The 115,343-nt window shown below is 43.5% G+C and carries 84 protein-coding genes, 2 rRNA genes and 1 pseudogene (1 of these 87 running past the window's edge); 34 read left to right on the top strand and 53 right to left on the bottom strand.

Features of this window, described 5'->3' with window-relative positions; translation table 11 throughout:
- From BMW86_RS14200 to rfbD, 5 genes are all read left to right on the top strand, one after another.
- On the top strand, positions 1-432 hold the 3' portion of the coding sequence (locus BMW86_RS14200; RefSeq protein WP_089782402.1) for a UDP-glucose dehydrogenase family protein. It extends 879 nt beyond the left edge of the window; 432 of the gene's 1,311 nt are visible here — the last part of the coding sequence; the start codon falls outside the window, past its left edge; its stop codon occupies positions 430-432.
- 14 nt (positions 433-446) lie between these two features.
- On the top strand, positions 447-1,385 hold the full coding sequence (locus tag BMW86_RS14195; protein WP_089782401.1) for a UDP-glucuronic acid decarboxylase family protein: 939 nt from the start codon (positions 447-449) through the stop codon (positions 1,383-1,385).
- A gap of 84 nt (positions 1,386-1,469) precedes the next feature.
- The gene (rfbB, locus tag BMW86_RS14190) at positions 1,470-2,525 is read left to right on the top strand and encodes a dTDP-glucose 4,6-dehydratase (protein WP_089782400.1); all 1,056 of its coding nucleotides are present in this window, start codon (positions 1,470-1,472) and stop codon (positions 2,523-2,525) included.
- An 8-nt stretch (positions 2,526-2,533) separates the two neighbouring features.
- Positions 2,534-3,094, top strand: coding sequence for a dTDP-4-dehydrorhamnose 3,5-epimerase (gene rfbC, locus BMW86_RS14185; protein ID WP_089782399.1), 561 nt, complete (start codon positions 2,534-2,536; stop codon positions 3,092-3,094).
- 4 nt (positions 3,095-3,098) lie between these two features.
- A complete protein-coding gene (rfbD, locus tag BMW86_RS14180) occupies positions 3,099-3,962 on the top strand; it encodes a dTDP-4-dehydrorhamnose reductase (RefSeq protein ID WP_089782398.1) in 864 nt (287 codons plus the stop codon).
- Positions 3,963-3,987: 25 nt separating this feature from the next.
- Here the strand turns inward: rfbD and BMW86_RS14175 are convergent, their stop codons facing one another.
- On the bottom strand, positions 3,988-4,686 hold the full coding sequence (locus BMW86_RS14175) for a TapB family protein (RefSeq protein ID WP_089782397.1): 699 nt from the start codon (positions 4,684-4,686) through the stop codon (positions 3,988-3,990).
- Between the two features lie 102 nt (positions 4,687-4,788).
- On the opposite strand from BMW86_RS14175, the gene tyrS reads away from it, so the two are divergent.
- Entirely contained in the window at positions 4,789-6,072 is a 1,284-nt protein-coding gene (tyrS, locus tag BMW86_RS14170; RefSeq protein ID WP_089782396.1) for a tyrosine--tRNA ligase, read from the top strand.
- Positions 6,073-6,117: 45 nt separating this feature from the next.
- Here tyrS and BMW86_RS14165 read toward each other — a convergent pair whose 3' ends face one another.
- The 3 genes from BMW86_RS14165 to BMW86_RS14155 all read right to left on the bottom strand — a co-directional run bounded on the left by BMW86_RS14165 (position 6,118) and on the right by BMW86_RS14155 (position 10,972).
- The gene (locus BMW86_RS14165) at positions 6,118-6,621 is read right to left on the bottom strand and encodes a pyridoxamine 5'-phosphate oxidase family protein (protein ID WP_089782395.1); all 504 of its coding nucleotides are present in this window, start codon (positions 6,619-6,621) and stop codon (positions 6,118-6,120) included.
- A gap of 71 nt (positions 6,622-6,692) precedes the next feature.
- Positions 6,693-7,979, bottom strand: coding sequence for an amidohydrolase family protein (locus tag BMW86_RS14160; protein ID WP_089782394.1), 1,287 nt, complete (start codon positions 7,977-7,979; stop codon positions 6,693-6,695).
- Between the two features lie 11 nt (positions 7,980-7,990).
- Positions 7,991-10,972 (bottom strand): amidohydrolase family protein, encoded by a 2,982-nt coding sequence (locus BMW86_RS14155; protein ID WP_089782393.1) that lies wholly within the window; start codon positions 10,970-10,972, stop codon positions 7,991-7,993.
- Between the two features lie 152 nt (positions 10,973-11,124).
- Between BMW86_RS14155 and BMW86_RS14150 the strand changes: the two genes are divergently transcribed.
- From BMW86_RS14150 to BMW86_RS14130, 5 genes are all read left to right on the top strand, one after another.
- Complete coding sequence (locus BMW86_RS14150; RefSeq protein ID WP_089782392.1) at positions 11,125-11,547, top strand: hypothetical protein; 423 nt, start codon at positions 11,125-11,127, stop codon at positions 11,545-11,547.
- Between the two features lie 64 nt (positions 11,548-11,611).
- Positions 11,612-12,898, top strand: a complete 1,287-nt coding sequence (locus tag BMW86_RS14145; protein ID WP_089782391.1) for a glycerate kinase type-2 family protein — start codon at positions 11,612-11,614, stop codon at positions 12,896-12,898.
- A gap of 41 nt (positions 12,899-12,939) precedes the next feature.
- On the top strand, positions 12,940-14,121 hold the full coding sequence (gene uxuA, locus BMW86_RS14140) for a mannonate dehydratase (protein ID WP_218149145.1): 1,182 nt from the start codon (positions 12,940-12,942) through the stop codon (positions 14,119-14,121).
- A gap of 85 nt (positions 14,122-14,206) precedes the next feature.
- On the top strand, positions 14,207-14,683 hold the full coding sequence (locus BMW86_RS14135) for a MarR family winged helix-turn-helix transcriptional regulator (protein ID WP_089782390.1): 477 nt from the start codon (positions 14,207-14,209) through the stop codon (positions 14,681-14,683).
- Between the two features lie 102 nt (positions 14,684-14,785).
- Complete coding sequence (locus tag BMW86_RS14130; protein ID WP_089782389.1) at positions 14,786-15,763, top strand: tetratricopeptide repeat protein; 978 nt, start codon at positions 14,786-14,788, stop codon at positions 15,761-15,763.
- Here BMW86_RS14130 and BMW86_RS14125 read toward each other — a convergent pair whose 3' ends face one another.
- Entirely contained in the window at positions 15,764-16,000 is a 237-nt protein-coding gene (locus tag BMW86_RS14125; RefSeq protein ID WP_089782388.1) for a hypothetical protein, read from the bottom strand.
- A 211-nt stretch (positions 16,001-16,211) separates the two neighbouring features.
- On the opposite strand from BMW86_RS14125, the gene BMW86_RS14120 reads away from it, so the two are divergent.
- The 3 genes from BMW86_RS14120 to BMW86_RS14110 are packed head-to-tail and all read left to right on the top strand — an operon-like array spanning position 16,212 to position 18,056.
- Positions 16,212-17,075, top strand: a complete 864-nt coding sequence (locus BMW86_RS14120) for a helix-turn-helix domain-containing protein (protein ID WP_089782387.1) — start codon at positions 16,212-16,214, stop codon at positions 17,073-17,075.
- A gap of 52 nt (positions 17,076-17,127) precedes the next feature.
- Positions 17,128-17,403, top strand: a complete 276-nt coding sequence (locus BMW86_RS14115; RefSeq protein ID WP_089782386.1) for a hypothetical protein — start codon at positions 17,128-17,130, stop codon at positions 17,401-17,403.
- 8 nt (positions 17,404-17,411) lie between these two features.
- Positions 17,412-18,056 carry a siderophore-interacting protein gene (locus BMW86_RS14110; RefSeq protein ID WP_089782385.1) on the top strand — a complete coding sequence of 215 codons (645 nt, stop codon included), beginning with the start codon at positions 17,412-17,414 and terminating at the stop codon, positions 18,054-18,056.
- Between the two features lie 68 nt (positions 18,057-18,124).
- Here the strand turns inward: BMW86_RS14110 and BMW86_RS14105 are convergent, their stop codons facing one another.
- The 10 genes from BMW86_RS14105 to BMW86_RS14060 all read right to left on the bottom strand — a co-directional run bounded on the left by BMW86_RS14105 (position 18,125) and on the right by BMW86_RS14060 (position 32,521).
- Entirely contained in the window at positions 18,125-19,615 is a 1,491-nt protein-coding gene (locus tag BMW86_RS14105; protein WP_089782384.1) for a RagB/SusD family nutrient uptake outer membrane protein, read from the bottom strand.
- A 12-nt stretch (positions 19,616-19,627) separates the two neighbouring features.
- A complete protein-coding gene (locus tag BMW86_RS14100; RefSeq protein ID WP_089782383.1) occupies positions 19,628-22,702 on the bottom strand; it encodes a SusC/RagA family TonB-linked outer membrane protein in 3,075 nt (1,024 codons plus the stop codon).
- Positions 22,703-22,894: 192 nt separating this feature from the next.
- A complete protein-coding gene (locus BMW86_RS14095) occupies positions 22,895-23,488 on the bottom strand; it encodes a response regulator transcription factor (RefSeq protein WP_089782382.1) in 594 nt (197 codons plus the stop codon).
- 624 nt (positions 23,489-24,112) lie between these two features.
- Positions 24,113-24,412 (bottom strand): LytTR family transcriptional regulator DNA-binding domain-containing protein, encoded by a 300-nt coding sequence (locus BMW86_RS14090; RefSeq protein ID WP_089782381.1) that lies wholly within the window; start codon positions 24,410-24,412, stop codon positions 24,113-24,115.
- A gap of 387 nt (positions 24,413-24,799) precedes the next feature.
- Entirely contained in the window at positions 24,800-25,072 is a 273-nt protein-coding gene (locus BMW86_RS14085; RefSeq protein WP_089782380.1) for a hypothetical protein, read from the bottom strand.
- A 93-nt stretch (positions 25,073-25,165) separates the two neighbouring features.
- Entirely contained in the window at positions 25,166-25,489 is a 324-nt protein-coding gene (locus BMW86_RS14080) for a hypothetical protein (RefSeq protein WP_089782379.1), read from the bottom strand.
- A gap of 220 nt (positions 25,490-25,709) precedes the next feature.
- On the bottom strand, positions 25,710-26,420 hold the full coding sequence (locus BMW86_RS14075; RefSeq protein WP_089782378.1) for an AcvB/VirJ family lysyl-phosphatidylglycerol hydrolase: 711 nt from the start codon (positions 26,418-26,420) through the stop codon (positions 25,710-25,712).
- A gap of 4 nt (positions 26,421-26,424) precedes the next feature.
- On the bottom strand, positions 26,425-29,001 hold the full coding sequence (locus tag BMW86_RS14070) for a phosphatidylglycerol lysyltransferase domain-containing protein (RefSeq protein WP_255372919.1): 2,577 nt from the start codon (positions 28,999-29,001) through the stop codon (positions 26,425-26,427).
- A 108-nt stretch (positions 29,002-29,109) separates the two neighbouring features.
- Positions 29,110-29,547, bottom strand: coding sequence for a universal stress protein (locus BMW86_RS14065; RefSeq protein WP_177189266.1), 438 nt, complete (start codon positions 29,545-29,547; stop codon positions 29,110-29,112).
- Between the two features lie 382 nt (positions 29,548-29,929).
- Positions 29,930-32,521, bottom strand: a complete 2,592-nt coding sequence (locus tag BMW86_RS14060; RefSeq protein ID WP_089782375.1) for a family 20 glycosylhydrolase — start codon at positions 32,519-32,521, stop codon at positions 29,930-29,932.
- A gap of 196 nt (positions 32,522-32,717) precedes the next feature.
- On the opposite strand from BMW86_RS14060, the gene BMW86_RS14055 reads away from it, so the two are divergent.
- Positions 32,718-34,274 (top strand): FMN-binding glutamate synthase family protein, encoded by a 1,557-nt coding sequence (locus BMW86_RS14055; RefSeq protein ID WP_089782374.1) that lies wholly within the window; start codon positions 32,718-32,720, stop codon positions 34,272-34,274.
- Positions 34,275-34,453: 179 nt separating this feature from the next.
- Here BMW86_RS14055 and BMW86_RS14050 read toward each other — a convergent pair whose 3' ends face one another.
- From BMW86_RS14050 to BMW86_RS13985, 14 genes and pseudogenes are all read right to left on the bottom strand, one after another.
- Positions 34,454-35,902 (bottom strand): alpha-L-fucosidase, encoded by a 1,449-nt coding sequence (locus BMW86_RS14050; RefSeq protein ID WP_089782373.1) that lies wholly within the window; start codon positions 35,900-35,902, stop codon positions 34,454-34,456.
- A 382-nt stretch (positions 35,903-36,284) separates the two neighbouring features.
- Positions 36,285-37,010, bottom strand: coding sequence for a 6-phosphogluconolactonase (gene pgl, locus BMW86_RS14045; protein WP_089782372.1), 726 nt, complete (start codon positions 37,008-37,010; stop codon positions 36,285-36,287).
- Between the two features lie 6 nt (positions 37,011-37,016).
- Complete coding sequence (gene zwf, locus BMW86_RS14040; RefSeq protein ID WP_089782371.1) at positions 37,017-38,522, bottom strand: glucose-6-phosphate dehydrogenase; 1,506 nt, start codon at positions 38,520-38,522, stop codon at positions 37,017-37,019.
- A gap of 27 nt (positions 38,523-38,549) precedes the next feature.
- On the bottom strand, positions 38,550-39,962 hold the full coding sequence (gene gndA / locus BMW86_RS14035; protein ID WP_089782370.1) for an NADP-dependent phosphogluconate dehydrogenase: 1,413 nt from the start codon (positions 39,960-39,962) through the stop codon (positions 38,550-38,552).
- An 87-nt stretch (positions 39,963-40,049) separates the two neighbouring features.
- Positions 40,050-40,751 carry an urease accessory protein UreH domain-containing protein gene (locus BMW86_RS14030; RefSeq protein WP_089782369.1) on the bottom strand — a complete coding sequence of 234 codons (702 nt, stop codon included), beginning with the start codon at positions 40,749-40,751 and terminating at the stop codon, positions 40,050-40,052.
- A gap of 59 nt (positions 40,752-40,810) precedes the next feature.
- Complete coding sequence (locus BMW86_RS14025; protein WP_177189265.1) at positions 40,811-41,593, bottom strand: urease accessory protein UreD; 783 nt, start codon at positions 41,591-41,593, stop codon at positions 40,811-40,813.
- A 26-nt stretch (positions 41,594-41,619) separates the two neighbouring features.
- Entirely contained in the window at positions 41,620-42,258 is a 639-nt protein-coding gene (gene ureG, locus BMW86_RS14020; RefSeq protein WP_089782367.1) for an urease accessory protein UreG, read from the bottom strand.
- 2 nt (positions 42,259-42,260) lie between these two features.
- Positions 42,261-42,929 carry an urease accessory protein UreF gene (locus BMW86_RS14015; protein WP_089782366.1) on the bottom strand — a complete coding sequence of 223 codons (669 nt, stop codon included), beginning with the start codon at positions 42,927-42,929 and terminating at the stop codon, positions 42,261-42,263.
- 5 nt (positions 42,930-42,934) lie between these two features.
- Entirely contained in the window at positions 42,935-43,438 is a 504-nt protein-coding gene (gene ureE, locus BMW86_RS14010) for an urease accessory protein UreE (protein ID WP_089782365.1), read from the bottom strand.
- Positions 43,439-43,441: 3 nt separating this feature from the next.
- Complete coding sequence (gene ureC, locus BMW86_RS14005) at positions 43,442-45,178, bottom strand: urease subunit alpha (protein WP_089782364.1); 1,737 nt, start codon at positions 45,176-45,178, stop codon at positions 43,442-43,444.
- Positions 45,179-45,240: 62 nt separating this feature from the next.
- Positions 45,241-45,540 (bottom strand): annotated as a pseudogene (locus tag BMW86_RS14000) (urease subunit beta); the annotation flags it as partial.
- Positions 45,541-45,550: 10 nt separating this feature from the next.
- Positions 45,551-45,853: an urease subunit gamma gene (ureA, locus tag BMW86_RS13995; RefSeq protein ID WP_089782362.1), complete on the bottom strand. Its 303-nt coding sequence runs from the start codon at positions 45,851-45,853 to the stop codon at positions 45,551-45,553.
- Between the two features lie 146 nt (positions 45,854-45,999).
- Positions 46,000-48,579: a phosphoenolpyruvate carboxylase gene (locus BMW86_RS13990; RefSeq protein ID WP_089782361.1), complete on the bottom strand. Its 2,580-nt coding sequence runs from the start codon at positions 48,577-48,579 to the stop codon at positions 46,000-46,002.
- Between the two features lie 197 nt (positions 48,580-48,776).
- On the bottom strand, positions 48,777-49,628 hold the full coding sequence (locus BMW86_RS13985; RefSeq protein WP_089782360.1) for an energy transducer TonB: 852 nt from the start codon (positions 49,626-49,628) through the stop codon (positions 48,777-48,779).
- Positions 49,629-50,334: 706 nt separating this feature from the next.
- Between BMW86_RS13985 and BMW86_RS13980 the strand changes: the two genes are divergently transcribed.
- On the top strand, positions 50,335-52,386 hold the full coding sequence (locus tag BMW86_RS13980) for a TonB-dependent receptor (protein ID WP_089782359.1): 2,052 nt from the start codon (positions 50,335-50,337) through the stop codon (positions 52,384-52,386).
- Positions 52,387-52,442: 56 nt separating this feature from the next.
- Here the strand turns inward: BMW86_RS13980 and BMW86_RS13975 are convergent, their stop codons facing one another.
- From BMW86_RS13975 to BMW86_RS13960, 4 genes are all read right to left on the bottom strand, one after another.
- On the bottom strand, positions 52,443-53,510 hold the full coding sequence (locus BMW86_RS13975) for a UDP-glucose--hexose-1-phosphate uridylyltransferase (RefSeq protein WP_089782358.1): 1,068 nt from the start codon (positions 53,508-53,510) through the stop codon (positions 52,443-52,445).
- A 2-nt stretch (positions 53,511-53,512) separates the two neighbouring features.
- Positions 53,513-54,679 carry a galactokinase gene (gene galK, locus BMW86_RS13970; RefSeq protein WP_089782357.1) on the bottom strand — a complete coding sequence of 389 codons (1,167 nt, stop codon included), beginning with the start codon at positions 54,677-54,679 and terminating at the stop codon, positions 53,513-53,515.
- A gap of 21 nt (positions 54,680-54,700) precedes the next feature.
- Positions 54,701-55,747, bottom strand: coding sequence for a glycoside hydrolase 5 family protein (locus BMW86_RS13965; protein WP_089782356.1), 1,047 nt, complete (start codon positions 55,745-55,747; stop codon positions 54,701-54,703).
- 236 nt (positions 55,748-55,983) lie between these two features.
- On the bottom strand, positions 55,984-57,009 hold the full coding sequence (locus BMW86_RS13960; RefSeq protein ID WP_089782355.1) for a LacI family DNA-binding transcriptional regulator: 1,026 nt from the start codon (positions 57,007-57,009) through the stop codon (positions 55,984-55,986).
- 111 nt (positions 57,010-57,120) lie between these two features.
- On the opposite strand from BMW86_RS13960, the gene BMW86_RS13955 reads away from it, so the two are divergent.
- Together BMW86_RS13955 and BMW86_RS13950 are read left to right on the top strand one after the other, a co-directional pair.
- On the top strand, positions 57,121-58,245 hold the full coding sequence (locus BMW86_RS13955; RefSeq protein WP_177189264.1) for an acyltransferase family protein: 1,125 nt from the start codon (positions 57,121-57,123) through the stop codon (positions 58,243-58,245).
- 75 nt (positions 58,246-58,320) lie between these two features.
- Entirely contained in the window at positions 58,321-59,106 is a 786-nt protein-coding gene (locus BMW86_RS13950; RefSeq protein WP_089782353.1) for an SDR family oxidoreductase, read from the top strand.
- A gap of 171 nt (positions 59,107-59,277) precedes the next feature.
- Here BMW86_RS13950 and BMW86_RS13945 read toward each other — a convergent pair whose 3' ends face one another.
- From BMW86_RS13945 to BMW86_RS13925, 5 genes are all read right to left on the bottom strand, one after another.
- On the bottom strand, positions 59,278-60,711 hold the full coding sequence (locus tag BMW86_RS13945) for a SusD/RagB family nutrient-binding outer membrane lipoprotein (RefSeq protein ID WP_089782352.1): 1,434 nt from the start codon (positions 60,709-60,711) through the stop codon (positions 59,278-59,280).
- A 20-nt stretch (positions 60,712-60,731) separates the two neighbouring features.
- Positions 60,732-63,920 carry a SusC/RagA family TonB-linked outer membrane protein gene (locus tag BMW86_RS13940; RefSeq protein WP_089782351.1) on the bottom strand — a complete coding sequence of 1,063 codons (3,189 nt, stop codon included), beginning with the start codon at positions 63,918-63,920 and terminating at the stop codon, positions 60,732-60,734.
- A 303-nt stretch (positions 63,921-64,223) separates the two neighbouring features.
- On the bottom strand, positions 64,224-64,970 hold the full coding sequence (locus BMW86_RS13935) for a hypothetical protein (RefSeq protein WP_089782350.1): 747 nt from the start codon (positions 64,968-64,970) through the stop codon (positions 64,224-64,226).
- Between the two features lie 2 nt (positions 64,971-64,972).
- A complete protein-coding gene (locus BMW86_RS13930; RefSeq protein ID WP_089782349.1) occupies positions 64,973-65,782 on the bottom strand; it encodes an N-acetylmuramoyl-L-alanine amidase in 810 nt (269 codons plus the stop codon).
- 105 nt (positions 65,783-65,887) lie between these two features.
- Positions 65,888-68,176, bottom strand: coding sequence for a GH92 family glycosyl hydrolase (locus BMW86_RS13925; RefSeq protein WP_089782348.1), 2,289 nt, complete (start codon positions 68,174-68,176; stop codon positions 65,888-65,890).
- Positions 68,177-68,689: 513 nt separating this feature from the next.
- Between BMW86_RS13925 and BMW86_RS13920 the strand changes: the two genes are divergently transcribed.
- A complete protein-coding gene (locus BMW86_RS13920) occupies positions 68,690-70,252 on the top strand; it encodes a S41 family peptidase (protein ID WP_089782347.1) in 1,563 nt (520 codons plus the stop codon).
- A gap of 69 nt (positions 70,253-70,321) precedes the next feature.
- Here BMW86_RS13920 and BMW86_RS13915 read toward each other — a convergent pair whose 3' ends face one another.
- From BMW86_RS13915 to BMW86_RS13905, 3 genes are read right to left on the bottom strand one after another with little or no spacing between them, the layout of a single operon-like run.
- Entirely contained in the window at positions 70,322-71,218 is an 897-nt protein-coding gene (locus BMW86_RS13915) for an aldo/keto reductase (RefSeq protein ID WP_089782346.1), read from the bottom strand.
- Positions 71,219-71,235: 17 nt separating this feature from the next.
- Entirely contained in the window at positions 71,236-73,494 is a 2,259-nt protein-coding gene (locus tag BMW86_RS13910) for a DUF2357 domain-containing protein (RefSeq protein WP_089782345.1), read from the bottom strand.
- A gap of 1 nt (position 73,495) precedes the next feature.
- On the bottom strand, positions 73,496-75,217 hold the full coding sequence (locus BMW86_RS13905; RefSeq protein WP_089782344.1) for an McrB family protein: 1,722 nt from the start codon (positions 75,215-75,217) through the stop codon (positions 73,496-73,498).
- A 243-nt stretch (positions 75,218-75,460) separates the two neighbouring features.
- On the opposite strand from BMW86_RS13905, the gene BMW86_RS13900 reads away from it, so the two are divergent.
- The 12 genes from BMW86_RS13900 to BMW86_RS13845 all read left to right on the top strand — a co-directional run bounded on the left by BMW86_RS13900 (position 75,461) and on the right by BMW86_RS13845 (position 96,554).
- On the top strand, positions 75,461-76,117 hold the full coding sequence (locus BMW86_RS13900) for a GIY-YIG nuclease family protein (RefSeq protein ID WP_089782343.1): 657 nt from the start codon (positions 75,461-75,463) through the stop codon (positions 76,115-76,117).
- A gap of 119 nt (positions 76,118-76,236) precedes the next feature.
- Positions 76,237-76,971: a DUF6515 family protein gene (locus BMW86_RS13895; RefSeq protein ID WP_143056569.1), complete on the top strand. Its 735-nt coding sequence runs from the start codon at positions 76,237-76,239 to the stop codon at positions 76,969-76,971.
- 667 nt (positions 76,972-77,638) lie between these two features.
- Positions 77,639-84,559 (top strand): type I polyketide synthase, encoded by a 6,921-nt coding sequence (locus tag BMW86_RS13890; RefSeq protein ID WP_089783679.1) that lies wholly within the window; start codon positions 77,639-77,641, stop codon positions 84,557-84,559.
- A gap of 14 nt (positions 84,560-84,573) precedes the next feature.
- Positions 84,574-88,818, top strand: a complete 4,245-nt coding sequence (locus BMW86_RS13885; protein WP_089782341.1) for a type I polyketide synthase — start codon at positions 84,574-84,576, stop codon at positions 88,816-88,818.
- Positions 88,806-89,102, top strand: a complete 297-nt coding sequence (locus BMW86_RS13880; protein ID WP_089782340.1) for an acyl carrier protein — start codon at positions 88,806-88,808, stop codon at positions 89,100-89,102. Before BMW86_RS13885 ends, BMW86_RS13880 begins: the two co-directional genes overlap by 13 nt.
- Positions 89,093-89,908, top strand: a complete 816-nt coding sequence (locus BMW86_RS13875) for an alpha/beta fold hydrolase (protein ID WP_089782339.1) — start codon at positions 89,093-89,095, stop codon at positions 89,906-89,908. Before BMW86_RS13880 ends, BMW86_RS13875 begins: the two co-directional genes overlap by 10 nt.
- Entirely contained in the window at positions 89,887-91,110 is a 1,224-nt protein-coding gene (locus tag BMW86_RS33020) for a glycosyltransferase (protein WP_089782338.1), read from the top strand. The genes BMW86_RS13875 and BMW86_RS33020 overlap by 22 nt, the downstream gene beginning before the upstream one ends.
- A gap of 15 nt (positions 91,111-91,125) precedes the next feature.
- Entirely contained in the window at positions 91,126-92,331 is a 1,206-nt protein-coding gene (locus BMW86_RS33015; RefSeq protein ID WP_089782337.1) for a glycosyltransferase, read from the top strand.
- Positions 92,306-93,607 carry a condensation domain-containing protein gene (locus BMW86_RS13860; protein WP_089782336.1) on the top strand — a complete coding sequence of 434 codons (1,302 nt, stop codon included), beginning with the start codon at positions 92,306-92,308 and terminating at the stop codon, positions 93,605-93,607. The genes BMW86_RS33015 and BMW86_RS13860 overlap by 26 nt, the downstream gene beginning before the upstream one ends.
- A 10-nt stretch (positions 93,608-93,617) precedes the next feature.
- Complete coding sequence (locus BMW86_RS13855; RefSeq protein ID WP_089782335.1) at positions 93,618-94,892, top strand: condensation domain-containing protein; 1,275 nt, start codon at positions 93,618-93,620, stop codon at positions 94,890-94,892.
- Between the two features lie 10 nt (positions 94,893-94,902).
- Positions 94,903-95,394, top strand: a complete 492-nt coding sequence (locus BMW86_RS13850; RefSeq protein WP_089782334.1) for a hypothetical protein — start codon at positions 94,903-94,905, stop codon at positions 95,392-95,394.
- A gap of 56 nt (positions 95,395-95,450) precedes the next feature.
- Positions 95,451-96,554 carry an RAD23 family protein gene (locus tag BMW86_RS13845; RefSeq protein WP_089782333.1) on the top strand — a complete coding sequence of 368 codons (1,104 nt, stop codon included), beginning with the start codon at positions 95,451-95,453 and terminating at the stop codon, positions 96,552-96,554.
- A 52-nt stretch (positions 96,555-96,606) separates the two neighbouring features.
- Here BMW86_RS13845 and BMW86_RS13840 read toward each other — a convergent pair whose 3' ends face one another.
- From BMW86_RS13840 to BMW86_RS32815, 4 genes are all read right to left on the bottom strand, one after another.
- Positions 96,607-97,233 carry a response regulator gene (locus BMW86_RS13840; RefSeq protein ID WP_089782332.1) on the bottom strand — a complete coding sequence of 209 codons (627 nt, stop codon included), beginning with the start codon at positions 97,231-97,233 and terminating at the stop codon, positions 96,607-96,609.
- A gap of 90 nt (positions 97,234-97,323) precedes the next feature.
- Positions 97,324-98,547: a lanthionine synthetase C family protein gene (locus tag BMW86_RS13835; protein ID WP_089782331.1), complete on the bottom strand. Its 1,224-nt coding sequence runs from the start codon at positions 98,545-98,547 to the stop codon at positions 97,324-97,326.
- A gap of 7 nt (positions 98,548-98,554) precedes the next feature.
- Positions 98,555-98,722 (bottom strand): hypothetical protein, encoded by a 168-nt coding sequence (locus BMW86_RS32820; RefSeq protein WP_177189263.1) that lies wholly within the window; start codon positions 98,720-98,722, stop codon positions 98,555-98,557.
- A 20-nt stretch (positions 98,723-98,742) separates the two neighbouring features.
- The gene (locus tag BMW86_RS32815) at positions 98,743-98,889 is read right to left on the bottom strand and encodes a class I lanthipeptide (RefSeq protein ID WP_177189262.1); all 147 of its coding nucleotides are present in this window, start codon (positions 98,887-98,889) and stop codon (positions 98,743-98,745) included.
- Between the two features lie 247 nt (positions 98,890-99,136).
- Here BMW86_RS32815 and BMW86_RS13830 point away from each other — a divergent pair, with 247 nt between their 5' ends.
- Positions 99,137-102,184: a lantibiotic dehydratase gene (locus BMW86_RS13830; RefSeq protein ID WP_089782330.1), complete on the top strand. Its 3,048-nt coding sequence runs from the start codon at positions 99,137-99,139 to the stop codon at positions 102,182-102,184.
- On the opposite strand, the gene bla is transcribed toward BMW86_RS13830, so the two are convergent.
- From bla to BMW86_RS13800, 6 genes are all read right to left on the bottom strand, one after another.
- A complete protein-coding gene (gene bla / locus BMW86_RS13825; protein WP_089782329.1) occupies positions 102,144-103,034 on the bottom strand; it encodes a class A beta-lactamase, subclass A2 in 891 nt (296 codons plus the stop codon). The genes BMW86_RS13830 and bla overlap by 41 nt on opposite strands.
- A 69-nt stretch (positions 103,035-103,103) precedes the next feature.
- Positions 103,104-104,489 (bottom strand): tRNA uridine-5-carboxymethylaminomethyl(34) synthesis GTPase MnmE, encoded by a 1,386-nt coding sequence (gene mnmE / locus BMW86_RS13820; protein WP_089783678.1) that lies wholly within the window; start codon positions 104,487-104,489, stop codon positions 103,104-103,106.
- A 79-nt stretch (positions 104,490-104,568) separates the two neighbouring features.
- A complete protein-coding gene (locus BMW86_RS13815) occupies positions 104,569-105,405 on the bottom strand; it encodes an energy transducer TonB (protein ID WP_089782328.1) in 837 nt (278 codons plus the stop codon).
- Positions 105,406-105,446: 41 nt separating this feature from the next.
- Positions 105,447-106,040, bottom strand: a complete 594-nt coding sequence (locus BMW86_RS13810) for an ExbD/TolR family protein (RefSeq protein ID WP_089782327.1) — start codon at positions 106,038-106,040, stop codon at positions 105,447-105,449.
- 65 nt (positions 106,041-106,105) lie between these two features.
- The gene (locus tag BMW86_RS13805; RefSeq protein WP_089782326.1) at positions 106,106-106,753 is read right to left on the bottom strand and encodes an ExbD/TolR family protein; all 648 of its coding nucleotides are present in this window, start codon (positions 106,751-106,753) and stop codon (positions 106,106-106,108) included.
- 69 nt (positions 106,754-106,822) lie between these two features.
- The gene (locus BMW86_RS13800) at positions 106,823-107,683 is read right to left on the bottom strand and encodes a MotA/TolQ/ExbB proton channel family protein (protein ID WP_089782325.1); all 861 of its coding nucleotides are present in this window, start codon (positions 107,681-107,683) and stop codon (positions 106,823-106,825) included.
- A gap of 726 nt (positions 107,684-108,409) precedes the next feature.
- Between BMW86_RS13800 and BMW86_RS13795 the strand changes: the two genes are divergently transcribed.
- Both BMW86_RS13795 and BMW86_RS13790 read left to right on the top strand, forming a co-directional pair.
- Positions 108,410-110,974 carry a zinc-dependent metalloprotease gene (locus tag BMW86_RS13795; RefSeq protein ID WP_089782324.1) on the top strand — a complete coding sequence of 855 codons (2,565 nt, stop codon included), beginning with the start codon at positions 108,410-108,412 and terminating at the stop codon, positions 110,972-110,974.
- Positions 110,975-111,096: 122 nt separating this feature from the next.
- A complete protein-coding gene (locus BMW86_RS13790) occupies positions 111,097-112,125 on the top strand; it encodes a LacI family DNA-binding transcriptional regulator (protein ID WP_089782323.1) in 1,029 nt (342 codons plus the stop codon).
- Positions 112,126-112,185: 60 nt separating this feature from the next.
- Here BMW86_RS13790 and rrf read toward each other — a convergent pair.
- Positions 112,186-112,297, bottom strand: a 5S ribosomal RNA gene (gene rrf, locus BMW86_RS13785).
- Positions 112,298-112,452: 155 nt separating this feature from the next.
- Positions 112,453-115,333, bottom strand: a 23S ribosomal RNA gene (locus BMW86_RS13780).
- Positions 115,334-115,343: the final 10 nt, after the last annotated feature.

Below are 115,343 nucleotides of genomic sequence, written 5' to 3'. Positions count from 1 at the left end.
AAGCTGTTCCTTCTCCCTAAAATCAATTCCTGGTTTAAAAACAACCTCAAAGGCAAACACTTTGCGCTGTGGGGTTTAGCATTTAAACCTAATACTGACGATATCCGCGAAGCTCCGGCTTTGTATATGATCGATGCCCTGGTAGAAGCAGGTGCTACAGTAACTGTATTTGATCCTGAGGCAATGGCCAATGTGGAGAAACTGCTGGGGAATAAGGTAACTTACGCTCCTCATCAGTACGAATGCCTCAACAATGCAGATGCACTGATCATTGCTACAGAATGGAGTGTTTTCAGAACACCGGATTTCGACAAGATCAAAGCTACCCTGAAAAACAACCTGATCTTCGACGGCAGGAACCTGTTTGATGTGGCTCGTATGCAGGAATTAGGCTTCCATTACGAAAGCGTTGGCCGTTCGGCTACCATCTGATTAAAAACATTACCATGAAAAGAGTACTCATCGCCGGTGCTGCCGGTTTCCTCGGATCGCACCTGTGCGACCGCTTCATAAAAGAAGGTTATAGCGTTGTAGGTATGGATAATCTCCTTACCGGCAACCTTAAAAATATAGAACACCTGTTCCCTTTGCCTCAGTTCGAATACTATCATCATGATGTTAGCAAATTCGTACACGTTCCCGGCAAACTGGATTACATCCTGCATTTTGCATCTCCTGCCAGCCCGATCGACTACCTGAAAATGCCTATCCAGACATTAAAAGTAGGTTCCCTCGGTACACATAACCTGCTCGGTCTTGCAAAAGAAAAAGGCGCCCGCATCCTCGTTGCTTCTACTTCAGAAGTATATGGTGATCCTACTGTACACCCTCAGACAGAAGAATACTGGGGTAATGTAAATCCGATAGGCCCCCGTGGTGTATATGATGAAGCTAAACGCTTCATGGAATCCATCACCATGGCATATCATAACTTCCATGGCGTTGAAACCCGTATCATCAGGATCTTCAACACCTATGGCCCACGTATGCGCCTCAATGACGGTCGTGCCCTGCCTGCTTTCATGAGCCAGGCATTAACCGGCCAGGACCTCACCGTATTCGGCGATGGTTCACAGACCCGTTCTTTCTGTTACGTTTCTGATTTAGTGGATGGTATTTACCGTCTGTTACTGAGCGATTACCACTTACCGGTAAACATCGGTAATCCGGTAGAGATTTCCCTGCTTGAGTTCGCAGAAGAGATCATTAAACTGACCGGTAGTAAACAGAAAATCATCTTCCAGGCATTACCTAAAGATGATCCGAAACAACGTAAACCGGATATCACAAAAGCACAGGAATTACTGGGATGGTCACCGAAAATCGACAGAGCAGAAGGTCTGAAGATCACCTACGATTATTTTAAAGAAGCGTTAAATAAATAAAATTACGCGGTACGAATTATGAATGACGAATAAATCCTACTTATATTCGTTATTCATAATTCGTAACCAGTAATAAATCAGATTATGCATCATACCATATTGATTACCGGTGGTGCCGGGTTCATAGGATCACACGTAGTTAGGTTGTTTGTGAATACTTATCCGCACTATCAGATCATTAACCTGGATGCCCTTACTTATGCCGGCAACCTGGAAAACCTGGAAGACATTCAAGATAAACCGAATTATATCTTTGAAAAAGGAGACATCACTGATGAACCCTTTATCAACGAACTGTTTGAAAAGTATAAATTCGACGGTGTAATCCACCTCGCTGCAGAAAGCCATGTAGACCGCTCTATTATGGACCCGCTGGCATTCATCAAAACCAATGTAATGGGCACTGCTACCCTGCTGAACGCTGCCCGTAAATACTGGAAAGATGATATGGAAGGAAAACTTTTCTATCATGTTTCTACCGATGAGGTATATGGCAGCCTGGGTGAAGAAGGCTTCTTTACAGAAGAGACCAACTACGATCCACGCTCTCCGTATTCCGCCTCCAAAGCCAGCTCAGATCATTTTGTGATGGCCTACCATCATACCTATCATCTGCCGGCTATCATCTCTAACTGTTCAAATAACTACGGATCTCATCACTTCCCGGAGAAGCTGATCCCGCTGGCTATCCATAATATCAAAAACAGCAAACCCGTTCCGGTATACGGTAAAGGGGAAAATATCCGCGACTGGCTCTATGTGAATGACCATGCCCGCGCTATCGATACCATCTTCCACAAGGGACGTGTTGGTGAAACCTATAACATAGGCGGATTCAACGAATGGAAGAATATCGACCTCATTAACCTGCTCTGCATCATCATGGATAAGAAACTGGGACGCGCTCCCGGTACTTCTGCTCAACTGATCACTTTCGTAAAAGACCGTGCAGGACACGATCTCCGTTACGCTATCGATGCTACCAAACTGAATAAAGAACTTGGCTGGACCCCATCCCTTCAATTTGAAGAAGGACTGGAAAAAACAGTAGAATGGTACCTCAGCAACGAACAGTGGCTGGACCACGTTACCAGTGGTGCTTACCAGGAATATTACAGTGATCAGTATCAAAAAAGATAAATTAAAATATGCCATTTACCGAAACTGGAATTCCCGGCTTACTCGTGTATGAGCCTAAAGTGTTTAATGATAACCGGGGATATTTTTTTGAAAGCTACAGCGCACGCGCGTTTGAAGAATACGGTCTCAACTTACCCTTTGTACAGGATAACCAGGCCCGCTCTACCTTTGGCGTATTACGTGGTCTCCACTATCAGCTGGAACCATATGCACAAACCAAACTGATACGTGTACTCGAAGGCCGTATCATAGATGCAGTAGTAGATATCCGTAAAGGTTCTCCTACCTATGGCAAATCATTTGCCATAGAACTCTCTGCCGAAAACAAACTGCAACTGCTGGTACCTAAAGGCTTTGCACACGGTTACTCCGTAATAAGCCCTACCGCAGAAGTCATGTATAAATGCGATAACTTTTATCATAAAGCAAGCGAAGGTGGTATCATTTACAATGATCCTGCACTGAAAATCGACTGGGGCATTGACCTGGAAGAGGCATTGGTATCTGAAAAAGACCTGGTGTTACCTACGCTGGAAAACTGTACGCATAATTTCGTTTTCAATAAATAACTACATGAAGAACATCCTGATCACCGGCGCCAATGGCCAGCTGGGACAAGCAATAAAAAAGGTGGCAGCTGGTTTTCCGGCTTTCAACTTTGTATATACAGATTATACAGAGCTGGATATTACCGACACTGCAGCCATCGACACCATTTTTGCAGCACAGGAAATACACGGATGCATCAATTGCGCTGCATATACCGCTGTAGATAAAGCAGAAACTGATGAGGAACTGGCCTTCAAACTCAACTTTGAAGCTGCCCTGAACCTGGCAGATGCCTGCGCAAACTACAATGCACAGCTGATCCACATCTCTACGGACTATGTATTCGACGGTAAAAGCAACCGCCCTTATACAGAAGAAGATGAAGCCAATCCGGACAGCATCTATGGCAGTTCCAAACTGCGTGGAGAAGCTGCCGCTATCGGTAGCAACCCGGCTACTATCGTTATCCGTACATCCTGGTTGTACTCCGAATTCGGTATGAACTTCGTAAAGCGTATGCGCGAACTGATGCAGGAGAAAGAAACCCTGAACGTGGTATTTGACCAGGTAGGTACCCCTACTTATGCAGTTGATCTGGCTCAGGTAATATTAACCGTATTAAGCAAGGTATATGATGTTCCTGCCAGCTATGGCGGTGTATATCATTACAGCAACGAAGGCGTAATCAGCTGGTATGATTTTGCAGTAGCCATCAAGGAACTGACGAACGCTACCTGCACCGTGCTGCCGGTAACTTCCGATAAATATCCTACTGCTGCAAAAAGACCTGCATACAGTGTATTCAATAAACAAAAGATTAAAGACACATTCGAACTGCAAATTCCTTACTGGAGAAACAGTTTACAGGTGTGCCTGAAGAACTTATAAAAAAAAGAGGCAGTTGCCTCTTTTTTTATTTCTTTAATCCTGTGATCTTCATACTCCCCATCAACTGCCCATCTTTATAAGATTCCGTTTTCACTACACCAAAACCTGGCGCAAACCATTCCGCACCAATCAGATCAAAAGGCATACTCATTGCCATCATTTTCAGAGAAAGACTGATATTAAAAGTCACCTTGAAACAATCCCAGGAACCTGCCGCAGTAGTAATCTTCTCTTTGGCAATTACCTTACGGTCAGATACTTTATACTGAAGCGTTACATCCATCCCGTTAGTATTACTGTTCATTTCAAAAGCACCTTCCGGTAATGTTTGTCCTACTTTCATAGAGGATGGGTAAGTCAGGAAAGAACTGCCGGTACCCGTTTCCATTTTCATTGCCTGCAACTGTGGGATGTTAGGCATGTTCATTTGCATGTCTATCAGCAGGTTATCTCCATCACATTTCACTTTCCCCTTACCGGAAGACAGTTCCTTTCCCTTAGCATCTTTTACCGTAGTCGTAAAATCAGACACCAGGGCGGTACCTTCTTTATTAACAGACAGTACATTGTATAAATTTTTGGCAACAACTTCTCCCTTACTGTCATACACACTCATCTCCACTTCTGCATTATTCCGGAGATAATAATAGGTCTTACAGTCCTGTGCTAACAGGGAATTCACCGACGCCACTAAAACTGCAATAAAAACAAGTGATTTCTTCATACAAATGCGCTGATTATTTAATTGATGAATGTACGAAATTACTGATGATACCGTTTGTCAACGGTATATTTCTTAGGTTTGCAAAAATTATCCCAATTAATCATGAACCTGATAGAAGAATTACGCTGGAGAGGCATGGTACAGGATATAATGCCTGGCACAGAGGAACAGTTGCTGAAAGAAATGACCACAGCCTATGTGGGATTTGACCCTACAGCAGATTCCCTGCACGTAGGAAGCCTGGTACCTATCCTGTTGCTGGTACATCTGCAAAGAGCTGGTCATAAACCACTTGCACTGGTTGGTGGCGCTACCGGTATGGTAGGTGACCCTTCCTTTAAAGCTGCAGAGCGCAAAATGCTGGATCTCGATACATTGAAACATAACCAGGCCGGTATTAAAGCCCAACTGGAGAAATTCCTGGATTTTGACCCTGCCAAACCGAATGCGGCTGAGATGGTCAATAACTTTGACTGGTTCCAGAACATTAGTTTCCTCGACTTTATCCGTGATACAGGCAAGCACATCACTGTTAACTACATGATGGCCAAGGATTCAGTAAAGAGAAGGATTGAAGGGGATAGCGGTATGTCTTTCACCGAATTCACTTACCAGCTGATCCAGGGCTACGATTTCTTCCATTTATACACCCATAAGAACTGTAAACTGCAAATGGGCGGTTCTGACCAGTGGGGAAATATCGTAACCGGTACTGAACTGGTTCGTCGTAAGGCAGATGGAGAGGCTTTCGCCTTTACCTGCCCGCTGATGAAAAAGGCTGATGGTAGCAAATTCGGTAAATCTGAGAATGGTAACGTATGGCTGGATCCTAAATTAACTTCCCCTTACCAGTTTTACCAGTTCTGGCTGAATGCTACCGATGTGGACGCAGCCAACTATATCAAAATATTTACCCTGCTGGAACATGCTGAAATTGATGCCTTAATCGAAGCTCATCAACAGGCACCGGAACAAAGACAGTTACAGAAAAGACTGGCAAAAGAGCTCACTATCTTTATCCATAGTGAGAAAGATTATGAATTTGCATTGAAAGCATCTGAACTGCTTTTTCGTAATGACACCGCCGATGTCTTACAGACGTTGACCGAAGAGCAGTTAATGGATGTAATGGAAGGCGTTCCGCAGGTAGAAGTGTCATTGGCAGACCTTCAAGCTGGTAAAGATATAGTTACCTTCCTGGCAGAAACAGCTATTTTCCCCAGTAAAACAGAAGCCCGTAAAATGGTGCAGGGAGGAGGAGTTAGTATTAATAAGCTGAAAGTGGAAGGAATAGAAAAATCAATAGATACATCTTTACTCCTGAAAGGGAAATATATCCTTGTACAAAAAGGTAGAAGGAATTATTACCTGATCATCGCTAAATAACAATAAAAGAAGATCAATTGCTCTCTGCAATTGATCTTCTTTCTTTTAGTCTATATCCAACTCTCCGGATTCTCCCTCTTCGTATTTCTTACCTGTAACAATGGACGTTAGCATATTGAAAAAGACAACCATTTTGCTGGAAGAGTTGTCCCAATACCATGCTTGTTTTGTATCCACTTTTAAAAGGCACAAACGGGGATCATCAATCCCATCCGGGAACCACGCTTTTACAGCAGGTGTCCACAATTGTTTCATTTTTTCCTTGTCAATGATGATACTTCCGATACCGAATATATTCAGGTAAGTGTTATTACCCGGATTCGCATAGATTAAATTCAACTCATTATTCTCAGAGATCTGCATCACTTTCCCCGAAAACTCATTGGTAAAAAACCAGGCATTACCATCTTTATCCACATCTACAGTAGCCATAGGACGGGATATCACCTGCCCATGATCATCTATAGTAGTGAACATGCACACACTTACTTCATTTATTAATTCGGTTACTTTCTTTATCGCCTCTTCTCTTTTCATGGTTGATTGCATAACAATTTTGATTTATGTAAACCGGCCTATCCTGTTTACGGTCCCACTTAAATCAATAAAATTTCATGCCATTACTTCAGACCGTACTTATGTTTATAACGTTCGTACAACTGTTTATGTTTATTATCAAGGTTAACTTCTCTACCCTGAATGAAAGCCTGCGTGATAATACTGGACCTCATATCCATAATATCCCCTGTACTGACAGTAATATTGGCGTCCTTACCAGCTTCCAGCGAACCCGTCGTTTTATCTATACCCAGTATACGGGCTGAGTTCAACGTGATTGCACTTAAAGCCTCTTCCTTACTAAGTCCGTAAGTACTGGCTGTGCCTGCTTCGAACGGCAGATTCCGCTGTTGCCAGAATCCCTCATTACTCAGACAAAACAGGATCCCGGCCTTTTGCAGCTGTGCTGCGGTCTTATAAGGCTGGTCTACATCATCATCCTGCATCACCGGCAGACTATGCGCCTGCTTTAACACTACTGCAATATTGTTCTGCTTTAAAAGGTCTGTTATCATCCATGCATCGGCTCCACCGGCAATCACTACATCAAAGCCAAACTCTTTGGCAATATCTACCGCCACCAGCATTTCCTTTACAAGATCACAGTGGATGAACAGCTTTTCCTCACGGGTAAAGAGTTTATGTACCGCCTGAAATTTCAGGTTGATGACAGCATGTTTATCTTCCTGATTATAAGCCTGGGCTTCCCTGAAAAAAGTGCGCACCTGGTTCAGCTTATCCATAGATTCCTTAATCTTATCATCCGGAACACTACGACCAGGATTATTAGCAGGCTGTAACAGGCTGGGCATATAAAAATGAATAGCCCCATCTGTACGATAAGCCGCATCTTCCCAGTTCCATGCATCCAGCTGTACTACTGAAGATGATCCAGCTATAAGACCGCCTTCCGGTGTCACCTGTGCCAGCAGAACTCCATTGCTACGCAGGGTATTGATCACTTTGGAATCTGTATTATACGCTACCAGTGAACGTACAGAAGGATTGATCTCCCCTACTTCACTGTAATCGTTCGTGGAACGTACTGCCTCTATCTCTGTAAGACCCAGTGTAGTCAATGGTGCAATCAGCCCGGGATATACATGTTTACCCTGTAAGTCCAGCACTTTCGCATCTGCTGCCGGAGCTGGCAGATTACTTCCTACAGCCGTGATTTTACCATTTGAAAATACCAGCGACCCGTTCTCGATTACCTGCCCGTTGCCCACATGAATAGTAGCATGCTGCAGGTAAATAGTCTTTTCCTGTGCAGGCGCCGGGTATATTAATTCCTGCGCATTAGCCGCAAGACTTGCCAATAATATGATTGATATTGATACTAGCTTCATGATTGTTGTGTTTAGTTGCCATTGATCAGGCTCTTCTGATGTCCGGCCTGCAGATCTTCACAATGATAAATTTCTTCCTGGGTAGGAGCAGCTTTCTGTGTAGCGGTGCCCTTCTTTTTCTCTGCCAGCATTTTCTGCACCAACCTGTTACGTTCAGTACTGATACGCTGACGCAATTCCAGATCACGGTCCCTGTCAAAGTAAACGATACCATCTACCATCGTTTTCTCTGCTTTGGCATAAATACTCATCGGGTTATTGCTCCACAACACCAGGTCAGCATCCTTACCAACTTTGATACTACCGGTATGTTCTGCCACATGCAGCAGTTTAGCCGGATTCAATGTGACCATCTTCAAGGCATCTTCCTCAGCCATATCTCCGTACTTGATGCTCTTGGCTGCTTCCTGGTTCAGACGGCGGGCCATTTCAGCATCGTCGGAGTTAATAGCAACAGTGAGCCCTACACGCTGCATAATATTAGCGTTATAAGGAATCGCATCCTGTACTTCCATTTTGTACGCCCACCAGTCAGCAAAGGTAGAACCACCAGCGCCATGCGCTTTCATCTTATCAGCCACTTTATATCCTTCCAGTATATGCGTAAACGTGTTGATATGGAAATTGAAGCTATCAGCCACCTTCATCAGCATATTGATTTCACTCTGCACATAAGAATGGCAGGTAACGAATCTTTTACTGTGCAGGATCTCTACCAGTGCATCCAGCTCAAGGTCCTGACGTTTACCGGGGCCTTCTTTTTCATAATCACGGGCGCGGGTAAACGCATCTGTCAGTACCCCTTCTACTCCCATACGTGTTTGCGGGAAACGCACTTTCTGACGCTCTCCCCAGTTAGATTGCTTTACATTTTCGCCAAGCGCAAATTTGATAAAAGGATCTGTACCTGCGAACTTCAGTTCCTCTGCATCTGCACCCCAACGTAGCTTTATCAGCTGACTCTGTCCACCAATAGTATTTGCAGAACCATGCAGCAAATGAGAAGCAATAACCCCACCACTTAACTGACGGTAAATATTCACATCATCAGGATTCACCACATCTGCAATCCTCACTTCAGATGTAACAGATTGTGTGCCCTCATTCACTCCTCTGGAAATAGCAATATGAGAGTGTTCATCTATAATACCAGGTGTAAGGTGTTTACCGGTACCATCTATTACGCGGGCATTACCGGCTGCTAAACTCTTACCTATCTGTGCAATCTTACCGTTACGTACCAGTACATCTGTATTCTCCAGTTTCCCTTCACTTTCATTTGTCCATACAGTAGCATTCTTTATCAGTATATCCTGTTGCTGAGGTAAAGTCTCCCAGCCATATCCGTTGAAAGGATAATACAGTTTACCGATTGCCAGCTGACTGGCAGGTTTGGTACTATCCTTTTTAGTATAGGGAGCATTAAACACTGCACGCCATTTTATAAGAGCGCCACTGGTATCGATACCGGTACCGCTCCATTCCTTTGCTGCTGCAACACCGCTCAACCTTAACTGGGCCGCTCCTTTCTTCAGCGGGAATGCCAGCTTCACCAGTTCTCCGCTAAACGAAATACTACCGGTTACGGTGTCCTGTTGTATCAGGGACAAGGAAGACGCATTCTTTACCAGCAAAGTATAAGTAGTATTGGCAGGCAAAACGGTAAGGGTATAAGTCCCCCTGAAATCTTCATCTTTTATAGTATATCGTTGCCCCTGTATCCAGTTCTGGTACAGCACTGTATTCTCATTGAAAAGAGTCCCTGAAGTCACCAGAAAATTGGCAAGTTTACCTGGTTCCAGTGAACCCACCTGGTCATCTGCTTTTATCATACGGGCAGGCGCTAAAGTAACCGCATCCAATGCTTTCTGCTCACTAAGCCCATATTCAATAGCCTTGCGGATGGCAGCCAGGAACTGCTTTGCATCTTTTAATCCGGAAGCAGTTAAAGAAAAAGGAATATTCGCTTTTTCAAAAGCGGCTGGTTCTGATGGCGCCATTTCCCAGTGTTTCATATCACTGAGCGCTACAAAACGCGCATCATTAGGGTCTTCCACATCTATAGGAAGGGGAAAGTTAAGGGGGAGAATAAACGATGCTTTGGTAGCAGCCATTTCCGGCATACGCTGGTATTCATTACCTGCCGCCTTGATGATATATTGTACCCCGAACTCGTCGCCTATTTTATCAGCACGTAAAGCGTCCCATTTATCCTCTACGTCAAAAACCTGAGGAAGCGACTGGCTTTCATTCCATGCCTGCAAAGTGAGGTTTGTACCTTCTTTTGCAGGACGGGTCTTATACCACTGCGCATCCAGGTAAGTCTGACGCAGCAGCGCAATGCTACCCATCAATGAACCTGGATAATCCTGTGTAGAACTTCCTTTGTCGAAAGAATATTGAGCGCTGGCTTTTTCACGGATCATCGCTTTATTTTCATTCCCATCTGCCAGTGTTACCAGTACCCCTGTTCCGCGGGCAATACCATCCTGCTGATGAGAAAGAACAGTCCCAAACCCTGCTTCACGTAACGTTTTTGCAGTGCCTTCATCTGTATTGAAAACAGAAGCCGCATTCACCTCGCTTTTAATTGCCTGGTTCCAGCCATAAGCTCCTTTTGTTGCAGAAAGGAACTGCGGATCTCCACGCCTTCCGGTAGTAGCCTTTTTTACAGGTTGGGTGCCATAATCACTGTAAGGATCTACAAAAGAAGGATAGATGAATTTACCTCCGCAATCAATGACTACCGCATCTTTAGGAACGGGTCCTGTTCCCACACTCACAATTTTCCCATTACGGATCACCAGGGTAGCATTGTTTAAAGTAGTAGTGGCATTCTTTACAATGGTAGCCTTAATAAAAGCATAACAGCCTTCTCGCTTGTCAGCTATACCATTTACTGGAAAGGTTTCCTGGGCATGGGCAAAATTACCAGCCAGCAGTCCACCCAATAGCAGACAAAGCCGGGCAAGGGACATACGGGTTTTCTTCATTTGTTACTGTTTAAACGGTTAGATTTGGTTTGATGTGCTTACGAATGACGCTAAATTAATAAATGATTATACCCTCTTCTCATATTTTACAGGATTGGTATTAATATTGCAGTAATTACCTATATTTAACAAAGGAGAACAATCCATTTTTTATGAAAAAATATATGATCGCTGTGAGTAGCATGTTGTTATGCCTGCTGCTCGGTATCCAATCAAACAGTATAGCGCAGGCAAAGGATAGCACCCATAAAAAAGTGCATTTCACGGCCGAAGAACGTGCAGATAAAATGACGAATAAACTGGACCGGCGGTTAAACCTGACTAAAGATCAGGATAAGAAAATATCCGATATCAATACGGATATCACCCGCAGGATGGAAGCGATTAAAACCAATACCAGCCTGTCAAAGAAAGATAAAATGCAACAGGCAAAAGCATTGAATGAAGAACGCAGTCAACGCTTCAAACCTGTGCTTACGCCCGATCAGTATAAGAAATGGAACGACTGGGAAATGAAGAAGAAGGAAAAGATGGAGGCCAAACTGGACAAAAAACAACAGAAGCGCAACAGTTAAATGACCATACTAAATACACTCATAAAAAGGATGCCTCGCTGCATCCTTTTTTAATGTAAAAGATATGAGTAGAGAACATGCGATCTCTATATTCAGTCATGCAGTAGCAGCGGTACAACCGGTTATACTGATGAAGAAAAATGTACAGAGGAACGGGGATACAATAAAAATAGCTGATAGTATTTTCCGGCTACAGGAAAACAGGCCTGTATGGATCTTTGGCGCAGGTAAAGCGGCGGCGGCAATGGCCGCAGCGCTGGAAGAAATCCTCTCCGGCATTCCGTTAAAAGGATTAGTGATTACCAAATATCACCATGCACTTCCTCTTCAACATATAATATTGGCTGAAGCAGCCCATCCGGTGCCGGATGAAAATGGTGTACAGGCCACCAAACAAATGATTTCCCTGCTTAAACAAGTAAAGGAAAACGATCTCGTACTCTTTCTTTTATCCGGCGGGGCGTCTGCACTCCTGGCAGATTATCCGCAAGGGACCAGCCTTACACAGGTACAAACAGTATTTGAACTGTTACTGAAAAGTGGTGCGGATATCCATGAAATGAATGTAGTCCGCAAACATTTATCCGCAGTAAAAGGAGGACAGCTCACTGCCAATACAAATGCATTTTATAGCCTGATATTAAGTGATGTAGTAGGCGATGACCTGCATGTAATAGGCTCTGGCCCTACAGTTCCTGACCCTTCTACTTTTGCGGATGCATATGCCATCCTCGAAAAATATCATCTTACCACACAACTGCCTGATCCCGTTTTACAGCACCTGTTAAAAGGTGTTCAGGGCCATATCCCCGATACCCCTAAACACGGGAAAGCACATAACCTGCTGATAGGCAATAATAAAATAGCTTTGGATGCTGCCGCAGAACAAGCGGCTGCCTTAGGTTATGAAGTACATATACTCACTGCAACGGCTACAGGAGAAGCGGAATTACTGGCACAGCAACTCATACAAAAAGCTGCTGACTGGCCGGGGAAAAGGCCCGCCTGCCTGTTAGCCGGAGGAGAAAGCACCGTTACTGTTACCGGTAATGGCCTGGGAGGACGTAACCAGCAACTGGCACTGGCAGCATTAATTGCATTACAAAATGATCATCCGAATATTACTTTATTAAGTGCCGGAACAGATGGTACAGATGGCCCCACAGATGCTGCAGGCGCCATTGCCGATACGGCTGTAATAGCCGCTGCTGCTGAGAAAAACCTGGATGCAACAGCCTACCTCAAACAAAATGATGCCTGGCATTTTTTTGAGCAGACAGGCGGTTTATATAAAACAGGAGCCACACAAACAAATGTTATGGATATAATCGTAGTAATAATAAATTATTAATTATTGAGGGAAGTCCTATTTTTGGGGTTTCAAATCTGTATATGCGTATGCTAAAAATGGAACAGACATGGCGATGGTTCGGACCAAAAGATCCTGTAACACTGACCGATATTAAACAAGCCGGAGCTACCGGTATTGTAACAGCATTGCATCATATTCCGAACGGAGAGGTTTGGACAGTAGATGAAATCATGCTGCGGAAATCCGTGATAGAAGCTGCCGGACTTACATGGTCCGTAGTGGAAAGCGTGCCCGTACATGAAGATATTAAAACCCAGAGCGGCAACTTTAAAGAATACATCAGCAACTACCAGTTAAGCCTTCGCAACCTGGCAGAATGCGGTATCTATGTCGTTACCTATAACTTCATGCCGGTGCTGGACTGGACACGTACCGATCTTGCCTACACCGTTGCTGACGGATCAAAAGCTTTAAGGTTTGAGAAGGCGGCATTCATGGCCTTCGACCTTTTCATGCTGCAAAGACCCGGCGCTGAAAACGATTATAATCCTGCCGATATCTCTATGGCTAAGGAACATTTCGACAGCATGACCGAAGCCGAAAAGAACTTATTACAAAGAAATATAATCGCCGGATTACCCGGTTCTGAAGAAAGTTTCTCCCTACAGCAATTCCAGGAAGCACTCGATAAATACCAGGGCATTGATGCTACACAGCTCAAACTGCACCTCTTCTATTTCCTGCAACAGATTGCCCCAGTGGCAGAAGAAGCAGGGATCAAACTCGCTATCCATCCGGACGATCCCCCATTCCCTATATTAGGACTGCCACGCATCGTGAGTACCGAACAGGATGCAAGAGAACTGCTGGCAGCTGCTCCTTATGCGGCTAATGGCCTCTGCTTCTGTACAGGTTCCTATGGTGTTCGCCCGGATAATGATTTGCCAGGCATGGTGGAAAGATTAGGAGAACATATCCATTTCATTCACCTCCGCAGCACACAGCGTGATGCCCTGGGTAACTTCCACGAAGCAAACCACCTGGAAGGAGATGTAGATATGTATGCAGTGGTCAAAAACATCCTTGCCGTGATGCACAAACGAAACGTCTCAATCCCCATGCGTCCGGATCATGGTCACCAGATGCTGGACGACCTGCACAAAAAAACCAATCCCGGTTACAGCGCTATAGGCCGTTTACGTGGACTGGCAGAGCTCCGCGGACTGGAAACCGGTATTGCCCGTTCTGTGTTTAACAGGTGAAAGTCAACACCTGCGGCCGTGTATTGGCAGCACTATAAGGTTGGGATAAGGAACAAACTAATAAGCACCCCTAAAAGCGTATAATATGAACGGTTCACTTGATGAGCAACTCGAACAATACCTGGCGCAACGGCAACGTAGCCTTATCAGGTTGTTGGGGTTGCTGAAAAAGGATATGGACTTCAAAATCACGGAAAAGCTCCAGCAGAAAGGATATGATAACTTTAAGCTGGGCGACCTCGTGCTGATTGTTAACATTCAGCCAGAAGGTATCATCAATAATGAACTGGCAAAAAGGGCCCGGATTACCAAACAGGCCATGAGCAAAGTGGTAAAGAACCTTGAGGCGGGAGGCTATATCCTCACCCGTAAACATGAAAACGACAACCGCTCTGCTGTTATCTTCCTCACAGACAATGGAAAACGGCTCCTTATCTCTGCAGCCGAGAGCTTCCGCGAAATACAGGAAGAATACACAGATATCATCGGGCAGGAAGATGCTGACTCCCTGAAACTGATCCTCGGCAAGCTGGTATCTACCCTGCGACCAGAACATTTTTAATTTAATCTGCTCAATCCGGCATTCCGGCATAAGCATTGCTTTAACTATCTAACACCCCTGTGTTAAAATAATTATTAGTTTAAGTAGCAGACGATTCATATTATGGTTTCCAGCCGGATTATAAATAATGACGACGAATACATAGATGGCTTGCTAGACAGCTCCCCCGCTATTATTGATGCAATTTACAAGCGTTTTGCCCGTAAAGTGAAGCATATGGTAACAGGATGGGGCGGTAGTATAAGAGACGCCTCCGGCGTATTTGAAGGAGTACTGCTGTCGATCTACAACTACGGCCAGCACCATCAGCTTACCCTCACCGATCATTTCGAACCCTTTTTCCTCTACGCCTGTCAGCTGAAATGGAAACAGGAAATGATGGAGAAATCCCCCAACAAAGCACAATCTTTCCACCCGGTCCCCCCTGCTCCGGGATTGGATTCCAAACATATACAATACATACAGGAAGCATTGTCCGTAGAATCCAATAACATGGAGACAGACAATACCCGTAATGAGCTGGAAGAAATGATTGCCGACCAACGGGAAAAATGGTTCCACTCAAAAGAACATGCTGCCCATACAAAGGTGGGCCTCTATGTGGTGATCACCGCCATTATTTCGGCTGGACTGGCAGGCCTCTTATTCGTCAGCCCCTGGCATAAAGACGTATACAGGCAGTTCTCCGGAACGGAAATGGTACACCATCACCATATCGGCAACGAAACAGATACCTCCCTGCTATTGCATCAGGCAGCTTTTGCCTTTAACAAAGGACATTACAACAGAGCGGTAGAATTGTTGAATCAGGTGATCGTGAAAGACTCTACACAGCCTGCTACCCGTTACTACCGGGGAGTATCCCTGATAGACGAAGGCCAGCTGGAAGCAGCCCGTAAAGATCTGAACTTTGTTTACGGAGGATCATCCTCTTACAAATACGATGCAGCATTCTATATAGCACTAAGTTATCTCCGGGAAAGAGATAAACAGCAATGCCTGGAATGGCTGCTGAAAATACCGGTCAATGCACCGATATATTGGAAAGTAGCCAGGTTAAAGGAAGAGTTAGCCAGTTAATTAGTTCAGATGGATCATGTGCTTACTGAAATGGATAATATTCTCCACTTCTCCTTTAATAAGCTCATAAATCTGCACCTTGTCTTTCTTGATCATGATCAGCTGCTGAAGTACCAGGTAGTACGTTTCTCCGCCATGGCCGCTCATCTGGGCTTTTAAGATTTCCTTTTTTACATCTTCGAAACCAATCGCTCCCAGCTTTTGGTAAATAACATTTAATTCTTCAATCCATTTCATAGTTGGTAGTTTTCATAGGTATATAAAAATATTTATAATATTATTAATAAACAAGGGGTTGAGAATATTTTTTTGTTACGTCTGTGTTATTTTAACGCTTTATTTAGCGATTCCGACCCTACGTCTAATATAGTATTATCCTAATATATTAAAGTGTACATTATATTGCAGATCAATACAATTTCTGCCCTCTTTATTCGTCTACAGCTATATGGCTACTAAAAAACCATTCATTATTTCTTACGGGATGGAAGACATCTCCTCTTCCGGAGTTCCCTTTACCTTTATAGAGCAGATAGGGGCAGAAGATAATGAGATAGATGACCCCGGGATGACCCCACACCGCCACGGCTATTATGCCCTGGGGATCTGCACTACAGGTGAAACCTGTCATATGTTTGACTTCGAACGCGTCGTAATACAGGCCCAGGAAATGGTCCTGATCCTACCCGGACAAGTCCACCAGGCAATGCCCCATTACACCTCTACAGGCTGGCTCATCGCTTTTACAGCAGAATTCCTGGCAGGTCACCCTGTACATCTTCCTCTTGTCCCCCCGGATAAAGTAAAACTCTCCGATGCAGACTTTGCCGAAGTTAAAACCATTGCAGGCCTGATGAAAAAACAGGAAGCAGAACGCGGTCCTCACTTCGTTTCTATCTTGCAAAACTATCTGTCAGTACTCCTTACATTACTGCAACGCAATACCTGCGATCGGGCAGAGAAACCTGGTCCTGCATTACTATTCCGCTACCGCGAATTACTGGCCACCCATTTCCGGGAATGGACCAAACCAGCCCAATACGCAGCAGCGCTGCACATCTCTGCAGACCATCTGAATGAAGTCGTCAAACAACATACCGGACAAACAGCTTCCTCATTAATCACAGATCGCCGTGTCCTGGAAGCCAAACGCCTGCTCTTACATGCAAAAGAAAGTGTAAAGGAAATCGCCTGGCACCTCCAATTCAATGAAATATCCTATTTCAACAGGTTTTTCAAACAGCATACCGGGCATACTCCTGCAGCTTTCCGCGAAGCAGTACGGGAAAAGTATCTATCTATCCCGGAATAGTATAATTAGTCCAAAGTCCCCGGTAGTAGTTTTGCCTTTAAATAATACACACATGAAACCTCAGGACATCCTGCCAGATAATATCAACTCCGTAGAAATAAACGGACAGGTATTACGCAAAGGCTCCGTTGCTGCATTCATGGCTAACCTGTCTGTCATAGAACAGCCCGCAAATTATCCGGAATATGAAGCCGCAGTAAAAGACCTTATAGAACTAACACCCATACTGGAAACACTGGGCGTATTTAAACACTTCCGCCTACGCTCAGAAAAAGCCATTACACTCATCACAGATATTTATCCTCACCTCACAGGTAAGATCAACTAATAGTAGCTATGTCAACATTTAAAGAAAAAGCCACGGCATTCCTCATGTCGCGCATAGGTAAAACAGCTTATGTCATCAATACAACAGCCATTACAGACTCCTTATTGCAAATTACCCTGCACCTGCCAGAGGCTATCAACTGGCGCAGCTGCCAGCACCTTAAATGCGAAGTAGGCAAACAAGCCTACCGGGATTATACCATAGCCAGCTGGGATCAGGCTACACAAACAGCTGTGCTTTTGATCCATACCAGTCATGAAGGCACAGGCAGTAACTGGGCTAAACAACTGCAACCGGAACAGTCTTTCTTTTATGCAGGCCCCGGTGGCGGTTTCCATCAGCCTACCGCGGCAGATAACCTGGTGTGTATAGGAGATGCCAGCGCTATCGGGCATTTTGTATCGCTCTACAAATGCAGGCATCCCCAGCAACAGTTTCATGCGATGATCATAGATAAACATCTTCCTTCCACTATCCTGGACATGCCCATACATACCGGCACTTCAGAACAATTAACCAACTGGGTCCGGCATCTTCCCGTACAGGAAACCACATTTTACCTGGCCGGTAACATCCCTCTCCTTGTAAAAACAAGGAAAACAATAAAAGATCTGGGCGGGAAACAGATCAAATCCGCCGGATTTTGGGAATAATAATTCCAAAATCCGGAAGGATTATCTCAAATATGGACTATTAACTTTAACGCGCCCTGTATTTCAGGTTAATACCCGGTATTCTGTTTCAAACTCCCGCCACTTAAATCTATCTGCGTTTTAGGAATAGGAAACACTTTATTCTTATCTGCAAACGTCTTCCCATGCGCTGCAAATGCCGCCGCTGCAAGCCCCGGCTCTAACTCATTCTCCCTGATCAGATCAAAAAACCGGTCATGCTCCATCGCCAGCTCTACCCTTCTCTCATGCCATATCGCATGCCTGTCTACACTGCCAAGAGGCGCCAATCCTGCTCTTGGACGCAACGCATTAATATCATCCAGCGCTTCTCCGCTTTTAGAAAGTGCCAGCGCTGCCTCTGCATGAATTAAACGAATCTCTCCATAACGAAGCACACGCAGGTTCTTCGGCATACGGCTCCTGTCACCACAATAAGGTTCTTTGATCTGACTATGATAAGCCTTGTAGTTATAGTAGCTGTTCTGTACACTATCCTGACTGGGAATCCTGAACCCGTCCCATAAAAAAGTACCCGTAGCCGTGATAAAGATCACCGTAGCAGCCTCCCGTTTATCATTCGCCTCATATTCATCCAGCAAACTCTGGGAAGGCGCTCCAAACCCAAAGCCCAGGTCCGCCCAGCCATACTTACCACCGGCTCGTGGTCCCTGACACTCCGAATAACTGGCTATAGCGGCATTACAAGCCGAATTAACGCCTGTTTGTACCTCAAACACAGATTCTATCCCATCCGCCCCTGTAGTCCGCCATATGTCCTCATAATTGTCAAGAAGCCCATAAGTCCCTACCGACTGTTTAATAATCGAATCTGTTAAACTATATGCCCGTTGAAAATTCTGACGATACAACATCACCTTGGCCAGTAACCCTGCGGCAGCTCCTTTGGTCGCCCTGCCCACAGCAGTATTGGCACCACCCTTTATAGCCAGATTAGCCAGCGCAAATTCAAGATCTGAAATAATAAGCTGGTAAATAGTATCGGCGCCGGCCTTCGTCTGATACGTAGCGCTGTTAGCTTCTCCCGGGGTCAGCACCTTATCAATCTTAGGTACTCCACCAAAGAATCGTACCAGGTCAAAATAAAAGTAAGCACGTAAAAATCGCACTTCTCCCATCAGCTGATTCTTCAGCGTCTCATTTAAAGGACTACCGGCAACCGCATCCAATGCCTGATTAGCGCGGGAAATACCCAGATAAAAACCAGACCATACATCATTAAGATTACCTATCGTACCATCCATTGTAAGATTATCCAATGCACCATAGGTAGTCTTGCCATCATCCGCATTACTTCCTTTATCCGCATCATCAGAAGCAATGTTCGTCATACCCACATAAGAGAAGCCATGCATATTGCCTTCCCACATCGAATTGTAAACGCCTATCACCAGGTTCTGCGCAGTAGCAGGATCACCTGCCGCCGCTTCCTGATCAATCTGTCCCTGAGGCTTTACTTCCAGGTAGTTCTTACAGGAGAACATACCCAGGACCAGGCAAAGTATTATAGTCTTCTTCATGATTGTTCTTTTTTAAAATGAAACATTAACGCCCAATGCAAACGTGCGTGTAGTTGGATAAGCACTCAACTCAATACCAGCATCCAGGATACCGCTCTTGTTATTGGTGCTGTTGGCATCATCAATAGTACCTCCGGGTAACTCAGGACTAAATCCACTGAATTTCTTCAGTGTAAACAGGTTCTGAGAGGTAACATACACGCGGAAGTTGCTGATACCAATAGCTTTTAATGTTTTGGGAGATAAAGTATACCCCAGGGTAAGATTATTCAAACGCAGGTAGGTACCCGATTCAATAAAGTAAGTAGATGCAGGTGTACTGGAAGAAATGATCCGGGGATCTGTCGAAGATGGATTACTGGCAGTCCAGCGTTTACCCGCATAAGAAGCTTCTATGTTATCCGCATCATCAAAGCGATAAGCCTTCTTTCCATTATAGATTTTGTTCCCGGCATTCCCATAGAAACTGGCACCCAGATCAAACTCTTTGTAGTTAAGCCCAAAGTTAAATCCAAAGAAACATTTAGGCTGAAAAGAACCTGCATAAATTTTATCATTATCGTCAATACTACCGTCCCCGTTATGATCTTCATATTTCAAATCTCCCGGAGCGGCACCCGGTTGTATCACTTTACCATTCTTGTCTTTATAATTATCAATCTCTGCCTGATCTTTAAACACGCCAAGTGCTTTACGTACATAAAAAGTACCCACGGCATGACCGTTATCTGTACGCGTTACAAAACTCTGCTGACCTACATTTCCGCCCAGCAATGCCTGTCCCCCATTCAAACCGGTGAGTTCATTTGTATTAAAGGTGATATTACCGCCTATTGTATATCCAAAATCTTCACTGATCTTATCCTTCCAGTTCAGCGATATCTCATACCCTTCATTTTTAAAGGAAGCAGCATTGGTGATATAAGAGTTATCCTGGTCTCCCAGCAGGGCTGGTGTATTCACGATCACCAGTGCATCCTTTGTTTTCTTATTGTAATAATCTACCTCACCACTCAACCTGCTATTGAACATACTAAACTCAAAACCGATATCATACTGGGTAGTAGACTCCCATTTCAGATTAGGATCTTTAATATCCTTGATAGCACCACCTACCGTAATGGTATTGTCTAAGATATAAGGAAGATCTATGCTGGTAATAGCCCTGAATGCATTCGTAGGGATATTGTCATTCCCCAGTATACCCCAACTCCCCCTCAGTTTCAGGAAGTTGAACAGCTGCTGATCTTTCATAAATCCTTCGCTGGAAATAACCCATCCTGCTCCTACCGTTGGGAAATACCCCCATTTCTGCCTGAACTTGGAACTACCATCTGCACGGATAGAAGCACTTAACAGGTAACGACTATCATATCCATAAGTCACACGCCCTACAAACGACTGACGTGCATACTTATCACCGGTATTGCTGATGGTTGACTGCACATCCGGATTCCCAAGGTCCAGGTACCAGAGGTCCGGGCTTTCAGGTACATTAATACGAGTACCCTTCAGTGAAGTGGTATAAAACCCTTCCGTAACAGAACCCGCCAGTACCGTCAGACTATGTTTATTAAAGGTCTTGTCAAAGGTGACAGTATTGTCCCATACCCAACCCTGCGTACGGTATTCCTCACGCACCAGTCTACTGTTAGGGTTCTGCTGATTACCACCTGCTACCAGGAAAGTAACATCATCATTCAGGTATTTGTAACTATATACCCTGTCATTCCCATACTTAAGATCTGCATTAAATCCCGAGCGGAACTTCAGAAAAGATACCGGACTGTACTCCAGCGCTACATTTCCCTGTATACGGTTCTCCTGTCTGCCATCATAACGTTTGTTCAGCGCCAGTAAAGGATTCCCCACATTACCCCAGCCGGAAGTATTCCCAAAACGACCACCCTCTTCAGCTTTCACAATAGGAGCAGCCCTGTATAAATTACGGTAAGTATCACCCAGTTCAACATCACGGGTAGCAGCGCGGGAGAATGATAACTGTGAAATGAATTTCAGCTGATTCGTAATATTCACATCATTGTTCGCCCGGAATGTAAAACGTTTAAAATGATTGGTAGTGATGATCCCGTCTTCTGCTATATAGCCCCCGCTTAAATAATAAGTCCCTTTCTCAGATCCACCGGACACAGATATATTATGATTCATCTGGAAAGCATTGCGTAAGACAGCATCATACCAGTCAGTAGTACCATCGTATACATAAGGATTATTAACAGGATCTTTAGATGGAGAAACATCCGCCAGATAAGCAATATACTGACTACGATCTGCCATCTTCACCAGGTTGGATGCCTGACGGAAACCTGCATTGGCATCATACCGTACCTGCGGTTTTCCAGCCTTCCCTTTACGCGTAGTAATGATGATCACGCCATTGGCAGCACGTACCCCGTAAATAGCTGCAGAGGCATCTTTCAGTACATCCATCGTCAGGATGTCCGATGTGCTGATATTACGGATATCATCAGTCAGTACACCATCTACCACATACAGCGGGTTAGCACCTGCCAGTACCGATCCTGTACCACGTACCCTGATCTGGGGCTGAGAATTCGGTTGCCCGGAAGCAATTACCTGCACCCCCGCAATACGCCCCTGGGCAGCCTGCGTGGGTGTCTGTACAGGTTGTGCGGCGAGGTCTTCCCCTTTCACAGAGGAGATCGCTCCGGTAAGGTCCCTTTTTCGCTGGGTACCATATCCGATCACCACCACCTGTTCCAGCTGACTTTCCGAAGATGCTAATACAACATTGAGAGATGATTGTGCCCCCACCTTTATTTCCTGTGTTACATATCCCAGGTAAGAAAAGATCAGGGTATCTCTTCCTTCCGGTAAACTAAGGGAGAACTCCCCGGAAGGGCCGGTAGTAGTGCCACTACTGGTATTCTTTACACGGACGGTCACTCCGGGAATGGCTGCGCCATTTTTGTCCTTTACAATACCTTTAACCGGACCGGCCTGTTGAGTGTTGGGTGTAACCAGGGTTTGTGCTTTTACTGATACGGCTGCATAGAAGGCCAGTAACAGCAGAATGCTACATGCTTTTGTACAAACGACTTTCATAACGAATTGTTTTCTTCGAGTTATCAAATTCAATAGTGACTTAGGTAAGAATGCTACATGGAGGATAGAGGGAAATAAGACGAATGAACAAACAATCATAGGAAGCCATAGTTATGGCAGACAAATGGACTCGATTGCAAAGTACTCAGTTCTTTTTATATAACAATAAGGACATAAAAACTTATGCAGGAATCAGTTTCCTATCAATCGTTCCTGCATCGCTTTTACAATAGCGCCGGAGCGGGAGTTGACATCAAGTTTGCGGTAAATATTCATGATATGGGATCGTACAGTACCAACACTGATATGACAATGTTCTGCTATTTTCTTATAAGTATCTCCATCCACAAGACAATCCAGCACCTGCAATTCACGGGAAGATAATCCATAAGGGTCCGGCAGTCCGCTGCCTTTCCGGTTAAAGAACGTCAGTACTTTTTGTATCGCCAGCATATTGGATTGCAGGGTAGACTCATATACAGTAGTAATAAATTCTGTAATAGACGCTGGAGGAGAGGGATTAACTGGTGTAGTAGCAATCTGTTCTTTGGAGGTTTTATTTCCACTCAACGTGAATACAACCACGTTCACTTCAGGATAAGCTGTTTTAAAAATATTCGCGACTTCGGTCGGGGCAAGACCAGGGATATCAATATCCATAAATACGATGTTGCATATATCTTTTGCCAGCTGCTGTACCGATAGGGTATCGCCATGTCCCCCTTCTGCATCTACCTCATCATTTATGCCGGGCTGACCTGCGCTGTTACGCCGCACATTTTTCATATCGTTTTTTTTGGGTTTGTATATGTTTCAAAACCTTATTTCTGTATCCCCCAGTGACGGATTTTTGTATGGCGATAATCAATAAACTGGTCAGATTATAAGGTTTCCCATACAGAAACAAATTTGATACAAATACAAGCAGTAGTCAATCGGATAAGTATATGGTTTTTCAGTAAATACTAATAAACAATTTGTTGAATATTATAAATAACCAAAAAGGAAGAAAATAGTTACGATCAGAATCAGGTTGACACGGGTATAGTAAATAAGATAATTACAATACAATTTACGGGTTTATATTAAAATTTTAACAGACGAAATAGAAACAAACTGAAAGGAAAGAAAGATATATTACCAGGGGAGAGAAAATAACATTACTATTTAAAGAATAAGCATACTAAAAAAGAAGAGCCTTAACAATCGGTTAACCACGAAATCCAAACATTATCTCTAGTTTTGATATAATATTCAGCGATTATAGTTGAATAATAAAAGATTTTTTTCGTTGTAGTATCCTTTTCCAATAATTGTACTGCAACAGTTGTTAATGATTGTCATGTGAATAATAAGGCCCTTACTACCAAAAGTGGCAAGGGCCTTTAAGTTTATAATAATATTTTGTCATTAATGCGCTCCCTGTACTCTCGACCTGAGAGCAATCCTGATAGTTCCTACATACACATAATCCTCATTAATGTCCGTTACATACTTCAGGTTAATCATGTATTTATGACGTACCCGCAGGAAACTGTCTTCCGGCAGGTAAGACATAATCTTTTCCGAACCGTTGTCAGCCATTACACGTGAATCTTCCAGATGTAATACACAGGAATCTTCCATGATCTCAACAAACATTAATTCTTCCAGGGAAATTCTGGTTGACTGTCCTTCCCAGGACGTGTAGAATGAAGCTAAATTCTGCATACGTTTAAGTTTTTGAAATGGTCACCAGATTTGTTTAACAAGAAAAACAGCAGGTAACTGAATAGAAACCTGCGTATGAAGCTTATGAAATCTAAACCGTCTTATGAGAAAAAGTATCCTTGAAAATATCAGGTTTGCATTTTAATAATTAACAAAAAGGGGGGCCGCTTTGTTGTAAATAAAATTTATTTACAGGACGGCAAGATAAATAGCTTTATCTCTGCAGGCGTTAAGCAAGGGTTAATGCAATAGTTAATACGGCGTTAACTGCGGAGTATAACACTCCGCAGTCACGTTCCGCTAAGGCAGAGGGAATCCCCCTGCATATATGCATGCTGGCAGGTGGATAGATAATTTAAAAAATATGGGAGAACGGGTTATGGGTTATTATATGCTGATGGACAACATTAATATAATGACTACTAATGTCAGATTCTTTACGAAGCGGATATTAAAACCACCCTTCTCCGAATAATAATAACTTTCTTTATAACGGTCATAAGCTATAGGTGCTCCCAACTCTTTCATCATCTTCAGAAATTCAAATAGTGTTCTCTCGGAAATCCTTAACCTCTTTGCAAGGTGTGCCGGTTTTCCTGTGCCTTTGATCCTTATCAGGTAATCAATAGTCTGCAGTCTTTCAAAATAACGTTTAGGCATGCTGGCATACGGGGGTTTACAATGTACGAATGTGTTAAATAGTGAGTCAATTTTTCCTGATCTGTAATGGGCTAATTTCCTTCCTCTGGTTAATTACGTAAGTAGTGTTGTGTGCATAGTGTCTTTTTCATTATGGATCATAAATGCATTTTTCATAAACATATATTTTGAGGGTATTAGATTGAAGCAAAATCCGCCTGCAGGATAGCCAGTCTGCAAGCTAAAGAATTCTACTGCTACTTTGCAGCAGCCAAACTGTTTTTTAAGGCGCATGGTTTTAGATAAAATAGAAACTCCCCTGGTTGAAACCTGGGAAGTTTTCATCAAAAACCAACCATTAAAAGTCTTCTCCGCAAAGGCTTCTGAAAACAGATCACCCTTGCATGAATTTATCGTTTGTATAATTCTTTTATCCATTATAGCTGAATGTTTGTAATGTGCTGTCTTAATAAAAAAATCCTCTCCGATAGATATCGGTATAGGGTTCCGTACGACGTTGTAATGTTACATTACAGCGCGCAGAATTTGGTTAATAAATTGTTAACGGTAAAAAATATATCAGGAAATAATAGAATATACCCCCAGGCAGAACCGCCATGAGAGCCAATCAGAGCTAAAATGGAAATGTTAATGGACCTTACGGCTTCACTGCAGCATATAAATGTGTGAGAATCTGTTGTACTACTCCCTGCGCATCCTCATTATAGTGATGTCCGCCAGGTAAAACAATCTGATGATAATTACGGATAGTCAATGCCTTTATATCAAAATCTTTCTCATCCTGGCCAAATACCAGTAACAATGGCTTAGTGGTAATACTATTCATCTCACCCGTTACACTCATACTGCCAGGCGTAGATGTCTTACCCAGCATATCAGAAATATGTACCACCATATCTGTACTTGTAGAAGGAGACATAAATACCAGATGCTGTGTCTGAGATTGAAACGCCGCCGGTAAATGCTGATAAATAAAAGGCAGTACATCCGCCCCCATAGAATAACCTACCAGTATAAAAGCATGATTATTCCATTGGGAAGAATAATACTGCAACAAGGCCGTCACATCTGCTGCGGCCTGTTGCGGCGTCTTTTTATTCCAGAAATATTTAAGTGTATTTAATCCGATAACAGGATACCCCTTGCCTGCAAAAATGTTAACCATATCTACAGAGAATTTCTTCATTCCCCCATCTCCTGTAATGAAAAACACGATCGGACGTTCAGCCACCACCACTGAAGGCACTTTCACCGTTACCGGTAACCTGCTGATATCTGTCTGCGCATTCACTACTCCCATTCCCAATAACATGCAACCCATCAAGAGGGCGTATTTTCCTGTTGCCATTTTATTATGTTTTCATCACCTTACTAAGCGCTGCAGGCAACTGTATAAGGTCAAAGTCATGTTCGTATACGAGGTATTTATTTGCCCACTCGGTAGCATATTTCTCTTTAAATTCACGCAATCCATGATAATGACGGAAAGCCTTGATCTTCTCATAAGCAAACTTCACTACCTGCTCCGCCGTATTCTGAGGCTGCTCTATACCAGACATTGGTACCAGCCCTAAATTCAGGTATTGCAGGCCTTTCTCTTTTGCATCCTGTATCAATGCAATGATCAGCGCATCCATACACCCTCCCGGAGCATCCGTCCGTTTACGTATCAGGTCGTATGTACATTCACCAGGGGCATAATCCGGAATGATATTCAGGAAAGCGGCAATCTGCCCTTCCGCATTGGTCACTGTAATTACATCCTGTTCCAGAATTGCATCCACATCAAACAATCCCTGGGAGAAAGTCAGCTCCTTCACATCGTATTGTTCCAGCCATTCATCAGATACCTCTTTCAATTCCTGTACCAATTCTAACGACAACGGTGCACGGTTCATGGTAGTAATATATCCCTTGGCGGCAAGACTATTCAATCCGTTCCGCATAGACTTCTTATCCTTTCCACTGAGGGAGAAGGTTGTAACGTCCATAATCCCCTCCTGTCCTATCAGCAGTTTCTTTTTCCGCAGATGCTCAAAATAATACATACTTTGTTCATCTACACGATAAAAAGCAGGACGAAGCCCCATTTTGCGGCATTGAGCCTCAAATTCCTGCAAAAGGGGCAATTTGGCATCTTCTGCACAAACAGGTTCTTCCAGCACAATGGCAAAGCTGCTGGCTACCCTGTAAGCGATGAATCCCTGGTTATCCTCAGAGACGAACAACAACTTATCATCCGCTATCTTAAAATAATCCATCGCAGAATTTCCATACTGGCTCAGGTAAAATTGTGCTTTTTCAAGAGCAGCATTGGTTTGCTTGCCTACCGGCAGATATGGCCGGATGATAGTATAGAACAAAAACGCCCAGGCACCTACGCCCAGTACCCGGATCGCACTTAAAAATTCACGACCGAAACGTGTTACCGGATGCAACCCGTCATCTTCCAGTAACAGGAACCCATGAAAAGAGGCCCGCAGGGAACGAAGCAGTGTAAAGTCCATTCCAAAGTGCCGCACATTCAGGAAATAGAACCCTATCGTCCCGAATATCAACACCACCAGCAATGTAGCCACTGCCGTAACCACCCCTATATTCACCAGTTGCCGGTTACTCCTTACCCGGTACTGACGTGCTGTTATAATCAAAATAAGACTGGTCAGCAAGGCCAGCGTAGCTTCTTCATAGTCCAACGCCTTACTGATATGCCCGATGGCAGACAATACAGACACGGACAATGCCACTGTCCAGGCGCTGCGTAAGCCCCGGAACAGGAAAGTGGCCGTCACCAACAATACCAACCCCAGGAATACTACCAACAGGTTGGACGCGTGGATACTCTCCCCCGGAATATAAGCCCTGAGCATTTTAATACGGTTGGTCAGTGGTGGTGTTAATACAGAAAAGATATTGACCATGCCCAACAGAAAAATCAATACCGGTGGTAATAACCTCAACACCAGATGCCTGCCTTTTAAGATAAAAGCCAGTATACCACCCATCAGGGGTAACCAGAATTCAAACAGGCGGTAGAGCAGGGTGATTTCCAGCGCCTGCAGAGAAGTATATCCGTAATTAGTCAGTAAGTAAGCAAGAGACAATTCTATCGCGCCTAATCCACGGAGAAAAGGAGACACGATCAGGAAGATGGTGGCTACAATGTATCCCACACAGGCAGCTTCAAGCGAAGGCGTTGCCCCTGTGGCCAGCATACTGATATACAGATGCGCAATACCTACTATTTCAATACCGGCAGATGCCAGTACTGTTTTTGCAAAGGAAGGGCGATGCAGGTTGAATGCAAAGATCTCATCTACATGTATAATGGCCTTGGGAAAATATTTTTCAAGCAGGCGATAAGCAGATCCTTTCGTCTGGAAAGAACGTACAACCCATACTGTCAGCCCCAGTACCAGGCAGATACCTACCAGTCCGCCTACAGCATCCAGCATAGATTCATCATGCAGTATCGCAAATCCAACTACCGGTATCCCTACCAGGAATACGGAGAAGATCCCCGTAAATCCGTAAATACCGGATGCCTGGTGAATCTGTTGTTTGCTGATGTAACTGCGCTTAAGGCTCTGAGGTAAGTAGGCCAGGGAACTCACTCCTCCTGCGGGAAGAAAAATACTCAGCAGGTTTCTTTTCAGAAATAACTCAGTGCATCGCTCCACATCCAGTTTACTACCTACCGATTTAAAACTATAGGCATACATTAATGCCTGCAAAAGGATATATCCTCCGGTAAGTAATACACCGGTGATTACCCAAAAACGGTTAGCGCGTTCAATGGCTGGCATCAATGACATCAGCTCATGCCGTTGCTGCCGGAAAAAGTAAATGGCTAACAGTATGAACAGTACAGCCAGTAACTCTTTCCAATGCAGCTTACGCAACAATGGTCCTAATTTCAACTTATTCATCAAGGGCATTACAGGTCGATTTTGTCGTTAAGCGTTTCTCACACTTATACACAAATCTACAAGTAAGTTGTGGTGAAAAAGGGTGAGAACCTCTAGTTTAATTTAATTTTAATGCTTTGTTTGTTTATACGGCACTACCAGTACAGGTATTGTAGAATGACGGATCACAAATTCCGCAGTACTGCCAACCAGCAAATGGTCTAGCCCGGTACGTCCATGTGTTCCCAGTACAAGTGTATGTATTTCCTGTTCTGCTGCCTGTTCAAGGATATCCGCTTTCGGGTTTCCAATGATGGCACTAACGCTTACGGCTACATCAGAATAATTTGCTGCAAAAACATTCAGGCGCGTGGCGATGTCCTGTACCCTTCTTGTCCATTCATCGGAAGATTCACCGCCTTCTATAGACGGAATCAGTTCGGCCGCTTTATCCAGAATAGAAAGTAATACTACTGAGGATTTTGTACTCCTGGCCAGTTCCATACCGGCAGCGATAACGCTGGCGGAATAGCTGCTAAAATCTACAGCTATCATAATCTTTGACATATGCATCGTTTTTTAAGAGCAGAGATGTGTAGTAGGTTCAGGCGGGAATAGGCTCATGCCCATTTATTAAGCAAATTTACTATAAGTAAGTGTATTTATTGCATAAAATATTAAAAGACCCTGATAAACTATTAACGGCTGTAAAGTTTCTATTTATAGCTCCGTTAGGAGCGACATGTTTAGTGCAAAATCTGATCTAACAAACTTGGCTCCGTCAGGAGCCCCGTGTTTGTAGCAAACAACTTATCCAACAAAACACAGACTCCGTAGGAGTCCCCTAATTCGCGAATAATAGGGGACTCCTACGGAGTCAATTAAAGAGGATATCAATATTTGCTACAAACACGTCGCTCCTAACGGAGCTATGTTATAAAATCTCTTTTTATTGTAAAGCCCCGGCCTTCATATCAGCTGATTTATTCACTACAGAAGTTACTCTGCTGCTACGTCCTCTTGTATCAAACACTTTAAAAGTGATGATTCCTTTTTCTTTAACAGGACCTGTATACACCTTGCTTTTAACATCCGGTTCTTTCCCGTTGGTAGTATAACGGATCACCAGACCAGGTACTTGTAAATTAGCTACAACAGCACCATTTATAATCGCTGCACCCGCAGTAGGAATACGGTAATTATACCCTCCATTATAATGATCCAGTCTTACCATTTCACGTTTACCCAATACATTCGCAAATGCACCCCATGCTTTCTGATACATCTCTTCACTCTTTGCATTATCCTTTTCAGTAGCCCACGCAGGATTCTTAGCCCAGGCACGTTCAGCCAACGCCAGTAACTTAGGCAGCAGCATGTATTCCATTCTTCCGGAATTCTTCACGGTTTCACTCCACAACAACCCCTGTATCCCTATAATGTTATCCGCACCATAAGAAGTTAAACGGTCCTTCCCTACAAAAAGATCAGGTCTCAGCGGATTATCCAGTGCATCCACTTTAGAATTTTTATAATAATCTTCAGGAATCAGATAGAACGGTTTATCGATATCCACAAATCCACCCCAGTAAAAACCTGGTTCATCAAACACCTTCTGATAAGCCATATCAAAATACAGGTTGCTCACCCCAGAGAATACCACTTTATAATTAGCGTTCGCCAGTCTGTAAGCCAGATCTTCTGCACCACCACCCATTGTATTATTCCATACATCCAGCATAAAACCACCATTACTGAAATCAGGATTTGGAATATTATGCGGCTGACCATCCAGTATTGTTTTACGCATGCCCATCTCTTCCCAGCCATACAACTTCAATCCTCTTGCATTCAACAGGGAATACACCTTTCCATAATAGTAATACCACAGATCATTTGTATTCTTAATTCTGCTATCCTTCGCCATCAAGGTCTTCACCACCGGAGATTTCTCCCATACACCACCAGGCACTTCATCTCCTCCCATATGCACATATTCCAGAGGAGCACCGGCATCTTTATACATAGCCTGTACCTCTTCCACTACCTTATCCAGAAAACGGTACACAGCAGGCGAAGCAACGTTAATCACGTTATCATTCCAGTTCTGCACAGAATGATATTCTGATTTATCTTCCAGATCTCTTAACAGATATGTTTCTGCTTCTTCACGTTTCCCTTCCTTCATTAATCTTGCATAACGCGCGTCCATAGATTTGATAGCGGCACGAGCATGCCCCGGTGTTTCTATCTCAGGAATAACACGTATATGCCTTATAGTTGCATACTGTAATATCTCTATAAAATCTTTGCGGGAGTAAAAACCATTACCTGCACTATCCACTAAATCAGGTCCTGAACCATATGCAGGCTGCAATGCAGCTGTCTCATCTACCCCATGTGCGCGATGTCCGCCTACAGCTGTCAACTCAGGCAGGGAAGGAATTTCCAGCCTCCAGCCTTCATCATCCGTCAGGTGAAAATGCAGCACATTCAGTTTATACAATGACATCACTTCCAGTAATCGCAGTATATCGTTCTTACTATGAAAATTACGCGCTACATCCAGCATAAAAGCACGGTACCCATAACGCGGTCCGTCTTTCACACTCACAGCCGGAATAGTCACAGACTTCTGTACACCAGCCCAGGTAGCAGGCGGCATAACCATTTTCAGCGATTGTATACCATTAAAAATCCCTGCACCATCCGCAGCTTTAATAACAACACCAGCAGCAGTTACATCTAAACTATATGCCTCAGCAGCAAAACTACTATCACGCTGTAAGTCAATACCGGTACCACCCACGATGGCAGGTTTCTTACCCAGTATATTTCCCAGTTCTGATGACAGGTAAGCGGCTTCATTACTAAAAGCAGGAGCCGCATTAATATGTGTATTAATGTCCAGTATATAAGCACCGGTACCTGCTACTTCTTCCTGCGCAGTAGGAAATACCAACGGTAATTTAGAAGCGGCTATATCAGGAATATTCTTATTCTGTTTGTAGATATCAGCAGCCGTCAGCAAAGGGGATTTATCACCCGGAAAACGCAGATACTGTTTAGGCTGTGTAGAAGGAAGGATACTGTAATTTTTGAGCGGATATCCTTTGGCTGGATCATTATCCCATACAAGATACAAACCATCCGGAGCATCTGTAAAATTCACCGCCCAGGCATCTGCTACCAGCTCTATACGAAGAGAATCACCAGGTGCAATACCTTTACTGGCTGCAGTAGGTGTTAACTTATACAGATCACCGTTTATGTGTGATGCACTCACATTCCCGGCAGTAACACCAGGTGTAATAAACCGTACAAAGTTGAAATACAACTGCCAGCCCTGTGCGGGTAAAGCCGTCTTACCAGTATTTACAATCTTAAATACAGAGAGGAACTGATCTTTCCCCTTGTAGTGATTTTCAACTACTTCCCAGGATACCTTCAACCGGGAAGTTTCAAACGTGGCTTGTGCAAAGCCTGGTGCGACAATCACCACCAGCAGGCTGCATACGAGAGTTAAACGGCGAAAATTCATAAGTGAACTATATTAACTGCCGTAAGATAATGTTATACTGTTGCAAATCAAACAGCTATTGGGTAAGTTTTTCTTCCTTAAAAACTGGTACAGTGAGAATCAACAATGTGTTAAAAGAGAAGGAACTGATGTAACATAAAATGTTCACCTTTTGATTTTCCCTATCTTTATTTATTAAATAAAAGGGACTTAATATATGAAAGGATTTATTGCTTTCTCGCTTGGCAGTGTGGCAGTTATTGCGGCACTTGGTTATTTCTTCCCATGGACATGGTGGTTGTTGGCTCTCATAGTACCACTCATTATCATGGGATTAATAGACATTACACAGAAAAAACATGCTATTATGCGCAACTACCCTATCGTGGGCCGTTTGCGTTATTTCATGGAAGATATCCGTCCTAAAATTTACCAGTACTTCGTTGAAAGTGATATCGACGGCAGCCCTATAAACCGGGTAGACCGCTCCACCATTTACCAGCGGGCAAAAAGAGAACTCAATTCCCAGCCCTTTGGTACCCAGTTCAATGTATACGCAGAAGGATACGAATGGATGGCCCATTCCATACAACCCCGTTCATTCGATAAAATGAATAAAGATCCCCGGGTACTTTTCGGGGGAGATGAATGTACCCAACCCTACTCTGCCAGTATCCTCAACGTATCCGCTATGAGTTATGGCTCATTGAGTTCCAACGCAGTAGAAGCGCTGAACGGCGGGGCAAAGCTGGGTAACTTCGCTCATAATACAGGAGAAGGGGGGATCAGTGAACATCACCTGAACCAGGGTGGAGATATCATATGGCAGATAGGTACCGGTTACTTCGGCTGCCGTAACGACGAAGGCAACTTCGACGAAAAACTCTTCGCAGAGAAAAGTGCCATCCCCCAGATAAAAATGATCGAATTAAAGATCTCCCAGGGAGCTAAACCGGGTCATGGTGGTATTTTACCTGCTTCTAAGAATACACCCGAAATTGCGGCTATTAGGCACGTAAAACCCAATACTACAGTTGCTTCTCCTCCTTATCATACCGCTTTCAGCTCTCCCCGTGAAATGGTCACCTTCATCAGCCATATGCGGAAGTTAAGCGGCGGGAAGCCGGTAGGCTTCAAGTTATGTATAGGCCAGAAACAGGAGTTCCACGCCATCTGTAAAGCGATGCTGGAAACCGGCTGTTATCCGGACTTCATCACTGTTGATGGTGGAGAAGGCGGCACTGGCGCGGCACCTCCTGAATTCTCTAATTCCGTGGGTATGCCCCTCATGGATGCCCTGGCCTTTGTACATGATACCCTCAGAGGCTACAGCATCCGTACCAAAATAAAACTGATCGCATCCGGTAAAGTCCTTACCGGCTACCATATTCTAAGGGCCATGGCCTTAGGCGCAGATACCTGCAACAGTGCAAGAGCCATGATGATGGCCCTGGGTTGCATACAGGCTCTGGTATGTAATACCAACCGCTGCCCTACAGGCGTAGCTACCCAGGATAAATGGTTAATGGCCGGGCTGGTAGTAGAAGATAAAAAACACCGCGTGGCTAACTACCACCGCGATACCATAGAAAGCGCCATTGAATTAACAGCTGCTGCCGGACTGGGAGACCCTCACGAAATTACCAGGGGGCATATTTCCCGCAGGGTATTTATGAACCAGGTTCGCAGCTTCGAAGAAATATACCCCAACACACCTACCGGCTCCTTATTGAAAGGTGAAATCATAGAAATGGTAAGTAGCGACAAATGGTAATAAGAGGAATAAGATAGGAATAAAACAGGATCATCCTCCGTTTATCCTCCGTTAAAAGACGGAGGATAAACGGAGGATGATCCTGTTTTATTCCTGTTCTGAACCTATCTAAAGCATGGCTAATGTATCTCTCCTTCCTGTCTCCTCCCACTCTCCGCCCTATTAACCGCGCACTTTGCCTACTCTTTAATTTTCACAACAAACATATTTCCCGGAATATCCCCCGGCTTTAACCCGGCCAGATTTATCACCAAATCGTGTCCTTGTTGCTGATAACCAATGACTTTGTTACACCCCAGAATACTAACTACCGCTTTTTTAGCCGGTGTATAGTTCTTAATCCTCAGTTGCTGCTGAAAAGCTGTTGCGATACAATAAAGCACCCCCGGTTTCTGTGTAAAGAACATCTCAATATGTGCATAGTCCTTAGAAGGTAACACCATCTTAGAGATATTATAATCCGCCATAAAATTGGCTTCCTTTACTTCCGGACGTTTCCCTGCACTCCACTGACGTGTTTCCTTCCAGGGTTTTGTATCAAAAATAGCTTCTCCGTTAGTCTCCAGCCATGCCCCTATATCAATCAGCCGCTGTTGCATAATCACCGGAATCCGTCCATCTGAAGTGGGGCCGATATCCAGTAACAAATTACCTCCACGGGCCACTATATCCACCAGTAATAAAACCAGATCACTGCTCTTTTTGTAATCATTCACATTCTCCATACGGTTATATCCGTAAGAACTACCAATACCCTGGTTCTCTTCCCATACTACACCCGGTTGCATCCCACTCCCATATTCAGAAGTAAAGTAAGTCGCGCCGTTATTCTTCCCCCGTGTATCCTTACCCCAGCGATCATCTACTACCACTTCATCCTTTACAGGAGATTCATTATATAACCAGGACAGCAGCTCTGTACTATGCCAGGCAGTATCAGACAAGTCCCATTCCCCGTCAGAGAAAATCACAGAAGGCTTATAACGGGTTACCAGGTCTTTAAACTCAGGCGTCATCACTTCCTTAATATATTGCTGTTTATCTTTCTTCCATACCGGGTTAAACCATTCGTACAGGGAATAATAATATCCCATCTTTAAACCGGCCTTCCGCACTTCTGTCGTCAGATCCCCCAGTAAATCACGTTTAGGCGTACCACTCACTGCATTCCAGGGATGCCCCCAGGACTCATTCGCCTGTTTACTGTCCCATAGACAATACCCCTCATGATGTTTGGAAGTCAGTACAACATACTTAGCCCCGGAACGCTTAAACACATCCGCCCACTGGGCAGGATCAAATAACGAAGCCGTAAACTGCTGTTCAAATTTCTCATAAGGAAAATCCCTTCCATAGTTCTTATCATGAAAAGCAGTCACCTGCTGATGTGTGCCATCCGTAGCCCCATTCAACTGCCACCAGTACCATTCAGAATACCCTCCCGGACCTACCACTGCATAAGAAGGCACTGCATATACCCCCCAATGAATAAAGATCCCAAACTTGGATTCATTAAACCATGCCGGGATACCCCGCTTATTCAGCGAAGCCCAGTCAGCAGTATATTTCTGTGCAAAAAGGGGTGAAAAGCCCAATAACATGGCCATAAAAAGGAAGATCTTTTTCATACAGGAATTTAAGTTATCTAAAAATAAACCCCGAAGGGGCAACTTCCAAATACCATCTGTGCAGTGACCAATAGTATCTTGACAAGACATCACAAAAAAGAGTAGTGACTCAGTTTGATTACATAATCTTTGCGCCAGGTGTTGTTGATCAATAAATACACCTTATCTGACGTGAATATTAGGTGAAGTTAAATTGAAAAACAAATCCTGAACCCATATTCCTAAGCTAAATCAGAGAACTAAACAGTCAGATGCAGTGTATTTATGATCAACAACATCTGGCAATCTACTCTCTCATAATATGAGAACCGGGTCACTACCAAAAAGAAAAAGGGCGTATCAGATTACTGATACACCCTTTCTTTATATTTTTTGAATACTCCTACATTTCCAGTGCGCCGGCAGCAGCTTCATCCACAAACCAGTGAAGCTCTCCATCCTCTGGCCTTATCAGCTGGGAAGGGTACTTATCCGGATTAAAAGTGCCTTCAATAACACTCTTTAATGTGAGCGACTTACCTGTACCGGTAGCCATAAATATTACACATGCCGCATTATTCACTACAGGAGCAGTGAGTGTAATGCGATACATATCCTGCGCAGGCAGGAAGAATGCTTTCACCCAGGCATCCTGTTCGTGTACCACGGGCATACCGGGAAACAGAGACAGAGTATGACCATCATCACCCATGCCTAACAGCACAAGGTCAAAAGTGGTTTCGCCTTCTTTAAAATAAGTGTGCAGCATCTTTTCATATTCAGCAGCTGATTCTTCCGGAGGAATATCAGTACGCATTACATGAATGTTCTCTTCAGGTACGCCTACAATGTTCAGCAGGGTATCATACGCCATCTTCGCATTGTTACGCTCGTCTTCAAAAGGTACGGCCCTTTCATCTCCCCAGAAGAAATGGATTCTGTTCCAGGGTATCATGATCTTATAAGGCTCCTTTGCCAGCAGCGTATGCAATTGTTTTGGCGTATTCCCGCCGGAAAGCGCCAGTGTAAAGATGGGCTGGTCTTGTAATACTTCCTGGATATAATTACTGATCCAGGCGGCCAGGTTTTCGCTGAGTTCCTGTGTATTCTGAGCTATGTGTAATTCCATAAGTCTTTATTTCGGCAGATTTATCCAGCTGTGACCATCTCTTGCGATCATAGCATCGGCATCCTCAGGACCCCATGAATCCGGAGCATAGTTTGGAAAATCTACTGGTGTACGGTTCTCCCATGTTTCCAGTATCGGCATCACCACTTTCCAGGCAGCTTCTACCTGGTCTGCACGCATGAAAAGCGTAGCATCACCTTCCATTACATCCAGCAGCAATGTTTCATATGCCTCAGGAGCATGCTGATCACCAAACTGTTCGTCAAAGTTGAACACCATTTCCACAGGTTCCAGCATCATGCTCTGACCAGGACGTTTTGCCTGGAAACGCATACGGATATCCATTTCCGGCTGTATACTGATGGTAAGGCGGTTTGGACGCCAGGTTTCCGCAGACTCTGTAGGGAAAGCATTATGCGGGGCCGGACGGAACTGCAACGTAATGTTGGTAGCCTTCTGGTGCATGTGTTTACCTGTACGTACATAGATAGGAACACCCTGCCAGCGCCAGTTGTCTATATAGAACTTAACAGCAGCATAAGTATCAGTAGCAGATTCAGGAGCCACTCCCTTCTCTTCCCTGTAACCGGGTACTGCCTTTCCTTGTCTCCATCCTTTGGAATATTGTCCGCGTACTGCGTTCTCGTGTACTTTTTCTCTCGAAAAAGGACGGATCGCATTCAGTACGTCTACTTTCTTATTACGGATCTCATTCGCATCGAATGATACGGGAGCTTCCATCGCTACCATACAAAGGATCTGCAGGATATGGTTCTGCACCATATCTCTCAGGGCACCTGAGTTCTCATAATAACCACCACGGCCTTCCAGCCCAACGGTTTCAGAAGCAGTGATCTGTATGTGATCGATGAAGTTGCGGTTCCACACCGGTTCGAACATAGCATTTGCAAAACGCAGCGCGATAATGTTCTGTACAGTTTCCTTACCCAGGTAGTGATCTATACGGTAGATCTGTTCTTCTGAGAACATACGGCCCAGGAGGGTATTGAGGTCATGAGCGCTTTGCAGGTCATGGCCAAATGGTTTTTCTATTACGATGCGGGTGCTGGCTTTATCGCTGCACAGGTTCAGACTGCCCAGTTTTGTGGCTATGGCAGGAACCAGTTGTGGCGCTACTGCCAGATAAAAGATCACATTAGGATGGGTACCCCATTCTGCTTCTTTCGCTTTTACCAGGTCGGTAATAACACTGTAAGCAGCCTGGTCTTCCGCATCCATCTGCAGGTAAGTAACGTTCTTACTGAATTCATTCCAATGACCGTTCTCTTCTCCTTTACGACGGGAAAATTTAGTGATCCCATCTTTCAGATGCTCATGGTATGCATCAATTGTATAGGCACTACGACCTATACCAGCTATTTCAAATTTTTCCGGCATATAATCATCCAGGAAGAGATTATATAATGCCGGTGTGAGTTTCCTGTAATTCAGGTCGCCACTTCCACCAAAAATAAAAAGAACTGAAGCTGGCGGACGTTTGTGATTTGTCATGACTATCTTTTTAACATTATCCTATCCTTACTCACCCCATACAGTATGGAAGCTACCGGTAGCGTCTGTACGCTGGTAAGTATGTGCGCCAAAGTAATCACGTTGTGCCTGTACCAGGTTGGTAGGCATACGTTCTGTACGGTAAGCGTCGAAATACCCCAGGGCAGACATGATACCTGCGGCAGCAATACCACTTTGTGCAGCCTGCGCTACAACAGTACGGGTATTAGTGAGTGCATTCTCTATTAAATTTGCTACTTCTTTGTTTAATAAAATGTTTGGCAGATCAGGCGATGCTGAGTAAGCCTTCATGTATACTTCCAGCAGGGTAGAACGGATGATACATCCTCCTCTCCATACCTTCACTACTTCCGGTAACGGGATCTCCATTTTCAGCTCTTTGGAAGCCTGATGAAGCATCGCCAGTCCCTGTGCATAACTGATGATTACACCGAAGTACAAAGCATCATGGATCTGTTTGATCCAGGTCTCTGTATCTGTGTTAAAAGAAGCTACAGGTTTGTTGTAGATCTTAGCTGCTTCTACACGTTCTTCTTTATATGCAGAGATAGTACGCATAGCTACTGCTGTGTCAATCACAGGTATTGCTACCGGTAATTCCATCGCATCCTGGGAAGTCCATTTACCAGTACCTTTTGATCCTGCTTTGTCAGAGATCACGTCTACCAGTCGTGCAGATGTTTTATCGTCCTTCTGCAGGAAGATGTCCGCAGTAATCTCTACCAGGAAAGATTGCAGTGCCCCTTCGTTCCATGTTTTGAATACCTGGTGTAAGCGGTCATTGTCCAAACCGGCATGTTGCAGCAAGGCATATGCTTCGCTGATCAGCTGCATAATGGAATATTCAATACCGTTATGTACCATTTTAACATAGTGGCCTGCTCCTTCTGTTCCCAGGTAAGCAACACATGGCGTGTTGTTCACTTTGGCAGAAATAGCTTCCAGCATGGGTCTTACCTTCTCGTAAGCCTCTTTGTCTCCTCCCGGCATGATACTAGGACCCGTACGGGCGCCTTTTTCACCACCGGATACACCCATACCCATGAAGTGGATGCCCTTCTCGCGCAGGTATTTCACCCGGCGTACTGTATCTGTATAATGGGAATTACCTCCGTCTATCACTACATCACCTTTCTCCAGCAGCGGGATCAGGGATTCTATCACATCATCTACAGGCTGCCCCGCCGGTACCAGCATCATCAGCTTTCGCGGACTTTGCAGTAACTGGACCATCGTTGCAAGTTCCGCCACCCCTTTTACGGTAGTGCCCGGTGTAGCCGCCGATTCGAGGGCGCCGGTCTTGGTACTGTCTTTATCAAACCCAATAACGGAAAAACCATGGTCAGCCATGTTGAGCAATAGGTTACGTCCCATTACGCCCAGGCCAATCATGCCAAAATCGAATACGCTTTGTGCCATAAATTATCGTGTAAGTGCCTTAAGAATATGTAAAATTAGGGAAGGATGTTGAAAATGGGAAATACTACTTTAGACGTGACAGTTTCATTACCACTCCAAAAACACCATCCCTGCCCCGCAAATTAAGATGGTAAAGCCTCCCAGCGCATGAACATACTTTTCAAGTTTCCCCGTTTTTAGAAAAGAAAATCCATAATATCCCAATAATACCATCATAATCATGGTGAGGAGGGTAAAAAGAGTGAATATAACCACCAGCATAATCATGCCATAAACGGAATGTTGGGCCGCCGGATACGTCAGCAGGGGGATTAATGGCTCACAGGGGCCTAATCCGAATATAATCAGCATGATCCAGGGGGTTACCTTCCTTCTCTCCTGTGGATAAACAACCTCTCCATGTTTATGTTCATATACGTAAATGTTGCCATCGTCATATATATCAAAGTGTTTGTGGGCCTTATTTTGAATGGCTCTACGGATACCCCATACCGTATATATCAGGCCAAAGCTAAGTAATGCCCATCCCGCAATTCCTCCTCTTAAATTCTCCAACCCGGTAATCCTCGATAATGACCATCCGAAGGCTATGCCCAGTACGCCCAGCAATACAGAGCTGCCTACATGGGCCAGCCCGCACAACAGCGTCCATACTATGGTCCTGGCAACAGACCAATCCCTTGCCCTGCTTAATGCGATGAACGGGATATAATGATCAGGCCCGGTCACCGTGTGCAGACAACTGATTGTAATAGCTGTAAATAACAACATTTGCAGTTCAGTGTTCATTGATACGGGTATTTTCAGATAGTTGTGGCAATAGTTTCCGTTATAAAGACAATTATTTTCTATAGCATCCTTTCACTTCCGGCTAACGCTGATATCTTTTTAAATAGTGAGTAGAGTTGCTCTCCTCCCTGTCCAAGTATTCTCACCAATAAAGCACCTGATGCTGTTTGAGAAACTCCGGCAGTAATCCCTTTCTCTTCTGACAGAATACCATTAATAAGATCAGACATCGTTATCATATCCTTTGTATCATCATGCCATAGCAAAGCTGCCTGATGAGTATATTCTTCCCATTGCCCGGTAGCATTGGCTGGTATCTGTTCCGGCTGAAGCACGGTAACATCTTTAAACAACAACTTCCCCTCTCTATACACTTCAGTAATACTCTGAAAAAGACGACACTTGAAAATCTCTCCGCTCAGTTTACGCCCACAGGTGATAATCTCTCCCCACATTAACCGGCAATCTTTTCCAATCTCAATTTTGTTATACCCTTCAAACACAGATTGTTCATGAGGAACAGAAGGATGAGGCAGATAACATAAACTACTTCCATCACCCATCCTCACCAGCACTTGTTGACTAGCACCTTGTTGCATATTAAATATCCGCTGATAGGATTGGGTATACAGATGAACATTGGCACCAGGGACTAACTCCAGGGAGATCTTATAACTATCTCCGTCTAATATTCCCGGAGAAGCAGTCATCATTACAAGATGTAATACAGGGTTACCTTTCCCACTGATATCTGCCAGCTTAAAAGGTCTTGTAAAATAACTATGTTGCAGATAAGTGATTCCCTGACGCTCTCCCGCTGTTATTTGCAGTTCACTGACCATGCTCCTTGTTGTTGGTAACTCACTGATCATTTTAACAAAGCAGGTTCTTCCACCGCTTCCAGTAACGCATCATGTTTAATCCAGCCTATCACAGCATCCAATCCTTCTAAACTCATCATATTGGTAAATACAAAAGGTCTTCCCTGCCGCATCTTACGCGCATCACGTTCCATCACTTCCAGACTGGCCCCCACATAAGGCGCCAGATCAATTTTATTGATCACCAGTAAATCAGACCGTGTAATCCCCGGCCCTCCTTTACGGGGGATCTTATCCCCTTCCGCCACATCAATCACAAAGATGGTCACATCTGCCAGATCAGGGCTAAACGTAGCTGACAGGTTATCTCCCCCACTTTCTATAAAGATGATCTGTACATCAGGAATACGTGTAGCAATTTCCTCCACCGCTTCCAGGTTCATACTGGCATCTTCCCGTATTGCAGTATGCGGACAACCACCTGTTTCCACACCTATAATCCTTTCAGCTGGTAACAGACTATTCTTCACTAAAAACTCCGCATCTTCTTTGGTATAAATATCATTGGTGATAACAGCCAAACTATACTGCCCGCTCATCTGTCGGGACAGCCTTTCTATTAATGCAGTTTTGCCTGCACCTACCGGTCCGGCCACACCTATTTTTATGTATGTTCTCTGTTCCATAGTTATGACATATACAATCTTGAATATAAACGCTCGTGTTGCATACTTCTTATATCAAAGGCAAAGCTGCAACGGCCTGCTAATTGCCTTGGTATAGTGAATGTCTTATCCGCCAATAATGATAACCCCGGTAATAAAGCAAACAATATCTGCTGTCCTTCCTGCTGCCCCAATGGCACCAGTTTCACACAGTTAGTAACCATTCCGGTAGCAGCGTTATAATAATACGCAGTCAATGCTTCTTTTAAAGGTATTCCTAACAGGAAAGCATATACCCCATAAGCCAGGCAGTAATGTATCCCTTTACGCATCACAACAGTAAAGTCATTATTATCTACTAAAGGAGTGAGTAATTTCACCAGCCGCATACCTAACTTCTGACTGGCCAGCCTTAGCTCCTGAGGAGCTTTCAATGCGGTACATTCTTCATCTAATAAAATCAGTTGTGCAATATCATTAGCTTCAGCAGCTCTGTAAGCCAGTACTGCAAATAAGGCATCATTATAAGGAAGATTATGTTCCAGCATATTCCTTATATACGCAGTAGCCTGCGTACCATTAGTAACCAGGCCTTGCTGCACATATGTTTCCAACCCATTGGAATGAGTATATGCTCCTACAGGTAAAGTAGGGTCAGTAAGATGAAGCAGATGTGGTAACCAGTTTTGCATACACGTTATTTAGAAGTTAACTGCATGATCTTACTAAACAGCGAACTGCCGGAGTTATGATTATGAGGTAATACGTTACTGCGTAACATGTTAGAAAGAACCCGCTGTTCCTGAACAGGAGCATATCCGCGGGCTTCCAGCCAACGGAATAAAGGTTCTTCAAAAGGGATTAATACCTGGTTACCGGATAAAAATAAAGGGAGATGTTTATTCCCGATCTCATAACAGATAGCGGCCATATCCGCCATTGTAGCAGGAGTGATCACTATTGCCAAAGAAGGCAGAATAGTAACAGTAATGGCTATATGCTCATCCATCCACAAAATATCACCTTCCTGTAATAAAGGAGACTCCTGTAAAAAGCGTAAAGCTATTTCACGTCCACCAGCCGTAGATCTGCGCAACACACGTTTGCCTGTTTCAAACCATTCCAGGTGCAATGCATCTGTATTACGGTCATTAAGTGAAACAGTATTTACATTCCCCAGTATAGCTTCTGCAACAATCATAAATTAAAACAAAAAGTAGCGTTGTGCCAAAGGCAACACACTCGCCGGTTCACATGTAATCACTTTCCCATCTACAGCCACCTCGTAAGTCTCAGGATTTACTGTAATATCAGGCGTACTGTTATTATGTATCAGGTCTCTCTTACCAATATTACGGCAGTTCTTCACCGGCAATACAATCTTCTGCAATCCATATTCCTTCACAATATCTTTATCAACAGCAGCCTGAGAAACAAAGGTCACACAGGTATTATGCAATGCTTTACCAAAGGCCCCAAACATCTCCCGATACATAACAGGTTGTGGTGTAGGGATAGATGCATTAGGATCTCCCATACGGCTACAGATGATCATCCCCCCTTTAATAATCATCTCCGGCTTTGCTCCGAACAACGCAGGCTTCCACAACACAAGGTCTGCCAGCTTACCCGGTTCTATAGAACCTACATACTCAGAAATTCCATGCGTAATAGCAGGGTTAATCGTATACTTAGCTACATATCGTTTCACACGGAAATTATCAGCAGCAATATCTTCAGATGAAGCATCCTGTTTAACATCCTCCGCCAGCAAACCTCTTTGCTTCTTCATCTTATCCGCCGTCTGCCAGGTCCTGATAATCACCTCTCCCACTCTTCCCATCGCCTGTGAATCAGAACTCATCATACTAAACACGCCCATATCATGCAAAATATCTTCCGCAGCAATCGTCTCGGGTCTGATACGGGAATCCGCAAACGACACATCCTCGGGAACACTTTTATCCAGATGATGACAAACCATCAGCATATCCAGATGCTCATCAATCGTATTCACCGTATAAGGCCGTGTAGGATTTGTAGAAGAAGGCAGAATATTCGGGTACATCGCCGCTTTGATAATATCAGGCGCATGCCCGCCCCCGGCACCTTCCGTATGATAAGTATGAATCACCCGTCCATCAATCGCTTTAATTGTATCTTCTAAAAACCCGGATTCATTCAATGTATCAGTATGAATAGCTACCTGCACATCATACTTATCCGCCGCCTTTAACGCAGCATCTATCACCGCGGGAGAAGAACCCCAGTCCTCATGGATCTTCAATCCCAGCGCACCTGCTTCTATCTGCTCCCATAACGGCGGCTCCGTAGCACAATTCCCTTTGCCAAGGAAACCTAAATTCATCGGAAACGCTTCCGCAGACTCTAACATCTTCCGGATGAACCATTTCCCCGGTGTCACCGTCGTAGCATTCGTCCCATCAGCAGGCCCCGTCCCCCCACCTATCATTGTAGTAATCCCGCTATGCAAAGCATGCGTAATCTGTTGGGGAGAGATAAAATGTATATGCGTGTCAATCCCTCCTGCAGTAACAATCAACCCCGCACCACCATGCACTTCTGTACTGGCTCCTATAATAAGATTAACCCCATCCATCGTATCAGGATTTCCCGCCTTACCAATCCCCACAATCTTCCCATCCTTAATACCAATGTCCGCTTTCACAATCCCCCAGTGGTCAATGATCATCACAGAGGTAATCACCATATCCAGCACTCCTTCATCCCTCACAGCAGTAGAAGACTGCGCCATACCATCCCGGATCGTCTTCCCCCCGCCAAATTTAGCTTCATCCCCATACACAGTATGATCATGCTCAATTTCGATGATAAGATCAGTATCCCCCAAACGCACCTTATCCCCTGTAGTAGGGCCGTACATTGCCGCATAGCGGCTCCTGTTTATATGTAAGCTCATTGTTTAAATTGTTGATCGGTGATTTTCTGCATAGCTGCCTGCAGCGCAGCCGGAGAAGTAGTCTCTCCATTAACCAGGTTATTCATCCCAAAGGCACGCCTGAAACCGCCTAAAGCAACAAGGTCCACCGGTTTCTCCTCTCCCGGTTCAAAACGCACCGCGGTACCCGCCATAATATTCAGCCGCATCCCAAAAGCAGCTGCGCGGTCAAATGCCAGCTGACGGTTCACCTCAAAGAAATGACAATGAGAGCCTATCTGAACAGGACGGTCGCCCGTATTCACCACAACCACCTGCGCGGTCTTCCGGCCTGCATTAGCCTCTATAGAACCAGGTTTAATAAAGTATTCTCCAGGAATCATACAATAAGGTTTATCTGATAGGATGATGTACAGTCACAAGTTTAGAGCCATCAGGAAAAGTGGCCTCTATCTGAATTTCTTCAATCATTTCCGGTACCCCGGGCATCACATCTTCCCGGGTAAGGATAGTCGCGCCATACTGCATCAGCTGCGCCACTGTTTTACCATCCCTGGCTCCTTCCTGTAAATGACTGCTGATAAGAGCAATAGCTTCCGGATAATTCAGCTTCAGCCCTCTTGCTCTCCGTTTTTCCGCCAGTTCTCCTGCCAGATAAAGTAACAGCTTCTCTGTTTCCCTTGCCGTTAAATGCATAAGTTTAGATTTTGGTTAACGTACCTTCTTCCTCAGGTTAAATTACAAAAAAAACCGGCGAATTACTCCGCCGGTGCAAATTAAGTATATTATGTTCTTCGCATGGACTCCGTTAGGAGTCCCGTGTTTGTAGCTTAATATTTTAATTAAGCAGAGTTCCTGGCGGCATTGATGATACCGAAAGAACAACGAACAACCAGTTTTTCGTAAGTAGCCTTTAAGCCTTCTTTATCACCATCCTTATCCAACTCACGGATGCAACACAGTGCATACTGCTGTATAGTCACCAATGGCAGTACGATACGCTCACGCATCTGGATCGATAACTGATCTACCGGACTGTTGCCCATCAACTCAGTTTCTCCCATAATCTTCAGCATATATTTCGTAGCCAGTTTGTATTCATCATAGATGATATTCCAAACCTCTCCAAACTTCGGATGTTTGCCATAAGAAGCAGTCAGCGGGAAGAAACATTTCTTCATGGCCATCTGGCAGTTATCCAGTAAGGTGCGGAAGAACAGTGAACTCTTATACAACCCTTGCAGTGACTCCCATTTACCCGCCTTATCAATGGCCTGCAATGCAGAACCTACTCCAAAGAAACCTGGTACATTCTGCTTGATCTGGCTCCATGCCCCTACATAAGGTACTGCACGAAGATCATTCAGGTTCAGCTTTCCACCGGAATTACGCTTGGACGGACGGCTACCAATGTTCGTCTCTGCATAATAACGCAGTGGACTGGCATGATCCAAATAATCCAGGAAATCAGGATGATGCTTTAACTTATTAAAAGCAGTATACCCTTCATCTGCCAGCGATTGCATCAGCCCTTCCTCTTCTGCGGTAAAAGTAATCTCACGGGAAGAGAAGATATCATTCGCAATACCGGCATGTACCAGCTGCTCTATATTAAACTGAGCAGCATCCACTGTTCCAAAGTTAGAACTGATCGTTTGCCCCTGTATTGTTAACTGTATTTCCTTATTCGCAATATTCCGTCCCATCGACTGATAGAACTGATGCGTCTTTCCACCACCTCTTGCCGGAGGACCACCACGACCATCAAAGAACACCACATTGATATCATACTCGCGTGAGATGCGAGACAGCTCCTCTTTCGCTTTATAGATACTCCAGTTGGCCATCAGGTAACCACCATCTTTGGTGCCATCAGAGAACCCCAGCATGATAGTCTGCTTGTTGCTACGTTGTTTCAGATGCTGACGATAAGCCGCATTGTCATACAAAGAGCGCATCACCGTACCTGCCTGACGCAAGTCATCGATCGTTTCAAACAAAGGAACAATATCAATGCTCAGCGCTTCTTTTTTCCAGCCACTCAAAAAGAACAGACCGAATACTTCCATTACATCCAGCGCACTTGTCGTATGACTGATAATATACCGGTGACAACCAAATTCACCATTCGCTTCCTGTATTGTTTGTATCGCAGCAATCGTAGCCAGTGTATCCTTCTGCAAATCAGTCTTCAGCACAGAAGCATCTACACTTGCAGTAATCTTCAACAGATTACTGATCTTCTCTTCATCAGAAAGATTCTTATAATTTGATGGCAGTATATCTGTAGCTTCTGCAATAGCAGCCAGTAACGGCCCATGTACAGAACTATCCTGACGAATATCCAGTGTTGCAAAGAACAACCCGAATAATTCTACACGACTGATCAGGTCATCCAGTAAATTCAGGAATAACCCGTTATTTTCTTCTATCAGGATAATACGTACACGGAATAAACTATCCAGTATATCCTGACGGCAAAGATTTGTTTTATGACCAGGGATAAAGAGATTACTAAACAACTGTAATTCCAGCTGGTTCAGCTCATTCTCAATACCTCTGAAAGTAAGACGGCGTTTCAGTTTACGTACATCCAGGTAATAACACTTGATGATAGCGCCTCTTAATGCATTCGCTACCTTCAATGTAATCTCCGCATTCACAAAAGGATTACCATCACGGTCTCCCCCGGGCCAGAAGCCCATTCTTATCACAGGATTGTTACTATTGATCGCTGCCGGGAACTGTGCCTTCAGTTTAGCTACAATTTTTCCTGCCGCAGTATAGAAAGTATTTTCAAGGAACCATACCAGGCTGATAGCCTCATCATATGGAGTAGGCTTTTCTTTCTTGAAGAAAGGTGTTTTGCCCAGTTGTTGCAGATAAGTATTTACCTGCGAAGTATTCTCATTTATCAATGCCCTCGACAGATCATTGATAATACCCAGCACCTCTCCGGGATAAAACTGTGTAGGGTGTGCCGTCAGTACCAGTCTTACAGAAAAGTCCTGTAATTTCTCTGCCAGCAGATCTTCTGCCTGTTCTACAACAATTTTTGATTGCAGATGCGTGAGAGAACCAGTACCCTGCATGTCATGAATATTGCGGAAGGCAGCATCTTCCAGCGCATCAAACAACACTACCTGACGTTCTGCATATTGCACAAAACGAAACATCAGGTCCAGCTTCTGCTGTTCATTAGCGGTGGTAGTATATTGCGAGAAGAAAGAGTTGAGAATTTCCTGGGGACTTTTTTCCTTTGCATACCCTTCTTCACAATGTATCAGGAATAATGAGAGAAATACGCCGGTCTTCTCTACCTTATGAAAAGGCAGTGCAGTAAAAAGGCTGTTATAAAGCTGGAACTTGGTGCCGACCAGGTTCTTGAACAATTGCAAGGTATTATTAACCGGTGCTTCCATAACTAATTTTCGTAATTTTAATGACCTCTAGCTAACCGGGAGATAAAAGTAGTATAAAATAGTTAGAAACAAGAATTGAACCGGATTAAAACAGGGATGCCACGACTTGACGCCGTGGCATATGTATGAACCCACCCCTTTGAAATCTACAGTTGAGAATTAACTACGTTAAATGGATAAAAATTAATCAGGTTTATTTATTCTCTATTCAGATGAAATGCTACAGGTAAGCTAAACTGTACGTTCACAGCTTGTCCATTCTGTCTGCCGGGATTCCATTTAGGCATTAATTTCACTACTCGTACAGCTTCTTCTTCCAGTCCTCCCCCTTTAGGCGCGCCAACAGGCGTAACACTTGTAATATTTCCATTATAATCTACAACGAACTGGATAAACACTCTTCCATCAATGTCATTTTCTGCCGCCATACGTGGATAGTGGATATGATCATTCAGGAATTTAGCTAAAGCTGCTTCACCCCCGGGATAGGATGGCATCTTTTCAACAAATGTGTGAATAGTTGAACGGTCTTCTCCTTTAGGTCCTTCCACAACATTCCCACCAGGGCCGCCCGTACCACCTGTAAGCAATGGTGCATCCACACCACTTATATCATCACCGGTTGTTGTAGTGGTACTGACACTCTTTTTGCCAATATCCGCTATTCTGGGCGCTTCATCTTCAGGTCTTACTTCTTCACGTGTGATAACCGGAGGGGTATAAGTAACCGATGAAACGGCCGGCAGGGCAGAGGCTGCACGAGCAGGAGGTGGTGGTGTTACAACAGGTGGTTTCTCTACATCTGTATGTAGCTCTGTAATTTTAATAGGAGGTATAACCTCAATTCGTGTATGCATATCCGCAGCCACTAAACGGTTGCTCAATACATATCCTCCAATGATGACTATTGCAATAGATGCAGTACCGATGATAGCATTGCGAACACGCCTGTCCTGGCTTCTCCGCAAGTCATAAGCACCATAATCTTTATTTCTTCCATCAAAGAGAATGTCTAAAAAATCGGATGAATAAGTGTTAGTTGCATTCATGGGATAAACGTTTCTATACAGATGCGTGTAGAAACATTTTCCATAAAGAACTATAAAAAAATATTTAGCTTTTAAAAAGGAGTTATAATAACCATCCCAGATTGAAATCCGGATTTGGGTCACCTATTTTGCTAAAGGAAGTATTCACTATCTTATATATAATAATGTCGTTGTTCAGTGTTGTTATGCCAGGGGGTGCGGGAGATACGTTACATATAATTTACCACCAATAAATTTGCAACATACCCTCCCCGCTAACCTGACCGGCATTTTTATTTACAGCATTAAAGCAAACAAAATATTTGAACGTTTTAACAGCAGCAACAACAGGCTGTGTTACAGGAATTGTAACAGGTAGAGATCACCAGATCACCCTTAGTAGAAATATGTTTATGCCATTGCATAATGTTATCAGTTTTAGATTTTCATTTTGCTGATTACTGTATACTGCTGGTGAGACACTACACAGGGAAAGCACTCAGCACCGCTTCCCGGGTGACCATCAGTATTAGTCCACTGATTCTGTAGACAAATATACGTTATGCTTTTATATTTCCAAATTCAAGATGGAAACTTTTTATTTTTTTTCTGATAAGCCTTCCATAAATAGTTGGTTATATACCGGTAATCCCATTTGGAAGGTGAAATAATTTTAATATTCTTAGATTTGAGAAGAGGGTCTGTGGCCCGTTAACTTATCACTATCATGAAAAAAATCCTCCTTTTCTGTTGCCTTACCAGCTTCCTGATTCCTGTTCTGAAGGCACAAAAAGATACCACCCATCTCCTGCGGGAAGTCGTTATCCAGGCCTATCCCGGCAAACACTTTTCTTTATTACAGGTCCCTACCAGCAGTGCTGTCATCACTCCTCAGCAATTACAGTTGCAACAGGGTACTACCCTCTTACCTGCTTTAAACAATATTCCCGGTGTACGCATGGAAGAACGCTCTCCGGGCAGCTACCGCCTCTCCCTGCGTGGCAGCCTGTTACGCTCTCCTTTTGGCATCCGCAACGTGAAAATATATATGGATGAGATTCCCCTCACTGATGCCGGAGGCAATACCTACCTGAATCTGGCTGATGCCGGCAGCTTTGATGGCATAGAAGTCCTCAAAGGCCCCGATGGCAGTCAGTTCGGAGCCAACTCAGGCGGTGTACTCATCTTCCACCCGGCAGGCAGCCTGCCTGATACCAACCACATAAAGGGCGATATCCAGGGTGGCAGCTATGGCCTCTTCCACGAACAGGCTGCCTGGCAACAGCAATGGGGCAACTACCGCATGAACCTTTACCAGGCAGTACAACATTCCGATGGATACCGGGTGAACAGCGCCTTAAAAAGATATTATGTACAAACAGATCAGCAATGGCAGTACAATGCCCATAACCGCCTCAAACTGATCGCGTTTTATAGTGACCTCGACTACCACACACCGGGTGGCCTGACGGCTGCTCAGGCTGCGGCAGATCCCAAAGCTGCCCGCCCGGCTACAGCTACCCTTCCGGGAGCCGTTACCCAGCAGGCCGGTATCCACAATAAAACTGCCCTGGGCGGATTGGTGCACGAATCACAACTCTCTGACCACTGGCAACATGTGATCTCCGTATATGGCAGTAATACACACTTCGAAAACCCGTTCATCACCAATTTCGAAGCCCGTGATGAGAATACGTTTGGCGCCCGCACCTACATAGCCTTACAGAACCAGGCTATAGGTAATACAAACATTCACCTCGACTGGACCACCGGCATCGAGTGGCAGCAAACAGGCTCTGATATTAACAACTACGGCAACCGTGCAGGTAAACGGGATACCGTACAGGCGGCCAGTAACATTACAGCACGCCAGTACTTCTACTTTACCAGCCTTACTTTTCACCTCAGTAAACAACTGCTGGCCGAAGCAGCTGCCAGTCTGAATTACTTCAACTACAGCTTCAATGACGAATCTGCCGGCGGCACAGGTAAAAAGAAATTCAGCCCGCAGCTGATGCCAAGGTTCTCCCTCTCCTACCTCATTACACCGGAGTTTGCTGCGCGCGCAACGGTTAGCCGTGGTTACTCCACCCCTTCCATTGCTGAAGTACGTCCTACAGATAATGTGATCAATACTTCCCTGCAGGCAGAAACAGGCTGGAACTACGAAGCTGGCTTAAGACTCAATAACCGTCATAACCGTTACCAGTTAGATGCATCCGTATTCTACTATCACTTACAGGATGCTATTGTAAGAAAACTGCATGATGATGGAAATGAGTATTATATAAATGCAGGTGGCACCCGACAGTCTGGTGTAGAAGTACAGGGCATGACATGGATTCAGGAACCTGCACAGACAGGCTTTTTAAGAGGTACCCAGTTACAGGGTAGCTACACCTACAGTCACTTCCTGTTCAGCGATTATAACGCCGTAGGAAAGGATTATTCAGGCAATGCACTCACAGGTGTTCCTAAACATACCGTAACAGCAGGATTATTGCTGCAATTCCCCGCACATGTTTCCTTATTCACACAATACACCTTTACAGATAAACTACCACTGGATGATGCCAACACTACTTATGCAAAACAGTATCACCTGTTACAATGTAAAGTCAGCTGGGAATTGTGTAAACGTGTAGCTGTTTATGCAGGAGCGGATAACTTATTAAATCAGTTCTATAGTTTAGGGAATGATCTGAACGCTGTAGGTAACAGGTATTACAACCCTTCTCCTACAAGAAACTATTACGGCGGAGTAAGATTCGCACTATAAAAGAAAGGGGCCGCCAAACGGCCGCCCCTGCACATTGTTAGAATCAAAAAAAAATATTATACTAGTTGCTTAACTGCTGTTTTATAATGCACTAAAGGCAATGCACGCAGCCTCGCTGCTGCATATTCCGGCGTAATATCCCGCTGAGGATTTGCCAGCATTTCATAGCCCACCATAAATTTCTTTACAGTAGCAGAACGCAGCAACGGCGGATAAAAATGCATATGCCAGTGCCACTCCGGATGATCACCACTGTTAAAAGGCGCCTGATGCATACCCGCAGAATACGGGAAAGACGTCTCAAACAGGTTATCATACCGCGTAGTCAGTTGCTTTAAGATATCGGCCAGGCCTTCCTTTTCAGCAGCTGTAAACTGCAACAGGTTCTGTACATGCCTGCGACTGATGATCATCGCCTCATAAGGCCATACTGCCCAGAAAGGCACTACAGCAGCAAAATGATCATTCTCGGCAATCACGCGCTCTCCTGCTTTCAGCTCTTTATCTAAATAAGCTGATAATAAACTCTTACCATGTTGCTGATAATACTTCAGCTGCTCACGGGATTCTTTTTCAATCTCCATCGGCACATCTTCCGATGCCCATATCTGACCATGCGGATGAGGATTACTACATCCCATGATCTCTCCCTTATTCTCAAAGATCTGTATGTATTTGATGAAAGGCACTGCTGCCAGCTCTTTCAACTCAGTACACCACAGGTCTACTACTTTGCGGATTTCAGGCACTTCCATTTCCGGCAATGTAAGATCATGTCTCGGACTGAAACACACTACCTTACAAATACCCTTCTGAGAACGTGCTACAAAAAGGCCATCATCATCTACACCACCAGCGGGCGTATCAGATAACAAAGCAGAGAAATCATTGGTAAAGGCAATCGGTCCTTCATAAGCGGTGTTCTTTGTTCCGTCTGCACGGGTATTACCCGGACATAAGTAACAATCATCCACGTAAGAAGGTCGCTGCCCCAGTGCAGGAGCTTCTACTTTCCCCTGCCAGGGACGTTTGGAACGATGCGGAGAAACCAGCACCCATTCACCTGTAAGGATATTCAGGCGGGTATGCGGGTGCGCTGTCAGGTCAAAGGGATTTTCAGACATACTTAATTATTAACTAGATCATTCACGGTACGACAACCATCTTCAATGCTCGTTACATAAGCTTTGAGAGGTACTTTAAATTGTTGCTCATATCCTGCCGCGGCTTTCTCCAGCAATGCAGGTACAGCAGATTTCTTTACAATATTGATTGTACAGCCACCAAAGCCTCCACCCATCATACGGGCGCCTAACACACCACTTTCACCACCGGCAAATTCAGCCAGCCAGTTCAGCTCAGGACAACTTACATTATACAGTTTGTCCAGCCCTTCATGAGTAGCAAATACCTTCTTACCGAATGAAACAAGATCATCATGCTGCAGATCTACACAAGCATCCTGCAAACGCTGTATCTCTTCTACTACATACCGGCAACGGTTATATGTTATTGCATTGTACGACTTCACATATTCATCCAGCATCCCCATAGAAGCATCACGTAAACTGTTTACTTCGGGATGATGTTTTTTGATAAGCGCCACACCCTGCTCACACTCTGCACGACGGGTATTGTATTCAGAAGAAGCCAGGGAATGTTTCACCTGCGTATCTAATAATACCAGACTTACATCATCAAAGTTGAAAGGAATATATTCATATTCAAGAGAAGCACAATCCAGTTTGATCAATTGCTGTTTCTTGCCAAACATACTTGCGAACTGGTCCATGATCCCACAACGAACACCCACAAACTCATTCTCTGCAGCCTGAGATAACAGGGCCATATCCCTGCGGCCGATGCCCAGGCTAAATAACTCATTCAAAGCATATACAGTAGCACATTCGAGTGCAGCGGAGGATGAAAGGCCGGCGCCCAGGGGTACATTACCGCAGAATGCACATTCGAATCCACCAATGATATGACCACGTTTCTGGAGTTGCTGAACAACACCCAGCAGGTAATCAGGCCATTGCTGTACAGTAGGTTTTAACAGATCAAGGCTGCCAGTGTAGTGATCATCTATATCCAGTGCATGCATCACGATCTGCCGGTCGTTACGCTTTACTATAGCAAGGTAAATTGCCTTGTCTATAGCGGCTGGCAACACAAAGCCGTTATTGTAATCCGTATGTTCTCCAATGAGGTTAATACGCCCGGCAGCCCTTACCATGATAGGCTCCTGATCAAAATGCTGCTGACTGAAAGCGCTTAATTTTGCTTGCTCCACTATGAATTGTTTTATAATTTATTATTCTTTCCCTGTTAATGATTTGATCAGCGTAACTTCTTCTGCACTGAAAGGTGTTCCATCAGCACGGAAGATGTCATGAAACCATACCGGGGGTTCTTTACCATCCGGCATCGGACTATCCCAGGCATAAATAGTATTCGTTTTACCGGATACCAGTCCCCAGTTATATGCAGCCACATGCTCGCTTTTCAGCAATGGCATAATATTCGCAAAACGGCTGCCACGGGTACGCGCCATATATTCTGTACAAATAAGCGGACGACCGTAATTACGCAGTGTATCTATCGCTTTCTTATGTTCCTTCTCATCCGCATAATTATGATAAGTGATCACATCTGAATTATTCAGCTGGAATACATTCAATGCAGTCAGCTGCTCACTCCATACACCGGCAGAAACAGGTTGTTTCGTCTTCACTTCATGTGCCCAGGTAAACACCGCTTTTAACAGCGGGAAACTCTTATCCTTATAATCCGAGTTACCCGGTTCATTATAGAGGTCCCACAACAGGATGCGTTTATCCTTACGGAAAGTCGTCAGTACATCCTTCACATATCTTTCCAGTGTATCTGTTGGTTCATGACGGAACCCGGGGTCCTGCAACCAGCCGGAATTATGAACACCCACTTTAGGAACAGGCTGTGTACCATAGTGATAATTATTATTCCAGCAATCGTCAAACAACACAAACAAAGTTGAAATACCATGACTATTAGCAATGGTCAGGTAAGTGTTCATCCGCTGTTTAAAACCTTGCGGGTCTTGTTCCCAGGCTGCATGATGCAGGAATACCCTCATAGAATTCAATCCGATAGAAGCGGCATATCCCAGATCACGGTTAATAACTGCAGTGTCAAAGGAAGCTGCCTGCCACATCTCCAGCTGGTTAATAGCATTGCCGGGGATAAAGTTGGAGCCTCGTTGCCAGTCGTGATGACGATACCATCGGGCTGCTTTCTTTTTAGACCATGTACTTCTCTGAGCAAAAGCAACATTGGCCGATGTTGCCGCCAGGAGTACAAATAGAAAAAGTTTCAGTTTCATACTTGCATTTTTGTGGAGCTATAAAAAGATGGTATTTATTTCATCATGGAATCATTAAAAAGTGGAATCAATATTCAAATTTATATGATTTACGTAAACGATTACAATAAAGTTGCATTAAAATCTTATCTCTCTATTCATTTTAAATCAAAACGTTGAATATCAATAGATTATAATCAAGAGGAATTGTAACAGTCAATAAATGTAATCGTTTACTTTCAATTATACAAGAGGAGTTATCTCCTCATTGATGACTGGCGGAATGCGGTAACAGGCTCAAGCACTATTTTGGTCCGCTTTTGAACCTGTACATCTCCTTTATCTTCAATTAGTTCCATCAGCAACTTAAAGGCTTCTTTACCCATCTGTACCGTTTGCTGATCTATACTGGAAAGACTGGGGGTAATATGTTCATCAAAAGATTCATTGGCAAATCCTACCACTCCAAAGGCTTCCGGGATCTCTATCTTTTTATCTTTTAATTCCTTTACAGCGCCTAAAGCGGTAAAGTCCTCTACAGCAAATACAGCGTCCGGTGGCTGAGACAATGACAATAGGTGCTGAATAGCCTGTCTGCCGGATTCTATGGACACATTCCCGAAATACACCAGCTCATCCTCTACCGTAATACCATAAGCGGTAAGCGCACCCTTATAACCGTCCAGCCGGTCTTTAAATATTTTCAGGTGCTGTTGCCCTGCTATATGGGCAATTCTTTTGTATCCCTGCCTGATCAGGTGTTCAGTAGCAAAATAGGCCCCTTTATAGTCATCAATTACCACAGAAGGAATATTGAGACTATCATTGGCACGGTCAAAGAATACGAGCGGAACGCCCCTTTCCTTTATTTCGAGATAATGTGAGAACTCGGTAGTTTCTTTGGCAATAGAAGCCAGGATACCATCCACACGGCTGCTTAAAAAGGTTTCTATTCCTTTTTTCTCATACTCCGGCTGTTCATTGGACTGGTATATAAGCACACTATAGCCATGCTGGTTGGCCATGCTTTCTATTCCATGTACTACGGAACCGAAGAAATTGATTTCTGCACTGGGGATGATTACGCCGATGATATTAGTCCTGCCGGAACGGAGAGAATACGCAATCCTGTCCCGCCGGTAGTTCAGACGCTCTGCTGCTTCCTGCACTAATCTCCGGGTATCTTCACTGGTTCCTTTCCGGTTATTTAACGCCCGGGAAACGGTAGCTCCCGTCAGATTCAGCTCCCTGGCGATATCTGCTATAGTGACTTTGTGGTTCAATAAGGGCTGTGTTTAATACTAATGTATACAAATGAATCGGAAATATGTCAAATTTTCTAATTGCATAGCGGGAATTCTTGTATTATATTTATAACTAGCTAATAACTAATTATGCAAACAACACCGCAACGCTTCCTACCTCTGGATGTTTTCAGGGGCTTGACTGTTTGTTTTATGATCATCGTAAACACACCGGGTACGAATGATATCTTCGCTCCACTGGAGCATGCCCGGTGGCATGGATTTACACCTACGGATCTCGTATTCCCGTCCTTTCTCTTTGCGGTAGGGAATGCCATGAGCTTCAGTATGCGTAAGTACCAGCAAATGGGCAATGCAACCGTATTATCCAAAATCTTCCGTCGTACGCTCCTCATCTTCTTACTGGGATTCATCATGTACTGGTTACCTTTCGTCCGTACTGGTGCAGATGGTCACTGGGAGTTTATTCCCATTTCAGATACCCGCATCTTAGGTGTATTACAACGTATAGCACTGTGTTATTGTTTTGCTTCCTTACTGATACATTACCTGCCTAAAAAAGCATTGTTGATAGTGAGCGCTGTTTTACTGCTGGGTTACTGGGCCATCATGTATGCTTTTGGAGAACCAGGTGCTCCTTATGAAATACACAGTAACGCTGCTTTATACGTAGATCAATTTATCATGGGCGATAGCCATCTCTACCATGGCGAAGGCTTTGCTTTTGATCCTGAAGGTATCCTCAGCACATTACCGGCTATTGTAAATGTTATTGCAGGTTACCTTGCAGGGCTCTTTATCCAGGAAAAAGGAAAAACGCCACAGGGTATTACCCGGCTGATCACTGCCGGAGCTATTCTCATCCTGATAGCCTGGTTATGGAATACACAGTTCCCTGTCAACAAAAAATTATGGACCAGCTCCTTTGTTCTCAATACCGTAGGTATAGATCTGCTGATCATCTCATTACTCATTTATATAATAGACTTTAAAAATTCCACAGGCTGGACCAGCTTCTTCACCGTATTCGGGAAGAATCCACTGTTCCTCTACCTCTTATCTGAGGTAGGTGTTATTTTTCTGAGCTTCTTTACAATAGGTACGGTATCCGTGTTTGCATGGTTGAATATTCACATATTCCAGCCCATCGCTCCCGGAAAAGTAGGGTCCCTGATTTTTGCCCTCACTTATATGCTGTTTTGCTGGAGTGTGGGTAAAATCCTGGACAAAAAACGTATATACGTACGTGTGTAATGTATGATATGCTTATATTAGCCTTGTGAACCCAACGTGCTTTGCTAGCATTGCTTATTTTTAGTTAGAATTAGTATGGAACTTTCGTTAAAAGGAAAAACCGCGCTCATCTGTGGTAGTACCCAGGGTATCGGGTTAGCTACAGCCAAAGAACTGGCATTTTTAGGCGCAGAATGTGTGTTGTTAGCAAGGAATAAAGAAAGCCTGCAAACCGCAGTTGAATCACTGGCAACCGAGCATCTTCAGGAACACAGCTACCTGATCGCCGACTTTCGGGATACCAAACAGGTAGAAGACGCCATCAAAGAGATTACCAACCGCAGGGCGGTACATATATTAGTCAATAATACGGGTGGCCCCAAAGCGGGGCCACTCATTGATGCTGATACCCACGAATTCACAGATACCTTCCAGCAACACCTTGTATGCAACCACATCCTGGTACAGGCTGTTATCTCCGGAATGACCGCCGCCGGTTACGGACGAATTATTAATATCATCTCCACTTCGGTAAAAGCCCCGCTTAAAAACCTGGGCGTTTCCAATACTGTCCGCTGGGCTGTTGCTTCCTGGGCCAAAACACTGGCCGGTGAACTCGCCCCCTACGGCATTACCGTCAACAACGTATTACCCGGCTCTACCAATACAGCCCGCCTGGATAGCCTGATGATATCTATGGCTGCCAAACGTAACACCTCTCTCAGTACTATAGAGGAAGAACTGCTAAGTGAAATTCCCATGAAACGCTTTGGTGATCCTAAAGAGATAGCAGCTGCAGTTGCTTTCCTGGCTTCTCCTGCTGCGGGTTATATCACAGGCATTAATCTTACTGTAGATGGAGGCAAAACACCGGTATTGTAAAAAGAAAAAGCCCCGGCAGATGCCAGGGCCTGATTTCATCACTTTTACTATTACAAATTGAACAAGTGTGTATCTGATTAGAATGTAAAGTTCCAGATTCCTTATTTATTAAGTAAAGCAAAAACGGAAAAGTATTTACGCAACCGGGAAAACTCTTCCCGGTTGTTTTATTTACTGTTGTACATCAAACCATAACGGAGTGATCAGCTGATCAGCCCCCTGATTAACTATTGCTGCTTTATAACTCACAGCATTCAATGCCTGTTCCCCTGAAGGATAAGTCAGCCTGAAAGGAATCTTACCACCTAAATTTCCCTGGTAAGCCGGTGTAAGTACAGGATAATCCAGCCTGCGCCATTCTGCAAAACCTTCCAGCCCGTCTCCAAATAAAGCCAGCCATTTCTGCTCTCCTATAGACTGCTTGTAATTAGCACTATTGTATACCACTCCTGGCTGTAAAAGATAAGCTGATACAGCCGCATCACTGATACCATACTGTTTCAATGAAGCAGTTACTGCCTGTGCATACAGATCAGCCGCATCACCAGACAACAAACCACGCTGAGCAGCTTCTGCTTTAATAAACAACAGTTCTGCATAATTGAACAATACTGCCGGCGCTGTATTGATAGTAAATGCAGCCCCCACATCTGAAGTTTTATACAATCCTAAACGGGATGCAGAATCGGTAGGTAATCCGTTTGTAACTCCTATAATTACATTGGTATCCCTTGGCAAAGCAGCATAAATACTTAAACGGGGATCATTAAATGATCGTAATTTATCTACAATACTTTTGCTGATACGGTAGTCACTACGGGTTTCCCTGTTTTTGGATACCGGGTTCTGGTTAGGAGAAGCCTGGTAAATAAGTTGTGCATTCTGTGCATTTGAAGCAATAAGTCCTGCATCATCTGCTCCTATCTCATCAAATACAACCTTCGCTGTAGCAAATTCACGGTCTGAAATTCGCAGGGCTATACGCAGGCGTAATGAATTCGCAAACTTTTTCCACTTCGTCAGATCTCCATTGTAGAGTATATCTCCGGAAATAGGATTATCTGCCGGACTAATCAGCCCTACAGCAGTTTTCAGTTCTGCCAGTATCCCGGTATACACATCTTTCTGTGCATCATATTTGGGAGTCGGATATTTTTCGATATCCCCCGCCTGAGAATAAGGAACATCTCCATACAGGTCTGTCAGTGTCTGGAAAATCCAGGAACGCATGATCAACGCTACTGCCTTGTAATTTGGATTGTGTAAGCTATCTCCCAACTGCGCAAGCGTGGTAAAATCCTTTATACCCTGTGCATAGAAATTGTTCCACACAGTTTGAATACTGGTAGCAGCAGGAATATATTTATCAGGATCTGTATATTGGATCTTAGCCCAGTACTGTACATACAGCGTGCTTGTTTCCATAGATGCATCGGTACCCCAGTAGGTATCTACATTTGCTTTGATACCATTCGTCAGCAGATAATCCGGTTGCACCGTCTCTGCTTCATTAGGGTTCCTGTTAATCTTTTCCAGGCTCTTGCTGCATCCTGTTAATATCAGTCCTGCACCTGCCACCCAAAATATATATTTGAATAATTTCATGATCTTCTTTTTAATAGTGATTAGAACGTTACTTTCAGATTAACACCTAAGCTGCGTACAGTAGGGATCTGCAATGTTTCAAGTCCCTGTCCGTTCCCTGTATTGAATGCTGTTTCAGGATCGATGTTCGGTACTTTCTTGTCGATGTACCAGAGGTTACGTGCTGTAACAGTAACGTTTACACCCTGTAAACCCCATTTGTGAGTCAATTCCTGTGGCAGTGCATAACCCAGTTTTACTTCACGCAGTTTGATGAAAGAAGCATCATATACACTGCTTTCATTCAGAGAGCTGCTGTACACTGATTTGTAGTAACGCTGTGCAGGTAAAATGGCTGTATTCTTTTTACCATCAGCAGCAGCTACCCCATCAAAGATGATCCCGTCATGATATACGGTTTCTCCATTAGGTGCAGGTGTTGAATGATTATCCAGTTTGATAGCTGTTCCCTGCTGATTATTATTTGCATAGTAATAAGGCAGGCCACCATGTTCTTGATCACGGCCCGGCATACTTGCTGCCAGCACACCTGTATAAATACCGGTGTAGTTAGTACCTGACCAGATTTGACCACCCTGACGTGTATCGATCAAAAAGCTAAGAGAGATGCCCTTGAAAGAGAATGCATTGTTTACACTACCTGTCCATTTCGGCGTAAAATAACCCAGTATTTTTTTATCATCTGCAATCACAGGTGTACCACTTGCACTCACCAGTATCTGTCCCTGATCATTACGTTTGTAAGCCTTACCATATAAAGCGCCATAACGTTGTCCCTTGCTGGCCAATACTTGTATGTTACCGGAACTACCCAGTACATAATTATTCAGTAAACCTTCTTTATCCAGCTCTATCACTTTACTCACATTTCTTGCATAGTTGAAATTAACATCCCAACGGAAACCGGAAGCAGTAGATACAGGCGTTACACCCAATGTTACTTCCACACCGTGGTTATTAATCTGCCCACCATTTAATTGTCTTTGTAAGTTTCCTGTTGAAGCACTTACATCCGCCAGCAGAATCTGGTTAAAGCTGCTGGAAGTATAATAAGTGATATCTGTTCTGATACGGTTATTCAGGAAAGCTGCTTCCAGACCAACTTCTGTAGATCGTGTAATCTCAGGTTTCAGATCTTTCGAATAATATTTATCACTCACAGTTTCCAGCGGAGCGCTGCCAAAAGGCTGATTAAAAGGATAAGTATTGACAATGCGATATGGATCGGTATCCTTACCTACTTCAGCCCAGCCACCTCTGATCTTTAACATAGATAACACAGGACCTGAAATATGTAATGCATCACTCAGTACCACACTTGCATTTACAGAAGGATAGAAATAAGAGTTATTATTAACTGGCAAAGTAGATGACCAGTCGTTACGCGCTGTTACGTTCAGGAATGCATAATCCCTGAATGATAATTGTGCGGAAGCAAAAGCACTATATACTTTTAAACGGGATAAATAACTGGTGGAGATCAACGCATCTCTTGAGTTGTTAAGTGTATACACATCTTTCACTGCCAGTCTGGGCGCCTGCTGATAGTTCTGCTCGTACTGGTTGGTACGGATATTACCACCTACCAATCCATCAATAGTAAAATCGTGATTTATTTTCTTGTTGGCATTTAATGTAGCCTCTGCATTGGTTTCTGTTACCACGTAGTTATCTTCTGTATAAGAACCATACGGTGTACCATTTGTATAATAAGCTACTTTGTATTTACGCTTATCATTATAAGTATCTGTACCTATACGTATATTGGCAGAGAGCCAGTCCAATACCTGATAAGACAGCCGTGCATTACCAAGGAAACGGTTACGCAGCTGACCAACGGTATTTTCATTCTGTATCCAGTAAGGATTGCTGTAGTAACTATGGTTCCAGTTGAAATCCGTACCATCTGCATTCTTATAATTACGCAGTAAACGGGTATCTACCTGGCGGCCAAACCAGATGAACTGCAATGTAACACTGTTACCACGTTTACCATCCACACCTGGTAGGTTATCAGCACCCGCTCTTGTATAGTTAGCGAAAGTACTTAACGTTAACTTAGGTGTGATACGGTAAGTATTATTAATGGTGAAAGTATTACGGGTGATACCGGTATTAGGCAGGATGCCCGTTTGTTTGGTATTGTTGTAAGAAAAACGGTAATCCATTTTATCATTACTACCACCAACAGACAATCCATTATTTAAGGTGTAACCTGTTTTATAGAAATCTTTTACGTTATCAGGATGTGCAACAAACGGTACAGCTTCTCCATTAGAGAAAAACTGTTTGATTAAACGGCCATCCATCTTAGGTCCCCAGCTCTCATCCACACCATCATTCAATCCACCGCCTTTACCATCTACATAAGAGAATTGTCCGCCGGAACCCTGTCCGTATGAGTTCTGATAAGTAGGTAATACCAGCAGGCTTTCAAAAGTAGCACCGGAATTTACTGTTATACCTAGTCCTTTTTGTCCTTTGCCGGTTTTGGTTTTAATAACCAATACCCCTGCAGAGGCGCGGGAACCATACAATGCGGCGGCATTCGGTCCTTTCAGTACGTTCAGTGATTCAATGTCATCAGGATTGATATCCGCAATGGCATTGGCAAAATCACGACCAGTACCAATACCCAGCTGACTGTTATCTACCGGTACTCCATCTATAATAAATAAAGGCTGATTGTTACCAGCGATGGAAGTCTCTCCACGGATAATGATACGGGAAGATCCAAGGTTACCCTGACTGTTAGTCACGGTTACACCGGCAATCTTACCTGCCAGTGCATTTACCAGGTTGCTTTCTCTTGCTTCCGCAATATCTTTTGATTTCAGCTCCTGTACAGCATAACCCAGGGAACGTTTTTCCCGGGAAATACCCAATGCCGTTACTACAACTTCATTCAAATGGCTTTCAGAACTTTCAAGTCCAACATTGATTGTTTTGTTGTTGCCAACTACTTTATCTACCGCACCATAACCAATAAAAGAAAAATGGAGTGTATCGTTAGCGCCGGCAGTAATGGAGTACTTTCCATCAACATCCGCCTGTACGCCGCGGGAAGTTCCTTTTACGGTAATAACTGCTCCAGGGATACGCTGGGCATCTGATTTGGAAGTCACTACCCCCGTAATCTTTGAATCCTGTGCATAAGCAGCCTGCAGTCCGAATAATAGCAGTAACAGGATTTGTAATTGTTTATTCATTTGTATCAGTTTTAAAGATGGAAGGCAAAGCATTGCCAGGCCACCGCGGGAAGCGGCAGCAGTCGTTATAGATTGATTATTTAATCAGTGATAATTAGATACAACACCCCGAAGGTACCAGGTGATTTATGGCAAACTCAGTTGGACCAGTACAGACGCCGGTAGCAGCGCCCCTATTAAAAATATAGGTTGTGAACATTTATCTCTTCGTTAATTCAGGGCAAAATTAACATAACTTTTATTAATCTACAAAACAAGTAGACTAAATAAGACAAAATAACATGCAAACTAGAATAGATTCAATCATTTAACTGCATCCTCGGCTAATAAACCGGCATCCTGCAGCAGTTTTTTAATAGCAGGATCATTGCCATATTGGGTAATGGGGGCTTTCAGATTTTTGGCGTCCAGGGTTAATTTATCATATCGGGGGTCAAAAGAAGCGGCAAATGCATTGCCATAGATGAGGTTAGTCCAGGCATGATAAGGCTCATATCTTCCATAACCTCTGTATTGCCAGAACTGGTCCATCTGTTGGGTAAATTGCTGTAAAGCAGCCCGGAACTCCACTTCCGTGATTTTAGCAACAGGAGTATAATGTTTTTGCGATTGTAGCTTTTCCTTTCTATATAATGTAATACTGAAATGTGTGCCGGTGTCTTTCCTGGCAGCAGCCACTGCCTCATCAATAGATTTATACCCATCATCTGCTCCGTCCGCACAGAACATTTGCAGGGAATCCTGTTTCTTAAAGTATTTTAAAGTTGTACAGAAGTAGAGGTTATCAGAAGAGAGGTGTATCATATACACTCTGTCATTTGCATTCACTTTCTTCACAATCTCCATATGTTCCTGCTCATCAGCTTTGCTTGTGCGTCCCATCATTTTCACCTGACGAAAGGCAGGGTCCATCCTTTCCACTATCATCTCATCATCGTTAATAGTAAGATGGCACAATGGCGCTTTACCTGTGCTGTAAGTATACCACTCCCCTCTCTGGGCAAAAGCTGCAGAGGAAATAAACAACAGCAGGAAACAATATCTGATCATAATTAGCTTTTTTGCATGATACTGATTAATATTTTCTTTTCTCCCTCATCCAGATTATTACCGGTAGTAGAATCCGCAGGAATGAAATGTCTTTTAAATGCTTTAATCGTAGCACTGCTGTCTCTTGTATCATACCCTATTATACGCAGGGCCTGTAAAGCATTAAAGCCTTCCGGTACTGTAATGGCAGTAGTATCATACCACAACCCAAAACCTTTCTCTGCCAGTTGTTGCCAGGGGAAATAAGCACTGGGATCTACCTTCCGGGAAGGAGCAATATCTCCATGCCCGATAAAATTAGCCGTAGGAATATTGTACCGGTGACGCAGGGTATCCAGCAATACAATCAGACTATTGATCTGTTGTGGTTGAAAAGGCTGAAATCCGTTATTATCCAGCTCAATACCAATAGAGGCAGAGTTCATATCCGTTACATTACCCCATTTGGCAATGCCCGCATGCCAGGCCCGCAGGTAATCGTTCAGCATATGATGCACAGAACCATCGCTGCATATTACATAGTGTGCGCTCACTTGTGTACTTGTCAGGGTAAAAGTACGGAAGGTACTATCACAGGAGCCTTGTGCTGTATGATGGATAATCACGTAATTAGGCTTACGCAGGTTAAAATTGGTGGTCCCTATCCAGGCAGATACCGGCGGAATATCATTCACCGGCTGCTGCTTTATAATATTGGCATATTGTTTTGCCTGTTTACGGTATACTTTATTAGTAGCAGCGTAAGGCTGATGCGCACAACTATATATAACAACTACTGCCAACAGCAGCAATAAATGGGAAAACGCTTTCATTGTATTAAGTTAATGATTATCTGACTAATGCAAAACCGGTGCCATCAGCAGGAATAAAAAAACCGGCTCCTGCAGAAGGAGCCGGTTCATATATAATTTGATTACTTATTTCAACTCCTGAGAAAGAGAATAAGGAGCATCCTTATCTGCAGTTCCTCTGTTTTTGTTAGGCACTGCATCCATATCAAAAGTGATGATACCACCCTTCATCATTTCGTTATGATCCAGCCAGTTGTTGGTGTAAGGCTTCGCATTGAATGTTACCGCCTTTACATAACGGTTTTCTGCGCTGTTTTTAGGAGCAGACAATACCAGTTTCTTGCCGTTTTCGAAGGTGATAGTCGTCTTCTTAAACAGCGGGGCACCAAGTACATACTGCTGTGTACCAGGACAAACAGGATAATATCCCAATGCACTGAACACATACCAGGCAGAAGTTTGTCCGTTATCCTCATCACCGCAATAACCATCTGGTGTTGCTGTATAGAGGCGGTTCATTACTTCTCTCACCCAATACTGGGTTTTCCATGGCTGACCTGCATAGTTATACAGATAGATCATGTGCTGAATAGGCTGATTACCATGTGCATACTGACCCATATTCATGATCTGCATTTCGCGGATCTCATGGATAGTACCACCATAGTAACTGTCGTCATATACCGGAGGCATAGTGAATACGGAATCCAGCATTTTCACGAACATATCCTTTCCACCCATCAGGGTTTCAAGCCCCTGGATGTCATGGAATACGGACCAGGTATAATGCCAGCTGTTCCCTTCAGTGAATGCATCACCCCATTTGAACGGATTGAAAGGAGTCTGGAATTTACCATCCTTGTTCTTACCACGCATCAGCTTAGTTTCAGGATCAAATACGTTCCTGTAGTTGCGGGCTTGTTTGGCAAACCTTTCTATTTCAGCAGCAGGGCGTTTCAGTTCCTTTGCCAGCTTGTAAATAGTAAAGTCGTCATAAGAGTATTCCAATGTACGGGCAGTATTCTCATTGATATCTACATCGTAAGGAACATAACCCAGTTCATTGTAGTATTTCACACCAGCGCGACCTACAGAAGTAAGCGGACCGGAATTATTACTGTTCTTGATCAAAGCTTCATAAGCGGTATTGATATCAAAACCTCTTACGCCTTTTAAGTAAGCATCTGCAATCAGGGAAGCAGAGTTGGAACCGATCATACAATCGCGGTGACCGGGGCTTGCCCACTCAGGTAACCAGCCACTTTCTTTATATGCATTCACCAGACCTTCCATAATATGGGAGTTCATGGATGGGTACATCATGTTGAAGAATGGGAAGGTAGCGCGGAAAGTATCCCAGAAACCGTTATCTGTAAACATGTAACCTGGTAATACCTGGCCATTGTAAGGGCTGTAGTGCATTACTTTACCCTGTGCGTCCATTTCGTAGAACTTACGGGGGAACAGCATAGCACGGTACAGGCAGGAGTAGAAAGTACGGACCTGTTCGGAAGTACCACCTTCTACAGCAATTCTGCCCAGTTCTTTGTTCCAGGCAGCTTTCGCTTTGGCTTTCACCACGTCGAAAGAGCTATTACCAACTTCCTGTTGCAGGTTCAGCGCAGCCTGTTCAGGGCTGATGAAAGAGGATGCTACTTTTACATTCACCTTTTCACCCTTCATAGTAGCAAAACCGATTACGGCACCTACATGATTTTCCTTAGCTTCTGCTTCGCCTCTGTATAAAGTACCATTTTTAAAGGTAGATACGAAGGTAAAAGGCTTGTCGAAGGTCAGTTCGAAGTAGTTCTTAAAGTTAGAAGGTACACCTCCGCTGTTCTTGGTAGTATAACCAATGATTTTATGTTCAGCAGCCAGTACTTTGATGTAAGAGCCCTTGTCGAGTGCATCGATTACTACAAAAGCACTGTCTGTTTTAGGAAAGGTAAAGCGTATTACAGCGGCTCTTTCAGTAGGTGTGATTTCTGTGGTCACATCATGATCTGCCAGGTATACGCTATAATAATAAGGACGGGAAACTTCTGCTTTGTGGGAGAACCAGCTGGCCCTGTCATCTTCTTTGAATTTCACTTTACCTGTAACTGGCATGATAGCGAACTGGCCATAGTCATTGATCCATGGACTAGGCTGGTGAGTTTGCTTAAAACCACGCAGTTTGTCAGAATCATAGGTATAAGCCCAGCCATCTCCCATTCTGCCGGTTTGTGGCATCCAAAAATTCATACCCCAGGGGCATGCGATGGCAGGATAAGTATTACCGGTGGACAGCGATCCTTTTGAGGCTGTTCCCATCAGTGGGTTTACCCACTCTACAGGATCAGCTACGCTGTTCACGGTTTGAGCATTTACGTAGCAGGTAGCCAGCATAAGCGCGGAAAAGAGGATTGTCTTCATGTTGAGATCTTCTGGAATTTTAGCATGTATAAAGTCTGTAAAAATAGCTTTTCGGGAGAAAAAATACGGTTTATTTTATAAACGGCCTAAATGCTACATCATCGCCAGTAGCAAGGCTAAATTGTTTTAGCATATCTTCATATTATTAATTAATATGTGTTTTCACGGGTAACGGACTAAACCTTGTTGGGGTAAAGGGAGTCCAATTGTGAGGGAGTGAGGAAATATGGTAGTATCTGTAGGCATGGTCCCTGTTCCCTGACATGACTTAAATCGATCGATTATAGTCATTCACCGATTAAAAATCAGTATACGCTTTTTTTTATACTGAGTAAACACATTCTGTCGTTAGTTTGTATGAAGTTGATAAAGAGAGAGTGATAAACTTTTTGTTAACTTAGTATCTACCTGAGAAATACGAAACTGACATTGTATCGTTAATTTATTATAGAGAGTAAATATTCTTCCTGCGTTCAGTAAACCCCAATCCTCCATAGTTTTTAAAATTATATCATGAATAGATCTTTTACCTCAGTCGCTTTAAGGGTCGTGCTTATCAGCACTTTTTGCAGCAGTGTGTTTGTAGCCTGCCGTAAGGATAGCAAATCCGGTACAGATACAACCGGTGGTACAGGTACCACCACCGCGGTTACAGATGAAGATTCTTTGAAATACCTCATGTATCACACCATGCAGGTATCTTATGTAGACGGTGGCCGCAGTACCACCACTTCCCTGCCGACTTACTACTGGTATTCACAGGTGCCTACCCTGAACCCCTTAAGCAGTACATACGCCACCGCAGATGCCCTGCTGGAAGTGATGAAAACATACTCTACAGGAACAGGTACCACTGCCCTGGACAGATATAGCTTCCTGGACCGTACCGGCTCTCTTTCCAGCGCTCTGCAAGACGGTGTTTCTGAGGTAAATAAGAAAATAAGTGCTACCGGCAGCTTAGGGATGGAAGTAAGCTACGCTTCTGATGGTACCAAAACATACCTCTACATCCTCTACGCAGATAAAAACTCCCCGGCAGGTTTGCAGGGCCTCACCCGTGGTGATGAAATCACAGCTATCAACGGGGATACCGCTATCTCCTACGATGGTTCTTCCGGTGCCCATACAACCAAAGTAGTGAACGCTATCTATAACTCCAGCTCTGTTACCCTCAAGGTGACAAAAGGATATACCAAAGCCGTTAACACTTACACCGTAAACGCCGGTACTTACAATATCAATCCGGTATTATTCGATACCACCTACACTATTGGCGGACAAAAAACCGGCTACTTTGTATTCTACACTTTCACCAGCACAATAAATACCCAGGGCGCCTACACCAATACCAAAACGATACTCGACAACCTGTTTGCGAAGTTCAAATCATCTGGTGTTACCAACCTGATTGTGGATCTTCGTTACAACGGTGGAGGGTCTGTTACTACTGCGGAATACCTGGACAGCGCTATCGCGCCGGCATCAGCTGCCTCCAAAGCAATGTATTACTATCTCTACAACGACAAGCTGACTGCCAATATGGATGAAGCCGGACTGGAAGCCAGTGTAAACTTCCCTTCCACCACAGGCGGCCTTGCATTAAACAACGTGTTCTTCATCACATCCAAAAACACGGCTTCTGCCAGCGAATTAACGCTGAACAACCTGAAGCCTTATATGAGTGTGAAACTGGTGGGTGACAGTACTTATGGTAAACCTGTAGGGTTCATCACCTTTACGATCAACAAATATGATAGCACGCATACCGAGAAATACCTGGCCGATTTATACGCTATTAACTTTGCTACCCAAAATGCAAATCACGTTGGCGGTTATTATTCCGGTATAGCGCCAGATCAGGCGGCCTATGATTATATCAATGTTCCATGGGGTAATACCAACGACAACAACCTGGAATATATATTCAATTATATCAGCAATGGTAGTTTTACAAGGGCTTCTGCACGTACTGCTACAAGTACGCTTAACCTGCGGGCTTCCATACCTACCTCTATTGCATCTCCACGCTTCAATGGCATGGTGGATTACAGACTGGGTAAACGCTTAAAGAACTAATCTTTCTTATACTTATATGCAACTGGCGCAACCAGAAGAACGTTCTTCTGATTGCGCCAGTTTTTTTATTTATCTGTGTTGATCATAGTAGTTAACCGTCAGTGCATTTTTCAACACCTGTATACCTGCGGGTGCCAGCATAGGTGTATCAGAAACACCGGCCACTTCTTCCAGTTGTAGCAATGTCCGTATACCTACCACTGCAGAACTAACCACTGGCTGTTCCAGTACAAACCTCAGTGCTGTCTGTGCAGGACTTCGTTCCGGACCGGATAAATTCGCCACCGCCTTCGCCGCTTCTGTGATCTCTTCTTCTTTATAATTAAAGTAAGGTTCAGCGGGTTTACCAGCCAGCAATCCTTTAGCAATAGCACCTCTCACCAATAACCCTATATGTTCATTATGCAGTAATGGCAACATACTTTCTTCAGGTCTTCTGTCCAGCAGACTGTACTGCATCATTACGCTTGTGATATTTGAGCGTTTCACATATTCACGGATCACATTGGGCCTGATAGAGGAAATACCATAATACCTGATTTTACCTTGTTGCTGTAACAGCTCAAAGGTTTCTATGACATCATCAATAGGATCTTCCATAGTACCACCATGCAACTGGTAAAGATCTATATAATCAGTTTTCAACCGGCGCAGGCTTTCTTCTACTGCCTTGAGTATATATTTCCTGTTGGTATTCCATTCCCATCCGCTGCCATCGCTTTTCCACTGGTTACCTACTTTAGTGGCAATGATCGCCTCTTCACGTCTACTTTCCAGGGCTTTCCCAAGTTGTGCTTCATTTTGTCCATGCTGATAGAGATCTGCGGTATCAAAGAAGTTGATGCCTTTGTCCAGTGCGTTATGCACCAGGGAGATATTGTCAGCAGTGCTATCGCCTAAAGACATACATCCAAAGCCGATTTCGCTGATATCAAGGTTAGAGTTGCCCAGGATTCTGTAGTTCATGGGCCTAAGTTAAGAATTTATGAATTCTCCCCACCTAACAGCGTATCCCTTTCTGTGATTGTTTTTATGAATCCATTTACAGGATTGTTAATATATTCCATTTTCGTATATCTTATATTACTCACTACCCCTTTGATCTGCAGATATTCATCCAATGTCCTTTTATTGTCCAGTTTTAATACCAGACATTTCCTTGTTTCATCCTGAAATAACTCATGATCAGGGGGATATACATCTTTCCTGGCCTTCCAGTAATGACTTACAATCTCATAAATATATTTAACCCCTTTGCCTTCCACATAATGAGCGAAATAACGAAGCGTTCCTTCTCCCAGGGCAGGAAGAAATGATTTATAATCAAAGAATGGCATCTCCGTATTTTCCAGATAATAGATCTGCGCGATATCCTCTTTTTTTATAAACGGAATAAAAACAAATGTTTCATCTCTCTTATATTCTTTTCCCTTCTGAGGATGGGTCTCCCTGAGTAATTTTACAGCTTCCGTATTGATAATATACGAAATCCGGTCTTTTAACAAGCCGTTAGTCACGTCCTGTCCAGGACAGAATGGAATACCACAAGCATCAGGTGGCATTTGACTGTTCATATTCTCTATTTGTTCAAGAGTACCATGCCCGGGATATAAAAGGTATATCCCCATTACTTCCTTGCTCAGTTTGTTTTTGCCTTTTTCTCTGTAATAGATTATATCCCGGTACATATGCAAACGGTCCATATCGGTACTGTAGGGAAGATCAGGCAGATTAGCATCTTCAGATTTGACCACTCTATATTTAGCATTGAAGAGATAAGTGAGGTATAGTTTATCCGGAAGATCTCTCTTCCTCACTCTTAGCACAATATCCGGGCGCACTGATCCTATCACTGCCCCTGAATCATTTTTATCAAATTTGTTATCATATAGTAGTTCCTGGTATAGTTCTACAACATCTCCATTATCAAATTCAAATATGATCCGGGAACTCATATCCTTGTCCGCAGACAAAATGAATTGGTCCGGCATAGTTTCTGGCATTTTTATCACTTTAACCTTTTTACCACCCATTGATTTAATTAATGCCACCATTTCAAGGAAACACCATAGCATATATAAATAGTCAATATTCTTCAACTCTATTTCATACAGTCCTTCAAACAACCGGTACCCTTTCTTTAATTTTTCCCAGTCTTGACGTAGCGCATCATATCCGTTCTTATTAGCGAGTACATATGTAACCTTTTCTACAGTATCTATATCCCCAACTACCCGAAAAAAAGGATGTTCAGGCATCCGGCCCAATGCTTTATAAGCAAATTCCAGTTGTGCTCTATACTCATTTGTCATCTGTTTACAGACTTCATGTGCATTCACCCGTTTATATATCCGCTGAAACTTATCAATAATATCTTTCAGCACAAATTTCACAAAACGGTTCTCATAATTGTCTTCCAGGGGGAGGCTCCCATGTACAACAAAGTATTTATTAGGGTCCCCGGAATATCGCTCTATTTTTTCTTGCAACTTATCTGTAACAATCCTTATGTCTCTTAATCTCTTTGCCTTCTCTACTCTTGTATACTGATTATGTGGATGCTCGAAAATGACTTGAAAATTGCGAAGAATACGTTTATAAATGTTATCAAAAAATATCCACCACAACATATCACTATACCCTCCGGGAACACTATCAGTATTATGATAAGAGATCTTCATATAGTCAAGTACCAGCCGGGGATAAATAACTTCAATATCATTTATCATCACTGGGAAATGTTTTTTCAGGGTCATCCTTACTGAAAATATTTCAAATCTGAAAATAACTGTTTTGGGAATAGTCCCCGCATCATAATTGATATTCAAATCAAAAAAGCCAACGTCATTTTTAAAACAGGCAGTCCCCCAAACTATAAACGCTCCGTATGTTGTTTCCTTTACTTTAAATACTCTTGTGACCTTTTTATCTTTAGAATAGATCCTTGGATTAGATATATCACTCAGAAATTCTACGTTAATACGGTACAGCCTGTTTTCGAAAAAAACCGGATGCTTAACTGCTGTAATCTTCCCCTTGTTCAAATCATCTTTTACAGGATCCCATATAGAGAATTCCTCCAGCAAAGGCATATCTGAGAATAAGTATTCTGTGACGAAATACTCTTCTGTATCTCTTTCCTTCGTTTTAATAAATGTTTCGTGAAAATAACCATCTGTATCCTCTTCCTCTTCCGACACCTGGATCAGAAAATCTGTGTGTCTGATAATTATTACGTCCATATTAATTCCAAAATGAAGTGTAACCACTATTATTTAATTGGATTTGCATTTGCAACAGCTTCTTATGGCTTTCCGGAAATTTAGTATCAATCTTCTCTAACAGCGCTTTAATTACATTACCACATTTGTTTTCATTCCCTTCTATCCTGGATAATATTTTCATCATAATCATTTCATCCAGGCAAGTGAATAACCATTTTCTCGAAGTGGTCTTTGGAGGCTGTAATACTGCATTATATGCGCAATAAATTAATATCTCATTTCTTACGCGATAGGCAAATCTGAAAGGAGAATTAATTAATATGCTGTTTATCTCTTCCAATTCTTTTATAATCTTCCGGCCGGCATCAGGGTTTTCATTATATGCAGTATTTGCATCCTGTAATTGACCCTGAAAAAAATCAGCACTGATATATACATCGGGATATTCCCAGTCGTTATCCGCTAAGCCAAGCCCCTTATTCAGATCTACTTCATTCATCTCAATGGTCATAGCCCTGTCCAACACCTTCCGGCTAAAGGAATGCGTTGTCTCATCCATATTGACAGTGCCCATCACAATAAGGTTAGGCGGCATCGTAATCCCTAATGAAAGAAACTGCTGACGCAGAACCTCATCATTTTCTAATCCTAAGCTTAACCAGAAAGAAGGATCGTCATTACTGTATGACAATATATTTTCCTTGCTAATAAAGGCATCCGAGTAAATTTGTCCTTCATGAAAGCGTCGGGTTTCAATAATGCTAAGGAATTCTGCAAAATATTGTTCAACTTTTGCAAGGTTCATTTCATCCAGGCATAACCAAAAAGGAACCTGTGCATAACGCCATGCTTTTATAATAAATCGGATAAAAGCAGTAGGATAATACCTGAGTATTCCTTCTCTTTGTAAAGTATAACCCATTAATTCAGAAGAGTCATACCAATCAGGCTTCACCTTTATTAACTCAAAATTGCCTGGTCTGTCAGGATATTGCAGTTCTTTCTCCGTACAGGTCTTGTAAGCGAGTGTACGTATCATGCTTGATTTCCCCACACCACTTATTCCGGCAAGCAGCACAAATGGTTTTGCCTTAACTGCCATTAAAATCTGCCGGTATTTATCTTTAAAGTCTATTGTATTTTGTACCCGTACCTCTTCTGTGATACTTACATCACCCGATTGCTCATAAAAAGTCAGTCGTGTATTTCCCAAATTAATGTCCGTTTCTTTAACATTTGTAGTTACTATATCCGTCAGTCCTAGTAATTTTTTACTACAATCTTCTAAAAGATCGGATGCTGCCCCATTCTTAAATATCCTCTGCAAATCATTTACCCTTCCCAGTCTTCCCTGAGGATTGTCAATTTCAGCATTCCATATTGGGTAACCATAGTTAGTTCCTAATGATCTCATCCATGCCCAGTCAGACGGAATACTCCTTTCACTCATCACATACATTACCAGCAAAACATCATCTTTCCTAGCGATATACTCATGCTCTTCATATTCAAAAACCCATTCATCCAGATGAAAATTATATTTGGTATAAATCTCCTCTCCCATTACCTCTGTAAAAAATGCCTTATTCAGATGCTTACATATATAGAAGACTTTAGCGCCTGGATGATAAGTGTCTAATCTATCTGAACATGAGAATATATATTTTCCATCATGAGATAGGATGTGAGGATAATCCTTATTCTTCCCTCCCTTTATTTCGCATATCTGTATGTTTTCCATTTTTCGAGGTCGTTTAAATCAAATTTAAGAGTTTCTATCTTCAAAAAAACAAATAATTATATGATTATCAATACGATATGCACACTAACGGATCAATATAAGATTGGTAATATTAGAATGAAAATTCAATACTAACAGATGATGCTTAAGTAATCATTTTAGCCTCAAACCATCATTTTCTTAAAAATTTTGTCCACATTTGCATAAATAACCTTGTATACGATTGTCATCCCCTAAAAAATTATGGAGCAAATAGCGATCGGAAAATGTGTCTATATCATTAATACAGGAAAGAACCTTTATAAGATCGGTAAAACCCAGGATCTTCAAAAGCGTCTCGCTTCCTATCATACCCACCTGCCCGTTATGTTCCGCGTTATCAGGCAATATGCCTCCGCAAACATGTCGGACCTGGAAGAATGCCTGCATATCATATTTCAGCATAAACGTGTAAAAGGAGAATGGTTTGAACTCAATAAAGACGACCTCGTTATCTGTGATAATATTGCCCGCAGCTATGCAGTAACCAACCTGCATAAACAGGCTCGGAAGTATGCAACCATTCATTACAGCGACAATCCTCTGCTCCAGGTAATGGAAGCCAACGAAAAATACTTACAGGACTATTCCCGTGTTGCCCAGGATATTGAACTGGGATTAAATACAGACGAAGTATTCGAACTGCATGAAGGAACTGTTGCCAAAGCCGTTATAGAAACCGTAAGACGACTCTTAAAATACCGTACCCCTAACTCAGAATTCCTGAGTAAATGGCTGAAAATCGTCAATGACCTCGGAGAAGGCATCAGCGAATCAGCTATACTGGAAAGATATAAAGGACAAATCAGCCGCACTACCGTACAGATGATCAAAAGAATCCTCAGGAATCAACTGTATTAAACCTTCATCTTCTGGTTATATAAAAAATGTTAAAATAGACTATTTGTTAAACCTCAACGTTAGATAGCTATCTAACTTATAAACAGTCAATAGACCAGAAGATGAAAACGAAAATATATATGCTCACAATACTTATGGCCCTTGTAAGTATTACAGCATTCGCACAGCGTGGAGGCAGAGGGCATTTTGCCATGGGAGGAGGACGTTTCTCAGCAGGCCCAAGAGTTAGCGTAGGCGTAGGTGTTTATGGCGGTGGATTCGGAGGGTACTACCACTCTCCTGGTTACTACTACAGACCTCACTATCGCTTCTATGGTCCGCCAATAGGATTCACAATGGGAATATTACCTTACGGCTTCCTGACATTTAATACCGGCTTTGGCCCTTACTACTATTACGACGGTACATTCTACCAGCCGTACTACGATCAACAGCAAAAAGTAGATGAATACCAGGTAGTAGATCCTCCTATGGGAGTGGTCGTACCTACCCTGCCTAAACATGCAGAAACAGTAACGATAGACGGAAATACCTATTATCAGAAAAATGGTACCCTGTACCAGGAAATAGTACAGGACAACGTTACCAAATACGTGGTAGTTGGTAAAAATGGTCAGCTGGACAATGGTTCTTCAGATCAGCAGCAGGGACAGCAACCCCAGGAACAGCAGCAGCAACCAACCACTCCTCCACAGGAAACGGTCATGGCACAGTTGCCCAGTGGTAGCAGAGGCGTAGAAATTAATGGTCAGCAGTTATATGTTTCTCCGGACGGAATGTACTACCAGGAAGTAACTAATCCGGACAATTCCAGAGGTTACAAAATTGTAGGCAAGATGTCTGCAGGGAATTAAGAAGGAGATAGAAATTTACGGGTGGAATATAGTAGTTCGCTATTATATTCCACCCGTCATTTTTAGCCGGGAATTACGCAGTCAACTATTCATGTGAAAATATTTAAATATTACCTTTCTGTTACGATAGTACCCTAAATCGGAACTTAAGCTAGTTTTATTGAGAAGATTTTAGTAGCTTTAAGAAAGCTTTAACATTCTAAGTACCCTAACTGTGAATGTATCTCAAAAATAACCGATAACCGTCTTTATGCTATTTTTATGGAACCCACTACTTCCTACAACGAAAAAGAAGCCCGACAGGGAATTCCCTATGTGATGTTGCTTTTAAATTCTTTTCAGTATCAATTTAGCCATTACACCATTTGTAAGCATTTTGGTTTAGTAAAAGGATAACTTCCATCAAACTTTCTACTACTTATGTTGTTATACAGAACATCAGTTCTTTTACAACATATCCGCCATTCTCCCATCTGTGAGAATCCGGCCGTTTAGCCTTCTATAATCCACACTATGAAAACACTTACCAGTTCGTAGCAACAGGATGGGATCGCTTTGCCTTCCCGGACCCAACAGAAAAGAATTATTACAGCGGTATTACGTAACACGATGATTGAATAATCATGGTACCGGCAATGTATTGTCCGTAACCAAAATCAAAAACCATATGAAAGATCCTGTTATTATAGGACTGACGCCCTTTGAATGTCCTGATGTAAACCTTGTCAAGGCCCTGGCTAAAGCCAAAGCGTTCCCGGTACTTCACCTTGGACGCGATAAAGCTGTCGCTGTTAAAGCATTGGAAGCACTGAAAGACCTACCGGACTTTGGCGTATGTTTCCCCGCAACAACAGATTTTGCCGATCTCCCTCTACCTAAACAGGTATCCATTGTAATAGCGTCTTTCGGCACTAAAATGGCCCCCAGAAAGAATGTACAGCTATTCTACCAGGTACATAGTCTGGCAGAAGCGCTGCAGGCTAAAGCCAATAATGCAGATGGAATTATCGTAAAAGGAAATGAAAGCGCCGGAAAAACCGGGGAAGAATCGTCCTTTATACTATTTCAACAGATAATCCCCGCACTTCCCGGTACGGATATATGGGTACAGGGCGGTGCAGGAATTCACACATCTTCTGCATTAATCGCTACAGGTGCAAAGGGAATAATTCTGGATAGTCAACTCGTATTATTTCCGGAATGTAATGCCCCTTCTTCCATTAAAAATGTATGCGAAAAATTAAATGGAAATGAAACACGTGTGATTGATAATTTTCGTGTACTCGTTCGTCCTAACTCTCCGGTTATACCAGAGAATCCAACATTTGCAGATATAGAAAAATATCTTGGCCTGCTTGATCTCGACAAAGGGTATCTCCCATTAGGACAAGACATCGCCATTTCAATCGATCTTGTTAAACGATATAAAAAACTCAGCAGGCTGATTACCGGTATCCGGGAAGGCATCCGTGGCCATCTGCACCAGGCGAAGACAATGAATGTTATTAGTCCGGGTAATGCACTGGCACAGGAATTAAACATTCCTTACCCTATCGCACAAGGCCCGATGACACGTGTAAGCGATGTACCTGCATTCGCAGAAGCTGTGGCTAATGCCGGTGCCTTGCCCTTCGTGGCCCTCTCCTTATTAAAAGGAGAAAGCGCACTGCAATTAATTCAACAAACCAAGAAGCTGGCTCGCGACAAGACCTGGGGAGTAGGTATACTCGGCTTTGCTCCCCAGGAATTGCGCGACGAACAGATTGAATATATTAAGCAGGAAAAACCACCTATTGTACTCATTGCCGGTGGCAGACCTTCTCAGTCTAAAGCACTGGAACAAATGGGCATCAAATCATTCCTGCATGTTCCTTCGGCTTCTTTATTAGACATGTTTATTAAAGAAGGCGCCAGAAGATTTGTTTTCGAAGGCAGAGAATGTGGTGGTCACGTAGGCCCCCTATCCAGCCTGGTATTATGGGAAAAACAAATCGACCGCTTACTACAGGAAGACCATGCGGAACAACTCAATATCTTCTTTGCCGGCGGTATCCATGATTCCTTATCCACCGCCTTCATTTCTGTAATGTCTGCTTCACTGGCCACCAAAGGAGCTAAAATAGGTGTGCTGATGGGAACCGCTTATATCTATACAAAAGAAGCAGTGGAAACCGGGGCTATCCTCCAACAGTTTCAGGACCAGGCCATCAAACATACCAGCACTGTATTACTGGAAACAGCGCCTGGTCATGAGACCCGTTGTTTACAATCTCCTTTTGCCGACTTCTTTACTGAAGAGAAAAATAAACTGATTGCTGAAAACCTGGATAAAAAAGAAATCTGGGGCAAACTGGAACAACTAAACGTTGGCCGGTTGAGAATTGCGGCAAAAGGGCTGGACAGAAAAGACAATGACCTCATAACTGTTGATACAAAACAACAGGTAAAAGACGGCATGTACATGATAGGCCAGGTGGCTGCCATGAGAAATGAGATCGTCTCCATGGCCGACTTACACAAAGAAGTAGCCGTTAATAATTTCACACATATACAATCGGCTGTTTTATCAGCCCCCATCAATGCACCGGAAAAAGCATTGGACGTAGCCATCATCGGCATGGCCTGTATCTATCCGGGCGCTAAAAACATTGAGGAATTCTGGAGCAATATCCTTGCAGGAAAAGATTGTGTAACAGAAGTCCCGGATGAACGCTGGAATAAAGAATTGTATTATGATGGAGCTTCTACAGATGGGGATAAAACACCTTCCAAATGGGGTGGCTTCATTCCCCGTATCGACTTTGATCCTGTTGCTTTCGGTATTCCGCCACAGTCTCTGGCCGCCATCGATCCTACTCAGTTATTAAGTTTACTAGTAGCAAAACAGGCACTTGAAAATGCAGGTTATGCAGATAAAGATTTTAATGGAGAAGATGTCTCTGTCATCATAGGTGCGGAAGGAGGAAATGACCTGGCTAATAACTATGGGTTCCGCTCCCTCTACCGGCAGTTCTTAGGTGAAATGCCGGCAGAACTGGATAACGCCCTACCTAAACTTACAGAAGATTCCTTCCCGGGAGTATTGGCAAATGTTATCTCCGGCCGTATCACCAACAGGCTGAACCTGGGTGGCCGTAACTATACAGTAGATGCTGCCTGCGCCTCCTCTCTGGCGGCGATTGACCTGGCCTGCCAGGAACTGATCCTCGAAAAATCAGATATGGTGCTGTCTGGTGCTGCCGACCTTCACAATGGCATCAACGATTACTTAATGTTCTCCAGCACACATGCATTGTCTAAAACCGGCCGCTGTGCTACTTTCGACTCAGCTGCGGATGGGATTGCATTAGGTGAAGGTGTGGCCATGATAGTACTGAAAAGACTGGCAGACGCTAAACGTGATGGCGATACCATCTACGCTGTTATCAAAGGTGTAGGCGGTTCCAGTGATGGTAAAAGCCTGGGCTTAACGGCTCCGCGTAAAGCAGGACAAATAAAAGCACTGGAAAGAGCATACGAACAGAGTGGTGTTTCACCGGCTTCCGTAGGACTGGTAGAAGCACATGGTACCGGTACCGTAGTAGGTGATAAAACAGAATTAAGCGCCATCTCTGATATGCTGATACAGTCCGGCGCTATTACCGGACAGGCTCACCTGGGCTCTGTAAAAACACAGATAGGACATACCAAGTGCGCAGCAGGATTAGCCGGATTGATCAAAGCTACCCTTTCTGTATATCATGGCGTAAAGCCCCCCACTCTGCACATCAAGAATCCTAACAGCTACTATAATGAATCCACCAGTCCCTTCCTCTTCAATACAGAAGCAGGTTTGTGGATGGATGATATTCGTCGGGCAGGTATCAGTGCCTTCGGTTTTGGTGGCACTAACTTCCATGCAGTCATTGAAAATGAAGGCAATCGACCGGAAGAAAAAGCGGTTACAAAAGCCTGGGCATCTGAACTGTTTGTTTTCAGAGGTAATGTAAAACAGTCCTTGCAATCTGTACGCACACTGCTTGAAAACAATGATAACATCTCCCTGAAAGATGTTGCCTACAGCCTGATAGTTAAAAGTGATGAACCCATTCAATTATCTATCGTAGCGAATAACAGGGAAGATTTAATGTTGAAGATAGAGCTGGCATTATCCGGAGCTAACGCTAAAGAAATATATGTAACACAAAAACTGGAAGGTAAAGTAGCATTCCTTTTCCCTGGACAGGGAAGTCAGCGTATCAACATGGCAAGAGAACTGTTTGTAACATTCCCGGTTATGCGCAGACTGTTAAAAAACAATCCTTCCTATGAAAAGATCCTGTTCCCTAATGCAGTATTCAATGATAATGCTGCTAAAAAACAGAAGGAGCAGATTAAAGATACCCGTGTTGCGCAACCGCTGTTAGGCGTGGTAGACCTGGCAATTGCCAACCTGTTAAAAGAACTGGGTATTCAGCCGGATATGGTAGCAGGACATAGCTATGGTGAATTGCCTGCCTTATGTTTTGCAAATGTATTCTCAGAAGACCAGCTAATACCGCTCAGTGAGAAAAGAGCAAAATCCATCCTCGATGCAATAGTAGATGACAAAGGCGTAATGGTAGCGGTGAACTGTTCTAAAGAAGAACTGGCCACTATTGCGAAAGAAGAAAATGGGGTGTACCCGGTGAATCATAATTCTCCGTTGCAATGGGTATTGGCTGGTACTACAAAAGATATGGAACGCTTCATGGAACAACTGAAGCAGTTGAAAATATCCTATAAACAGCTGGAAGTTGCCTGCGCATTCCACAGCCCTTTATTATCCGGCTCCAAAGCATTGTATAAAAAGGCTATCAGCGATGTTACTTTCAGCAGCCCATCCATCCCGGTATGGTCTAATACTACTACAAAAGTATATCCTACTGTAGCTAAAGACATCAAAGAACTGCTGACAGATCATCTTGTTAAACCTGTACGTTTTACAGAAGAGATTGAACAGATGTATGAAGCAGGTGCCAGGGTATTTGTAGAAGTGGGTCCGGGTAAAGTATTATCAGGTCTTACAAAATCAATTATCGGAAAGGATGAACTGATTCTACATACAGAAGATAAACAGGCGATCACTCACCTGTTAAATACTATCGCCAGATACATTGCCAGCGGCAGGGAAGTAAAACTGGAAAAGTTATTTGATGGCAGGGATGCACAGCTCCTGCAATTAGATACACCTGAACAATATAAAAAGAGCAGTACGGTATGGTATGTAAACGGACAGTTATCGGTTCCATCCGTAGGTAAACTGCCAGCACATGGTGCATTGCCCATTACACAGCCTTTACAGCTGGTTAAACAGGTGGTAACAGCTACTGTTGGTGGTAATGCGGAACATATGGTGCAGGAATACCTGAACAGTGTAAAATACCTGGTGCAGGCACAAAGGGATGTGATACTGGGTTACCTGGGACATTCTCCGGCTACTTTCAGTCAGCCTGAAATAGTGCCGGTTCCATTGAAAAAGGAGATTCCTGCTCCTGCTGCACAACAACCCGAAACTATTCAGGTACATATCAAAAGAGATCCTAAGAAAATCCTGATAGAAGTAGTGAGTGATAAAACCGGTTATCCTCATGAAATGCTGGGTATGGATATGGACATGGAAGCTGACCTCAGTATTGACTCTATCAAACGTATGGAAATCATTGGTGAGTTAAGAACACAGTTAGGTGGTTTTAAAACTGCCGGTAAGAGTGATGAAGCAGTTGTTGAGCAATTATCTGGTATCAAAACATTAAGTGGATTATTACAGTGGATAGCAGATAATGTAGATAATAACATTCCTGATACAGGTGGTATCTCTTTACAACATGCCATACAGCAACCAACGGCTACGGCTGAAAAAAGCTGGTCTGAACAGGATATCAGGAGTACCATATTACTTACTGTAAGTGAAAAAACCGGCTACCCACAGGATATGCTGGGACTGGACCTCGACCTGGAAGCTGATCTCAGTATAGATTCCATCAAACGCATGGAAATACTGGGAGAGCTGAAAGTGAAGATAGGCGGCTTTGCTCAGTCGGAAGATAAAACAGAAGCATTGGCCGCTATCAAAACATTGAACGGATTAGTAAGCTGGATTGCGGCAAACATGATATCCTCTTCCGAAACAATAGCCACCATCACAGAAACACCTGTTGTTGCTAAGAAAGAAGTATTATCACGTATTCGTTTTGCATTGACGCCTTCCCGCTTTGGCAATGCCATTCCGGAGAATTTAAACGGACAGCAATTCGCTATCACAGATGATGGCAGCAGAGTTGCATTATCTATTAAAACACTTTTGGAACAACAGGGAGCTGTTGTTAATATTATCACAGACAGTGATTCCCTGGAAGGATATAATGGGTTGATCATCCTTGATATATTAGCGACTTCTCAGAGAAAGAATATCCTGAGTGCATTTGATACCATCAAGAAATTACATCCTGAAACTGTAAAGTGGGTATATGCCATATCAGGGATAGAAGCTACTACAGATAATACCCAACTCAGAAATTACCAGGGTTATCCGGGTTTCTTAAAAAGCCTCGATAAAGAGTGGGACAATACCAAATGCAGAAGCATCAGCCTCACTGGCACACTATCTCCGGAAGAAATTGCGACTATCACCTTAAATGAAATCCGGCATCCGGATGAACCGGCAGAAGTCATCTACCAGGATGGTATTCGTCATACTTTTGAACTGATACATTCAGCAATACCTACCGGCGACACTTCCAATATCCAGCTGGATAAAAACGGTGTGATATTAGTGCTTGGTGGTGCACAGGGTATTACATCAGAACTGATGATACGTTTCTCTAAAGACTATCCCTGCAATTATATCCTGGTAGGCAGATCAGCGGATCCCCGCAAAGAAGGCCGGAATAAATATGCTGCATTCAGTAACAAAGAAGATATCAAAAAACAACTGATTACAGAAGGAGAATTCAGTAAACCTGCTGAGATAGAAAAGAGAGCTTCAGATATTCATAAGTGTAATCAGATCCTGCATACCATTACTTCCCTGGAAGCAAACGGTGCTACCGTTACTTACCATATGCTTGATCTCAGAAATGAACAGGAACTGAGTCATTTAATCAGCAATATTTATAAAGATTATGGGAAGATAGATGGGGTGATTCATGGAGCAGGCCTATTAGAAGATAAACTGTTTCAGCAGAAAACGTCCGACTCTTTCGAAAGAGTGTTCTCTACCAAAGTAACACCGTTAAGAATACTGGCAGAGCAATTACGCCCTGATGTGCAGTTCGTAATTCTGTTTTCCAGTGTAGCTTCTGTGTATGGTAACCGTGGTCAAACAGATTACGCAGCAGCAAATAGTGTGATGGACCGTTACGCATGGGAGTTAAAGAAAACGCTCAAAGGGAAAGTAACTGCTATCAACTGGGGACCATGGAAAGGCACCGGCATGGTGTCTCCTACCCTGGAGAAAGAGTATGAACGCAGAGGTATTCCGTTGATTCCTTTAAAAGATGGCATGGAGATCTTTGTAAATGAACTGAAATATGGCAATGAGAGCCAGGTGCTGATTATGGCTGAATAACCCAAACCATACAAATGAAAAACCAGGTAGATATAGCGATTATCGGAATGTCCGGTATTTTCCCGGGTGCGGGTGATATCCCTACGTTCTGGAATAATATAATAACTAAAAAAGACGCTATCCAGTTAGTGCCCGAAAACCGGTTAGATGCCACTTTCTTCGACCCTTTGTCCAACGCTGTTGACCGGTTCTATTGCCGTCGTGGAGGATTTATAGATGAATTTGCGGCCTTTGATCCTATTAAATTTGGTATCCTTCCGCTAGCGGTGGAAGGTACAGAACCTGAACAACTGCTTACCCTTTCCCTTGCCCAACAGGCGCTACAGGATGCAGGTGTGCTGGAAGGGGATTTAGAGAAAACCGGTATCATTATAGGGAAAGGCAATTATACTGGTCCTGGTGCTACTCGTGCAATAGAAATTGTAAGGACAGGAGAGCAGATCGTACAGGTACTACAAACGTTATTACCCGATCTGAAAAGTGAGGACCTCGATAAAGTAAAAAAAGAGTTCCAGGTTAAGAAGGGCCGTTTCGGACCGGATACAGCGATGGGACTGATACCTAACCTCGTAGCTTCGTTGGTCGCCAACAGGCTGAATCTCGGTGGTGCAGCCTATACTATTGATGCCGCCTGTGCAAGTTCCCTGCTTGCGGTTGACCATGCCATGCAGGAATTGAGTTCTCATCGCTCCGATATGATCATTGCCGGAGGTGTGCATGTTTGTCAGAATGCCCCCTTCTGGAGCATCTTCACACAGCTGGGCGCATTATCCAGAGTGGGTCAGATTCGTCCTTTTGATCAGCGGGCGGATGGTTTGTTGATAGGAGAAGGATGTGGGTTTGTGGTGCTGAAAAGGCTGGAAGATGCGGTTAGAGATAAAGACAGGATTTATGCAGTGGTGAAAGGAACGGGGGTTTCCAGCGATGGAGCAGGAACAAGTGTGATGAGTCCTTCTCAGAAAGGGCAGTCTAAAGCCATTTTACAGGCATGGCAAAATGCAGGGATTGATGTGAATGAAGTGGGATATATTGAAGCACATGGCACAGGTACTCCTTTGGGAGATAAGACAGAACTGGATACACTGGCGGGCATATTCGGTAGTGGCAAAGGCCGGTCAAAGGCCGGTATAGGCACTGTCAAGTCTATGATAGGGCATGCAATGCCGGCGGCAGGTATTGCCGGGTTAATCAAAACGGCCCTGGCATTATACCATCACAAACTACCGCCTACCCTTCATTGTGAAGAGCCTTTAGCTGCTATGCAGCAAACCCGCTTTGAACCGGTGAGTGAAGTGCGGGACTGGGATGAGTTACCTAAACTGGCTGGTATTAACGCCTTCGGTTTTGGGGGTATTAATGCACATGTGGTAGTGGAAGGCTTTACATCTCCTGTGAAACCTGTTTTCAATGGTATTTCTTCCACTAAAGCAGATGTACTGTTACTTGCAAGACCTGATGCAGATACTCTCACCAAAGCCTTAGAAAGAAACGATACAGACCCCGGACGTGGTAATTACAGGATTGCCTTATTCAACCCTACTCCTGAACGTATCAAAAAAGCAATTAAAATAGTGAGCAGGGGCCTCCCCTGGAGAAATAAGCAGGATATCTGGTTTACTAATGATCCCCTTATCAGCAAAGGTGGCAAAGTAGCCTTCCTCTTCCCCGGCTTAGATGGCCTCTCCGGTGGTGAAGTAGACAGCGTAGCTGAATATTTCAGGCTGCCCCGTTTTGAATCTGCACAGGCTACTTCTGATGGCGTATTAGACTCTGCGTTACAGTTACTTGAAAGGAGTAGAATAGTGGATAGTGCATTGAAACAACTGGGTATTATTCCAGATCTCAACGCAGGCCATAGCCTGGGAGAATGGCTGGCCGGAAGATCTTCCGGACTGGCAGAAGAATCTTCTGTTCTCGCTCTGCTGCAGGAACTCAATCCCGCTTCTTTCGAGCAGAAAGATGCAAAGTTTCTTGTCATCGGCTGTGGATACGATCGCATCGCTCCTTATCTGAAAAATATCAAAGACCTCTATCTTTCCATGGATAACTGCCCTCAGCAGGTAATCTTATGTGGTACAGGCAAAGCAGTAGAAACACTGATGGTTATCCTGAGGGAAGAACAAATCTTCCATCAGGTACTCCCTTTCCAGTCAGGCTTCCACTCTCCTTTCGTAGAAAATAAACTGGATATATTACTGACAGGTATCAGCAAAGTTAGTTTCCAGAAGACGACCATTCCTTTATGGTCTGCCACTACCCTGGATATCTATCCGGAAAGCGTGGAAGCTATCCGTGATCTCAGCATCGATCATCTGATAAAACCTGTTCGCTTCCGTGAACTCACAGAGAAACTATATAATGAAGGCGTAAGGGTATTTATACAAGCCGGCTCCGGTGGCTTGATAGGTTTTGTAGATGATACACTGAAAAACAAAACATACAGCGCTATTGCCGCCAACGTACCTATAAGATCAGGTATAGAGCAGTTACAACGTGTGTTGGCAGCCCTGTTTACTGAAGGAAAAGATATTAATTACTCTTTCTTGGGGATAGAAAATAAATCAAAATCAAACCCTGTAAAACTACAGCTGGGATCTCCTATAGTAAAAGATCTGAGCTCTCTTAAAAGTCTACAGATTACTAAGAAAGCTACACCTATACACGAATCAGTCGGTTCTCCTGTAATGAAAGCATTCCAGGAAAACTGTGATGAAATAGCTGCTATCCAGGAAGAAATTATTGCCCTGTTCAATGACAGGCCTGCCATACTGAACCCTGTATCAAACTATCATCCCATCACCTTAAATCCTTTACCAGATAAATTAAACCCCGTATCCAAACAGCTGGATATCTCTCTGGATAATACTCCTTATCTCATAGATCATGCCCTCATCAGGCAAAAACCAGGATGGCACTGCCCTGATGACATGGACCCGGTAATCCCCATGACTATGATCTTCGAACTATTCGCAGACATCGCCAAAGAAAACGCACCCGGTAGAATAGTAAACAAAATCTCTCATATCCAGGTATTCCAATGGATGAACGTAGCCACTCCCTTCCGGGAAACCATCACCGGAGAATGGAAAGATGCCAGCAACATCTCCATGAACCTGGAAAATTATGCTAACGCATCCGTAGAACTATCTGATAACTATCAAAAACCAACCATATCTTCCCTTCAAACAGGTAACCCTTTACACATCACCAAAACCCCAACACAGATCTATGAAGAACATATGTTCCATGGCCCCGCCTACCAGGGAATAAAAGAGATAACAGCAGTAGGCGGCAAAGGCATCACCGGTATCATAGAAAGCAGCACCGGCAAAGGCTCCTTACTTGATAATGCAGGACAACTCTTCGGTCTCTGGTTACAACTCACCTTAGAAAAAGACCGCATCGCCTTCCCTGTTAAAATCCAGGAAGTAGCTTTCTATGATAACATGCAGGACCAACAGGGCTCTTTTGAATGTACCTGTGAACTCACAGAAATGAACGATGAATTTGCCACTGGTAACATCATCCTCAAAAGAAATAATAAAGTATGGGCTGTTATCACCGGATGGCAAAACAGGAGACTGGAAATAGATGAAGCGCTATGGAGAATATCCATGTCTCCATTACATAACAGAATGTCTGAAGAGATAGCCCCTGGTATCTTTATGTTCCACAACGCTTACCAGCGTGTAGTCTCCTGGGATTTTATCCTGAAAAGATATTTCAATCAGACTGAAAAAGCATACATCCGTTCTCTCCTTCCCAACAAACGCAAGGAAAGAATTATCAGTCGCGTTGCAGTAAAAGACGCCGTAAGAGCTTTACTGAAACAACAAAAACAGGAAGCATATTATCCCATAGAATTCGAAGTCTGTACAGATGCAACCGGACAACCATTCCCGCAAGGATCAATGACCAACGGTATCAATATCTCTATCGCACATAAAAATACAGACGCTGTAGGTATTGCCCGGTTTGACAAACCAGTAGGAATAGATATCGAAGAGATCAGTGAAAAAAGTACCGGCTTCACAGAACTCGTCTTTTCTGAAAGCGAGCTGAAACTGATAACAGATCCGGAATGGATTATCCGTGGCTGGGTAGCCAAGGAAGCATATGGGAAATACCTGGGTAAAGGTTTACAGGGCAATCCCAAAGCATACGCAATAGAAGAAATAACCGGAGATACTTTAAGAATCAAAGACGTTCACATCAAAACAATCAAACATAATAACTACATAATAGGATGGACACTGTAACTAAAAGAAAATTGAACAGCGAGGAAATATTTGCTGTATTGAAAGTTTTTATCACCGAAGTTATCGGGGAAGAGTTTGTAGAAGACATGGATATCTCCAGAGAAAGTTCCTTTACCAAAGATCTCGAAATGGACAGTATTGAAATTGTATCATTTTCAGAAAAGGTAAAAGCTCATTTTGGAGAGAACATTGATTTTACCGGCTGGCTCTCGGGCATGGACCTGGATCAGCTGATCAATCTCAAACTAGATGACATCATAAAACACATTGAAACATGCCAGTAATCAAAGTCAACAATGCCACTGTACACATTCAGGAACTGAATAAAGGGGCAAAAGAAACAGTATTGCTGATTCATGGTATGTTCAGCAATCTGTCTGTTTATTATTTCAACATCGCACCCATCCTGGCGCAGAACTTTCATGTAGTCATGTACGACATGAAAAGCCATGGTATGAGCGCCAAATCCAAGGACGGCTACGACCTCAATACCATGACAGACGACCTGCTGGCCCTGATGGAAGCCCTGGGACTGAAATCCGTATACCTGGCAGGGTATAGTTACGGTGGACTCGTAGCCCTTAAAATGGCCATGCGCTATCCCGGCAGAGTTAAAAAGCTGGCAGTCATAGAAGCCCCCGATCCCAGCGATAATGAAACCCTGGGTATCATCGACATCTACAGTAAAGAGTTCCTGGTAGACTATATCAACAACTTTACTGATACCACTAAAATGCGCATGGGCAAAAGACAGCTGGATAAAAATCACAGGATGTACGAATACCTGTTTAATGAAACATCCATTAAGTCAGACATGCACAACGAACGGGCATTCTTCAAAGACACAACTATCAGTAACATCTCACACGACACCTTACTGCTGTATGGTAAGGATTCAAATTGCATTGATTCGGGAAAGAAATTATACGACACAATCATCAGGTCTAAACTGGTCTTCGTAAAAGGAGATCACAATGTTCCTATACAACAACCGGAAGAAATTGCTAACAGGCTGAAAGACTTTTTTGAAGGATGGCATATCAAATTCAAACAAATCAATAGCAGATTATGGCAAGGTTTGCGTTCATAGTACCACCCCTTACGGGTCATGTTAATCCAACACTCAGTCTTGGTGCAGAATTGCTGCAAAGAGGACATGAAGTAGGCTGGATAAGTCTGGATGCTTCACTGGAAAACCGTTTACCGCAGGGCGGACGGCTACTGCTGCTGCAATACGACCAGAACGATGTAGAAAAAAGAGACAGTGAACAATACCTGGATCAGATCACTAAAAAGAATGTATCCGGTATAGAAAGCATCAAGTTTTTATATGAAGAGGTATTGATACCGCTTAACAGGTATATGTTTGAAGGCATTACCACTATTCTGGATGCTTTTAAACCAGATGTGATCATCAATGACCATCAGCTGTTTTCCGGTGCTATCGCTGCCTGTAAAATGGAGATCCCTTATGCTACTTCTGTCACCGCTCCGGCAGCTGTTAAAATGATGGAAGATTTACCCGGTGTACATGAATGGGAAATCAGGCAGATCGTTGCATTACAACAGGAACTGGGTATTCCGTACGACAGAGCTATAGTATGTTCCGAAGCCCTCACCATGATCTTTACCTCTAAAGATTTCTTTGGAGATATGTCCCTGCCTCCCTGGTATAAATTCATTGGTCCTGTTATTCAGCACAGAACAACCGTCACTGCTTTTAACTGGGAAAAACTGTACCACCTGGGTGATGTGCCAAGGATATTAGTGTCCATCGGTACTACGTTCGACCATACCTATAAAAAAGAATTCTTTCAGAAAGTGATTGAAGCACTGGGCAATGAACCTGTGTCTGTAGTAGTGGTATCCGATCCTTCTCTTTTTGAAGAGTGGCCGGACAATTTCGTAGTGCAGGAGAGAATCCCTCAACTGGAATTACTACCCCACCTGGATGCCGTTGTATGCCATGGCGGACATAATACCGTATGTGAGAGCTTGTCTCATGGCCTGCCCCTGGTGGTGATACCCATTGCGTATGACCAGTCGCACGTAGCCGGTCGGGTGATACAGGTAGAGAGTGGTGTACGGCTGAACTACAAACGTTTCAAAGCAGCACACCTGCATACCGCAGTATGGGAGATCCTCCGCAACCCGGCATATAAAGAAGCCGCCAAACGGATACAATCATCCTTTGAACAATCCGGTGGTGCTGCTACTGCTGCTAATCTGCTGGAAGAACTGGTGCTACAGCCTACTTCCAGTCAGGCCTTTTACCGTAACCGCTTTTATTAAAATAAAGAACCGATTATGCCAAAATTCATGTTTGTGGTACCGCCCTTCTTTGGGCATATCAGTCCTACACTAAGCGTAGGCGCCAGCTTAATTTCCAGGGGCCACCAGGTAGTATGGGTAGGTATCAAAGAACTGGGCGCTGAACATATTCCTGCAGGCGGGAAATTCATCGTTCCTCATGAAGAACTGGCAGAACATCAACCAGATATCCAGCGCATCCTCAAAATGCAGGATGAAGGCCCTAAACTTTCCGGGGTAGAAACCCTTAAACTGGCACTGGAAGAAACCTATCTCCCCTTCTGCCGTTATATCATGAAGGGATTATCCCGTATAGTAGACGAGTTTCAACCCGATGTGATCATCAGCGATTGTATCACATTTGCCGGCGCTATCTGCGCCTATAATAAAGGCATCCCCTGCGTAACAACTACCCCTGTTCCTCCTGATGTAACAGGCGACACCATGCAATCTCCTAAAATATTCGAATGGCAAAAAAACCTCATCCTGGGCCTGCAGCGTGAGTTTGGCGTGTATACAGACGACTACGTGATCCATTCCCGCGACATGAACATCGTCTTTACCTCTAAAGAATTTGCCGCCAGTAAAGACACATCTGAGCATATGCAGTATGTAGGTCCTGTGAAGGGAAGGCCCAACAATACCCCTTTCGACTGGGACAGACTGGCTGCTGTTACCACCCCCAAAGTATTCGTATCCCTGGGTACCTTACTGGTAGACATCCGCAAAGATTTCTTCCAGAAACTCATTGAAGCATTTGCAGATCAGCCACTCACCATTGTAGCTGCTACTGATCCCGCCATCTTCGATAAATGGCCGGACAATTTCATCCTGCAGGGTTATGTGCCACAGTCTACCCTCATGCCGCATATGGATGCCGTGATTTGTCATGGTGGGTTTAATACTGTCAATGATGCCTTCCTGAATGGTTTACCCATGCTTATCACACCTATTGCCTACGACCATTTCCATACCGCCTCTCTTATAGAGAATGCCGGTTGCGGCGTGAAACTGCGCTATAAACGCCTGCGGGTAAGCGACCTTAAAACCGCTATGTGGGATGTACTTGAAAATGAAAAGTACCGGCTGGCTGCACAGCGTATCCAGGATACTTTCATCAAAGCAGGCGGCAACGAGAAGGCAACGGAATTACTGGAAACATTTGCACAGAAAACATATGAACAGACAACTACTCTTTCCTGAAAGAATCCTTTACGGAGATGGTATAACACCATTTAATATTGTCTTTGTTGTGAAAATAGCAGGAACCATCTCCCATGAAAACCTCCGGAATGCCCTTACAAAAGTGCAGGCTAAACATCCTTTATTAAGATCGGGTATTAAAACCGATGATAAAAAGATGCCTCACTTCTTTATCAACGGGAATGTACCGGAAATCCCTATACGCATCATAGAACGCAGATATAATGACGACTGGATAGAGGCCTCTAAAGATGCCTGGGCCAATGTATTCGATACGCAAAATGGTCCTATGATGAGCATCACCTGGATAAAATCTCCTGCTAGCTCAGAACTGCTCATGAGCCTTCATCATTGTATGTGTGATGGTGGAGCAGCGATGTTGCTGATCCGGGAAATACTGGACCTGCTGGATAATCCTGAGAAAGAAATTGGTCAGCATACAGCCTACACAACTATACAGGATATTGTTCCCCCGGAAATATTACGGAGTCGCAAACAGTTATTCAAAGCAGGATTGAGTGGCGCCGTTATAAGGTTTGTATTATCCGCAGCATCTGCATTCATCTCCCCGGGCAAAACGGTGAAATTGAACCGGGAGTCAGACTATCTTATCAGCTGGAAGTTCAGTAAAGCTGATTCCGCCGCCTTATTCAAAGCCTGTTCCGCAGCAGGCGTCACCGTGAACACCGCCTTATGTGTAGCATTCCTGACTGCCTTCCGGGAAGTGAGGGGTGCTGCTGCGCATAACAAAGTAACCTGCCCCGTAGATATCAGGAAGTTCGTGGAGAATATCAGTAAGGATACCATGTTTTCTTTTGGCCTTGCACTTATTTTATCCATGGAGAAAGATCCTTCCATGAGTTTCTGGAACAAGACCCGTCTGTTACAAAAGAAAGTCACAGAGAAAATGGCAGCCATGAATCCTTACGATTTCCTGATGACCTTCGAAAATGCACATGCTATAGTACATAAATTGCGAAAGGTACTCACCTACGGTAAAGTAGGTAATGACCTGATGTTCTCTAATATGGGGAAACTGGACATCCCCCGGCATTTCAATACGTTTGATATTGAAACGATTTACAGTCCTTCGGTGATTGGTCCCTTTGCCAATCCCACTACAATCATTACTTCCACGTTCGACAACCAGATCGACTTTACATTTATTTCTAACGATGGGCTGCTACCTTATTTAGATGCCCTGTCTATCAAAGACAGCGCTATCACATTATTGCAGCACGAAACGGCTCCCGTAGCAGAGACGGTATTATCCTAATAATCTTACTATGAACAGACAATTAATCATCGGAGAAAGGATCATGTATGTAAATGCAAAAGAAACTGTTAACTGTATATTCACCGCCAAGATCCGTGGCAGTATTACTGAGCAACAACTTAAGACCGCCCTTGCCGGTATCCAGCGCAAACACCCTTTATTGCGGGTAGTGATCCGTGAAGATGAAAAGGGCAGACCCTATTTTGTATCCAACACCCAGATTTCTGAAATCCCTGTGCAGATAGTGGAGCGCTTTTCTGATGATGACTGGATAGCGGCTTCCGAAGCGGAATGGGAATACCACTTTGATGTGCAGAAAGGACCACTGGCCAGGGTACTCTGGCTGCGATCCGATGATGTGTCAGAACTCCTGCTGGTATGCGCTCATTGCATCTGCGATGGCACCTCCATCCTTACGTTAATGCGGGAAATGCTGCTGCTGCTGGACCATCCTGATACCCCACTGGAACCCTATGAATCTTTTGAATCTGTGCATGCGCTCATCCCCCCTCATATTCTCTTTGATAAAAGGAAGAAGATAAAAGCCTGGCTCTCTTCACATATAGCCGGATTCTTTTTATCCCTCAAAACCAGTAAGAAAAACATAGCTCCAGGCAAAAGCTACCTGTTACACTGGAAGATGGATGAGGAAAGCTCTACCATACTTACCAATCTTTGCAAACAGCAGAAAACCGCCCTGCATGCCACCTTCTCGGTCGCATTCCTGGAAGCCATGCGGGACCTTAAGGGGGATAAAGCAAAAGGTAATGTCATCTACCCGGTAGACATCCGCAGGTATATCCCTGAAATAAAAAACGATCATCTCTTTGCCTTTGCACCCATAGAGGGATTGCCCATCATAAAAGATAACTCTGCCGACTTCTGGACCAAAACCCGGAAACTCCGCAATGACCTGGCCGGCAAAATAGATGTAATGAACATCCATGAATTATTGTTGATGAGTGAGTACTTCCATTCATCCGTAAAAAAAATCGTTACCTATCTGAGGTCCAATGAGGGGACACATGATGTGACCCTGTCTAATATGGGACGCCTTAATATCCCGGACAGATACGACTCTTTCCAACTGGAAACCATCTACAGCCCCAGCGCCTGCTTCCCCTGGAGAAACCCGAACACACTGGTGATCACTAATTACCGGGGAGAGATAGACTTCAGCTTTATTTCCAATGAGAGCTTCCTTACAAAAGAGGATGCCACGGTGCTGACCGACAGGATGATGGAATTACTGTTTGAGAAGATGGGCGTTTTAGAACAAGCATAAATCATTTTGTATGGAATTGCCCGGAGAACACATCCTGAAGAAGTTCACTAAAAAGCAACTGCTCATCTCTATTATCTCTAATGTGATTATCAACGGAATTGTGCCTTATTTCAATTTCGAAGACCGGCATGCCGTTCATCTGTTCCGGGGTGCTCATCCGCTGGCGAGATATGTATTGCCTATGGCCGTGTTCCTTCCTTTTTTCATCACCTTAGATATATCAAAAAAAACCATCACGCTCATAGAACAACACACGGGAGGTATGCTGTTCTCCCCCCATTTCCCTAAGAACAAATTCCTGTTTAGAACGGCGGGCGTAAACGCAACTATTACATTATCAGTAATATTATGTTTAATGCTTGCTTTACATGCATCTTTACCCCCTGATTACAGCTTTGACGGGTTGCTTCTGTCGATCGTATCAGGACTGCTGGGCGGAGCCATGGCTGTCATTTTTGTACTCCAGCCCATCAATAAGGTAAAAAAGCTGTATCCTGTCTAACACTCGGGAATATTACATAATTTAGTGACAGTGAAGTTCACTAAATAGAACCATGCATGAAAAGGATTATCGCATTGATTGTGTTCATATTGCCACTTGCACTGAACGCACAGACTAAACTTGCCGAAAACATTGTTGAAGACCTTACTACAAAAATGGGAGAACGTTACCTGGCGCAAACGGACCTGGGGATGTTATTTGTAGCGGAAGAGCTGTCGCGCAGCGGTTCCGGTGGTCTTGATATTGATAAAACAATGACAGAACTGAAAAGCGATCCGGCAGCCCTGGATGCTGCACTGAAGTTTTACTACCAGTACAGTGACTGTAACAGGCAGCAATTGATCGCTAATCTGAAAACATTGGGTATAAAGGAAAACAGTGTATTCCCCGTTGCTACTTATACCGTTAATAAATTCAAAGGTGAAGCGAAGACTTTGCTGGAAGATAAAGCGGCATTGGTGAAATCGGGAGGAATGCCGGTATTACCGCCTCCGGGTTCAGCAAAAGCGAAGCCGGTACCAACACCAGCATCTTCTGATAATGATAACAGTACAGCTACAGAACCTGCTCCTGCAACCGCTACTACTCCAGGTACAGTTGCTGAACCAGGGACTACTACTCCTGCAGCAGCAAAACCTGCTGAAGATGGATATAACTGGGACGTACGTACCTTGTTCAAACTTCGCAAACCGGAACAACTGGAAGAATTATATGGTAAGGAACATGTAACGTCACATGGCGCTACAGACCTTCAGGGTAATGATGCCGGTACCGCTTATTACGTGTTCCCGGATACAGATAACGAGATGGAAGTAATTTTTGATGGAGAGAATGGTACTGCCATCACCTTCACCAAAGAACACTCCAAATGGAAGTCTCCTTTCGGGATTAAAGTAGGTGATCCATTGGATAAAGTAACAAAAGTAAATGGCAGACCCTTTAAGATAAACGGGTTTGAATGGGAAAACGGAGGAACAGTAGATAGCTGGGAAGGTGGAGCCTTTGCAGGTAAAGGAGTAGGTGTACTCTTTAAAGCCAACAATACCGGAGACCCTAAATTATACGACCAGGTAACAGGTGGTAAGAAGATAAAAACAGATCAGTCTGTGCTGAAGAAACTGGACGTTGTTGTAGAGAAAATTGTATTCAAAAGCAATTAATCAGCTCATTATTAAATATCAAGGCTTACCGTGTACAACGGTAAGCCTTTTTTTATACCAGTAACTTATTGTTGATCGCATATTTAATCAACATAGCAGTATTCTTTACTTCCAGCTTTGCCAGTAGATTTTTCCGGTGACTGTTCACCGTATCTGCGCTGATAAACAATTGCTCCGCAATCTCAGGATTTGTATTCCCTTCTGCAATCAGGAACAGTACTTCTTTTTCTCTTCGGGTAAGGTGAGGGAAGTGATGACGGGCATTATTCCTTTCATCCTGTATAGCCAGTTTGGCTTCCTTAGAGAAATAGGTATCACCTTCATATACTACATGTATGGCGTATAACAGCTCTTCTCTCTCTACATTATTCAACACATATCCGCTGGCGCCGTTTTCTATCATTCCGGTTACACATTTCCCTTCAGTAAGGGAACTCAGTCCTATTATCATGATTTCCGGATACTCCATCCGGATAGTAGCGCAGAGGTCAACCCCATCCATATCAGGCAGGCTAACGTCCATCAAAATAAGATCAATAGTATTGTTTTGTAAAAAGGTCAGACAATCATTGCCATTGCGGGCGTGTCCGACTATTATTATATCTTTTTCAATACTTAACAGTGAATACAATCCTTCCAATATCAATGGATGATTATCTAAAATATACAGGCGGATCATGTCGTTTCCGGTTTAAAAAGATAATGGGTTACAGGTCTTGAGGATAATTGGCATTACTATATGTAATATAAGGAAAGTTTAGGAGACATCTCATGACAAAAGCAAACACCGGTCCCAGGCAGGGGGAGTAGCAGGATCCAGTGCAGCAATCAATGATAACCCAATTCCTGCAATGCCTTCCAGTACACCATAACTGTTTACATATTTCTCATCCGCATAAAATTTAAATCCTGCCAGGCCATCTTTCCATGTTTTCATTTGCAGTGTTTGTTGTAACCAGTGTTCTGCACCCAGTAATAAACGTGGGTCTTTTAAAGTTAAATAAGCCCGCCTGTAGATATGTGCGATACCTGCACTCCCATGACAAAGGCAGGCATCAAATATACTTCCGTTGTTATTATTTCGATGTTGTAACGTGTACGTGAAAATCTTATGAGCTTCTTCTTTGTACTGATCATTATCCAACCAGTTTCCTGTATTTAATAAAGTCATAGCGATACTCAGATCCCCATAACACCAGCCTAAACGGCTTTGTTTGCCTGTTATGGCCTCGTTTCTTGCATTTACCAATACGGGGTATAAAGATGTAATTCCTTCTTCTGGTTCATTCCTGGTTGATAACAACCAGTTTATACTTTCTTTTATCAGAGGGATCTTTATCCCTTTCTGCTGAATCATTCCTAAAACAGATATAATGGAAGGAGTACCATGTGCTAAACCAAGATTAAAGACAGGTTCATCCGTGCCTCCTATCCTTGTTCCGTAAATAAAATCCCGCCAGCGGATGCCTTTTTCATCCTGATATGCTATGGCTTCCAGTTGCTTTACTAACGTATTTAAATAAGGGGAGAGTTGTTCTTTTTCAAGGAAGTATAAAGCGATACCTAAGCCTTCATGCAGAAAATCATACCTGTCTTCTTTTATCTCCTGTTCCATGACCCTCCCTAACAGGGTATCCACTTCTCCGAATACATCTTCCATTCCATCAGCACTGGCAAATCCTTCATTGATAAGATGTTGTATACACCACACTATTCCCGAAATCCCATTACAATGCGAGGGGATCAGTTCCTCTTCGGATAGTGCCTGTATACTTTTTAATAATAAGGTATGCACCTTTTTAAGGTGCTTCTTTTTACCGGTGAGATTGTAATAATAGGCATAGAATAAAGCGCAACCAGTATAACCACCTAATAAGCCGGGCGGGTTTTCCTGTTCTGTATAATAATCAAGTGCAACACTGATCTCCTGTAAAACCTTTTTATAATCCATATCTGTGAAAAGCAATGGTGGAGCTGAATAAAGCTCCACCATTTGTTACTTAAAAACGGCAGGAATCAACGCTGCAGATAGGAGCGCCCTGACTAATATCATTGGTACAAACCTTAAATGATTCTGTATAGGCGTTCGCACCTCTGGGTTTTACCTGGCTCAAACTGGCAATTTTAATTTTACCGAGCTGTAATTTTTTCTCTGATGTCTTTTTCATAGCAAATTGATTTTTAGAAATTAATGCTGTTCTACCGGAGGGGGAGTACATTTTAAAAGACTACATCCTGTGTAAGTAGGAGCATTGGCAAGTTGCAACTGTGTAGTGTTCAGTTTTGCAATCTTGATTTTGCCAAGGCTGAGTTTTTTTACGGATTCTTTTTTCATGACTGTAGCATTATAGGTTAAAAATAAATGGGAAACCAGCTGTGCAGGCGGACACAGATGACCTCCCTTTTAAAGATAATTATAAACAGAGCTTGCCTTCATCACGGGAAAAGGGGATTTTTTATGCTTTTTGTCCAGTAGAGGAAATATCACCTTTTCAGGGGGGATCTGATATTGGTCAAATAAGTTAACTTATTAAGCATTTTACATGCTCCATTGACCATTTTTACATGCCTCTGCATTATTTATGATAGCCGTTAAAGATTTCTATTTACTCAGAACACCCTTGCTGCCGGTAAATTTCTTAGACCAGTTCACCAAAATTCCCTACAAAGATTTATCTGATAAGATAAAAGAGATTTTTCATGATCCTTATTTAATCGAAGCCATTTATATCGCTTCTCCCGAGTTATACCAGGAGTTAGTAAAATGGTTTTCCGTTGAGAAGGAAGAGCCTAAACTGGTCTTATCATTATTCAGATATCTGTTGCGTATGTGTACCCGCAGTACACCTTACGGACTGTTTGCCGGTAGCGCTACCGGGCAGTTCAGTGATCATACTCATATAGAAATCGCCCATCCTGATCTGCATAAGAAACGTTGCCGGCTGGATATGAACTATGTAGCTGAATTAGTATCCAATATCTCACAGATTCCTGAAATACAATCCCGCTTAATCTTCTATCCCAATAACTCTTTATACAAAATTGAAGATACATTCCGTTATGCGGCCTTCACTATTAAAAATAAATTCAGGCATTATACTTTAACGTCTGTCAATCATAGCAACTATTTACAACAGATACTTACAACAGCTGCTGATGGCGCCTCTATTCATACATTATCTTCCTGTATTGTCAGTGAGGATATTTCTTATGAAGAAGCAAATGAATTCGTTCATGAGTTAATAGACAGTCAGTTATTAATCAGTAACCTGGAACCCACTATCACCGGGGAAGAATTCTTTTCTATTCTGATTAAAAGATTGGGAGATGCTTTCCCTTATCTGCATAAAATTCAGGAGTTATTACAACAGCCAGGTAATGATATTGATAAATACCGGCAAACACATACGTTGGTAAAAAGCCTGTTACCGGATACCAATAGCAAAGATCTGGTGCAAACGGATTTGTTCCTCTCTACCGTTCACAATACTATCAGTAATACACTGATCAATGATATCCAACAGCAAATCATTCCTTTATGGAAGCTGTCAAGGCGCAATCATAATCCCGATCTGCAACAGTTTTGTCAGCATTTCCGCGACCGCTACGAAGAACAGGAAATACCGCTGGCTATTGCGCTGGATACAGAGGCTGGTATAGGATACACCGGGTATGCTGGTGATCATAATCCTTTAGTAGATAACATCTTTATAAAGAGTAAAGACGAAGCGAAAACCGTCACCTGGAATAAACTGCTGAAATTCCAGGCACAACGTTTACAGCATTGCTTACGTAATAATGAAACGGAAATAGTACTCACTGATGAGGATCTGGATGAGTTGAAAGAAACGGATACACCTTCCCTGCCGGATAGCCTGTACCTGATGGGCAGTATCCTTGGCAGCAGCACATCAGCTGTAGATGAAGGTAATTATCTCTTTGAATTCACCTCCTGTGGTGGGCCGTCTGCGGCTAATCTTTTGGGAAGGTTTTGTCATGGTGATGCGGTACTCAGCGAAAAGGTGCAAGCTTGCCTGCGTGAAGAAGAGCAGCAAAACCCTGATTGCATTTATGCAGAGATCATCCATTTACCGGAAGCCCGCACGGGCAATATTCTGGCACGTCCACAGCTACGGGACTATGAGATCGTCTATCTTGGCAATGGCAGTGTCCTGCCTGATCATCAAATCCCTATCACAGATCTGATGGTAAGCGTAAAAAACAACATCGTCATTCTCCGTTCTAAGAAGTTAAACAAACGCGTCATACCCAGATTAAGTACCGCACACAATTTCAGTGCAGGTAGCCTGATTGTATATAAGTTCCTTTGTGATTTGCAATTCCAGGAATTACATCATGCTACTGGCTGGCAATGGAGCCTGCCGGAAGAAGAACGTTTTTTACCTGCTGTACGATATAAAAAAATCATCCTCAGCAAGTCTACCTGGATTCTTTATAAAAAAGATTATCCCAGGTTAAAGGATATCAGCCATATTAAAGAGATCCATAAGCAGTTAAATCTTCCCCGTTATATTACAATTACGGAAGGAGATAACGAGTTGTTTATTGATATGGAAAGTGAACCTTGTCTGCAATTGCTTTTAAACACACTATTAAAGAAAGATCGTATTGTTATACAGGAGATGCTAAGCAGACCTGATAACTGTTGGATAACTGGCACCAATGGCCCCTTTACGCACGAGTTAATCATACCGTTTAAAAGTACTTCTTCTAAAAAAGAACTACTCCTCTCTCCTGTTAATGAAAACATACCAACCAGGAGTTTCATGACAGGCAGTGAATGGTTATATGTAAAGATTTATTGCGGCACCAGTACTGCAGAGAAGATATTGAAATCGATCATCAGGCCTCTGATCAATTCTCTTAAAGCAGAAGAAATCATAGACAAATGGTTTTTCATCCGTTATACAGATCCTGATCATCATATCAGGCTCCGTTTCCATCATTCATCCAATCCAACCTTCTGGATGCAGGTGCTGGAGAAACTATATGCATCCTTTAGCGATAGTGAATTAGTCTATAAAATCCAGACCGATACTTATGTAAGAGAACTTGAGCGTTATGGTTTCTCTACCATGGAACTCAGTGAATCTATCTTTTGTTTTGACAGTGAAGCTGTATTGGATTGTATTGATCTGCTGGAAGGAGAAGACGGCGAAAACTTTAGATGGTTATTGGCTGCCCGTGGTACGGATATGCTGTTGCAGGATTTCGGTTACACCTTAACACAAAAGTCTCTTTTGCTGAAGAAAATTCAAAAGCACTTCTTTGAAGAATTTGGCGGAGACCAGGCATTACAAACCCAGTTAAATGATCAATACAGGCAGCATATGCGGCAACTAAGCAGCTTCCTGGATGCGCAACAGGATGCAGCTAATGAGATTGAAGAAGCAACAGTATTATTCAACACCAGGTCTTTACGTATACGTAACCTTATTAAAGGACCTGTGGATGAATTAATCTCCAGTTATATTCATATGTTTCTGAACAGGATGTTACTCTCCAATCAGCGTAAACATGAACTAGTGATCTATCACTTTTTAAGCAAATACTATGATTCCCAGATAGCTATTTCAAAGAAGCAAAATGATCCCAGAAAACCTTCGTGATCTGTGCAATAACAGCGTCTCTTGTTTTTTCATCAGCAGTGGCATTACAAACAAAAACGACTATTGCGAAATGTTTCCCGTTGGGTAATGTAATAACTCCTGCATCATTGGTAGCGGAAGTAACTCCTTTATCGTTTGTACCGGAAGTACCTGTTTTATGTGCAACAACTGTATTTTCAGACAGTAGACCTCTTATCCTGCCAGGGCCTGTAGTGGTCTCCTGCATCATCTTTTTCAATACAGCAATACTTGATTTTGAGAGGTATTTCCCTTTATAGATACCATCCAGTAACTGTAATATCGCTCCTGGTGTAGACCAGTTGGTAAACTGTACACCCCATGCTCTGGCCATCTCTTCTTCCGTTGCCGCAATAGCAATACTATCTATCCCAATACGATGAACATACTTATTAATGTTCGCAGTTCCTCCCAGCAATCTGAATAATATATCACATCCGTTATTATCACTTTGAGATACCGTATATCCTAATATTTCCCTCAGCGGCAGATCAACATTTCCTTCCGGATACTTCGTCTTTATAGGACTCCATGTTGGCAATAGTTCTTCTTTACGAATATGAATCTTTTGATCTAATGACAACTTACCTTTGTCTACTTCGTGCAGTACTGCCATCGCCAAAGGCATCTTGTAAACACTTTGCATCGGGTAATGCAGGTTTCCATTCAGTGTAAATGTATCTCTGCTTTCCAGGTGTATCATCGCTACTCCCACAGTGCCTTTAGCGGTGTTAGCTATTTTGTCAATCTTAATTCTGAGACTATCTTTTTGTGCAAATACTTCGTTTGATAAAAAACAAACTACTAAGAAGAAGAATACTTTTGTCTTCATATAAATAATGGTTAACGTACTTTCTTCAAATATAAAGAAAAAGCCTGTCTAGCATTATATATACCCTGGCTACTTACCTATGCAAAATTTACTAAAAATAAAATCCAGCTGATCTTCATTCGTGATCTGACCGGTGATTTCGCCAAGGAAGTGCAGGCACCTGCGTATATCAAGAGATAAGAGATCACCGGGAAGCTGGTTGTCCAGTCCTTGTTGTACATCCAGTAATGAGCGCAATACTTCCTGCAGGGCAGCGTAATGTCGGGCATTGGTAACGATGGTATCTTCGGTGTTGATATCCCCACTCATTACTTTATGCACCAGTTTATCTTTCAGGTCCTGAATATGTTCATGCTGACGGGCGGAAATAAATAAGATGCCTGGTATGCTGCTGAATTTCTCCTGGGTAGCAGGTAAACCTGCTATATCTGATTTGTTACCAATTAAGAGGTAGTTGATATGCTCGCGTTCAAAGGTTTCTGTTTGCAGTTGCAAGTCCTGCACGGAAGTTTCATTCACGTCGAAGAGGTATAGCACTACCCCAGCCTCTTTGATCTTCTCCATTGTTTTCTGTACGCCAATACTTTCTATCGTATCTGTGCTTACACGGATACCTGCAGTATCGATGAGACGGAAGAGGATACCGTCTATGTTCAGCACTTCTTCAATAGTATCACGGGTGGTCCCTGCAATTTCACTCACAATAGCACGGTTCTCATTTAAGAGAGTATTCAACAGTGTGGATTTACCCGCGTTGGGTTTGCCCACAATAGCGGTGTTTACCCCGTTTTTGATCACGTTTCCCATACGGAAAGAATCTACCAGGTGCTGCACCATTTTCATCGCTTCACTGATAAGACGGTATAACTGTGTACGGTCTGCAAATTCCACATCTTCCTGACTGAAATCCAGTTCCAGTTCTATCAGGGCAGAGAAGCTGATGAGTTGTTCGCGGAGAACATGCAATTCTTTGGAGAAGCCGCCCCTCATCTGTTGCATGGCTGTCTGGTGACTGGCGGCAGAATTACTGGCTATCAGATCAGCTACAGACTCCGCCTGTGTGAGATCTAATTTACCATTAAGGAAAGCCCTCATGGTGAATTCACCGGGTTTTGCCATCCTGGCGCCTGACTGTATACAGGCGTCTATGATCTGCTGCTGGATGTATGGAGAACCGTGACAGGAGATTTCTATGATATGTTCACCGGTATAGGAACGGGGAGCTTTAAACAGGCTGATGATTACTTCGTCTATTGTTTTCCCTTTAAACACGATAGCCCCGAAGTGGAGGGTATATCCAGCCTGTTTGTTCAGGTCTTTGGAAGGGAAGATTGAGTTACAGATGTCAATCGCATTCTTGCCGCTTAAGCGTATTACTGCTATCGCTCCTATGCCCGGAGCGGTAGCCAGCGCCACTATTGTATCGTCGTATCCTGTAAGATTATTGCCTAACATGGGCGCAAAGATACCATAAATAAAAAATCCCTGTCCTGGCAAAGCCTGAACAGGGATTTTTTAACAAATATCGTATCTGCTACTCTTGCAAAGTAAAGCGGATAGGAAGGTTGAACTGTACGGATACCTGACGACCATTTTGTCTACCAGCTTTCCATTTAGGCATGATTTTCACCACGCGAACAGCTTCTTCTTCCAGGCCACCGCCTTTTGCAGCGCCAACAGTTTTTACATCTTTGATGTTACCTTCAGAGTCTACCACGAACTGTACGAACACGGTACCAGAGATAGCATTCTCCTGCGCAACGCGAGGGTAGTGAATGTTCTTGCTCAGGAACTTAGCCAGCGCTTCTTCTCCACCGGGGAAGGTAGGCGGCTGTTCTACGAATGTGAAGATCTCTTCTTTAGGAGGTGGCGGTGGTGCTTCTACCACACCGGTACCTTTACTGTCTTCCAGTAATCCCGGGTCAATACCGTTAGGATCACCTTCTACTGTTTTAGTACTCACCGCTTTATCCTTGATTTGCTCTATTTTCGGTGGTTCCTCGTCTGGTGGTACCTCGTTATCCTTTTTGATAACAGGAGGAGTGAACTGTACAGACGGTTTCACCGGTGGAGGTGGAGCTGGTGGCGGCGGAGGAGGAGGTGGAGTCTTCGGATCATCCGGGATCTTCACATCTTCCATCTTTATCTGCTCAATTACTGGCTTATTCGGGTTTTCTGCTTCAACCTTCATAATGTAGTAATTGATAGCATAACCTATGATGACAAGCAATATCAGGACGGTACTACCGATGATGGCATTACGCAGCCTTTTATCGTAATCTCTTCTCAGGTCGTAAGCCCCATACTCCTTATTCCTGTTTTCAAACAGGATATCCAGAAAATCGGACTTTGCGAGTTTAGCGGTATCCATTGTTTCAATTTTATAAGATGGATGCAAAAGTTAATTGTTCATTATTGGTTACCACCGCCGTTTGCTGCTTCAGTCTGCTGGATCCAGGTTTTATCCTGATCGCTGATATCAACTGTTGCATAACGTTGAATACGGTTAATAGCCATTTCGTCCAGGATGTCTACAAAGTCCTTATAAGTAGCGTCATTATCAGCTTTTATAATAACTACAACATCTTCTGGCTCACCTTTTGCATTTCTCAATTGAGCAACCGCATCGCGCTTCTTGATGATTACATCACGGATGCCATTAGCATTGGCAAAGGTGGTTGCTTTGAAAAAGTCCGGATTGGCGGATGCATTCGGGTCTTGCGCCAAACCTTCGTAATAATATACCCGATCCTTTTTTCCTAGCAGTATTGTGAGGGCAGTGCTTTCTTTTACTTTATTCTGCTCTTTCTCATCCTTTGTATCTTTCGGCATGATCAGGTCCATTGTTTTGGGCTTGCTCATGGTCGTAGTCAACATAAAGAAAGTGATTAGCAGAAAACCCAGATCCACCATCGGAGTCATGTCTACGCGTGTAGACTGCTTCTTTGATTTCGTACCCTGGTGTTTGCCTTTCCCGCCACTACTGCTGGTATCCATTTCTGCCATAGTAGCTCTTTTTTTAAGTTTTCAAAAGCAATTCTATACTTCCGTACAGCCTGCTGTTTACTAGTTTAGTGGTGTTCGTCACGGGCCAGAGCGGCTGCAGTGCCCGGAGGCGCTGTTTCGAGATTGGTCACCAGGTTCAGTTTCTGTATCTTTTTATCCTTAAAGGTGTCAAGGATTTCCTTGATCTTAGGATAAGGCGTACCGTTGTCCGCCTTGATGCAGTACTGTAACCTTTGATTTCCGCCCTGTGCATTTCTCGCATATTCAATCCAAACACCAACTTCGTTATTAGCTGAGTCTGAAGGTATACCGGTTTCCAGACCTGATTTCTTTCTTTCAGCAGGTTTAATTGCCAGGTAAGATTTCAGATTTTTGATTTCAGTACCTACACTCGCACCAATAGTAAAGCTGTTCATTTCAGCAGGAGTGAGACCCAGTTTGTACTGAGTATTCAGATCCTCGATGAGCTGCTGCCTTTTGGGCTGGCCGTCCATGCTGAAGAAAACTCTACCATCCTTGTCAACCGTCAGCATGATTACATCAGAATCAGGCAACAATTTGGTATTGATTGAAGACGGAGTAACCACAGTTACCGGTTCGTCCGGCTTGAATTTAGTTGCCAGCATGAAGAAAGTGAGCAGCAAGAAGGCCACATCACACATCGCTGTCATGTCGACAAGCGTGCTCTTCCTGGGCATTTTAACTTTAGGCATCTTTACTCCTTTTTTGGTTTACTTTATATAGATTCAAAACTGCTGATATTCCACACAAATAATCAGAAATTATTTGTGGTTAGCAGCGAAGCTCTGTGTTAAAGTAAATCCAGACTCATCGATAGCATAAGTGATGCTGTCAATGTTAGTTGTAAAGAAGTTATACATGATGATAGCTACTGCTGAAGTACCAATACCTAATGCGGTGTTGATCAAGGCTTCAGAGATACCCATCGCCAGTTTAGAAGAATCTGGTGCGCCAGAAGCAGACATCGCAGAGAATGATTTGATCATCCCTAATACCGTACCGAACAGACCTAACAGGGTTGCTACAGAAGCAATGGTAGATAAGAACACCAGGTTCTTTTCCATCATAGGCAGTTCAAGAGCAGTTGTTTCTTCGATTTCATTCTTGATACTCAGGATCTTCTGATCTGTGTCCAGCTCAGTGTTGGTGATCATTTCCTTGTACTTTTTCAGACCAGCTTTCAGTACGTTACCAACAGAACCTTGTTGTTTGTCGCACTCTGCCAGTGCTGCATCCACATTCTTGTTAGCCAGGTGATACTGTACTTTTCTTACCAGCTCAGCGCCGCTGAATTTACCTTTTGCTTTGCTGATGTAAAGGAAACGCTCAATTACCATCGTGATGCAAATCAATAATACAGAAATAAGGATCGGTACAATCACACCACCTTGATAAACAGTGGCAAACCAATGCCCAATACCATCTTCAACCGGATGTGCGTTTGGTCCCTTAATCCCGCCCTGGAAATTCGCAGGGTTTCCCAATACGAAAATATAAAAGAGCACACCTATTACGATACAAATAGGTACAGCCAACAATGCAAATAAGTTGGATGATTTCTTAGGTTGATGAGAAGTCGCTTTGGCAGAAGCTGGAGTCACAGTTGTTTTAGTCTCAGCCATGTTGATTGAATTTTAGTGTTAAAGATTAAACTATTGTTTTTTGTTATTTCTGCAATATAAATACGTGATTCGCAAAGATATACGGTTGATCCAAAAAAACAAGTGCAGCTCAAAAAATCTCACAAAATTTAACCTCCTCCTCAAAAGCCCGCCAGTAGCTGACTTTACCATTCCATTTTTTTATTGAGCGTACACTTACAATATTTAAATACAACTTATATCAATGATGGGTTACTACCCTTAATGATAACTGTCCTTAGAACCTGAAATTTATTGAATTTGTTCAAAGTTGGACGCACAATTTAAGAAATTTTTTAAATGTTCCAACAGAAATTTTATTATTGTAATTTCTTCTGTTTCCCGCCACCACACTCACTTTCCGTCCATTTACCCCCTTTTTATGACTATTTGATTTTAACGTTTTTAACGTTTATCATGCAATATTCATCCTATTCCCTCCTTCTGAAAATGCTTATGACACGGGCTTTACCGCTCCTCAAACGCATCGTAATATAAACATAAAAGATGCCATATCAACAAATTTATTCATAAAATATAACAGGTGCAGTTACAATTTCACATCACAAATAAGTAGTCCGAATTTCCATTCCTATAGCTTTTACAGCGTTTATGGATTTCCCTGATAAGTTACTGCTTAATATGTTTATTTGCAACTTACTTGGTGAAAAAACAACCTTGATCAAAATCAACCTTTAATAAGTATCAATGAATAAACATGTTATCCGAGCCTTTATTGCAATTGTAATTAGTACACTTATAACGGGAATAATCTTCCCCACCACTACACTGGCTCAAAAGAAAAACAGGAAAGAGTCCAATCCTGCGGCGGTGAAAGATTCTACAGTACGTCCTCCCATGCCTGCTAAAAGTGGTCCAAAAACAGATCCGAAGAAATTCGCAGATGTTATTAAAGCCGATGCCAAAGCAGATTCAGGCCTGTTCAATATTTACAAGCAAGAGGATAAAGTATTTTTCGAAATCCCCGATTCCCTGTTGGGGAGAGATATACTCATTGTGAACCGCATTTCGAAATCTGCTGCTGGTCTGCGTTCTATGATGCTGGGTTACAGTGGTGATGAGATAGGTGAGAATGTTATCCGCTTCGAAAAAGGACCTAATAATCGCATTTTCCTGAAGAACATTTCCTATTCTGAAATATCCAAAGACTCATCCCAGCCTATGTTTAACGCTGTGATGAACTCTAATATCCAACCTATTGCAGCTGCTTTTGATATAAAAGCATTCTCTGAAAAAGGTAATAGCAGTATAATAGAGATGACTGATTATATACAGGGAGATAACGAGATCTTCTTCTTTGATCAGCGGAGTAAAGCTAGTCTTAAACTGGGTTCTGTGCAGCAGGACAAGTCTTATATCGTTGATGTAAAATCATACCCTATTAATACTGAGATCAAAACAGTTAAAACATATTCAAGAAGTGGTGGCCCAGCTGGCCCGGGTATGCCTCCGGGTGCGGGTGGTAACGCTACTCTCGAACTCAATTCTTCCATGATATTGTTACCAGCAGTACCTATGGAATCCCGTTATTTTGATCCGCGTGTTGGGTATTTCACTACTTCTCTTACCGACTTTGATGCTGATCCTCAGGGTGTGAAAAGATTATCTATGGTAACACGCTGGCGTCTGGAACCTAAACCTGAAGATCTTGAAAAATATAAACGCGGGGAACTTGTAGAACCCGCGAAACCTATCATATTCTACATAGATCCTGCTACTCCAAAAAAATGGGTACCATTCCTTATTCAAGGTGTAAACGACTGGCAGAGCGCTTTTGAACAAGCTGGTTTCAAAAATGCCATCATTGCGAAAGTAGCGCCTACTCATGATCAGGATTCTACCTGGAGCCTCGAAGATGCGCGCTTTTCTGCTATTGTATACAAACCCTCTGATGTGCCAAATGCAAGTGGTCCGCATGTACACGATCCCCGTTCCGGTGAGATCCTGGAAAGCCATATCAACTGGTATCACAACGTAATGCACTTACTTCGTAACTGGTACTTTGTACAATGCGCACCTAATGATCCAAGGGCACGTAAAATGCAGTTTGATGATCAGCTGATGGGAGAACTGATTCGTTTTGTTTCTTCTCATGAAGTGGGACATACACTGGGGTTGCGTCACAACTTTGGTTCCAGCTCTGCTTATCCGGTAGAAAAACTGCGTGATAAAGAATGGGTTAAGCAGAATGGTCATGCTGCTTCTATCATGGATTATGCACGCTTTAACTATATCGCACAGCCTGAAGATGGCATCACCGGTGCTGATCTTTATCCCCGTATTAACTTCTATGATAAATGGGCGATTGAATGGGGCTACCGTATTATTCCCGGAGTAACTAATCCGGAAGCTGAAAAAGCAACACTGAATAAATGGGCCATCAATAAACTGAAAGAGAAGAAATACTGGTTTGGGACTGAATCTAATCCTGATGATCCAAGGTCTCAGAATGAAGATCTGGGCGATAATGCGATGAAAGCAAGTGCATACGGTATTAAGAATTTACAGCGTATCATTACTAACCTCATATCATGGACCAGCGAAGCAAATGAGGACTATACCAATCTGACAGAGCTGTATCGGGAAATAAACACCCAATTCGGCCGTTATATCGGTCACGTGACCAAAAACATTGGCGGTATCTATGAAACGCCAAAAACGGTTGAACAAGAGGGCGGAATTTATGAGAATGTTCCTAAGGCTATACAACAGGAAGCCGTTCAATTCCTTAACAAGCAGTTGTTCACTACGCCTAAATGGTTACTTGATAAAGATATCCTGAGCCGTACGGGTAATAATCCTATTACGGTGATTAGTACGCGTCAGAATGCCGTGTTAGACAGGGTTATGAGTGCTACTACTCTTAATAAACTGATCAGTGCTGAAGCTACAGATGATAATGCTTATCAGGCAACTGCGCTGCTGAACGATTTCAAGAAGGGTATCTTCAGTGAACTGGCTCTTCATCAGCCCATTGATGTGTATCGCAGGAATCTTCAGAAATCTTATGTACAACATTTGGCGGATCTGATGTCGGCTCCTGACCAGGGTAATAATTCTATCATGCTGATTATGACTGGACAGCAACCTGCAGACGCAACTAAAACCGATGTTAGCAGTATCGCCCGTGCGCAACTGGTAGCATTACGTACTGAGATTCGTGCTGCTACAGCCGGTATGACGGACAATATGAGCCGCTATCACCTGAGTGATTTAACGGAAAGAATCAATCATACACTCGATCCCAAATAATAACAGTTTATAATTTTTATTTAAATGCAGTCCGGATATCCGGGACTGCATTTTTTTATACCATATCCATTGCCTGTGGTTGCTTAATATATTGCTATATTTATACACTGAACCTCAAGAATGTGAAAGAACGCACTTCAAAGATTACCATCTACGACATTGCCAGGTCACTTGACCTGTCTGCATCAACGGTTTCCAGGGCATTACAGAATAATCCACTGATCAACCAGGAGACAAGAGAAAAAGTGAAGGAGGCTGCTCTGGAAATGGGATATGTTCCCAACTGGATAGCGTCAAGTTTACGGAAGAAGAAATCCAATATTCTTGGGTTGATTGTTCCCCGCACTTCTATGTACTTTCAGAGTACTGCTATCAGTGGTATTCAGCATGATGCACATAAGTATGGTTTTAGTATTGTGATCGGGCAGTCTGATGATACAGTAGAGATGGAGAAAGAGCTGGTCAATACCTTCTTTTCTTTGCGGGTAGATGGGCTGTTGGCTGTGTCTTCTATGTATACAACTACTTACGAACATTTCAGTCCTTTTATCAGGAACAATATTCCTTTAGTGTTTTATGACCGTGTACCTACTGACTTTGTCGGTTATACTATTACAGGGGATGATTTTAAGGGAGGGTATTTAGCTACTATGCATCTTATCAGTCAGGGCTGCAGACGTATTGCGATCTTCTCTGGTATGCTGACGTGCAATCTTTACCAGGAACGTTTATCAGGTTATAAGGCTGCGTTGGCAGAACATAATATTCCTTTTGATGAGGAGTTGTTATACGTGCATAATCTAACATCGGAAGCGGCAACTATAGCAGCACAGGAGTTACTTTCTTTACCGGTGCTTCCAGACGGACTTTTTGCGGCTAATGACACTTCTGCTGTTGCATTTATACAGGAAGCCAGGTTGCATGCTATTAAGATACCTGAGCAGATAAAAGTGGTGGGCTATTCGAATGATCAGTCTTCGCGCATTATTACGCCTAGTTTAACTACGATTGAGCAGTCGGGTTATAAGATGGGGCAGAAAGCAGTAGAAACGATTGTACAGTTGATCAGTTCTAAAGAGACGAAGGAAGTGACGAAGAATTTTGTGTTTCCGGTTGAGTTGATACCCAGGGAATCTACGAGTAAGTATTAAAGGTTTTGGTACTTAGTATAATAAAAAAAGCCCCGACTGTTGTCGAGGCTTTTTCAATAAATATGGCAGCTACCTACTCTCCCGCATGATTGTGCAGTACCATCGGCCATGAGGGGCTTAACTTCTCTGTTCGGAATGGGAAGAGGTGAACACCCTCGGCAAAACCACCATAAGATCTTGAAGGATCTTTTGTTACTATCAGCCTGTCGTTTCTCTGTATCAGTTTCTTATCTTTTCTTAATTAGATAAGATCCTCTCCAGATCACTCCACGCTCTCGCAACGCAATAATTTACATATTGGGAAGTTGATAATACATTTACAAAATAAAATTAAAGCTTACGGGCAATTAGTACTACTCGGCTTCGATGTTACCACCCTTACACCTGTAGCCTATCAACGTCGTAGTCTCCGACGGCCCTTAAAAGTAAACTCATCTTGAGGTTGGTTTCACGCTTAGATGCTTTCAGCGTTTATCCTGTCCGTACATAGCTACTCTGCATTGCACCTGGCGGCACAACAGATACACCAGCGGTACGTACGACCCGGTCCTCTCGTACTAAGGTCATGTCCTCGCAATTTACTAACGATCACAACAGATAGGGACCGAACTGTCTTGCGACGTTCTGAACCCAGTTCACGTGCCACTTTAATCGGCGAACAGCCGAACCCTTGGGACCTTCTCCAGCCCCAGGATGTGACGAACCGACATCGAGGTGCCAAACCTCCCCGTCGATATGAGCTCTTGGGGGAGATCAGCCTGTTATCCCCGGAGTACCTTTTATCCTTTGAGCGATGGCCCTTCCATACAGAACCACCGGATCACTTTAGCCAGCTTTCGCTCCTGCTCGGCTTGTTTGCCTCACAGTCAAGCACCCTTTTACTAATGCGCTCTGCGTACGATTACCAACCGTACTGAGGGTACCTTTGCGAGCCTCCGTTACTTTTTAGGAGGCGACCACCCCAGTCAAACTACCCACCAAACAATGTCCACCTTGCGGTGTTAGACTCTAAACAACAGAAGGTTGGTATTTCAACGTTGACTCCACAACTCCTGGCGAAGCTGCTTCATAGTCTCCCAACTATCCTACACATCTGTGGTTCAAAATCAATGTTAAGTTGTAGTGAAGGTTCACGGGGTCTTTCCGTCCCGTTGCGATTAACCGGCATCTTCACCGATACTACAATTTCACCGAGCTCGTGGTAGAGACAGTGTCCAACTCATTAGACCATTCGTGCAGGTCGGAACTTACCCGACAAGGAATTTCGCTACCTTAGGACCGTTATAGTTACGGCCGCCGTTTACTGGGGCTTCAGTCAGAAGCTTTGGATTGCTCCGAACATCCTTCCTTAACCTTCCAGCACCGGGCAGGTATCAGGCTCTATACGTCATCTTTCGATTTTGCAGGGCCCTGTGTTTTTGTTAAACAGTTGGTTGGACCATTTTACTGAGACTGCATTACTGCAGTACGCCTTATCCCGAAGTTACAGCGTCAATTTGCCTAGTTCCTTTACCACGGATCACTCGAGCGCCTGAGGATACTCTCCTCGACTACCTGTGTCGGTTTACGGTACGGGCTGCTATAACCGAACCTTAGAAGTTTTTCTTGGAAGTCTGATTAGGGACATTATCAACGCGGCCGAAGCTTTGTTGTACTATCGGGTTCATCATCTCATGCGGATTTGCCTACACAAGATATAACTACACCCTTTAACGCACTATTCCGTAAGTGCGCAGTCCTTTCACTACTCCGTTACTCCATCGAAGTTATAGCAGGTAATGGAATATTCACCATTTTGCCATCAGCTACGCCTTTCGGCTTTGCCTAAGGACCCGACTAACCCTGATCCGATTAGCGTTGATCAGGAACCCTTAGTCTTACGGCGTCTGGGTTTTTCACCCAAATTATCGTTACTTATGCCTACATTTTCTTTTCTAAACGCTCCAGCATTACTCACGTAACACCTTCAATGCAGTTTAGAATGCTCCCCTACCGATATACTGACATCGCCAGCAATCTTAAAGCTTCGGTTGTACGTTTGATGCCCGATTATTTTCCGTGCCCAAACCCTCGACCAGTGAGCTGTTACGCACTCTTTAAATGAATGGCTGCTTCCAAGCCAACATCCTGGCTGTTATAGGATTTGAACTTCGTTTGTTCAACTTAACGTACTATTAGGGACCTTAGCTGTTAATCTGGGTTATTTCCCTCTCGGCCATGGACCTTAGCGCCCACAGCCTCACTCCCGCAGATATATCATAGCATTCGGAGTTTATTAGGGTTTGGTAGGCGGTGAAGCCCCCTAGCCCAATTAGTAGCTCTACCTCTATGATAACTCTATGTACGAGGCTGTTCCTAAAAACATTTCGGGGAGAACGAGCTATCTCTCAGTTTGATTGGCCTTTCACCCCTATCCACAGGTCATCCCATAGCTTTTCAACGCTAATGGGTTCGGTCCTCCAGTTTGTGTTACCAAACCTTCAACCTGCCCATGGATAGATCACAAAGTTTCGCGTCTACCCCTACTGACTAAGCGCTCTGTTAGAACTCGCTTTCGCTACGGCTCCGCAACTTAAGTGCTTAACCTTGCCAGTAAGGAGTAACTCGTAGGCTCATTATGCAAAAGGCACGCCGTCACATATTACTATGCTCCGACCGCTTGTAGGCGCACGGTTTCAGGAACTATTTCACTCTCCTGTTCGGAGTACTTTTCACCTTTCCCTTACGGTACTGGTTCACTATCGGTCTCTAGGGAGTATTTAGCCTTATCAGATGGTGCTGACAGATTCACACAGGATTTCTCCGGTCCCGCGCTACTCAGGATACTACGCGTCCATCAGAATTTCTGCCTACAGGACTATCACCTGCTATGGTTCATCTTTCCAGATGATTCAACTTGATCTGACTTTCTAAATGTAGTCCTACAACCCCCGGACAGCACGCCATCCAGGTTTGGGCTCTTCCCCGTTCGCTCGCCACTACTTAGGGAATCATTATTTATTTTCTTTTCCTGCAGGTACTTAGATGTTTCAGTTCCCTGCGTTGGCCCCCTTGCGGGTAATACACCTTCAGTGTATTGGGTTGTCCCATTCGGAAATCTACGGATGTAACGATCGTTTGCATCTCCCCGTAGCTTATCGCAGCTTACCACGTCCTTCTTCGCCTCCTAGAGCCTAGGCATCCACCATGCGCCCTTATTCGCTTTAAAAATCTTTGTT

Origin of the sequence: Chitinophaga sp. YR573 (assembly GCF_900110995.1) — a bacterium.
Classification (GTDB): domain Bacteria; phylum Bacteroidota; class Bacteroidia; order Chitinophagales; family Chitinophagaceae; genus Chitinophaga.
The sequence above is the reverse complement of the archived record's forward strand: the minus strand, read 5'-3'. Positions and strand labels throughout refer to the sequence as shown.

Bases quoted from the DNA above. Each gene is read 5' to 3' on its own strand.
- BMW86_RS14195 (WP_089782401.1), top strand. From the start codon at position 447: ATGAAAAGAGTACTCATCGCCGGTGCTGCCGGTTTCCTCGGATCGCAC.
- rfbB (WP_089782400.1), top strand. From the start codon at position 1,470: ATGCATCATACCATATTGATTACCGGTGGTGCCGGGTTCATAGGATCA.
- rfbC (WP_089782399.1), top strand. From the start codon at position 2,534: ATGCCATTTACCGAAACTGGAATTCCCGGCTTACTCGTGTATGAGCCT.
- rfbD (WP_089782398.1), top strand. From the start codon at position 3,099: ATGAAGAACATCCTGATCACCGGCGCCAATGGCCAGCTGGGACAAGCA.
- BMW86_RS14175 (WP_089782397.1), bottom strand. From the start codon at position 4,686: ATGAAGAAATCACTTGTTTTTATTGCAGTTTTAGTGGCGTCGGTGAAT.
- tyrS (WP_089782396.1), top strand. From the start codon at position 4,789: ATGAACCTGATAGAAGAATTACGCTGGAGAGGCATGGTACAGGATATA.
- BMW86_RS14165 (WP_089782395.1), bottom strand. From the start codon at position 6,621: ATGCAATCAACCATGAAAAGAGAAGAGGCGATAAAGAAAGTAACCGAA.
- BMW86_RS14160 (WP_089782394.1), bottom strand. From the start codon at position 7,979: ATGAAGCTAGTATCAATATCAATCATATTATTGGCAAGTCTTGCGGCT.
- BMW86_RS14155 (WP_089782393.1), bottom strand. From the start codon at position 10,972: ATGAAGAAAACCCGTATGTCCCTTGCCCGGCTTTGTCTGCTATTGGGT.
- BMW86_RS14150 (WP_089782392.1), top strand. From the start codon at position 11,125: ATGAAAAAATATATGATCGCTGTGAGTAGCATGTTGTTATGCCTGCTG.
- BMW86_RS14145 (WP_089782391.1), top strand. From the start codon at position 11,612: ATGAGTAGAGAACATGCGATCTCTATATTCAGTCATGCAGTAGCAGCG.
- uxuA (WP_218149145.1), top strand. From the start codon at position 12,940: ATGCGTATGCTAAAAATGGAACAGACATGGCGATGGTTCGGACCAAAA.
- BMW86_RS14135 (WP_089782390.1), top strand. From the start codon at position 14,207: ATGAACGGTTCACTTGATGAGCAACTCGAACAATACCTGGCGCAACGG.
- BMW86_RS14130 (WP_089782389.1), top strand. From the start codon at position 14,786: ATGGTTTCCAGCCGGATTATAAATAATGACGACGAATACATAGATGGC.
- BMW86_RS14125 (WP_089782388.1), bottom strand. From the start codon at position 16,000: ATGAAATGGATTGAAGAATTAAATGTTATTTACCAAAAGCTGGGAGCG.
- BMW86_RS14120 (WP_089782387.1), top strand. From the start codon at position 16,212: ATGGCTACTAAAAAACCATTCATTATTTCTTACGGGATGGAAGACATC.
- BMW86_RS14115 (WP_089782386.1), top strand. From the start codon at position 17,128: ATGAAACCTCAGGACATCCTGCCAGATAATATCAACTCCGTAGAAATA.
- BMW86_RS14110 (WP_089782385.1), top strand. From the start codon at position 17,412: ATGTCAACATTTAAAGAAAAAGCCACGGCATTCCTCATGTCGCGCATA.
- BMW86_RS14105 (WP_089782384.1), bottom strand. From the start codon at position 19,615: ATGAAGAAGACTATAATACTTTGCCTGGTCCTGGGTATGTTCTCCTGT.
- BMW86_RS14100 (WP_089782383.1), bottom strand. From the start codon at position 22,702: ATGAAAGTCGTTTGTACAAAAGCATGTAGCATTCTGCTGTTACTGGCC.
- BMW86_RS14095 (WP_089782382.1), bottom strand. From the start codon at position 23,488: ATGAAAAATGTGCGGCGTAACAGCGCAGGTCAGCCCGGCATAAATGAT.
- BMW86_RS14090 (WP_089782381.1), bottom strand. From the start codon at position 24,412: ATGCAGAATTTAGCTTCATTCTACACGTCCTGGGAAGGACAGTCAACC.
- BMW86_RS14085 (WP_089782380.1), bottom strand. From the start codon at position 25,072: ATGCCTAAACGTTATTTTGAAAGACTGCAGACTATTGATTACCTGATA.
- BMW86_RS14080 (WP_089782379.1), bottom strand. From the start codon at position 25,489: ATGGATAAAAGAATTATACAAACGATAAATTCATGCAAGGGTGATCTG.
- BMW86_RS14075 (WP_089782378.1), bottom strand. From the start codon at position 26,420: ATGGCAACAGGAAAATACGCCCTCTTGATGGGTTGCATGTTATTGGGA.
- BMW86_RS14070 (WP_255372919.1), bottom strand. From the start codon at position 29,001: ATGAATAAGTTGAAATTAGGACCATTGTTGCGTAAGCTGCATTGGAAA.
- BMW86_RS14065 (WP_177189266.1), bottom strand. From the start codon at position 29,547: ATGTCAAAGATTATGATAGCTGTAGATTTTAGCAGCTATTCCGCCAGC.
- BMW86_RS14060 (WP_089782375.1), bottom strand. From the start codon at position 32,521: ATGAATTTTCGCCGTTTAACTCTCGTATGCAGCCTGCTGGTGGTGATT.
- BMW86_RS14055 (WP_089782374.1), top strand. From the start codon at position 32,718: ATGAAAGGATTTATTGCTTTCTCGCTTGGCAGTGTGGCAGTTATTGCG.
- BMW86_RS14050 (WP_089782373.1), bottom strand. From the start codon at position 35,902: ATGAAAAAGATCTTCCTTTTTATGGCCATGTTATTGGGCTTTTCACCC.
- pgl (WP_089782372.1), bottom strand. From the start codon at position 37,010: ATGGAATTACACATAGCTCAGAATACACAGGAACTCAGCGAAAACCTG.
- zwf (WP_089782371.1), bottom strand. From the start codon at position 38,522: ATGACAAATCACAAACGTCCGCCAGCTTCAGTTCTTTTTATTTTTGGT.
- gndA (WP_089782370.1), bottom strand. From the start codon at position 39,962: ATGGCACAAAGCGTATTCGATTTTGGCATGATTGGCCTGGGCGTAATG.
- BMW86_RS14030 (WP_089782369.1), bottom strand. From the start codon at position 40,751: ATGAACACTGAACTGCAAATGTTGTTATTTACAGCTATTACAATCAGT.
- BMW86_RS14025 (WP_177189265.1), bottom strand. From the start codon at position 41,593: ATGGTCAGTGAACTGCAAATAACAGCGGGAGAGCGTCAGGGAATCACT.
- ureG (WP_089782367.1), bottom strand. From the start codon at position 42,258: ATGGAACAGAGAACATACATAAAAATAGGTGTGGCCGGACCGGTAGGT.
- BMW86_RS14015 (WP_089782366.1), bottom strand. From the start codon at position 42,929: ATGCAAAACTGGTTACCACATCTGCTTCATCTTACTGACCCTACTTTA.
- ureE (WP_089782365.1), bottom strand. From the start codon at position 43,438: ATGATTGTTGCAGAAGCTATACTGGGGAATGTAAATACTGTTTCACTT.
- ureC (WP_089782364.1), bottom strand. From the start codon at position 45,178: ATGAGCTTACATATAAACAGGAGCCGCTATGCGGCAATGTACGGCCCT.
- ureA (WP_089782362.1), bottom strand. From the start codon at position 45,853: ATGCATTTAACGGCAAGGGAAACAGAGAAGCTGTTACTTTATCTGGCA.
- BMW86_RS13990 (WP_089782361.1), bottom strand. From the start codon at position 48,579: ATGGAAGCACCGGTTAATAATACCTTGCAATTGTTCAAGAACCTGGTC.
- BMW86_RS13985 (WP_089782360.1), bottom strand. From the start codon at position 49,628: ATGAATGCAACTAACACTTATTCATCCGATTTTTTAGACATTCTCTTT.
- BMW86_RS13980 (WP_089782359.1), top strand. From the start codon at position 50,335: ATGAAAAAAATCCTCCTTTTCTGTTGCCTTACCAGCTTCCTGATTCCT.
- BMW86_RS13975 (WP_089782358.1), bottom strand. From the start codon at position 53,510: ATGTCTGAAAATCCCTTTGACCTGACAGCGCACCCGCATACCCGCCTG.
- BMW86_RS13965 (WP_089782356.1), bottom strand. From the start codon at position 55,747: ATGAAACTGAAACTTTTTCTATTTGTACTCCTGGCGGCAACATCGGCC.
- BMW86_RS13955 (WP_177189264.1), top strand. From the start codon at position 57,121: ATGCAAACAACACCGCAACGCTTCCTACCTCTGGATGTTTTCAGGGGC.
- BMW86_RS13950 (WP_089782353.1), top strand. From the start codon at position 58,321: ATGGAACTTTCGTTAAAAGGAAAAACCGCGCTCATCTGTGGTAGTACC.
- BMW86_RS13945 (WP_089782352.1), bottom strand. From the start codon at position 60,711: ATGAAATTATTCAAATATATATTTTGGGTGGCAGGTGCAGGACTGATA.
- BMW86_RS13940 (WP_089782351.1), bottom strand. From the start codon at position 63,920: ATGAATAAACAATTACAAATCCTGTTACTGCTATTATTCGGACTGCAG.
- BMW86_RS13935 (WP_089782350.1), bottom strand. From the start codon at position 64,970: ATGATCAGATATTGTTTCCTGCTGTTGTTTATTTCCTCTGCAGCTTTT.
- BMW86_RS13930 (WP_089782349.1), bottom strand. From the start codon at position 65,782: ATGAAAGCGTTTTCCCATTTATTGCTGCTGTTGGCAGTAGTTGTTATA.
- BMW86_RS13925 (WP_089782348.1), bottom strand. From the start codon at position 68,176: ATGAAGACAATCCTCTTTTCCGCGCTTATGCTGGCTACCTGCTACGTA.
- BMW86_RS13920 (WP_089782347.1), top strand. From the start codon at position 68,690: ATGAATAGATCTTTTACCTCAGTCGCTTTAAGGGTCGTGCTTATCAGC.
- BMW86_RS13915 (WP_089782346.1), bottom strand. From the start codon at position 71,218: ATGAACTACAGAATCCTGGGCAACTCTAACCTTGATATCAGCGAAATC.
- BMW86_RS13910 (WP_089782345.1), bottom strand. From the start codon at position 73,494: ATGGACGTAATAATTATCAGACACACAGATTTTCTGATCCAGGTGTCG.
- BMW86_RS13905 (WP_089782344.1), bottom strand. From the start codon at position 75,217: ATGGAAAACATACAGATATGCGAAATAAAGGGAGGGAAGAATAAGGAT.
- BMW86_RS13900 (WP_089782343.1), top strand. From the start codon at position 75,461: ATGGAGCAAATAGCGATCGGAAAATGTGTCTATATCATTAATACAGGA.
- BMW86_RS13895 (WP_143056569.1), top strand. From the start codon at position 76,237: ATGCTCACAATACTTATGGCCCTTGTAAGTATTACAGCATTCGCACAG.
- BMW86_RS13890 (WP_089783679.1), top strand. From the start codon at position 77,639: ATGAAAGATCCTGTTATTATAGGACTGACGCCCTTTGAATGTCCTGAT.
- BMW86_RS13885 (WP_089782341.1), top strand. From the start codon at position 84,574: ATGAAAAACCAGGTAGATATAGCGATTATCGGAATGTCCGGTATTTTC.
- BMW86_RS13880 (WP_089782340.1), top strand. From the start codon at position 88,806: ATGGACACTGTAACTAAAAGAAAATTGAACAGCGAGGAAATATTTGCT.
- BMW86_RS13875 (WP_089782339.1), top strand. From the start codon at position 89,093: ATGCCAGTAATCAAAGTCAACAATGCCACTGTACACATTCAGGAACTG.
- BMW86_RS33020 (WP_089782338.1), top strand. From the start codon at position 89,887: ATGGCAAGGTTTGCGTTCATAGTACCACCCCTTACGGGTCATGTTAAT.
- BMW86_RS33015 (WP_089782337.1), top strand. From the start codon at position 91,126: ATGCCAAAATTCATGTTTGTGGTACCGCCCTTCTTTGGGCATATCAGT.
- BMW86_RS13860 (WP_089782336.1), top strand. From the start codon at position 92,306: ATGAACAGACAACTACTCTTTCCTGAAAGAATCCTTTACGGAGATGGT.
- BMW86_RS13855 (WP_089782335.1), top strand. From the start codon at position 93,618: ATGAACAGACAATTAATCATCGGAGAAAGGATCATGTATGTAAATGCA.
- BMW86_RS13850 (WP_089782334.1), top strand. From the start codon at position 94,903: ATGGAATTGCCCGGAGAACACATCCTGAAGAAGTTCACTAAAAAGCAA.
- BMW86_RS13845 (WP_089782333.1), top strand. From the start codon at position 95,451: ATGAAAAGGATTATCGCATTGATTGTGTTCATATTGCCACTTGCACTG.
- BMW86_RS13840 (WP_089782332.1), bottom strand. From the start codon at position 97,233: ATGATCCGCCTGTATATTTTAGATAATCATCCATTGATATTGGAAGGA.
- BMW86_RS13835 (WP_089782331.1), bottom strand. From the start codon at position 98,547: ATGGTGGAGCTTTATTCAGCTCCACCATTGCTTTTCACAGATATGGAT.
- BMW86_RS32820 (WP_177189263.1), bottom strand. From the start codon at position 98,722: ATGAAAAAGACATCAGAGAAAAAATTACAGCTCGGTAAAATTAAAATT.
- BMW86_RS32815 (WP_177189262.1), bottom strand. From the start codon at position 98,889: ATGAAAAAAGAATCCGTAAAAAAACTCAGCCTTGGCAAAATCAAGATT.
- BMW86_RS13830 (WP_089782330.1), top strand. From the start codon at position 99,137: ATGATAGCCGTTAAAGATTTCTATTTACTCAGAACACCCTTGCTGCCG.
- bla (WP_089782329.1), bottom strand. From the start codon at position 103,034: ATGAAGACAAAAGTATTCTTCTTCTTAGTAGTTTGTTTTTTATCAAAC.
- mnmE (WP_089783678.1), bottom strand. From the start codon at position 104,489: ATGTTAGGCAATAATCTTACAGGATACGACGATACAATAGTGGCGCTG.
- BMW86_RS13815 (WP_089782328.1), bottom strand. From the start codon at position 105,405: ATGGATACCGCTAAACTCGCAAAGTCCGATTTTCTGGATATCCTGTTT.
- BMW86_RS13810 (WP_089782327.1), bottom strand. From the start codon at position 106,040: ATGGCAGAAATGGATACCAGCAGTAGTGGCGGGAAAGGCAAACACCAG.
- BMW86_RS13805 (WP_089782326.1), bottom strand. From the start codon at position 106,753: ATGCCTAAAGTTAAAATGCCCAGGAAGAGCACGCTTGTCGACATGACA.
- BMW86_RS13800 (WP_089782325.1), bottom strand. From the start codon at position 107,683: ATGGCTGAGACTAAAACAACTGTGACTCCAGCTTCTGCCAAAGCGACT.
- BMW86_RS13795 (WP_089782324.1), top strand. From the start codon at position 108,410: ATGAATAAACATGTTATCCGAGCCTTTATTGCAATTGTAATTAGTACA.